Raw genomic sequence first — 115,343 nt, 5'->3', positions numbered from 1 at the left:
TTTGTGCTGCCATGACCCCTGGTGTAATTACATCTAACATTAAAAATGGTGGTAACATTCTTCGATAAGAAAATATTAGTAAAACAATCAAGCCAGCAATTAAACCGCCATAGATTGCAATACCACCATTCCAAATTGCAATAATTTGATCAGGATGCTTTGAATAATAACTCCATTCAAAAATCACATAATAGATTCGAGCCCCAACGTAGCCAAGTGGAACTACCCATAACAATAGGTCAAGAAAGTCCTCACTTTCGATTTGGCGCTTTCTACCTTCAACAATTGCCATTGAAACTGCCAAAATGATTGCAACAGCCATGATAATGCCGTACCACTTTACACTAAAGTTACCAATTACAAAGGCGTCAGGACTAATCACTAACTTCATTTACTTTCACCCTTTGTTGAGTCATCTTTAGAATTTTCAGCAATCAAACTAGTTAAATTATTGTCGAAGGTAGTCGTGGCATTATAGCCCATTCTTTTTGCCCTAAAGTTCATTGCAGCAATTTCAATGATATCTTCCATACTGCGACCAACTTTGACTGGAATAGTAATCTGTGGAATTTCAACATTGCAAATTTCACGTTTACTTTCTTCGAACCCTAACCGATCATAATTAGCCTTTTCATTCCAATTAACCAGTTTGATTACAAGCTGAATTACCTCGCGATTTTTCACTGCACCGACACCAAATAAATCCATTACATCAATAATTCCGATACCACGGATTTCCATCAGATGCTTCAAAATTTGTGGTGCCTCACCCATTACAGTTTCAACATCACGTTGGTAAACATCAACACGGTCATCAGCAATTAATCTATGACCCCGATGAATCAAACCAAGAGCAGTTTCCGACTTTCCGACACCAGAGTCACCAGTTAGTAAAATACCCATTCCTTTTACTTCAACTAATACGCCATGAACGGTATCTCTAACTGCCAAGCGTTCACGCAAGTATTCCGTTAGTCTACTTGAAACATAGGTTGTTGATTCAGTTGAAGATAAAATTGGAATTTTAGCATCCTCTGCCGCTTCCTTAAGTTCTTTTGGCACAGGCAAAGAACGTGAGACAAAGAAACACGGTGTTTGCGGTGTACATAGTCGCTTGAAAACATTGACCAAACTCTCGTGATCTAGCCTGGCCGCATAAGATATCTCAGTTCTACCTAAAAGCTGAATTCGCTCTTTCGGATAAAAATCGAAATAACCAGTTAATTCAAGCCCTGGACGGTAAATGTCCGAGACCATTATTTCTTTATCATCAATGTATTGCTGCCCTTGGACAACATATGCAATTTTGTTATCTCGAACTAAATTTTTTAATTTAACAGCGTTTACCATTTAAAATTGCCTTTCAGTTATTTGTCAACATCCTTAGTGTGAACATTACGCACTTTTTTCCGTTTGGGCCGATCATTCGAATTAGAATACCAATTGTTTTTCTCAGAAAAATCTGGTCGTTCACCAAAACTACTTGGTCGCTGATCATCATCATTCTTGGTGAAGTGGTTGATCAACCAGAGAATAGCTGCAATTACCAAGACGGCTGGTAACAGCATGAATAAAATGTGAAAGAAAGCAAATATCGCACTTAGAATGACAACTGCTAATAAAACAATTCCAATAATTCCCCAAAAACTCATTTTTCCACCTACTCTGGATTATCTTGACTAAGTAACCATTGCAAATATGCATAGACAAATGGCTGTAACTTTCCATCCATTACACCACTTGTATCAGAAGTTTCATAGCCTGTACGCAAATCTTTAACTAAATTATAAGGATGAAAAACATAAGATCTGATTTGTGAACCCCAGCCGTTTTCCATTTGATCACCCTTGAGTTTTTGCTTATGCTGGCGCTTCTTTTCCTCTTCTAAATGGAAAAGCTTGGCTCGTAATTCGTTCATTGCCGTTTCACGGTTCTGAAGCTGCGAACGCTGTGCCTGTGATGTAGTTACAAACCCAGTTGGTAAGTGGGTAATTCGCACTGCACTAGAAGTTTTGTTAATGTGTTGTCCACCCGCACCACTAGAACGATAAACATCAATTCTCAAGTCTTTCGGGTTAATATCAATTTTGATACTATCATCAATTTCTGGAATGACTTCAACCGAAGCAAACGAAGTGTGGCGTCTTTTGGCTGAATCAAACGGTGAAATTCGTACTAAACGATGAACCCCATTTTCTGATTTCAATAAGCCGTAAGCATTTTTTCCACTTATTCGAACGCTAACACTTTTCAATCCTGCTTCTTCACCTGGCTCATAGTTGTTAATTTCAAACTTAAAGTTTCTGCTATCTGCATATCGTTGGTACATTCTCAGCAGCATTTGTCCCCAATCCATTGCCTCTGTACCACCAGCGCCTGGGTGAATTTCTAACAAAGCATTGTGATTATCATATTTGCCAGACAGTAACAGATCCATTTCATAGTTATGAAATTCTTCCTGTAACTTAGCTAAATCTGCTTCAACCTCTTTTTGCAGTTCTTGATCCGGCTCCTCACGTAAAAGTTCTAAAGCTGTCATTGCATTTTGATAGTTTTCCTGCAGACTTAAAAAAGAGTCACGCTTTTCCTTTAATAGATTATTTTCACTAATTAAATTTTGTGCTTTTTCTTGATCATCCCAAAACGAGGGTTCCTGCATCTTACTTTCATTAACAATGATGCTTTCGTCAATTGACTCTAAGTCAAAGAGACCCCCTAAAGTGGTCTAACCGCTTTTTTAACTCGTCTAATTGATTTTGGATGTCACTAATTTCCATTAATTTTTCTCCTAAATTAGGTTTAATACAAAAAAGAGAAAGCATAGCCGCTTTCTCTTTAATCTTAATTTTTTAACGACTAAGATTTTGTCTGATTTCAGCCTTCATGAATAAACGAGTTACATCAAATTCAATATTTGAAACCATTTCTTCAAACATGTTGTAACCGGAATCCTGGTATTCAACTAGCGGATTAAGTTGTCCATAGCCACGAAGACTAATTGATTGGCGTAATTGATCCATTGCGTCAATATGATCTGTCCAACGATCATCTACCACACGTAGAATAACCACTTTTTCAAATTCCAGCATTTGTGACGGATCAGCCAGTGCATTAGCCTTTTCGTTGTAGTTCTTCTCAACGTCATCATACAATTTCTCTTTTAACTCAGGAACTGTAATCGTCTTAAAGTCAATTGCATCCGTTTCATCTTCAGAAAGAAGACTAGAACTAATGAAATCCCGAAGGGAATCTATCCGCCATTTGCTTCGATCACCTTGTGCAAACATGTCAACTTGACTACTAATGGTACGACAAATCATTGGAATTAAGACATCCTTAAGTGAGTCTTCTTCTCCAATAACTTGCATCCGTTCACCGTAAATAATTTCACGCTGAATACGCATTACATCGTCGTACTGCAAAGTTTGCTTACGCGTATCATAGTTGTTACCTTCTACTCGTTTTTGAGCAGATTCAATTTGACGAGTAATAAATCTATTTTCAATGACTTTATCATCATCATTATCTGACAAGCGATCCAAAAAGTCCTTAACGCGCTCTCCACCAAAGCGTTTCATCAAATCATCTTCAAGTGATAAGTAAAAACGTGTTTCACCAGGGTCTCCCTGTCGGCCTGAACGCCCCCGAAGTTGATTATCAATTCTTCGGGACTCATGCCGCTCTGTACCAATAACTGCCAAACCACCAATTTCTTTAACGCCAGGTCCCAATTTGATGTCAGTACCACGACCAGCCATGTTAGTAGCAATCGTTACTGCACCACGTTGACCCGCATTCATGATGATTTGCGCTTCTTTAGCATGGTTTTTAGCATTCAAAACTGCGTGAGGGATATTCTCTCTATCAAGCAACCCGCTTAATCTTTCAGAACTTTCAACCGCAACCGTACCAACCAAAACTGGCTGTCCATTTGCATGACGTTCTTTAATTTCATCCACTACAGCAGCGTATTTAGAATCTAAGTTAGGATACAAAACATCTGGACGATCTATTCTAATTATAGGACGGTTGGTTGGAACTGTGATAACTTGCATATTGTAAATTTCACGGAACTCTTCTTCTTCAGTTTTAGCAGTACCAGTCATTCCTGCAAGCTTTTTGTACATTCTGAAAAAGTTTTGGTAAGTAATCGTTGCCTGTGTTTTAGATTCTTCCTGAATCTTAACATTTTCTTTAGCTTCAATTGCTTGGTGCAAGCCATCTGAATAGCGCCGCCCCTTCATTACACGACCAGTGAATGAATCAACAATTAAAACTTCACCATCTTGAACAACATAGTCAATATCCTTGAGCATAATGTAATTTGCACGTAAAGCTTGATCGATGTGATGCACAAGTTTTTGGTTTCCAACATCGTATAAGTTTCTCAAACCGAAGTGGTCACAAGCCTTTTGAATACCCGTTCTAGTCAAAGAAATTGTCTTAGTTGGCCAGTCAATCTTGTAATCTCCATGATCTTCTTCATCATCAATATCATCATCACTCTTGTCTTCTTTGAGAGTTTTGACAAAACGGTCTGCACGAATGTAGTCGCCGTTAGCTTGCTCGGCTTCACCAGAAATAATTAACGGAGTTCTTGCTTCATCGATTAAGATTGAGTCAACTTCATCAATAATGGCGTAGTTCAGTTCACGTTGAACCATCTGTTCTTTGTAAACAACCATGTTGTCACGCAAGTAATCAAAACCTAATTCTGAGTTAGTTGAATAAGTAATATCACAATCATATGCTTCCCGTTTTTCATCAGGTGACATTGCATTAATATTCAAACCAACTGTTAAGCCTAACCACCTATACAATTGACCCATTTCTTCTTCGTCACGACTCGACAGATATTCATTAACCGTAACAACATGTACGCCCTTACCTGTCAGCGCATTTAAGTAAACTGGCATTGTTGCAGTCAAAGTCTTTCCTTCACCTGTCATCATCTCAGAGATGTTACCATAGTGCAGTGAAATCCCACCAAGAACTTGAACGTGGAATGGATACAAACCCAAAACGCGTTTAGCACCTTCACGAGAAACTGCGAAAGCTTCAGGTAAAAGTGAATCTAAAGTTTCACCATTTTCCAAGCGCTCACGAAACTCTGGTGTCTTAGCCTGTAATTGCTCGTCAGAAAGTTGACTATATTCATCAGCATAGCTTTCTACACGCTCAGCTAACTTTTCGAATTTCTTTAGTTCTCTTTTATCACTATTGTATAGTTTCTTTAAAATATTAACCATTTAATCGATCCTTATATGTACTTAAGTATAAAACACATAATAATTTTAACATGATTAGCCCTAAATGAAAAACAAACAAAACAAAGACCTCACACTAAATGTGAGGTCCAGTCTTAAAACAGCAATTATTTATTTAGTTTCAATTAAGCCATAACGACCATCATTCCTACGATAAACAACACTAGTACCATTTGTTTCAGCATCTTGGAAAACGAAGAAGTCGTGCTCCAACATGTTCATTTGCAAAATCGCTTCTTCTGGACTCATCGGCTTTAAGCCGATTTGTTTGTTTCGAACAATAGTGAATTCTTTAGCTTCTTTTTCTTGTGCTTCTTCTTCAGTACCCTCAACAAAAAAATCACCAATTCCCTTTTCACGGGTCTTACGATTCACACGTGTCTTATATTTTCTAATTTGTCTTTCAAGTTTTTCAGAAACAAAGTCAATGCTACGATACATATCATCAGTTGTTTCTTCTGCTCTCAATACTAAGTATGGAAGTGGTATAGTAACCTCAACTTTGGCAGTACGATCACGATACACCTTTAAGTTGACATGCGCAATGATGTCTTGGTTCAAGTCAAAATATTTTTCTAATTTCTTTAAACGTTTTTCAACGTAGCTTCTTAGGGCATCGGTTACTTCGATATTTTCACCACGAACATTATACTTTAACATATGAGATTCTCCTTTCAACTGCATCCGCAGTCTTATCTTATTTATATTATAACAAAACTTGAAAGCGCTGAACAACATATCTCATCGACAAATTGTAAAGCTAGAAATCTGTGCTTGCGGAAAGGCTATTTGAAGCGCATCACGGGCATAATATAAAGTTCTTCCGGTCGTGTAAATATCATCCAAAAGCAGGACTGAGTGTTTATTCAGATCTGCCTTAATTCCCTCTTTAACAAGAAAACTTTGTTTGCTTTCCAGCCGCTCACTTCTCGTACGCTCACCCTGGGCACCTTGACCTTCTTTTTTGACAAGAAAAAACGAAAGTGGCACTAGTTGACTATAAATCGCAGTAATTGTATCAAACTGCCTTTTTGCGATATGTTCAAGGGAGGTGGGGATAGGAACATAAAAATCGGCTTTAATTTTCTTTAACTGCTCAAAACACAGTTCTTGCAATACTTCACGTAAAACATAGTCACCATATCGTTTATAATTTACCATTATCTCGTGAAAAGCATTATTGTAACGATAGATTGCATGGTTATGAAGCAGATTTTGCCCATATACTTTTTTCCATTCTAAGCAATCCAGACAGAATTCATTTGCGGCGGCTTTGCCATAGCAAATTTTGCAGTGCTGATTACTTATTGATGCAAATTTAGCCAAACAATGCTGACACAAACATTGTTCATGAAACTTTTTAAAGGAAAAAATCCGCAAAAATGAGGTAGCGGGAATGAAATCTTGCCCACATAACAAGCATTTTTTCATTTATTCATCTCCCTAATTTGCTTAAGTGCATTACGAATATTTTTCGTGTATTTGTGGTAACAAAATAAAACAAGTCCATCTGCATCATCTTTTGCCCGGCCGACACGCCCTGCAATTTGAACAAGGCTAGCTGATGTATAAATCTCGTCATCAGCTTGCACAACAATTACCCATACGTGCTTAAATGTTACTCCTCGTTCCAAAATTGTCGTCGTCACAAGAAGTTGCGACTTCCCCTGCCTAAAGTTTTCCACTTTTGCCAACCTATTTTTATCCATGGCATGAACGCCTTCAACTATCACACTACTAAACTGAGCATTATTTTTTAATGCACTCACATAGATGGGGATCTGTTCAACTCTTGGCACAAAAAGCAATAATTGATGACCACTCTTAATAACTGCGTTAATTTCTTTTAACAATCTAGGATTAATTTTTTGTTTTAGTAAAAATGGGCGGTTAAAAAATAATTCTCGCGGCACTGGTAATAGTCCACCATGAAACCGCCGGTTAAGACGTAAGATCTTCAACTGCTTTTTCTTAACCTTTTCAAGTAGATCATTTGTTGGAGTTGCCGTTAAGTAGGTTCTTACACCATCCTCTTTCACAGCATTCTTTGCGGCAAAATGTAGTTGTGTATTTTCGACATACGGGAAAGAGTCCACTTCATCGATTACCAGTAAATCAAAAGCATGATAAAACTTCATGAGCTGATGTGTGGTACAAATCGTTAGTTGATCCAGTCTGGGTTCGTGATGCTCTTTGCCATGATATTTACCAATTTTTATTGTGTTAAATGCTGCCTTAAATCTTGGGTACAGCTCATTAACAACATCTATTCTTGGCGTTGCAATGCAACTTCTTTTTCCCTGCGCAATGCACTCCGCAATTGCCGCAAAGAGCATTTCTGTTTTTCCAGCACCAGTAACTGCATGAACTAGCGTATCTGCTCTTTGATTGAAATTTTTAACAAGTTCGCACGAAACAGCTGACTGACGTTTTGTCAGACTGCCATGCCAGGTTAGACCGCCATTCTTCATTCTTGAAAATTCAGCTAACTCTAAGTTACGAACAAGTAAATCACCTTCTACTATGCGTCCTAATTCAATACAATCGCGGCAATAAAATTTGCCATTTGGTAGCTTCGCATAAACTCTTGTACCGCAACGCATGCAATGGCTTTGCTGAATTGCGCTAATTTTAGTTAAAGCTTCATTTGTGCTAAAATCCTCTTGACTGCTAATCCACTGGCGGCCAGTGAGGCAAGATGAATTTTCCATTTCTCTGTCCTCCTAATAGTAAATACGTCAAAAGGAGGCAAACTTTTTTGGCCAAAGAAGAAAATTATTTAACAATTAAAGAAAATGGTTCAAACGAAATAGTCATTAAAAAGAGTCGCTTTATTGCAAGTCTTTTTCGCACCGAATCAGTAGCTGAAGCTGAAGCAGTAATCGCTGCAACCACAAAAAAATACCGTGATGCAACTCATAACACTTATGCTTATACGATAGGATTAAACGATGAGCAAGTAAAAGCCAGCGATAATGGTGAACCTTCTGGAACCGCTGGTGTTCCTGAGCTAAAAGCCCTACAACTGATGAATTTAAAAAATGTTACTGCTGTAGTTACGCGCTACTTTGGGGGGACTAAACTTGGTGCTGGTGGATTAATTCGGGCATATTCTAATAGCGTTACCGAAGGAGCTGAAGCAATCGGCGTTGTTAAGCGTGTCTCGCAACAAGAGCTTTCTTTTCACGTCGCATATAATCGGTTTGATGAAGTGAACCATTTTCTAAAAGAAGAAAACATTTGGATTGAAAAAGTTACCTATGGGGTCGATGTTGTCATTAGCATTTTTATCGATGAAGATGAGCAGCAAGAGCTTGAAAAAAAGCTCACCAACCTTATGAGCGGTCAAATCGAGTTTACGCCAGGTGATAAACGCTATAATGAAATTCCAATTACCGATCATAATTATCATGACAAATAAAAAGGACTAGTACTTAGTCCTTTTTATGTTTGCTTTTTAATTGTTCTGGTTTTTCTTGACCCAAATGCCATACTTCAACCGTTGGATCTTTCTTACTACGTGAATTGATTATTTTTTGTATCAAACTTAAAAGCGGTTTGTATTTTTCACCCAATAAGCCAATTGATTCAACAAATAACTCTAGTGCTACGGCTAATCCTGCAATGAGTAGCCATAGGCCCCACACCGGTGAAAGTAAGAAAAGCAATGAAATGAATGAAAAAATCAGTGAAATTCCATATATTGCTAAAACTGCTTGACGGTGAGTTAGCCCCATTTTCATTAGCTGATGATGCAAATGGTGCTTATCTGCCTGTGAAACAGGTTGATTATTAAGCTTACGTCTAATCATCGCATAAATCGTATCAGTGATTGGCACGCCTAAAATTGTGACTGGTACTAGCATTGAAATGAAAGTTACATTTTTCAAGCCCTTAAGCGAAAATACCGCAATCATGAAACCAATATAGAGGGCCCCTGTGTCGCCTAAAAACATTTTGGCAGGATGAAAATTGTACGGTAAAAATCCCAAAAGACATGCAGCTAGCATAAAACAACTAATTGGAATGTAAAGCTGACCTGTATGTAAGAAGAAATAGCCAACTATTCCCATTGTTGTCAATGATATCATTGATACACCATCGGCTAAGCCATCAAGGCCGTCAATCAAGTCGACAGCATTAGTCAACGCTAAAATCCAAAAAATTGTTATTGGTAAGCTCCACCAGCCTAGATTTATTTGCTTATTTAAAAATGGCAGATTTAGTACGCTCATTTTTATTCCAGCTAAAAAGTAAATTACCAATGAACCAATGAAAATACCAAACATTTTTTGTCTTGGCTTAAGTTCCATAATATCATCAATAATTCCGGTTAGAACAATTACACTTGACCCAAGAAGGACACTAAAAGCTTCATGAGTAGGAAATTGCTCACGCAAGAGAATAAAAACCCCAATATTAAAAGTAACAAAAATACCCAAGCCACCTAGAGTCGGCATTGGCTTCTTGTTTACCCGTCTTTTGTTGGGGATGTCCACTGCCCCTAAAACAAAGGCTAATCTTCTAATAAAAGGTGTGATTGAAGCTTGAATGATCACTAAGAAAAACAGTTCAACGATAATTTTAAACATAATCGGCTACTTTCATAAATTAATTCTCTTAATTATACCGACTTGGCGAAAAATGTACAAATTAGGCCTATATTTCATAATCAAAAAAGGTTGAATTTTCATTCAACCCTTTTATTTTGCAACTGCAACTACCCTTTTTTCACGAATGACCGTAATCTTAATATTACCCGGGTAATCAAGCTCTTTTTCAACTTGGTTTCGAATATCACGTGCTAAAACAGTGATGCGATCATCTGAGATCTTGTCTGGCTCTACCATTACGCGAACTTCACGTCCTGCTTGAATGGCATAAGCCTGTTTAACTCCGTCATACCGATTGGCAATTTGTTCTAGTTCAGTTAACCGTCTAATATAGTTTTCTAAACTTTCACTTCTTGCTCCTGGTCTTGCAGAAGAAATCGTGTCTGCTGCTACTACTAGTTCAGCAATAAACGAAGTCTTCGGTACATCCCCGTGATGAGCAGCAATTGCATTAACTACTACATCTGGCTCATGATATTTTCTTGTTAATTCCACACCTATTTCAACGTGTGAGCCTTCAATATCATGATCGATGGCTTTTCCTATATCGTGTAATAATCCCGCGCGAACCGCTAATTTTTCATTTAAACCTAGCTCAGCCGCCATTGTGCCGGCTAATTTTGCCACTTCAATCGAGTGACCTAAAACATTTTGTCCATATGATGTCCGATACTTGAGTCGACCTAATGTTTTAACCAATTCAGGATTCATTTTGTGAATTCCTAATTCCATTAGGGCGCTTTCACCAGCTTCATAAATATCGTCGTTGACCTCTTTACGAGCCTTATCAACCATTTCTTCGATTCTAGCAGGATGAATCCGTCCATCCTTAATTAAGCGTTCCATTGCTCGTTTTGCAATTTCACGTCTAATTGCGTCAAAACCACTTAGTGTAACCACTTTTGGAGTATCATCAATGATTAAATCGACACCAGTAAGGGCTTCAAAAGAACGAATATTTCTACCTTCACGACCAATAATTCGTCCCTTCATTTCTTCATTAGGTAAATCAACAACTGATACTGTAGTCTCAGCCACAGTATCAGCTGAACTATTCTGAATGGCATCAATAATGATTTTATGAGCATAGTGATCAGCTTTTGCCTTAACTTCCTCATTACTATTTTGAATCATTTCAGCACGTTCTTTAACTAGCTCATCAGATAGTTGACTAAGAACCATCTTTTTACCCTGTTCTTTATCCAAATGAGCTACTTCATAGAGCTTATCTTGGCTTTGCTGTACTAACTCATCAGCTTTTTTAATTTTTTCATCTAAATCAGCTTTTTGTTTTACTAATTGGTTTTCCTTTTCGGTCAGTCCATCCTCTTTTTCGATCAACAAAGAATTCTTGTGATTGAGTGTATCTTCTCGTTGTTTTAAGCGATTATCATCACGTGCAATTGCGTCACGCTTTGTGTTTAGCTCATCTTCAACTTTTTGTCGATATTCTTGAATCTGTTCTTGAGCTTCAAGAATTTTCTCTTTTTTGGTATTTTGTGCACTTTGCTTAATAGCATCTGCTGCCTGCTTTTGTGCGTTGACTTCAGCTTTTGCAGCATCTACTTGTGCTTTTGCTTCGGTTAAAATATGGTCAGCATCACTTTGCGCATTTTGGACTTTTTTCTCCCAAACGTTCTTTCGAACGGCGTAGCCAATGACTGTACCAACTAAAATTGAAATAATAGCAACCGCGACGGGAATCAATATTGTATTTGTCATGATTACTATCGCCTTTTTTATTTTTAGATTATTTACACATAATTAATAATAATGAACCGCGAGAACGATGTCAAACAAGTAGAAAAAAACCTTGATCTAAATTATAGATCAAGGTTAATCTCCTCAACTTTAGTTACTTTTGTTGTCGGTTTTCTTTTTTTCGGAAACCTCCTTTTCAGCATTTTCGGCTTCTTTAGCCTTTTTGCTTTTAACTTTTTCTGGGTCTTCACGCTCAGCAATTGACTCTTCGTCAATGCCATATGCTTGTCTTACCTTCTGTTGAATTTCATCATAGATATCAGGATGCTCTTCAAGATACGCTTTGGCATTCTCACGTCCTTGTCCAATTCTTTCATCGTTATATGAATACCAAGAACCCGCTTTAGCAACAATATCTTTATCGGCAGCCATATCAAGTAATTCACCACTTTGTGAAATACCCTTGCCATACATCATATCAACTTCAGCGACTTTGAATGGCGGTGCAACCTTGTTTTTAACCACTTTAATTTTTACTCGGTTACCAGTAATTTCGCCACCAGTTTGCTTGATTTTTTCTGCTCTTCTAATCTCTAGTCTAATCGTAGAATAGAACTTAAGGGCACGGCCACCAGGAGTAGTTTCTGGATTACCAAACATAATACCGACTTTTTCACGAATCTGATTAATAAAAATTGCAATCGTTTTTGTCTTATTAATGTTTCCTGACAGCTTACGTAAGGCCTGACTCATCAAACGAGCCTGCAAACCAACGTGACTGTCACCCATTTCACCATCAATTTCTGCTTGAGGTACTAAGGCGGCTACAGAGTCAACAATTAAAATATCAATCGCGCCACTCGTAATCAGTGTGTCCGCAATTTGCAAACCTTCTTCACCAGTATTTGGCTGGGATAGGATAAGTGAATCAACATCAACACCTAAAGCTTCCGCATATGCTGGATCCATTGCGTTTTCCGCATCAATATACGCAGCCGTTCCGCCACGCTTTTGCACTTCAGCCACAGCGTGCAGAGCAACCGTAGTTTTACCTGAAGATTCAGGTCCATAAATTTCAACAATTCTGCCTCGCGGATAGCCGCCAACCCCAAGAGCTGCATCTAATGCAAGCGAGCCGGATGGAACGGTTGAAATTTTGGTATCCGCCTTGTCGCCCATGCGCATAACGGCACCTTTACCAAAATTCTTTTCGATTTTTTTCAGCGCATTTTCCAATGCAGCCTGCTTTTCATCTTTGGCCAAGAATTTTTTCCTCCTCTAGTATCTAGTCCTCAATTTAGTACTTACTAATTATACTTTGATTTAGTGTATATTTGCAAGAAAAAGCGAACAAATGTTTTAAAATTACTTTCTTACTAATAAGTACGCTAGAAATAAAAATAATTTTTTGCAATTTAATTTCTTAGCCCTTTTGGTTGCAACCATTTTTGTAAAAAGTTCAGAAGTAAATCTGCCAAAATTGCCATTAACGCGGTTGGCAATGCACCTGCTAAAATAATTGCACTACCGTTAGTTGCATTGGTACCACGGATAATTATATCGCCTAATCCTCCTGCACCAACAAAAGAACCAATTGATGTGATTCCAATTGCAATCACAAGAGCATTTTTTAATCCGGCAATAATTACTGACATTGATAACGGAAGTCGCACCAGATAGAGCAACTGCCATTTAGTCATACCCATCCCTTTACCTGAGTCAATGACATTTTTATCAACACTCTTCATTCCAGTATATGTATTTTTAATAATTGGTAATAAAGAATAGAGTGTCACCGTCACTATTACTGTCATTACACCTAGTCCCATCGCAATCATAATTATTGAAAGCAATGCAAGTGACGGAATTGTTTGAATAAAGTTGGCAATTTCTACAACAAAGTTACCTAAGTGTGCATTTCTAGAAATAAAAATTCCAATGGGAATTCCAACTACAGCAGCAAACAGTACGCCATAAATCGAAATTAAAAACGTACGGTTAAATTGTTGCAAAACATAACTGCCATTGTGCTGGTAATAATAAATAAATTGTTGCCACAAACCTAATTTTGACATTATTTTTGCCCCCTAAAGTAATTGTGCTTGACCAAGAATTGATGAGCGACAGTAGCAGGCTCAAGTAATTTATCATCCACTTGATAATTCATTGCCCTAATTTCATGGACATTAATATTACCTACTAATCTACTTAAAAGCGGCTTCAAATCTGGATGCTCACGTAAAAGATAGTTATTAATCAACATCCCGCAGTTATATGGTGGGAAAAAGTGCTTATCATCTTTTAGTAAGTGTAATTTATAGCTATCAATCCGGCCATCAGTTGAATAGCCTAAAATGACATCCATCTTTCCACTCTTCAAAGCTGAATATACTAATCCGATATTCATTGAGTGTGCTTTTGAAAAGGTAATGCCATACGCTGTCTGAAAGGCAGGATAACCAACACCAGGAGCATTGACCCATTCGGATGCAACTCCGAAAGAAAACTTATCCTTCACCTTTTTCAGATCAGAAATATTATATAGATGATATTTTTTCTGATCTTTTGCTCTTACCATAAAGGCATAGTTGTTTGCGAAACCATAAGTTGGCAGATAAGTTTGATCCCATCTTTTCTTTACTTCTCGCCTAACTGTTTCATTCGCCTTTTTTGAATCCTTAATTGCTGGTAATAGTAAATTGGCGGTCAACTCACCACCATCATAGGCCGCAGCTTGAATGTCAGCATCATGCCGATAAAGAGCTTGGTGTTGCATTGGCGCTGAACCTAAATTATTGATAATCGAAGTTTTATAATTCGTTTCATGTTCAATCAATTGAGCAACAATGTTAGCCACAATTTGTGATTCAGTAGTCGTTAGAGCCGTAATCCTAATATCGTCATTTTGTCCCTGAGTATCCGCTAAACCAGGTAAGCCACAAGCACTGCTGGTCAATACAAGTAAGACTGAAATGAATAACAACAATAAATTTTTAAATTGCTTTTTCATTAGACATGCCTCCTTATATTCCCTTTGGCGAAAGTTTCTTCTCTAACTGGCCTAATAAGTAATCTGCCAAAAGTGCCAAGATAATAACTGGAATCGTACCACCAAAAATTAAATCTGGTTGATATAAACTCAAGCCATTGAAGATAAAGTCACCTAATCCTCCTGCCCCGATATATGAAGCTAAAGTAGCCCAAGCGATGACATAAATAGCTGATAATCGAATGCCTGACATAATTACTGGCATTGCTAAGGGAATATCAACCTTGAGAATTAATTGCATTTTCGTCATTCCCAGCCCGCGAGCTGAGTCTATCGTGTCTGGATTTACATCAGTCAAACCAACGTATGTGTTTCGCATTATTGGCATCAAACTATAAAGAAATAAAGCGATAATTGCTGGTACACGTCCTACGCCAAAGAAAGGAATCATCATTGCGAGCAGTGCTAGGGCTGGAATAGTCTGCAACATACTCGCAAGTGCAATTACAACTTTGGCAGTCTTAGGAAATTTAAGCAAAATTACGCTAATCGGTACCGCAACTATGATTCCTAAAAACAATGAAATTGCGGAAATATAAATTTGTTGCCAAGTTTTTTCAAGCAACTCTGAACCATGCTGTGCAATGAAAGCAGACATACTAATTCGCCTTCTTTTCTAACTCTTCTGTTGCAGGTTTCTTTTCTCCCCAAATTTTTTCATAGACAACATTAACTAAACTAGCTCGAGTAACTACTCCAATTAGCTTTCTCTCTGCGTCAACGACTGGAATATATTGACCATTGCGGCTTAAAATTCTGCTGAAATTATCACGTAAATATTCTTCAGGCCCAACGGTAGCATTAATTGGCAACATAATATCGCTAACTGAACTAACATGAGGATACTTTCTTTGTAAGTCAGCAATCGAAATGTAGCCTTTCAAATGATTATCATCATCAATTACAAGCAAAGTATCAACGTGACGTTCCTTCATCATAGCTAACGCATCATTCAAAGAAGCACCCAAATTAATTTTTACGGGTGCTGTCATCACATTTTTAACCTTAACAGTTTCATATTTTGCTTCAGAAAGTCGCTCCTCACCAATCAAGCTCTCAACAAATTTGTTTGCAGGATGATGCAAAATTTCTTCCGGACTTCCTACCTGAATTAACTTGCCGTCATGCAAAACGACAATCTTAGTGGCAAGCTTTAATGCCTCATCCATATCATGTGTTACAAAAACAATTGTTTTGCCTAACTGCATTTGTAAATTTTGCACTAAGTTTTGTAGACTCTCCCGCGTGATGGGATCGAGTGCGCCAAAAGGCTCATCCATTAAAATTAAATTTTGATTTGCAGCCAAAGCTCGCACTACACCAATACGTTGCTGTTGTCCTCCAGAAAGTTCAGCTGGATAGCGGTCTAAATAAGATTCGGGTAATTCAGCCAGTTTGATTAAACGCTCTGCTTCTTCATTGAGCTTTTCTTTCGACCATTTTAAAAGTTTGGGCACCAAAACGATATTTTCACGAATTGTCATATGCGGCATTAAACCATTATTTTGAATTACGTAACCAATCTTTCGACGTAAGTTAACTGAGTTAAACTTCTTTACATCCTTGCCGTTAACCAAGACTTGTCCCTTAGTTACGCTATTCATCCGGTTAATCATTCTCATTAACGTCGTTTTACCTGAGCCGGAGGTACCGATTAAACAGCAAAATTCACCCTTATTTATTTTAAAGCTAATATGCTCCACTGCTGGTTGCTTCGACTTGGAGTAAATCTTCGTCACATCTTTGAATTCAACCATTGGACTTTCTTCTACCATAAAATCTCTCCTTTTCATTTTAATTATAATTTAATCTTAACAGTATTATTACTAGTTATCAATCTTGTTGCTCTACACTAGGCTTCACCAATTAATTTTTGGCAAACAAAAAACACTAACTAAGTTAGTGTTTTTATAGTTATTCAATTTGTTTTTACATAGAACCTTTGAAAACATCCCATGAACTGCGGAAGTAATCCCAGCCAGAGTATATTGTAAAAATTAAAGCTAGATATAGCAAAATTGTTCCAATATGGTAAAAATCACCAATTAATAAGAAGATGATTGATAGCATTTGGCATGTTGTCTTAATTTTGCCTGGCATAGCAGCTGCCATTACTTGACCCTTGTTTTCAGCTAAGATCAAACGTAAACCAGTTACTGCTAACTCCCGACAAACAATAACTGCAACAACCCATGCTGGAGCTAAATTTAATGAAATCAACATAACGAATGCTGTCATTGTCAACATCTTATCAGCTAAAGGATCAGCAAACTTACCAAAGTTAGTAACTAGGTTTCGTGAACGGGCAATATGTCCGTCAAACCAATCTGTTGCCGAGGCAACTGCAAAAACAATTGCAGCAACTACTAACTTCCAATAAACAGTTGATCCAGCAACCTTAACACTGGCATCCCCACCAAAAATAATAATTAATACAAATACCGGTATTAAGAAAATTCTAAAAACCGTTAATTTATTAGGTAAATTCATTCTAAATTACTTCCTTCTACTACTTGGCAGTCTTTTACCGGCCACCATTGCTGTTATTTGTGGACTGGTTAGAATGGTTAGCTTCAGTTCCTTGTCCATTGTTAGTTTGCTGATTTGTTTCATGACCTGATTGACCATTATCAGTTTGACCATTCTGCTGATTGTTAGTGGTACCATTTGACTGATTTTGGCCTTGATTATGTTGATTTGTATTAGTATTGGTATTTGAATGAGTAGTTGTTTGATTATTAGTTTGTGTTGAATTGTTCTCAGTTGTCTGAGATTGTTCTTGCTTATGCTTACCGATATAAAAAGTCAAAGTGCTACCAGTAATCCGCGGGTCAAAGTGCATTTTCTTACCGCCAATTCTAATTGTAGCTCCATACGGATTAGTAAATGTCACTACCATGGTTTTAGCAGATTCAGGAATAGCCAAAGTACGTTTCTGATTTGAAGCTAGCACCTGATTTGCTTGACTAACGCCGTCAATCACAACGGAAACATTGGTTTGCTGATTACCAGCACGTACAACTAAATTACGATTTTCCTTTAAACCAGTTACTTGATACTGATTATTACTCAACTGCTTAATTTTCACTTTAGCTTTCTTAACTTGCTTCCGCTTCTTAGACTTTGTGGTGTTACTATCTGACGAAACAGAAACATCGTTAGCAGAATTATCAGGTTGATTGTCGCTAGCTGAAAAATGAGCATAAACCATATAACAAACAAGTACGGCTAAAATAATTCCTACGCCAACAATAATTCTTGGAAGGTATTCTTTCCAAATCTTCTTTTTATTGCTAGTTGTTTTGCTAACTTCTTCACTTTTGTTGTCGATGGAATCCTCAACGTATTCATCAGGCTCGGCTTGGGGAACGTCATTGTGGTATTCACTAAGAAGCTGTTTTCCGTCTAATCCGACTACTTGTGCGTATTGTCTGATAAAAGCACGTACATAAAAGTCTCCAGGAAGCTTATCAAAGTCATCTTGCTCAATTGCCGTCAGATACCTGCCTTGAATTTTGGTTGCTTTTTCAATATCTTCAATTGAAAGTCCCTTTGCCTCTCTGGCACTGCGTAATTTGTCTCCAATATCTGCCATAGTTACCCCTTTTAATTTTTAACTTTACACACTGAGTATAACATATATACTACTAATTTCTTTTACCATTATATAAACTACGTTAACCAGCCACCACTAACATAAAGCGTTTGTCCAGTTAAATAAGTTGAATTGGGATCAAGTAAGGCTTTGACCCAGAATGAAATGTCAGCGCCACTAGCTAATCGTCCAGCAGGAATTTCTTCTACTACTTCTGCCATTTCTTCTGCAGAAAGCATTTTATTCATTGCTGTGTCAACTGCACCGGGCGCAATAACATTAACCGTTAAGTTAGCCGATGCAACTTCTCTAGCGTATGCCTGGCTAAAGCGGCTAAGTCCAGCCTTGGTTGCACTATAAACTGTTTCCATTGCGCTGCCCTGAGCTCCATAAACCGAACCGATAAAAATAATTCGACTAAAATCATTTTTTATCAAAAGCGGTTCAAGTAGGCTAGTCAACTTAATTGGTGTAACCAAGTTGACCTGCATTATCTCATCCACTTTATCTAAATGTTGGTCACTCAGAAGATGATAATCTGTAATACCCTGAGCAAAAATGACTGCATTAACTGGTAATAAACTTTGCACCATTTTTTCAAGCTCATTATTTTCTGCTAAAAAACTGAACTTCAGCGGTAGAAAGTCCTGCGTTGGATACTGCTTCATGAAGCTTTGACTCATTTCACAAGCAGTTGTCCAGTTACTGCTACAATGAATATATAAAGACCAACCGGCTTCGGCTAAGTCAGTACAAATTGATTGACCAATACCACCAGTTGCACCAAAAACTATCGCTCGCTTCATCAAAACATTTCCTTTTTGTTTTAGTGAACAAACAGCAAAACAGCATTGCAATTATATAATAATTACTTTTTAGATGCTACAATTTCGACTAAAGTTCACATTCAAATTAATTTTAACATTATTTTTTCTCAAATTTTGTCAAAAAAACAACATGCTAAACTTTCTTAAAAATTAGCTCTTATCTTCGGCTTTTTGAGGCTGTATTAATACTTGACGCGGCTTTGATCCTTCGGAAGGGCCGACTACACCCTTAGCTTCCATTTCATCAACGATGCGCGCTGCACGATTGTAGCCAATTCTAAACCTACGTTGCAACATTGACACACTGGCAGATTGTTGCCTTCTTACTAGATCAACAGCTTGATCATATAATTCATCCTCTGGCTCAGCATCAGCATTATCAGCTGTTTCTTCCGTTTTTTGCGGAATCATACCCTCATCATATTTTGGCTTTTGCTGTTGGCTTACCCACGAAATTACTTTTTCAACTTCACGAGAAGAAATATAGGCGCCTTGAATTCGCTCTGGCTTTGAAGCACCCACTGGCATGTACAGCATATCACCACGCCCTAGCAACTTTTCTGCACCATTTTGGTCGAGAATAGTCCGGGAATCAATTCCACTTGAAACCGCAAATGAAATTCTGGAAGGTACATTAGCCTTGATTAGTCCCGTAATGACATCAACACTTGGTCGTTGCGTTGCTAAAATCATGTGGATACCGGCAGCACGAGCCATTTGTCCTAAACGAACAATTGCACCTTCTACGTCTCGGCCACCAACCATCATTAGGTCACTTAATTCGTCAACTACAACTAAGATATATGGTAAGGGTTGCATCACAGGCTTGCTTTTATCCTGATTATTGATTTCAACCTTTTCATTAAATTCGGCCATGTTACGTGCACCACTTGCAGCAAATAGTTTATACCGACGCTCCATTTCTTTAACTGCTTTACTTAAGGCATTTGCAGCTAATTTTGGATCCGTGACCACCGGAATTAACAGGTGGGGTACACCATTATAGACTGAGAGCTCAACCATCTTCGGATCAATTAAAATCAATTTTACTTGATCTGGAGTGGCTTTCATTAAAATACTTGTTAATATCGTGTTTACTGCAACAGATTTACCAGAACCGGTTGAACCAGCAATCAGGAGGTGCGGCATCTTCGTCAAATTGGCAGAAATAATTTGACCACTGACGTCCTTACCGAGTGGAACTTGCATCGGATCAGCTTTAGCCTTGCTGTCCTGATTTTGCATCACATCTTTAAAAGCCACAACTGAAGTTGCACGATTGGGTACTTCAATTCCAATATATGGTTTACCCGGAATCGGTGCTTCAATTCTGATATCTTTTGCTGCAAGAGCCAGAGCAAGGTCATCAGCTAAGTTAACTATCCTGCTTACCTTTACACCGACGGCTGGTTGAACTTCATACCGTGTGACCGTAGGTCCCAAAATTGCTTTCTTGATATTAACATTGACGCCAAAGCTCTTAAAAGTAGATTGCAGGGTCTGGGTATTTTTCCTAATCAAAGCTTTGTCAGCACTTTGGTCAGTGTTTTTAACTGAATCGAGTAATGTCAACGGTGGCTTTTGATATTCGGGGTTAACTACTTCTTTACCATCAAATTCACCGTGATCAACTGATCCAAGCTCCTGCATCAATTTCTGGTCTTCGTCAGCAAAAGAATGAGATTTAGGTAGTGCGTCATTGGCTGTTCCTGAATGCTCTTGCTGGTCATCATGACTGGAATATTGAACTTGCCCATCATCTTCAAGTGGCTCTTGATAAGTTGGCTGTTCTTCAATTGGAAGTTCTTCTGCAAAATCATTTTCTTGATTGGACGAAATATTACTTTCATCTTCGTTATCGTCTTTTACAGTAAAGTCATCAACATTTGGAAAAACTGGTGATTCAGAAGAAAGTGGATCTTGAAAATCGTCCTCTTTTTCTTCTCTTTTTTGAATTTGTTCCTCACGAATTTCACTGTATTTCTGTTTGATTTTTGAACCAGCTTTTTTATTTTTGGCAATAAACAACTGGCTAACAGCCTGAAACTTCCTGATGATGTCAGCAAATTTAACATCAAAGAACATTAAAATACCAATTGGAATAAACAAAATTGCAAATACACGCAACCCAATATGTCCAAGTAGTGGATAAAACAGTTGATAGCATATAGCACCAATTAATCCACCTCCAATCGACTCAGTAATAGCAGCACGGCCAAATTCAGCAGACATCTCGTGCCAAAAAGCGTTCATAAAAGCACTATTAACTAATTCACGTTCAAAATAAACGCTACTTTGGATAATCAAAAAACCTAAAATTGCTAATAGCAACCCACATGTTCTTTTCAGCTTAAAGTGCATCGGTTTGTTGTAAATCAACATCACTAAGCCAAAAATTGCACATAGTCCCGCAACTAATAGATAAGAGTCACCAAAAAATAGGCGGAAAACATTAGCAATTTGTTTACCTAGAATACCAAATTTGGCAAAAGCTAAAACTACAACAATTATTTGGACAAGACCGACAATAGCCCAAGTTATCCCTGTATTTTGCGCCTTCTTACTTACTTTTGTTGTCTTCTTCTTTTTCTTAGGCATAAAACCACCTAATTAGGCTTTAAAAGTTGGCTTGGAAGTTCAAATTAACTGGTTCATCCAGGGCAATTTGTGTAACTTCATAAGTCAAAGTTTCAATATATTCAACCAATGGGCGACTTAAGATTTTATAATCTGTTTTTGAAAGGTCACTACCATCACCAAAATAATCTTTAATTTTAACAACTTGGCTAATCATGCCGCTAACAGTGAATTCACCGGGAGCGGGAGCCACTTCAAAGACAACGGTAATGTCGAAGTAGTTACCATCTTCACCCGGATCAGTGGTACCATCTTCATTTTGTTTTTCAACTTTTTTCAAACCAAAGTTCACATTGTCCTTAGTTTCAAGTTCTTCATTAATGTCGTAGTGAAAATTCTTTACTATGACTGGTGTTTCTTTATTGAATTCCATTATTGTTCTCCTTTTAAATTACGTTCATATCTTTCTGGACGATTATAACTGTCCTTAAGCTTATCATTTTCGTAGTGATGCTCTTTTTCCAATCCTGGAAAACCTTGTTGACGAATTGCTTCCAACAGGACAATCGCAACCGAATTAGCTAGGTTATAGCATCTGATATTATCAGACATTGGAATCCGTAAATTGCGTTCATAATATTCTCGCATAAACGTTTCTGGTAAACCAGTTGTTTCCTTACCAAAAACAAAATAATAATTCTTTTTTGGATCTGTGTAGCTTACTTCCGCATAGTTTTTTGATGAAAATTTGGAAATCAAGTACATTTCATCGTCTGGACCAAGACTGTTTAAAAAAGCCGTAAGGTCATCGTGCAACCGCACGTCAACCTTATCCCAATAATCAAGTCCGGCACGTTTCATGGTTTTATTATCAATGCGAAAACCAAGTGGTTCAATTAAGTCCAATACAGTATTAGTACCAGCACAAGTACGTGCAATATTACCTGTGTTAGCAGGCATTAATGGTTCATATAATACAACGTGATTAGTCACTTTTTTCTCCTTAACATAAAAAGTGTGGCCCAGTGACCACACTTTACTCTAATTCTTTGTCACTTCTTCGTTATCAACTGTCTTCTTTGGAACTAAAGAAGTTTTTTCGTCTTCATCAAAAACTTTTGAAACCTTACGATAGTAATTATACACACGCATGATGATGATTTTTAAAATTGCGTAAATTGGAATACCAAAAATCACACCCCATAGGCCCCAAACCGCACTTGAACCAATCAAGAGAAGAATAGTTGTAACTGGATGCATTTCCATTTTGTTTCCCATAACCAATGGACTAATCAGACGTGATTCAATTGTTTGCTCAACAGCAAAAACAATTAAAACTTTAATGACCATCGGTAGAGAAATCATGATACCAATTACGATTGCTGGAATGAATGCAATAAAAGTACCAAAATATGGAATCAGGTTTAAAAAGGCACTTAAAACAGCGAGCGCAATCCCATATGGCAGACCGATGATGCTATAGCCGATTGCAAACATAATCCCTACCCAAAAGGCAACTGTTAATTGACCTCTGATATATGAAGAGAGAGCTGTATTAATATCATATAGCAATTCATCAAAACCGTTTTGCCAACGTTTAGGAGCAAATTGGGTCAAATAAGGACGTAGATTATGTCCATCTTTTAACATGAAGAATAAGATAAATGGCGCCGTTAATAACGTCATAAATATCATCGTAACAATACTAATTGCTGACGAAATATTATCTAGTGCAGCATCAATCGCATGCTGGCCAGATTTAAATATCATGTCCTGCGCACGTGCAATTGCATCATTAATATTATTTTTCACACTATGAAATTGTGGATCACTTAACATATTTTGAACAGCAATTGTTGCATCATTCCAAATATGAGGCCAGTGTCTTATTAAAGAATCGACTTGCGTTTGCACAATTGGCAATAAAGTATTAACAATCCAAACAAGTAATACCGCTACCAGTAAAAACAAACCAATAATAGTTGCAACCCGTGGTACTTTGAACTTACGCTCAAGAATGTCGACCAAGGGGTTCATAATGTAATATTGAATTAAGGCTAGTAACAAAGGCGGCAAGATTGCACTTACAAATAGCTTTGCCGGATTCATCACAAAAGATATTTTATTAAAGACCCAAATAATCAGGAAAAACAATAAAATATTGAGTAAGACAACACTAAAGCGATTATTCAAAAACCACTTTTGAAAAATGCTCTGTTTTCTAGGCTTTTCTTGTGAGTTCATTAAATCCCCCTATTTAAACATGCTCGTAGATAATTTCATCACCTACATTAAACTCTGGGAATGTTTGCTTATCCGCAAACGTCAAGTAGACAGCATTTGCCATGGGATTTTTAGGCTTTTTTTGATCAAAAAAGATTGTAATATGACCTAAAGCTTTCATATTACTTTCGACCATTGCTCCGACATAATCAGCCACGTAGGTTTGACCATCAATCGTAATTGTATCGCCCTTTTTGAACACAAACTGACTAACTGGTGTTGTATCATCAAATTTTTGAATGACCGAAACATCATCTAAATCAGCTGTCACATTATCACTAAATAAAATCACCATTTTGCCGTCTGCTTCAATAGCTTGTTGACCAATTTTGGTAATCGTTGAGTTCCATTTCATTTTATTAAGCTCCTTAGACAATAATTTTAGCATAACAAAAACCGCTTAACTAATATATAAGCGGTTTTTATTTGTCTGATGGCTATTTTTCACGATATAACAACCATTTTTTAATTTCATCTATGATTACCAATGGAATTGGTAAACAGAATAAGAAGAGCCAGTCAATCGGCATTAATCTTGTAGTGTTAAATAATTGTTGTAAACCTGGAGTTACAGTTAAAACAAGGAACAATAAAATTTCAAAAATAATTCCGTACCAGATATTACGGTTACTGAATAAACCTTTTTTGAATATTGATACCTTATTTGTACGACAGTTTAGCACATTAGCAATTTGAGAGAAGATAATTGCTCCAAGTACCATTGTCGTAGCACGCATATAAACTGAACCACTTGAAGCAAGTGCAACTTTTGGCCAACCATTTTGCATATTAACAAAGAAGTAAGCACAAATTGAAATAATGCTTGAAATCAAACCGTACCATAAAAATGCTTTGATAATTACACTTCGGTTGAGTAGATGTTCGCTTCGTTTACGTGGTGGTTGCTTCATCACATCTGGATCAACCGGTTCACCACCGAGTCCCAAAGCAGGAAGCATATCTGTTCCCAAATCGACCGTTAGAATTTGCATAACCGTCATTGGAAGTGGAATCAAACCACCAGAAAGTAGGAAGAGAATCGATGGAAAAGCTTCCGGAACATTCGAGGTCAAGATATATGTCAAGAACTTACGGATATTACTATAAACTGCACGGCCTTCTTCAATTGCAGCAACAATTGAAGCAAAGTTATCATCAGTCAAGATAATATTGGCCGCATCCTTAGCAACATCTGTACCAGTCATCCCCATCGCAATCCCGATATCAGCCTGTTTCAAAGCAGGAGCATCGTTAACACCATCACCAGTTGAGGCAACAATTTCGCCATTTTCTTGTAAAGTTTTAACAACTTTATATTTCTGCTCAGGTGCAACTCGAGCAAAAATCACTTCGCCCTTAAGTGCCTCACGCAGTTCATCATCGCTCATCTTGTTTAATTCATCACCGGAAATAACTCTCGCTTTATCTGAAGTTAAACCAATTTGAACAGCCACAGTCTTGGCAGTCAACTTGGAGTCACCAGTTACCATGATAATTTTGATTCCTGCTTCATGACAACGTTTAACGGCATTGTAAATTTCAGGACGTGGCGGATCACTCATCGTGGTTAATCCAACAAATATCAAATGTTCTTCGGCAGTTTCAATGGTTAGCTTATTAATATCAGTGTCCTTAGAATCAATGATTCTGTAGGCCATTGCCATACTACGTAACCCTTTAGCAGCATATTCTGCATTACGCTTATCTGCAACATTGCGGTCATCTTCAGTCAGCGGCCGAACTTTACCATCAACTTGAATCTGATCACACTGTTTAATGACGTCACTAAATGAACCTTTAGTGAAGATAATGTCTTGTGTGTCGTTCCAACGGTGGATAGTTGACATTCTCTTTCTGTCTGAATCAAACGGTAATTCACGTAAGCGTGGGTATTTAACCAAGACCTTTTGGCGATCAAAACCCGCTTTTTCCGCCATTATTATTAATGACGCTTCAGTTGGTGTTCCTAAAATCTTTGGTTTGCCGCCCTTGGTTTTACTTGACTGAACAGCTGTATCGTTATCAAGCGAAGCAATTTGAACCAGCTTATGTAAATCAGGATTTTCTTCGTACCAAAGTTGTTTTTTATTTAATTCCACCTGACCATTGTTTTCATAACCATTACCGGTAACTTGGAATTCATTTTTTAGTGTCCAAATGTAATGAATGGTCATTTGGTTTTGAGTTAACGTTCCCGTCTTGTCTGAACAAATGACGGTTGTTTCTCCTAAGGTCTCTACAGAATTAAGTTCCTTAACCAAAGCATGTTTCTTAGCCATTCTTTTGACCCCTTGGGCAAGACTAAGAGTAACAGTTGGTAAAAGACCTTCTGGGATGAATGCAACAATCATTCCTAAAGCGAAAATGAATGCTTTTGCAAATGGGTATTTAACAAAAGCGATTGCTGCAATCATGAACACAATTCCGATTGAAACCGCAATAATTGATAACTGCTTAGTAAGTCGGTTTAATTCTTGTGTAAGTGGACTATCGACCTTGTTTTGCTTTTGGGTAAGCTTGGCAATTTTACCAAACTCGGTATTCATTCCCGTTGCAAATGCAATCGCGCGTGCAGTTCCTGCTCCAACTGTAGTACCAGAATATACTAAGTTAGTTTCAGCGTAACTGCCCTCTCCAGGTGAATAGTCGGTTGTCTTTGATTCAGGAACAGACTCACCGTTTAAAGCACTTTGGTCAACCTGCATTGAACTTGCAGAAATCAACCGTGCATCAGCTGGAATTGAATTTCCAGCTTGCAAAACAAAAACATCCCCAGGAACTAATTCCTTAGCATCAATTTGGACCTTTTTGCCATCACGAATGGCTTCGACATATGTTGGCAGCATATTATTTAAAGCATCCGTTGCTTTTTTAGCTGCTCGCTCTTGCCAAAAACTAAATAACCCGTTGATGATATTAACTAGCCAAATAGCAATTCCCAATTCCAGTGTGCCACTAAACATGGCAACCGCGCCTGAAATCCAAAGCAAAATGGCCATCATACTAATAAAGTTTTTAAAAAAGGCCTTCCATTCAGATTCTTCTTTAGCTTTCTGAATTTGATTCGGACCATACTTCTCTAATCGACTAGCAGCTTCTTCGGAACTCAAACCGTCCGTAGAAGACTGTAAATTAGTAAAAACTTCAGAAATATCATTCTGGGCATATAGCTCCCGAATTTTATTTTCGTCCATTCATTTGTACCTCTTAATAAAAATGTGATTTAATCGGAATATTCCGATACCATACTTTACCACTTTTAAACTAATGTAATCATGCAAATTTTTTACAAATAAATGTCATGTTATACTTATCTCATTAGTTCATATCACTGAAATTAAATGGAGGCTGAAAAATGAAATTATTAATTGGTGGCTACACCAAAAAAAAGGCTACAGGAATTTACGAATTACCGCTTTATAATTCTGATAACGGCTTAAAAGTTGAACTGGGAACAGCAAAGGAAGTGATCAAAATCGGCGGTCCTACTTACTTTGTTCAAGACCAGGATTTGATTTTCACAATTAACAATGCTGGTGATAAAGGCGGAATTAGTTCTTTCCAGTTAGTTGATGGTGCATATCAAGAAAAAGATTCTTATTTAACTGCTGGTTCTTCACCAGCTTACATCGGACTTGATTCAGTAAAGCACCTACTTTATACAGCAAACTATCACACTGGTGTTTTAGCTGTTTTTTCTTACACAACTGATGGTCAACTGACTCTAATCGACTCTGTCACACATACAGCAGACACACTTGGACCTCGTCCAGAACAAGTTGACGGGCCTCACCCACACTTTTTTGATGAGACACCAGAACAGAACCTGGTAAGTTGCGATTTGGGTAACGACTGCGTTGATTTTTATCGCCTTCAAAACAACAAGCTTGAACACTTAGCTAAGTATCAAAATGAAGCCGGCTTTGGTACACGTCATATCGTCTTTAGTCCTGATGGAAATTACTTCTATGTCGTTGGTGAGCTTTCAAGTAAGGTCAATGTGGTTCAATTTAATGAAAAAGATTGGACTTTTAACAACATTGCCACATATTCAACTATTCCTGACGATTACACTGATCACAACGGTGCTGCTGCTATTAAAATTAGTCATGATGGTAAATTCATTTACGTCTCTAACCGCGGTCACGACTCAATTACTGTTTTTGCAGTTAAAGAAGATCACACGTTAGAGCTTAAACAACGCGTTTCTACCTTTGGTGAATTCCCGCGTGATTTCAACTGGGATCCAAGTGAGCAATTTGTTGTAGCAACCAACCAAAACACTGACAATGCTACCTTATACAAGCGTAGTGCTGAAAATGGTTGCCTTACTCCAATTCAAAAAGATATTTACGTACCTGAAGGTACTCGTGTTCTCTTTAGTGAATAAAATTTTTAACCAAACAAAAAGAACTGTTTACAGTTCTTTTTTTGTGCTATTTTGCCATAAAGTTTGCATATCTTCCGGATCCGCAATTTCAATTTCTACCAGTTGGTTGTATGCAAATGGATCTGGAAAGGCTAAGTAAAAGCAGTTCAATGCTTGGCGGTTAAATTCGTCATTTATGCCATACAGCGGATCTCCAAATAAAGGATGGTTAATTGATTGCATATGAAGTCTGATTTGATGAGTCCGTCCAGTATAAAGCCTTAGTTCAACTAGACTAATTCCGGGCTCTTGTTTAAGAACCTGATAAGCTGTAATTGCTCGTTTGCCGTCTGGAGTGATACTTCGCTTGACCGCGTCTCCCTTTTTTCCAATTGGTTTATCAATCACACCCTTTAATTCATTTTCCGCAAAATTACCATGGACAATCGCATGATACTTTTTAACAAACTGATCTTTATCCAGTTTACTAAAACGCGAATGAGCTATTGCATTTTTACCAACCAATACTAAGCCTGAGGTTTCGCGATCAAGCCTGGTTACAACGTGCGGCTTAACACCTTGCAATTTTTGTTGTTCAAAATAACCCAAAACACGATTTACAACCGCATTGTCATCGTATCTTGAAGGAATTGACAAGAGATCTGCTGGTTTATTTATGACTAAATAGTTTTCCGTTTCTTTAGCAATCACTAAAGGCTTGTACGACGGTTTTAGCCATGGATTCTCCCTTTCGTTTCCCGGAACAAAAATCACTTCGTCACCAAAATGCAACTGATAATTGGTAAAACGCCGTTTATGGTTTACTAAAATCATTCCGTCATTGTTTTTTGCGTCATTAACAGCCTTTTTTGAAAACCCGTTTTTCATTAAAAAAGCCCCTAATTCTACGGGAGCTTTATTTTCTACTTTAACTTTAAATAGTGTCATGTTTATCCCCAATGAAGGCACTCTGAACTCGAGACCAAAAATGAGTATGTCCAAACCGGTCAAACCGAATTTCCTTGTTTGAAATTCGAAAGTCTATCTTTTTGGCATTATGAATGTTAATCCTATTACCGTCAACCGTCATTACAAAATGATCTGAATTAGGGACAATCGTAATCCACTGGTCAGGTGCAATGACAATTGGAGATGAAAGAGTTCTAAAGACACGATTATTAATCGATGCAATTTCAGTCATCTGCAGCGCCTTTAGTTTCGGGTGAATTACTGCCCCACCAATTGATTTGTTATAAGCAGTCGAGCCCGTTGGCGTTGAAACACAGAGACCATCACCACGAAAATTTTCAAATAGCTTGCCGTCAATATAAACATTGGCCTCAAGTGTATGGGAAACCCGTTTAACAGCAGATTCATTCAAAGCTAAATAATGTTTGCGTTCATTAGATTCTGTTGTCAGTTCTACCTCTAATAACGGATACTTGGCTGATTCAGGTTCACGCAAAAAGAGTGCATCAACCATTTTATCAACATCTTGCCCCTGCCAATCAGTATAAAAACCTAAGTGTCCTGTGTGAATTCCAATAAAACGAATCGAACTGATTTGTTTTTCATATCGGTGAAAAGCGTTTATTAATGTGCCATCCCCACCCACAGTGATCACTACATCAGGATATTTTGCGTCAAAAACCACGCCCTCTTTTGTGGCAAGAATCTTTTTTAAATGAGCTACTACTTTTAAAGTTTCTTCATTGATGTTATGAGCAATCGCTATTCTCATTATTTTTCCTTACCTTTGTTTTTGGTAAAAACTTTCTGTGCTTCTTGTACTTCATCCTTGATTAGCGACATTTCTTCATCAAGCTTATAGGCTGTTTCAGCCGTAGACTTTAATCTTTGCGAAATATCTTCAGGATATGAACCTTGATACTTATAGTTTAACGTATGTTCTACGGTAGCCCAAAAGTTCATTGCTAAGGTTCTGATTTGAATTTCAGCCAGCAATTTTTTCGAGCCTTCAGGAAGATAAACTGTATATGAAATTACCATGTGATAAGAACGATAACCTGACGGTTTGGCATTTTGGACATAATCGCGCTCTTCTAACACTTCCATGTCATCACGCTCGTGAATCAAATCTACCACTTTGTAAATATCGTCAACAAATTGACAAACAATTCTAATGCCCGCAATATCCTGCATATCAGTTTCAATTACATCAGAACTAATAACCCGCCTTTTCATTTTTTCTTTAATCGAATCTACCGTTTTCACGCGTCCAACAACAAATTCGATTGGCGAGTGCTCACCTTTAGTTAAAAAGCTCTGGCGCAGCGAACGGAATTTTACTTTTAATTCTCGAACGGCTTCAGTATAAGGCCATAAAAAAGTATCCCAGTCAAAATTCATTGAAATATTTCCTTTCTTAGTTGCTTCTTCATTCTAACATAAAACAAATGATAGCAATTTCATATTGGCGACAGAAGCTATTATCTTGCTTGCTTTTTTAATAACAACGGCACAAAAAAGTGCGATTAATTAGCTTTTCCCGTAAATAGTTTTCTTAAAAGTTATTCTTTAACAATCCTTTAAAATTATGATAAAATTATTAAATAAAGTCAAAAAAGTTGCTCACGTTAATTTTTTACCTGTTCTTCACATTTGCTTTATGACAATAGTTTAAGTAGCTCCATTTTTTTAAAAACAACTTTTGCTAAGCTTATTTTTTGACTCTTATGGCAAAAGTAGTTCAGAATGAAAAACGTTGCCGCATTATAATAAATGTGATCAAGTTGCGAAAAATTGACTATAATATAGATAGGTAAAGTTGCTAGTTGTAATTTTCCCTATGATACCTTTTAAGGTAAGATTACCTACTACAACTAATTTGTTGATGTACATTGGGGTAGATTAATGTCAGAGAATAATGAAATTGAAGCCAAGATAATTTTGCCCAAAACAGCGTATTCCCAATTATATACAAGTTTTCCTGTTAAAAGTGATTTTAAGCAAGAAAACTACTACTTCGACACTAATAATGGCTTATTAAAGCAAGCACATATCAGCTGCCGGATACGTTTGTTTGAGGATCATGCCGAGCAAACATTGAAAATACCGGGGAAAAATCCTATACAGCATCATTATCATCAAGCAATCGAAATCAATGATGACTTAAAACTAGAGAAGGCACAAAATCTTCTAAAAAAAGCCGAAGAAAAAGGCAAGATTACTTTTACTGGTTCGGTTGGTGATTATCTTAAAAAACACTTCGGTTCCGAAACGAATTTATGCTTGCAAACATTCAGTAAAACGCATCGAATTCTTGCTCAAGGACCACAAAATTGTGAACTTACATTTGACGATACAAAATATCCTGATGGATTTGAAGACTTTGAACTAGAAATAGAAAATGATAATCCTGCTTTAATTGAATCAACACTGAGTTTGCTTAAACAACAGTATGGTTTAGTGCAAAATTCTGCTAATACAAATCGAGCAAAAATTGCACGCGCTTTCAGTCATCGTGGTAAAATGTAATTGTATGTTTTTTTAAGGATGGATATTTGGTAAAGTTGTATTGATTAATCAAGTTATGGAGGAGCCTGATCATGTTTGAGATATTTCTTTTTGTTAATCCAATTGGCGTGTACTGCTATGATACCGAAGTATCTGTTAAGAAAACTGTCGATGAACTTGATATTAGCTCTTCTTTCCATTTTGTTCCTATTACCAACTCAAAAGTAATCAAAGACGATATTATTCGAAGAAAAACTTGCGGTCAAACGATAGACGATATTCCTGAATACACAATGGCTGCTTATCAGGCATTACGTAATTATCACGCGATTAAGCTTGAATATGGTAACAAAAAAGCACGTTGCTATTTAGTTAGCTTGCAAAAAGCTGTGAGTAAGGACTTTAATGTTTATTCGCAAGATTTGCCTAAAAAAGTTGCAGTTGATTTAGGTCTAAACTACAAACGAATCTGTGATTCTAAAATCAATAAATATATTGATGACTCGATTGAGCAAGACAAAGAGCTCGCACGAAAATTTAATATTCAAACCATTCCTACAACAATCTTTTTTAATGAAAGTGGCGACGATAATGGGCTTTTAGTTGAAGGCACAATTGCTCACGATAAATTGCTTGCTTTGTTAAAAAATAGTTACTGTAGGGAACCGCAAGAAGAAGAACAAAAGCAAGTGGAAAATGGTTATCTTCCTAGAAAGCACCTTCGTTTGATGTAAAGTATGTTGTAGCATTATCAGCTGAATTGACAGAACGAACTTGGCTAAACACCCATTGTGGTAATTCATCAACCGTCATCTGTTTTTGGTACAACTTTGCACCTATCTGCAGTCCATTGATACTTTTATGTGCTAATTGCATTTTTAGATAGTTCTTCTGAACGCTAGAATCAATCTGGTAATTTTTCAAGCGTGGCTTAAAATACCATAACTTTTCTAATCCAATCGAATTCAAACTAAAACTAGCAGTTTGAAAATGTAACCTATCCGTTAGTGGTTCAAGTTTGACGTTATATTTCAAACGTAAACTCCTTTGATACGGATTAACTTCTAAATAATAATTATTCCACAACTCGTTTTCACGAAAGAAAATGAGTTGTGTTTTTTTGAGATAATGTTGAAGAAAGTGCCTTTTTCCTACAATCCAAATGTCCTTAATGCCAATTTGTTGATACAAAAGATGTCGGTGCATAAAGTCTGATTTATTGAGCGGCGCGCATTGCACCTCAAAAGCCAACTCAGGACTTGCTAGCACATCTGCTCGTAATCTACCATTTGCAAGTGATACTTCCGTCTGCGCGTTAAATTTAGCCGCTTGCAAGGCATCTTTAAGTAGTTCCTTGCTTTGCGCATGCTCATCTTTTTCTCCTGCCATATTGATAACCTGTGGCAAGTGCTTAAAGTAAGCTGTCTTCTTTTTTACAATTAACTGAACCTCTCTTTTACAACGCGGACAGAAATAATGTCGCCTCGCAAACTGCTTTGGGTTAGTACTTTCTTTTACTGCTTCTTCTCTGGCAGTAACTAATTCATTATTCAAAAATGCTGCGTACAAAATAATCACCTATTATGAAGTACGCAAAAAACGACAGGTTTTACCCTGTCGTTTTTAATTAGTTTTATTTTTTAGCAAAAGTCTGGCGTAATTGCTCTAATGCATCCTGTTTAATAAGACACTTTGCAGTTGTCCGGACACGTCCCATTTCTTCACTCTTTACCTTGGTACCGTACTCATTAGCAATTGCCCACGCATCAGCAGGTTTAAGTTCAGAATAGTTTTCATTATCAAACGCTAAATCAAGGTAAAAACGATTTCGTTCATAGTAAAGACTTGAAGAAAGATCTGGTGCCAATAAATTATCGGCAAGTTCAACTACAAATTCAAGATCAGAAAAACTGTAACCCTGTTTTGTCTGCAATTTCCAAAACGATTTTTTAACTTTTGGAACTGTAGCTTCATCAGTGTCTTGGCTGTCCTCGTCATCCAAGTCTTCTTCATCATCGTCTTCTAAATCAAGGAAAGATCGACGTGCATCATCAGTATTTTCGTTTTTAATATCACCAAAATCCTTCTCAAACAGCTTTGATAAGCTCTCTGGATCCTGATTCGTTGCCTTAGTGATCAACAGATCAAGTCCACCATTATTTGGCATTACTTGAAAAGTGACTGGAGCATCTTGGCTAAAAGAATGGTCGGTGTCAATTTCATCTAAAATTGAATAGAAAAATTGTTGGATCTTACCTTTATCGCCCAGCAAATCTAGAACTTTCAGACCACGTTTAGCTAATTCAGATTTGTTAATTCTCACGCGGATAGTATTTTCATTAATATGTTCTACTTGCATGAGTCATTCACCTCCATCAGATCCTTTGTTCTATTGTAGCGTATTTTGTACATAAAATAAAAGCGTTAGTTCTAAAACTAACGCTTTTTTTGAAAGATTCCAAATTATAAATCTGCGATTTTTTGCATTTCCTCAAGTTCAAGTCGACGAACTTTTCTAGGCAAGAATCGTCTAATCTCGTCTTCGTTGTAACCAACTTGAAGACGACGATCATCCATAATAATTGGTCTTCTTAAAAGACTTGGGTCCTTTTCAACCATATCTAGTAATTGATCAATTGATAGATCATCCAAATTTATTTTAAGTTGTTGGAATGCTCTGGATCGTGTAGAGATAATCTCTTCAGTACCGTTTTCAGTCATCCGCAAAATTTGGATAAGTTCCCCTTTAGTAAGTGGTTCAGAAAAAATATTTCTTTCCTTAAAATCAATATCATGTTTCTTCAACCATGCCTTCGCTTTCCGACACGAGGTACAACTTGGAGATATATATAAATTTACCATATATTTTCACGCTCCTTCTGATCAAAAAATGATTCGTTACCTCTAGTATTATATCACATTACTTTCTTTTTATAAGTAATGTGTCTATGCTATCTATATTTTATGATAGTGAGTAAAAGTGAAGAAACTGTGAAGAATTTCTCAAGAAAAAGTAAAGATATAAAAAGAGTGCATTAATATCTAATGCACTCTTTGTTAACCTATGAACTTAATTATTCACTTTTTTCATTAAGTCGTCAACTAATTTTTCGTTTTCTTCAGCAGTTTCTGAAACAAAACAAGCAGTATTAGCTAATTCCTTAATATCTTCAGTGTTTAACTTCTTCATTAAGCTTCTAATTCTTAAAATTGAAGTTGCGCTCATTGAGTATTCATCAAGACCCATTGAAAGCAAAATTGGGAACATGGTGCTGTCGCCAGCAGCTTCACCACACATACCACACCAAATGCCATTTTCATGAGCAGCATCAATTGTGTGCTTGATCAAACGCAATACTGAAGGGCTAGCTGGTTGGTATAGGTATGAAACATTATCATTACCACGGTCAGCTGCCATTGTGTATTGGATTAAGTCATTGGTACCGATTGAGAAGAAGTCAACTTCTTTAGCGAATTGGTCAGCAATAACTGCAGCAGCAGGAACTTCAATCATCATTCCAACTTGTAAGTCTTCGCCAACCTTAACACCGCTTTTAACTAACTTATCTTTTTCTTCAGCCAAAATTGCCTTAGCCTTACGCAATTCACCCAAAGTACCGATCATTGGGAACATGATGCCCAATTTACCGAATGCTGATGCACGTAAAAGCGCACGTAATTGTGTACGGAAGATTTCTTCATTTTGCAATGACAATCTGATAGCACGAACACCTAAGAATGGGTTCATCTCTTCTGGAAGATCCCAGTAGTCTAAGTGCTTGTCACCACCGATATCCATTGTTCTAATGACAACTTGCTTGCCATTCATTCCTTCGATAACTTCTTTATAAGCTTCGAATTGGTCTTCTTCACTTGGGAAGTCCTTGGAATCCATGTACAAGAATTCAGTTCTATACAAACCAATAGCTTCAGCGCCGTTCTCATTAACACCTTCCATATCATTTGGTGTACCAATGTTAGCTGCAATAATGAATTGCTTACCATCAGCAGTTACAGAAGGTTCGTTCTTGAGTTTCTTCCATTCAGCCTTTTGCTTTAGGAATGCTTCACTCTTAACTTTGTAATCAGCAACTTGTTCATCAGTTGGCTCAATTACTGCATCACCGTTCAAACCGTCAACAACTAATGTTTGACCGTTTTCAACGTCTTTAGTAATTGAATCTGTACCAACAACAGCAGGTAATTCAAGTGAACGAGCCATGATTGCTGAGTGAGCAGTACGACCACCGATATCAGTAACAAAGCCCTTAACAAATTTCTTGTTTAATTGAGCAGTGTCACTTGGAGTAAGGTCATGAGCAACAACAACAACTTCATGATCAATTGAAGCTGGATTAGGTAATTCCTTACCTAATAAGTGAGCCATGATTCGTTTTGAAACATCACGAACATCAGCAGCACGTTGTTGCATATATTCGTTATCTGTCATGCCTTCAAAAATTGTAATGAACTTTTGAGCGGTTTCATCAAGTGCAGCTTCACTGTTAATTTTTTGCTCTTTGATTTCATTTTCAATTGCACCTGTAAATTCAGGGTCATTCAAAATCATCAAGTGAGCTTCAAAAACTTGAGCTTCTTCTTCACCTAAACTCTTTTTGGCACTATCACGAATTTTTTCAACTTCTTCAGTTGATACTGAAATAGCTTCATGGTAACGAGTTAATTCACTGTCAACATCTGAAACAGTTGTCTTCGTGAAAGAAAGATCTGGTTCGACCAAGAGATAGGCTGGTGCTACAGCAATACCATCACTAGCAGCAATTCCTTTTAATGTCTTGGTCATTATTCAGCTAATCCTTCTTTTTTCATTGTTTCTGAAATAGCGTTGATTGCATCTTTTTCATCATCACCATCAGCACTAATTGTAACGTCAGCGTTCTTACCAACACCGAGTGACATAACACCCATGATTGACTTCAAGTTAACTGATTTGCCATTGTATTCCAAGTTGATGTCTGAACCAAACTTTGAAGCAGCTTGTACTAACAAAGTTGCTGGACGAGCATGAATACCTGTTTCTGCAATAACATGAAAATCGCGTTTTTCCATTATAAATATCTCCTTTGAATTGAAAAATCAAACCGGTAGTAACTACCTATTCGCTTACTTAGACTATCATTTTTTTGTGAATTAGACAACATAAATGTAACAGTTTACATCATCAAAGTTCCGTTGTTGATTGCCTGTAAACTATTTTTCCACCACGTAGGGCCTTACCAGTTATGTTCTGTCTTTTACCAAAAGATCTCAAAGCAGCCTGAAACGCAAATGCATCTTTAGGTTCAACTTCATAATGATCTAATTCACCACTTGCTAACTGCTCTAAAATTTTTTGATAATCCAAATATACCACCGTTTTTCTAAAACATACACTAAAAATTAAGCATTTTTGCTTTTACAAGTGATTATTTTAGCATATTTGGATTCAATAGATAATAATGTATATTATTCCGAGTTTTAGCACTTGATTATTGAGAGTGCTAATTATATAATTTAGTCATTGAAAAGAAAGGCGGTAATGTAATGCTCTGTCAAAACTGTCAAAAACGACCTGCCTCTATTCATCTTTTTGCAAAGGTAAATGGAGAAAGCCGCGAAATCAATTTATGTGGACAATGTTATCAAGAACTTAAACAACAAGGAAATATTAACATGAGTAACGACAACAACGGTTTCTTTGGCGACTTTAACGATCTCTTTAATTTTAATAATGAAAATGCAATGAATGGCAATCCTAATAACCCAGGTAACCCTGGAATGAACAATGGTAATCCTAATAATGGTGGTGGAGGCCGTTCACTACTTGATCAATACGGTACAGATTTAACTGCTCTTGCTAAAAAAGGCAAAATTGACCCCGTAATCGGTCGCGATAAAGAGATTGCACGTGTCATCGAAATTTTAAATAGAAGAACAAAAAACAATCCTGTCTTAATTGGTGAAGCCGGAGTTGGTAAGACTGCGGTTGTCGAAGGATTAGCACAACAAATAGTTGATGGTTCAGTACCTGCAAAATTACAAGATAAACGAATTATTTCATTAAATGTTGTTTCTCTTGTTCAAGGAACTGGAATTCGTGGTCAATTTGAGCAACGGATGCAACAATTGATCAAGGAACTGCAAGATCATGACGACATCATCTTGTTTATTGATGAAATTCATGAAATAGTTGGCGCCGGAAATGCTGAGGGCGGTATGGATGCTGGTAACATTATTAAGCCAGCCCTTGCTCGTGGTGACTTGCAACTAGTCGGTGCAACTACCTTGAACGAATATCGCGAAATTGAAAAAGACTCTGCTTTGTCACGTCGTTTCCAACCAGTTGATGTTAAAGAACCATCAGTTGCAGAAACTATTCAAATTCTAAAAGGCATTCAGAAGCGTTACGAAGACTATCATCACGTTCACTACACCGATGATGCAATCAAATCAGCTGCTGAATTATCTGAGCGCTATATTCAAGATCGCTTCTTACCTGATAAGGCCATTGACTTGCTCGATGAGGCTGGTTCAAGAATGAACTTAACCATCCCTTACGTTGACAAAGAAAAACTGCAGGAAAGAATTGCAGCAGCTGAAAAGTTAAAGCAGGAATCACTGCAAAATGAAGACTACGAAAAAGCTGCTTACTATCGTGATCAAATTGAAAAATATAATAAGGTAAAAGACCAAAAGGTTGATCCTGATAAATCACCAGTTATTACCAGCAAGATTATGAATAAGATTGTTGAAGAAAAAACTGGTATCCCAGTTGGTGACTTACAAAAACAAGAAGAAAATCAACTGCAAAACTTGGCTTCTAACTTAAAAGAACATGTAATTGGTCAGGATAAGGCTGTCGACAAGGTAGCACGTGCTATTCGTCGTAACCGAATTGGTTTCAACGAATCCGGTCGACCAATTGGCTCCTTCCTCTTTGTTGGTCCAACTGGTGTTGGTAAGACTGAGCTTGCTAAACAATTAGCTAAGCAAATGTTTGGTTCAGAAGATGCCATGATTCGTTTTGATATGTCAGAATATATGGAATCCTATTCAGTTTCTAAATTAATTGGTTCTGCGCCTGGCTACGTTGGCTATGAAGAAGCAGGTCAATTAACTGAACAGGTTCGTCGTAATCCATACAGTTTAATCTTGTTAGATGAAATTGAAAAAGCTGATCCTTCTGTAATGAACTTGTTCTTACAAATTCTAGATGACGGTCGCTTAACTGATTCTCAAGGTCGTACTGTTTCATTCAAAGACACAATCATCATCATGACATCTAATGCGGGACAAGGCATTAAGGAAACTAGCGTAGGCTTTACAGCTGAAAATGCTAGTGATGAGCCAGATGCTGCTCGTTCTTCAATGAGTCAATTCTTTAAACCTGAATTCTTAAACCGTTTAGACGACGTAATCGACTTCAACGAACTATCTAAGGAAGACTTAGTTAAGATTGTTGACTTAATGCTTAACAGTGTAAACAACATGGTTAAAAGCCGCGGAATGCAAATTACTGTTACTGACGAAGCAAAGAACAAGTTAGTTGAGGAAGGCTACAACCCTGCTATGGGTGCACGTCCACTTCGCAGAACTATTCAAGAAGAAATTGAAGATAAAGTAGCTGATTACAAGCTTGATCATCCAACTGCTAAAAACTTAACTGCAAGTGTTACGGACCAAAAGATTGTTGTTAGCGATGAAGAAAATAATTCTTCTGATGAGGAAATTGATCATTAATCTCTCGGCTTTATGCAATAAAATTTTAATTAATTACAATATAATTGCTTTTTTGCAAAGAAAAATGTTGTAATTAGCGTTATACTAAAGTAAAAGATAACTACTAGAAGAAACGGGTGAAATCCATGCACTTAATAGATGTAACCAATAGTTATAAGGATCTAGTTCATAGTCAACTGAATTCGACTAACGTTAATTATGTAAAAGTTTATTCATTAGGAAATACCTCTGTCATCTATACCGAAAGCAATGAAGCAATCGAAATTGCTTTGGAAAATCATGATCGTCGTATTCGTAAAGAAGAAGCTGAATTTGTCATTAAGCGACTAATTAAGGAAGATGATCCTTCCTACGTTATAACCTTTGACAAAAACCAACAGTTAATTGAAATCAATATTGATAAATAGAAAAAAGGTTGATAAATTTATCAACCTTTTTTTGTTTGCTTATAATTTCTCAGTTAATTTAACATCCGGATACTTATCTTGGAAAAAGCGCTCAGCAAACTGATTTTCAAATAGAAACAGTGGCTGATCATAACGATCTTTAACCAATAAGTTACGGCTATTCGACATAGCAGGATCAAGTTGCTCCGGATCAATCCAGCGAGCCACACGATGACCGATACTATTTAGCTCTACATCTGAGTTATATTCGTTCTTCATTCTGAACTTAAAAACTTCAAATTGCAGTTGACCAACGGCACCCAAAATATATTCATCAGTTTGATAGTTACGGTATAACTGGATCGCACCCTCTTGAACCAGTTGCGTCATTCCTTTATGGAACGATTTTTGCTTCATCACGTTTTTCGCAGTTACACGCACAAACAATTCCGGTGTAAATTCTGGTAATGGTGGGTAAACGATTTTCTTTTTACCAGCATAGATACTGTCACCTATTTGGAAATTGCCAGTATCATAGAGACCAACGATATCGCCGGCAACCGCATCAGAAACCTGAACACGTTCACTAGACATGAACTCAGTTGCATTATTTAGCCTAATTGGCTTATCAGTCCGCGCAAGGGTGACATCTAAGCCCTTTTCAAATTCCCCGCTACCAATTCTAATAAAAGCAATTCGGTCACGATGATTTGGATTCATATTAGCTTGAATTTTAAAGACAAAGCCGGAAAATTCCGGGTCATCTGGACTTAGCTCTTCATCATCATTAACTGTGTGTGCTTGTGGAGCTGGAGCCAATTTTACAAAACTCTTTAAAAAGGTTTCAACGCCAAAATTAGTTAAGGCAGAACCAAAGAATACGGGGGTCTGGTCTCCTCTGAGAATCTTCTCAGAATCAAAAGTATTACCAGCTTCTTTGATTAATTCAATTTCATCTAAAGTATCCTTAAATTGTGGGTTCTGGCTTAATGGTTCGCTTTCAGGCAAGTTGCCATCTTGATCAAGTGGCAAGAAACGGTCTTCACCGTCCTTGTGATAAAGCTCAACTTGATTATTGGCAATATCATAAAGACCCTGCAAAGTTTGGCCGGAACCAATTGGCCAATTCATCGCAACTCCTTCGATGCCAAGAAGATCTTCCAATTCCGCAATTAAGTCTAGTGGTGGACGACCATCACGATCCAACTTGTTCATAAACGTGAAGATTGGAATACCACGTTGCTTGACAACTTTGAACAGCTTTTTCGTTTGTGGCTCAATACCTTTAGCTGAGTCAATTACCATGACCGCTGCATCGACTGCCATTAATGTTCGATAAGTGTCTTCCGAAAAATCCTCGTGTCCTGGTGTATCAAGAATATTGATTCTTTTACCATCGTATTCAAACTGCATTACAGAACTAGTAACGGAAATACCACGTTGCTTTTCGATTTCCATCCAGTCACTAGTTGCATAATGGCCTGTTTTACGTGCTTTAACGGTACCAGCACTACGAATAACGCCACCAAAAAGAAGCATTTGCTCTGTAATCGTTGTTTTACCTGCGTCAGGGTGCGATATGATAGCAAATGTTCTTCTCTGTTCTACCTTATTTTTAAGTTCATCACTCATTAATTACTTTGCTCTTCTTCCTTTTGTCCTTTGTCTGGTATCGTCAACAAGACCGTGAGTAACCTTGACCTGTTCATTCTTCTTGTGGTCAAAACCATCCCATTGTCTAATTTGACTGATAATTTTTCTCCTTTGGCAGGAATAATTCCCAATTTAGTGATTACGTATCCTGCTACTGTATCAACGTCTTCCATTTCAAGATCAGTACCAAACTGTTCGTTAAATTCGTCAAGCGGCATTTTCCCGTAAATCACATATTTATTCGGAGCGATTTGTTCGAATAAAACTTCAGTGTGATCGACTTCATCGTCAATGTTACCAACAATTTCTTCGATCAAATCTTCAATGGTTGCAATACCAACAACTCCACCATATTCATCGGTTAAAATTGCTAATTGCTGCTGTGTTCGCTGCATTTCAACTAGTAATTCAGCCAAATCAGTTGTTTCTGGAACAAATAGCGGTGGATTCATGACATCTTCATAGTCAATCTTATCAAAGCCTTTTTCCCAAGCCTTTCTAAGCACTGTCCTGATATGAATGACACCCACAATCTTGTCCTTGTCCTGCTTGTAAACAGGGATTCTTGAATATGGCTCGTGCAAAATTTCTTTAAGGTTATCCTGCAAGCTAACGCCATAATCGACCATAAACGCATCGATTCTAGAAACCATGACTTCGCGGACCATCCGTCCTTGAAAATCCAAAACATTATCCAACATTGAAAATTCAGTGTCACTTACTTTTTTCTGATTGTGTAGATCCTTTATTTCCTCAGTTAAATGTTCTTTCGTCTCTCCATCACTTGAAGAGGATAATTTATTCTTGAAAATTTGAAATAAATTCCCCTTATCAGGGTCGCTAGCCATAGTTTTTTCTCTCTTTCTAAAAATACGAAGTTTAATAGTGCCATTATATCATGTACGCACAGGATATGTTAAAATAGCACGTAAGAAATGAGGTTTATTAATGAAAAAAAGTCATGTTTTACTTGTTTTTACGTTTTTATTGCTAATACCATACATCTGCAGTCTTACCATCATCGGTATCGGTTACGATGCATTAGTACTGCATTCAGCTGACTTGTTCAGAACCTCAATTGGTGCATTTGTCGGCGCTCTAATTATGTTTGCAATTAAGGCAACCATTCAACGTCCGGTCGACCTCTTGGCTGTGGAAGTTGATGACGGCTTACTAAAACAACTTTTACGTTTTTTCAGTATTAGACGGCGGCCACTTTTGCAATTAGCCAATATGATTTTGGACTTTGTTCTCTGCTTTGGCGCAACGTTTGTTGTTCGCCAATTTCTAACTTTGGATCAGATTGTTGGCAAGTCGGCAGGAATCGTAATGTTAGTCATGTTACTTTCAACCTGCTTAGGTGCCTACGTTGAATACGATAATTTATCAATCGACCCTAACCAACATTAAATAAGCTATTCACTGGCATCCAGATATAACATCTGTGCCAGTTTTTTTGTCGCTAAATTTAGCGTTTGAACAAAGTATGGTGTTAGGCTATCACCTGGATTTTCATACATTTGAATTCCTTCATCACCAACTTTTTGTAAAAATGTCGGTAAAACTGAATTAAGTGGTTGACTGAAAAAAGCGAGATTTTGCTGGTCAAGTTCTTCAAGTGCGACCTCATTTTGAGGTAAAACAAATCTCATTAGACCACTAGGAACTTCTACTTCATTTGGAACTAGTACACCGTACCAGTACATAAAATTTTCTGGACCGAAAACGATCATGCTAGCCCGTTGATCAGTTAATTCATGCTCGGCTAAAAACGCTTGAAAAAACTGATCTTGTTCCATTTCCACATTACAACTAGAAAATGTTCTTTGGTCATCCATTAATTGATCGGAAAAAGGACGACCAACAAATGTACTTTTTTCTTGTAACTTTTTCATAAAAACTCCTTAATAGTCTGCTAATTCATCAAGCGGGATAATTTCTCCTGCTAAAAAAGAATCAATTTCATTGCTGGCAAAACCATGTGTATAAAGATAATTACGGATTTTACTGTTGCGCTCTTGTTCGGGCAGCCTTCTGAAGCGCTTATAAGCCTTAACGCCCTGTTTTTTCAAAGCATCAAGTTGCTCACTTTCATCTTGCGCAAGATCCAGTTCGGCAATTATCTCATCAGCAATTGAGCTAGAAAAGCCGTGGCTCATCAACTTGGTCCTCATTTTACGCTCAAGTTCACGTTGTGAAATTCTGCCAATTTTACTTTTCATTGACTTCAAGACCCGTTGTCCCGCAGCTTGCCATTCACTGTCATCAATCCGTTCCAACCCAATTTGGACTAATTCAGGATCGATCCCCTTTTGCGTAAGTTTACGTGAGATCGTCATTGGCCCATCAGTACCAATTCGCAAATTTTGTCTAATTATTAGATCCACATACTTTTGATCATCCAAAAAGCCCATTTCGGTTAATTGACTAACTGCAGCTTGCGCAGGTTCATTATCAATTCCATGATCCTTTAAGTATTGTAAAACTTCATAAACCGTTCGCGGTTCATAATTTAAATACCTTGATGCTAAATTAGTTGCTTTTGCATCTTCATCATATTGCTTGACCTCATCTACTTTTTCATCAGTCAGCTCTTGTCCTTTTAAAAGAACAAATTCCGCGACAGTTTGCTCACTGGCGGAAAAAGCATACTTGCCATCTAAAAAGATATTATACCGACCCGGACGTTTTTGACTGCTTACTTTAGTAATTATTGGCATTTTACTCACCTTTCTACTAGGTTATAGTTACATGCTAGCAAATTTCTTTCATTCTTGCGAAAAAGTTTTGTTAGGTAGTACAATAAATTGTTAACATTGTAACGTTTTATTGTAGAAAGAAAATTATGTACAAAAATTTTAAGCAAAAAGAAACAAAAGAAAAAGACGTTATCATCACGATTAAACGCTTAGGAATTAATGGTGAAGGTATTGGCTATTATCGCAAGAAAATCATTTTTATTCCAGGCGCACTGCCAAACGAAGTTGTTGTGGCAAAAATTATCAAGGAATATCCGCACTACATTGACGCTGAACTAGTTCGCATTAAGGAAAAAAGTCCCGACCGTGTTCCTTACCCTAAAGGCGTTGATCCAGCAATCGGCGGACTTGAGCTGGCACATTTAAGTTACGAAAAGCAGCTTGAATTCAAGCGTGACAATGTTTTGGAAGCATTAAGAAAATACCATCCACGCGGTTACAATAAATATAAAGTAAAAAAGACAATTCCTGCTCCAAGTGAATGGCACTACCGTAATAAGGCTCAATATCAAATTGAGCAAGATCATGGTCAAACTAAACTCGGTTTGTTTGCCCCAAATTCGCATGAACTATATGATTTACCTGTCATGCCAACGCAAAACAAAGCAACGCAAGAGACTGAACGTAAAATAAAAGAGCTGGTTGACAAGTTACACGTAGCAGTTGCCGATCCTTTCAGACATTATGATGGTTTAAAGACAATCGTTGTCCGCCAAGCGGAAGCAACCAAAGAAATTCAAGTAACACTGATAACGGTTGGACACAAAATTAAGAACTTACCTGCTTTAAGTAAGGAAATCATTAACTTGCCTAATGTTGTTAGCGTTTTTCAGAACGAAACTGATTGGCGCAACCCTCAAGTTTGGGGTAATAAGACAGAAAAATTGGCCGGCAAAAATCAAATTATTGATGAGATCTTAGGCAAAAAGTTTGCCCTTTCACCACGAGCATTTTTCCAATTAAACCCAGTTCAAACTGCAACCTTGTATTCTGAGGCACTTAAATTCCTCGACTTAAAACCTGAGGACACTTTAATCGATGCATATAGCGGCGTCGGTACCCTGGGAATTTTAGCAGCGGATCAAGTCAAACAAGTAGTTGGAATTGAAACTATTCCTGAAGCTGTTGAGGATGCTAAACACAATGTTGAGCTTAATCATTTGCGTAATGCAGATTACTTTCAAGGCAGTGTAGAAAAAGTTCTGCCTGAGTTGCAGAAAAATGGTGTTCCAATTGATGCCTTGATTGTTGATCCGCCAAGGACCGGACTTGCAAAGAGTCTAATTAAAACCTTATTGAAAATCAAGCCTAAAACTTTTGTTTACATTTCATGTAATCCTTCCACTCTTGCACAAGACTTAGTGTTATTGAGTGAAGCATATGATGTTCGCTTAATTGAAAATGTTGATATGTTACCTCAAACACCACGCTGTGAGTGTGTCGTCAAATTAACCTTACGCTAATATAAAAAAGTTGTCGCAAATTGCGGCAACTTTTTTATTTGTGGATGGAGGTATTTTAATGCTTTAGGTGAATAAATAAAGACCAACCTTTATTATTTGATAAACCGATCTCTTTAAGTAAAGATCATTATCCCTTAACTATTAGAAAGCCAACTCATATATGACATATACTTTACTTTAACAATATACAGAATATGGAAATAAATTAGGTTATTTGTTTCCCCTTTCCACAATTTAATCATAGCATTTTACTGCTAGTCCTTACCACCAAAAAGCACTTATTATTTAACATAATCTTTTAAAAAGCTTGCGATACGCTTACGGTACTCCTTCGGGTGATCGGCAAATGAATCAGCATGTTTGGAATTTGGTGCAACCCATATTTTTTTAGGACCTTTAGTCGCTAAATAATTATGGTATACCATTTTAGTTGGAACAAAAGTATCATGACTACCATGAATAAAGAACATTGGATGATGATTTTTATGTAGTTGCTTAATGCTCGATGCATCTTTCATAAAGTAACCAACTTTTACGCGATTGATGCCGCTCAAGATTTCTACTAATGGGAACCGTGGAAAAGAAGGCATATTATATAGTGCTTCAGCCTCGTGTTCAATTTCATCTTTAACGCTGGTATAGCCACAATCCTCAATAAAGGCCTTAACCTGCCCTGGAAGTTTTAGTCCACTGGTCATCATCGCTGTCGCTGCGCCCATACTAAGACCATAGACGACAATTTGTTGCTGACTACCTTTGCGCTTGAGTACTAAATTAATCCACTTTTTGACATCATCTTTTTCCGGCCAACCATAGCCGATATATTTTCCTTCGCTTTTACCTTGAGCACGTGGATCAGGTGTTAGAGTATTGTAGCCCATTTCATGAAATAGTGCGTCATACTCGCCCATATCTTCCTTAGTGTCCATGTATCCAGGCAGAATAATTACTGTCTTATTGGAACTAGTCGCAGGAATATAGTTTGCGACTAATTTATATTGATTGTCAGCCGACTGCATGTACCATTTTTGTTTAGTAGTCTTTTTGAACCACTTTTTTTCTTTGTATAATGGATCCGACTTTTTCAAAGTGTCACTGGATGAGCTTAAAAAGCTTTTTGGTCCTGGTACACAGGCCATTTTAAAGAAATAATAGCCTGCACCAGTAAAAACTATGCAAACTAGCAAAACAATAATTATTAATGAAAGCCATAGCTTTTTATGCTTTAATTGTTTCAAAGATATGTCACCTTTTCTAAAAATAATATCAATAGTATAACACTTTAAAAACGTATAGGAATCATTATTATGAAATTGACTAATTTATTGCAATTAACGAATGATATAGATGGCCAAACCAAGCTGTTTTTAACAATTGATCAACAAGTTTATCCCTTAGCAAAATTAAAAATTTCTAGAAAAGAGTGTCTGTTGTATCCAGGAAAACAGGCGATGACCAAGGGTAAAATGATTCATTTAGTAAAAAACATCCATGGCTTTGATATCCCCACATACATAGTTAATCAGCAAGAACTCCTTCCAGTATTTGGCATTCAAATATTGCCCGAACAAAATTCAATTAGATTAACTTAGTTTTGATTCAAGGTTAAGCCAGGTTTATCACGTCCATGAGTTTTATTTTTGTATTTCATACAATATGAATATTTAAAGACAGCAAAAAACAGTTAGTTACATTCGACTAACTGCTTTTTATTCTTGATTCTTCTAAACAACGAAAATTTGAAAGCACATTTAAAATGCATAGTTTGTTCAAAAAAGTTATGCAATAAGCAATTATAAATTAATCCTAACAAAAGCTGATACACTTCGTAAATTCAAAAGTATTTAGTATCTTTTGTCATCTCCTAGGCTAGGTAATAACCACTTGTTCTTAGAAAATGAAACTATTTTGAAGGTCCCCACCAGTTATGGATTATATCAATTAGGGCTAATAAACCTAAAGCGTTCATGATAATGCCCTTAGTTTGTGCATGTCTAATCTTAGCGTCAACAGCTACTTTTTTCTCTTTACCTGATTTTTTTACTTGAAAGTTAGCATCATAAGGTGTGTGACGCTCTACAGTTACTGGCATATGTAACTCATTTTGTTTTTTGACATATTCAAGTCGCTCACTTGTCGTTAGACTATAGAGTTCTTTATCAGTAAGGATGCCTGCTCGTTTAAAGGCTTCTCTTCGATTATTTTTTAATTCTTCCTGCTGGCTATATTGCTTTCCACTGATCATTTTTAGTGCCTCTATTTTCAGCCTTCTTTTAATTACGTATTAGCCTCACGGTTTTGATTTAACAACCATCTAAAACCCATTACTTCCTCAGCAGTTAATAGTGTCAGTTCTACCCATCATTGATTTAACAACCATCTAAAACTTATTAAACGCAACTTAGTCCGCTTATTTTGTTCTAACCATCATTGATTTAACAACCATCTAAAACTACTTTAAACGTTCGTACGATAAAGATAATGTTCTAACCATCATTGATTTAACAACCATCTAAAACACAAAAAACGGCGTTTCCAATAATCACGATGTTCTAACCATCATTGATTTAACAACCATCTAAAACGGAACTGGTAGTGACTGTATCAGTAGGGATGTTCTAACCATCATTGATTTAACAACCATCTAAAACTATATCGAATCGCCTTTTGGTTCATATAGTGTTCTAACCATCATTGATTTAACAACCATCTAAAACTATATCGAATCGCCTTTTGGTTCATATAGTGTTCTAACCATCATTGATTTAACAACCATCTAAAACTGGAGCAATTAGTACGTTAATAGCTGCTGTGTTCTAACCATCATTGATTTAACAACCATCTAAAACAAAATATCTATCCGCGTCAATATTACTTAAGTTCTAACCATCATTGATTTAACAACCATCTAAAACATGCCACCTGCTTTGCTTAGCAATTTACCAGTTCTAACCATCATTGATTTAACAACCATCTAAAACGGTAAATCAGTAAGTGATGCACACGATAAAGTTCTAACCATCATTGATTTAACAACCATCTAAAACCGATTTTTTATCATCATTTTTTAATGTTGTCTAATCAAAAATAGTTGCGGCAATTATCAAAGTTTTTTTCGTCAACCCAACTACCTCGTAATTGCGAAAAACACACTTTTGAATTAAAAACTAGCTACATTTTTAGTTCAAAAACTTTTAGACTAAAATTAAGTCACCTAAATTATAGCACAAGGGTTAATTAGCTTAATGTTTTGGTTTCACTTTTTATAAAAATGTGCATAAAAAAAGACCCAACTTTAGGGTCTAAATTTATTTTTGCTTGTATTGACGAACGTGATCTTTAGTTCCAGCAAAGTACCAATAACCGGTTTCTTCATCGCTCTCTAATTCAAGGTTATCTTGAGGAAGTTCAAGTGCCTGAGTAAAAATTTGTTCATATTCTGAAACACTAACTTTCTGACGACGGGCAATCATTTCCTGGTCACCATCAATATCAAGAGCATTTTGATACTCCGCTACGACTTGACCAGCATAAAACTCACCCATTGCACCTGAGCCATAAGAAAATAGTCCAACTAACGCTTCAGGAGCCAAAATACCGTTTTCTAGCAAGCTCAAAAGACTTAAGTATAGAGACGCAGTATAAATATTACCAATTTCACGGCTGTATTGCGCAGAAGCTGTAAAGTTATTTGCTAATCTTTCTGCAGTTTCTTGTTCCTGCTTTTCAATTGCTAATTGATTTGCCTTAAATCCCATCTTAACAAAAGGTAGATGATAAATTAGTGCAGCAAAATCGCCAGTTTGACAGTCATTTTGAGCTTTGTAATTGGTAAATGTTCGTTTGAAAAAGTCAAGATAGACCTCTGTAGAGTATTTACCATTGACTAGAGCAACAGCAGAATCGTTTGGACGCCAAAAATCATTAATATCAGCACTGTAGGCACTGTGGCCATTTTTCAAGGCTAAAATTCGTGGCTCTGCCTTAATTAGCATGCTGACGCTGCCGGCGCCTTGCGTCACTTCACCACCAGTGTTTAAACCGTAACGCGCGATATCACTACCAATAACGATTGCACTGTGATGTGGGTGAAGTCGAACATAATCTCGCGCAATCATAATTCCTGCGCTCATCCCAAAACAAGCTTCTTTTATTTCAAAAGTTCGCACTTCAGGTGCAAGCTCTAGCGCACTCTTAACAAAGAGTGATGCAGACTTAGATTGATCCACTCCACTTTCCGTTCCAATGACTAGTAGACCAACTTGTTCACGGTCGATTTCATCAATATAACGCATAGTTGCGTTAATTCCCATTGAAACAGCATCCTGCGTTTGATCAGCCACGCTCATTTTGCTTTGACCAATTCCAATCAAAAATTTATTGGGATCTTGATTACGCGCATGTGCTAAATCCACCATATCAACGTATTTATTAGGGGTGTAAAAACCAATTCGATCTATTCCAACTTGCATTATTGTCCCTCTCTTATTTGTTTTAAAAACTGCTCCGCAGCTGCTAATGAATACTCTTTTTTGTCAATCATCATTTGCCGTACCTGCTCCTTTTCTCGCAAAGTGGCAGTTAAATTGGCAACAGTATTTTTAGCTTGCAATTTCATGTGTCCCGCTTGAATTCCCGTGGTCGATATTGCTAGCAAAGCAGCTAAATTGTTAGCTAAGCCGATCCCTGCAATCACGTTTGCCAGTTCGCTACTAGTGATATCTTGGCCTAAAAGACGGTAACTTTGCTTTACATCAGTCCGGGAGTTAATTGAGCCCCCAACCGTACCAATTGCTAATGGAAGTGTCAAAGAGCCAATCAACTTGTCATCTTTGACATCCCATTGACTTAGACTACTGTATTTGCCCTTTTCATTGGCCCAAACACCGCAAGCTACTTCAACGGCTCTGGCATCATTACCAGTTGCCAACAGAACCGCATCAACACCATTCATGATGCCTTTGTTATTTGTAACTGCGCGAAATGGATCGTTTTGCCCAATTTTGCTCAGTAAGGCAATTCGTTCAGCCACTTTTACTCCGCCAACTGTGGCAACATCCAATTCAACTTGTGCTTTAGTGAATTGACTGGGGTAATTCGATAAAATTGCAAATAACTTGTCAACAACTCCTGGAAAAGTGGCTAACTTGTTAGCAACAAACTCCAAAATTGAATTTACACGGTTAGCACCCATTGATTCAGCCGGATCGACCAATACTCTGAGCATTACTAAGTCATCTTTTTGTTGTAGATTAATTTGACGAACACCACCACCGTGTTTAACCAAGCTGGCAAATTGAGAGTTTGCTTGCTCGATTATTTTAGGAAAAAGTTGAGAAAGCTCACTTACATTAAACTTAGTGTCAACTTGTAAAGTGACTTGACCGTAAATTCCGGTACGTTTACTTACTGCTGTAACACCACCGTTTTTTGCAAAAATGCTAGCCCCATGATTGGCAGCGGCAACGACCGATGGCTCTTCTGTTGCTAGTGGAACAAGATACGACTTGCCGTTTACCAGAAAATTTTGCACAACGCCTACCGGAAACCGCAATTGTCCAATAACATTTTCACTTAGGCTATCTAATTCGTGCAGGGTAATTTCGTCGATATCGTCTAATTCTATCCCTTGATTAATCAAATATTCTCGTCTTTTTTCAGGCGTTAATTCATAAAACTTCATTCGTTAAAAGTCCCGAATTAATTCACAGGCAATAGCCTGACCTCCTCCAATACAGAGCGTGACTAAAGCTTTGTACCCATTAACGTGCTTTAATTCATTGATTGCCGTTCCGACCAGTCTAGTTCCTGTTGCGGCTAAGGGGTGTCCTAAAGCGATGGCACCACCATACATGTTCAACTTTTCACGTGGGATTGCTAAAGCTTGTTCTACCGCCACGCATTGAACAGCAAAGGCCTCGTTTAGTTCAATTACATCATAGTCTGTAATCGCGCTACCCGTATTTTTCAGTAGTTTTTGCACTGCATAATACGGTGCAAATCCCATTTCAGCAGGATCATTACCTGCTTCGGCAAAAGAACCTAGCTTAGCAAGTGGCTGCAAGCCTAATTTTTCTACCTTGTTCGCAGTTGCCAGAATTACGATGCTAGCTCCGTCACTTATAGGCGACGCATTACCAGCTGTTACAGTACCATCTTCCTTGAAAACTGGCTTTAAGGTGCTAAGCTTGGCAACATTTGTATCTTCGCGGATATTTTCGTCGTGCACTAAGTCATTATTTTCATCAAAAACTTCAATTAACTCATCTTTAAAACAATCATTTTGCACTGCTGCCGTAGCCTTTTCATGTGACCAGCTACTGAACTCGTCCATTTCTTGCCGAGAAATTTGATACTTGTCGGCAAGTCGCTCAGCAGTCAAACCCATCGGCATCCCTGAAAATGCATCGGTTAGTCCATTAGCAAACATTTCATTTTTTAAATTGCTACCAGCTTTATCTTCAGCGATAAAAGCCGCATTAGTCATGCTCTCGGCACCACCGACTGCAACTAATTCAAAGTCGCCGAGCTCCATTTGTCCTTGAGCCAAGCGCATTGCCTTTAAACTCGATCCACAAACCTCATTTACTGTCACACTGCTGCTGGTTTCTTTCATTCCAACATTCAGTGCAACTTGTCGAGCCATATTTTGTCCAAGCCCTGCGCTTAGCACGTTACCCATAAATAGTGCATCTAGTTCCTGTGGCTGCATATCAATGCTTTTAAGTGCCCCAGTCAGCGCTAATTCGCCAAGTTCAGTTGCATTTTTTTCATTCCACAAACTGCGGTAGCGGCCAAAAGGTGTTCTTTTAGCTGCAACAACATAAATATCTTTCATAAGTTAATCTCCTCACAAAATATTCAAGTTGAATCTTACCTAAAAATCACGCAGAAAAATAGTAATTTGGCCCACGTTAAGAAAAATTTTACACAAAAAAAGAAACCATTAAGATTTGGTTTCCTTAAATTGTCATTTATTTTTCTTATCTTCAGCCTGCAACTTTTTAGCTAAATCAATAATATATTGACGTAACTGATCCTTAGTTTCAGGATGTTGCAGCCCGTATTCAATTGATGTTTCGAGGTAATTCTCTTTATTACCAACATCATGGCGAACACCTTCAAACACATGTGCAAAAACGCGCTGCGTTTTATTCATTGTGTCAATTGCATCAGTTAATTGAATTTCGCCACCCTTATCAGGTTTTTGCTCTTCTAAAATTGCAAAAATTTCAGGAGTAAGCAGATAGCGACCAATAATCGCATAATCACTTGGCGCCTTGTCAACATCAGGTTTTTCCACAAATGACTTGACATTAATTAAACCAGGCATAATTTCATTTTCGGGTTCAATAATACCGTATTTTGAAACCTCTTTATGAGGCACTGGCATTACTGCAATAGTCGAAGCATGAGTTTCATTGTAGCGATCAATCAATTGCTTGGTTAATGGCTCTTTGTCCATCATTAAATCATCACCAAGCATTACCACAAACGGTTCGTCACCGACAAAACTGCGTCCGCGCGCAATTGCGTCACCCAAACCTGCTGGATAAGGCTGTCTAGTGTAGTAAATATTAATTCCTAAATGGGTAATTTCTTGCGATAGTTTAAGTAAGCCAGTCTTACCTTTTTCTTGTAAGTTCTGTTCAAGTTCTGGGTTAGAGTCAAAATGGTCTTCAATTGTTCGCTTGTTTTTACCAGTAACAATTAAAATATCTTCAATTCCAGAACGTTTAGCTTCTTCAACAATAAACTGAATTGTTGGCTTATCAACAATTGGTAGCATTTCCTTTGGCATTGCTTTAGTGACAGGTAAAAATCTTGTACCCAATCCAGCCGCCGGAATAATTGCTTTCCTTACTTTCATCCCTTGTACGCTTTCTTTAATAATCTCAAAAATAATATATCAAATTAGTGCATTTGATGCTAGTTTTTCCGGTTACGCTTTTCTTGCACATATTCAGCCAAGTGACCTACCGAATAACTCACTTCACCGTAGTTCATTGTCACAATTGCTGCATTCACACAGGTTCCAACCAAAAACAAAATTGAAGCAATATTGAGCCACAACATAAAAATGATGAAGGTACCAACAATGCCATAATTTTCCCAGCTAATATGGAAATTATGTAAATAGTAACTAAAGAGCCACGACAATGCCACCCAACCAATTAAAGTTGTAAAAACACCAGGCCAAATGACACGTTTTTTTAATTTTATATTGGGCAAAAAATAATTTAAGTAATACAATGCACCAATTAAAGTAATAATGACCACAGGATAGCGGTAGCTAAAGATTTTTTCAATTTCACCGACTGATAATGAAAAAATTGGACGTAAAAATTCCAATACCTGCTGACCAAAAATAAAAGTCAAAATAAGTAAAGCAAAAATCAATATCATCAAGTTGGTTAAAAAGATGGTAATCGATCTTGTCCAGACAGTAATCTGCCACTTCTGCTTCAACTCAACTTCACGTACACCGTAAATTCGATTCATGCCAATTCTGATAGCATTTACAAAAGACGAGACCGACCAAAATGCCAGCAAAATACCAAACGAAATATAACCAGTTGAGTTACTTTTTAACAGTGAATCAATGATTGGCATAATAAATTTGGCAATCCGATCAGGAAAAATCAATTTTAGATAGCTAGCAATCGGTTCCGTATTAATGTGAAATAGTGGCAAAATGTTTCCGATAATAATAATCAACGGAAAAATTGAGAATAAAACATAGTATGCAATTGAAATCGCGCTAGTTAAAACTTCGCCCTGAGTGAACTTGTTAGAAACGGTTTTATAAAATAAAGCAACACGTTGACTGGCTGCGCTCGCTTTTCTACCCATTCAACTTAGTCATCCATTTCGTCAAAGTGTGGCAAATACTTCTCATAACCATCATATGGCTTTTGTAAAGTTAAAATCTTAGGACCATCTTTAGTAATGGCAAAAGTGTGCTCAAATTGTGCAGATTTAGAACCATCTGGCGTAGCGTAAAAGACCCAATCATCGTTTGGATCAGAAACAGTTTTTTGTTCAATCCGCCAGTCACCCCCGGCTTCAACCATTGGTTCAACCGTAATTGTCATTCCTTCGCGAAGACGTAAACCATGTCCTGCCTTACCCCAATGAGGAACTTCAGGATCTTCGTGAATACTTGGTTGGATACCATGACCAACTAGTTCTTTCACGTCACCATAATGGTGTTCATCTTCAACGAAATGTTGGATGGCGGCACCAATATCACCGATTCGGTTGCCTAAAACAGCCTGATCGATTCCAAGGTACATTGCCTTCTTAGTTGTTTCCATTAAGTCCCGATCTTCAGGAGAAATTTCACCAACTGCATAAGTGGTACATGAATCAGTTTCAAAACCGTTAAGGTTGCAAGTTACATCAACCTTAACCAGATCGCCTTCTTTTAAAATAGTGTCCTTACGTGGGGTTGCATGAGCAATTTGGTCATTGACTGAAATACAAGTACCATATTTGTAGCCCTCAAAACCTTGTTCTGATAAGCGACCACCACGGCTTTTAACAAAGTCTTGGCAGAATTCTTCAATTTTCCAGGTCGTAATTCCTGGCTCAATGACATCGCGCAATCCTTCAAACATTGAAGCCAGTAAACGGCCAGAAGCTTGCATACCTTTAAGTTCACGAACAGATTTAATTGTTATCAAAATTAAACTTCTCCTCTTAGTAAAATGATGTTTATTATCATTATAGCGTTTTTTAAAACTTTACTAAAGAATTTCATCAATACAGTGAAATTATGTATAATGTTATGATGAATAAAAAAGAGGAAAGGTAAGGAGAAGTATGAAAGCTAGAATTGTCTATGCTAGTATGACTGGTAATGATGCCGATATGGCAGATATCTTGGAAGAAGATTTACAAGACTACGGCTTTGATGTGGAAACAAGCGAAGCAGAATTTACCGATGCTAGTGACTATTTGACAAGCGACCTCTGCATCTTCGTCACTTATACTTACGGTGAAGGTAAAATGACTGATGACGTTGCGGACTTTTATGAGCAACTAAAAGAATTGGATTTAAGTGGTAAATACTTCGCCGTGATGGGCAGCGGCGACATGGTCTATGCTGACCATTTTTGCGAAAATGTCTTTGACTTTGAAAAAATGTTTAATCAAGTTGGTGCAAAAGAAGTAACTAAACCAGTTACAATTGAAAATGCACCGGATGATGACGATATCGCTGCTATTGACAATGCCGCAAAGGAAATGGCTGATCAATTAAATGGCTAAAAACACTAACACTAATTCATCCAAGTTTAATTCAACGTCTGATCCAACCATTCATCGCTTGGGACAAAACGTAGTTAAACGGCACCGTAATTTATTTGTTTACATGATTTTCGGTTTTATTGCTGCTCTCATTAACACCGTGGTATTTATGGTTATCCACAAATACATGCATAGCCCCGTATTAATTTCAAATACAATTGCGTTTGTGATTTCAAATTTGGCCTCTTTTGTTTTTAATCAAAAAGCCGTTTTTACAAATAACGTTGATGAAGAGCACTCTACTTGGCAAAAGTTAATCGTCTTTTTCACTTACCGCATTATCAGCTTGATTCCAGACAGTCTCATCATGTTAGTTGGTCTATCATGGTTAAAACTGAACGCATTGTTTGTGAAGATTCTTGATCAAGTTCTGGTTGGTATTTTCAACTACTTGACTACCAGATCTGTTTTCCAAGCAAAAGAAACTACGATGATTGAACGAGCTAAAAAGATGCTCAAAGAACATCAAGAAAAACATCAAAAATAAAAAGTCATGAATTCTGCTAGTGAATTCATGACTTTTCTTTTTATTCAAAATCTTTTGGTCGTTGCCCCTTTTTATCAGAAAAGTAATAAGCAATTGCATCCATGATGCGGTCTGAAGCATGACCATCACCATATGGATTCTTCGCATTAGCCATTTTGTCATAGGCACTTTTATCTTCTAATAATTGCAGCATTGCTGCTCGAACATCGTCAACCTGCGTTCCAACCAGTTTCAATGTTCCAGCCTTGACACCCTCTGGCCGTTCAGTAGTATCACGTAAAACTAACACAGGTTTGTTTAAGGCAGGTGCTTCTTCTTGAACACCACCCGAATCTGTCATAATAAAGTAACTGCGCTTAGCTAAGTTATGAAAATCAACCACGTCAAGTGGTGCGATCAAATGAATGCGAGGATCATTGCCTAAAATCTCATGTGCTACTTCTTGCACCTTAGGCGACATGTGAACGGGATAGATGATTTCAACATCATCGTGACTATCCACAACTTCTTTCATCACCTTAAAGACGCGTCTCATCGGTTCGCCCTGATTTTCCCGTCTGTGCATTGTTACTAAGATCACTCTATGATTTGGCTCAATTAAGTCGAGCACCTTATGATGATAGTTATCTTTGACCGTTTCTTGCAAAGCATCGATAGCAGTATTACCAGTAATAAAAATATTCTCTGCTTGATGATGCTCACTAAGCAGATTTTCTTTACTCAACTTAGTTGGCGCAAAATAAATATCTGCCAAGTCATCTGTCATTTGGCGATTCATTTCTTCAGGGAAAGGCGAATACTTATTCCATGTTCTCAAACCGGCTTCGACGTGACCAATAGGTCGTTGTTGGTAAAAACTGGCCAAACTAGCTGCAAAACTAGTCGTTGTATCACCGTGCACCAAAACGATATCAGGTTGTTCCTTGGTAATCACATCTGCCAATTTAAGCATTACCTTTGAAGTAATTCCTTCGAGTGACTGGTTCTTTTTCATGATATTAAAATCATAATCTGGTTTTATATTAAAAATTTCTAGAACCTGATCTAGCATTTCGCGATGTTGCGCAGTAACGACTGTTACCTCATCAAAACGCTCATCTGCCTTTAGTTTCAGCACCAAAGGAGCCATTTTTATTGCTTCTGGTCTGGTTCCAAAAACCATCATTACTTTTATTTTAGTCATAAGTGCCTCCACACTAATAATATTAATTTCACAAGAAAAACTCAAGTCATTATGCTTTAATAATTAAGAGGAAATAGAAAGCTGGTAAACTAATGAAAAATCACTTCGGACTACTTTTAATCACTGCCTTTTTAATCATCATTGCCTGCTTCTTTCTAGTATTTAGTTTCGATAACCGGCGTACAAAGCAAAAACGATTATTACTTTTCACTGGCGCAGTTATCCTATTTATTATAATTGGCATTTTAACCAAGCTAATCTTAAACAATCCTCTACTTTAATCATTTTTAGATTGGCGATTTCCGTAAAAGAGTGCTACTCATTTTTTCCGAGTTTTTAAATGTGCATCTTTCAACTATTAATTGGTAGCTCGTTGTATAATCACAATATAGAGTAAGAAAAGAGATGAGCAAAATGAGCAAGGAAGAAACCACCAAAAATGTTTGGGTTACAACTCACGGTGACCAATGGGCAGTAAAGATTGCTGGTGAAGCCAAGCCACTTAAAGTCTTTGACCGCAAAACTGATGCAATGGAATTTGCTAAAGAACGGGCTAAAGAAGAAAAGACTGAGTTAATTAGCCAAAAACGAGATGGTAAAATTAATTTGAAAGATTCTTATGGTCATGATAGTCGTAAAACAAAAGGCTGACTTTAATAGCTGAACTTAAATCAACTTTAATAGATGACAGTGACTTCTATATTCTCATTCATTATGGTTACAGCATTAATAAATAATAGTTGATACTCTCAAAACCTATTTAAGTTAATATTTTAATTAACCAAATAGAACACTTTTTCTTTATTTATATATAACAAAAAAACTGATTTCCAAATCGGAAATCAGTTTTTTTAATACTTAAAATTAGTGGCTCCGTTAATTTAATGAGTAAACATATACCGCACCATCTGACCAGCTTGATACATAAAGTTGATCATTATGAGCACGCACACCTACGCAACCACCAATTTTATCAGCAATAACTTCAGTTGAACCGTCTTTAGCAATTCTTCTGACACAATCACCACCATTGTCAGCGGCAATTATCTCGCCCTTAGCTGTAATGTCGATGCCAACGCCTGGTCTTGCAAAACCTTTTGAAAATACTGAAACTTGTTTATTAGTGTCAATTTTGAGCACACTTCCGCCGTAGTTCGTGACAAACAAATTGCCTTGAGAATCTTCCACTACTCCAACTGGAGTTTGCATTTTATTCGAAATAATGGTCTTTTTGCCTTGAGGATTAATACTTACTATTTCATCACTACCACGGTTAGTAACAAGTAAATTCCCTGCTTTATCAAATGAGATACCTGTTGGTGTACTCAAATTATTAGCAAAAGTAGTCTTTTTACCATTTTTATCTACCTTAAGAATGACATCAGCACTATAGTCAGATACATACAAATTGCCACTCTTGTCGAAAGCTAATCCTGCTGGTGAACTCATGCCTGTTACAAATTTTGACTTTTCACCATTGCTCGATATTTTTGTTACTGAATCTCCACCCCAGTTTGAGACATAAAGGTTATTCTCCTTATCAATTGCCATTGCTGTTGGAGATGAGAAGCCTGTGTATTTTTTAATCAGTTTCAATTTTTGGTCCCCTTTCTGCCTGCCTTTTTTTGCCTTTTTCACTTTTTTGACCTTTTTGGTCTTCTTTTTCTTACTGTAAACTTTGGTGCTTAGTTCCACGTCACCTAGTCCCATGTCGTTTGTGCAAGCAGCTAAACTGCCTAGTAGACCTAATAAGACTGTTATTTTAGCCAAGCGCTTCATCATTTTTAAAAATCTCCTGTTATGTTCTTGTAAAGCATCATTGCATAATGAAACTTATTGTCATAAGGATAAATTTAACTATCCCTATTTACTCTGCTAACTATTTTGTCATAATCGTATTTAGCATCACCATCAGTCACTTTCTCAAAACTGTTTGAGTTGTAACTCGTATTGGTGGATCTATTTCATTTGTTCGAAAACTGGTGCTCCAGTATCTAAAGCCTCCTATTCTTGTAGTTTCTTATATATAGTAGTCTATCTGCTGGAGTTAACTCCATGTCAATTAAATATTGCATAACAAAAAATCCATGCTTTTTTACAACATAGATTTTTCCATTTATTTACCTTCAACTCGTTTCCAAACAGTGCTTAAGTTTAAGTATTTTACTAAATCACTTATATAGCGCCATCTTGAAATCATCCCGTTTGTCATAGTCAATTGTTACTTTTTGCAACAATGTACCGTGCTCGAGTATTCTCTCCACCTACACAATCTATTTGTTCTAGTTTTAATATCAGAACTTGAAGTGGAGCTAACTCTAGCATATTTTCATCATAATTGGCGTAAATATGATAATAATGACCCCCCAATTTTTCTATTCTCTATAATCAAAATAAATTGGAAAAACAATTGATAATCACTACTACAATTAACTAGTCAGAACAAAAAACTGGTTCCTTACTTGGAAATCAGTTTTTCATTTTCAAAGTTTCTCATTTTTCATGACTCTGGTGAGATTCGAACTCACCTCTACGGTTTAGGAGACCATTATTCTATCCAGATGAACTACAGAGTCGCAACAAATTAACTTTACCAAATTTAGTTGATAAAAGCCAATTTTTTTAGATTAATATTGCCGTGTGAAATATGGACTTGGATTGTTTGAATCCGCAATTTTATCTGCCGCAAAAACAAAGGGCGTCCAGATTGCCAGCGCAATTAACATGTTAATAATACACAAAACAATTGCACGCCAATCATAATTGCAGGCTAAGAATGGTCCAATAATTGGCGGCACAACTGCAGGAACCGCAGCTTGTACTGGGTTTACCAAGCCCAACATGGTCATCCAATATGAAAATGCAACATTGACGATTGGAGCTAAAACGAAGGGAATGAAATAAACTGGATTAAGCACGACTGGCAATCCAAGAACAATTGGCTCGTTGATGTTAAAAACAGCTGGGGCCAATGCAACTTTAGCGATCGTGCGGTAATCACTCCGTTTAGAAAATAGCAAAATCGCTACAACTAGCATCAAAGTACCACCTGCGCCTCCAAACCAAGCAAAGGCATCAAATGAGCCCCTAACCCAGAGATAAGAAGCAGGTTCACCGTTACGTACCGCAGTTACGTTAACATTTTGGGCTGTTAACCAAATTGAATCGAGGATTGGGGCCCAGACTCCCAGCCCATTAAGTCCAAAGAAACTAAAGATTTGGACAAACAGCGTCACCAACAAGACCATGCCAAATCCCTGACCCAATTTTACAAGCGGTGTTTGGATGGAATTTAATAACCAATTACCAAAATAAGTACCAGTAATTGTTTGAAAAGCAAAATTGATCATGCCGACACAAAAGATGGCAATAATTGCTGGGATCAGTGAATCAAGTGCCATTTGTTCTGCATATGGTAAAGTAACCGACATATTCAACTTAAGTCGTGCTTTTACACAAAAAGCAAAAATTGAAACACCGATTGAACCAAACAAGATTGCGGTAAAAATTCCAGTAGTTGAAAACTGCGAAATGTCAAAAGTGTGCTTAACTGAAATAGTCCGGCCATTTACCCGCATTTTGGTTAAGTTGGCAATGCTCATTGCTAAGGAAGATAGGGAAACAATTGCCCCCGCAATTGGATCAACTTCCATGCTTTTAGCTAAATGATAGCCGAGTGACATAGATAAAAAGAGTGCAAAAAGTGCAAAGGTTCCTCGCCAAACAACATTGCTAATCAAAGCGAGCGGACTCATCAACCAGGCAAAGGTTTCCCAGCCCAAGTTAACTCGCGCAGCTTCAATCAAGCTCTTAATCAAAACTGCAAGTGAACCAGCAATCGTAATTGGCATTACAGAAACGAATGCATCACGTAAGGCCACTAACCAATGGGTCTGCGCCAGTTTATTTGCTAGTGGTAATATGTAGTCTTCTAACCAGGCTACTAATCGACTCATTTCTGCTCCTTTTTCTTTAAATAATGTGGATGATATCCCTTATTCTTACGATTCTTGTTTTTATGCTTTTTCTTTTTAGTAGGCTGCTCAGGCTGAACTGTCTTTGTAGCAGCTTTGGACGCTACATCTTGTTCCTTTGGCTGTTCGGTCGACAACTTGTGTTTAGCAAAATAAACCCGCTCAATTTGTGTTGTATCTGTTAATAACTTTTTGAGATCCCGCAAATCATGGTCATCCCCAAGTGTTACAACATAGCCCTTGGCTCCCATTCGTCCGGTTCTTCCAGCGCGATGCAAGTAGGTATTCGTTTCACTAGGAATATCATAGTTGATTACATAGGTTACTCCAGGTATATCTAAACCGCGAGCAGCTAGGTCTGTTGCAATTAAAAGTCGTGTTCTACCGGCCTTAAAATCGCTGAGTGCTTGCTCTCTTTTTTGCTTGCCAAACTCATTTGCTAATAAACCAAATTTGGTTTTGGTATGACCAAGGATACCAGCAAAACGCATCATTGTCTGATTGGAATCGAAAAACAAAATCCCTTTAAAGTGATCCAACCGCATTAAACGCTGAATGAAGTCAATTTTATGAGCATTATCAACCTGCAGAAAATAATTTTTTACTGTTGTGCTTTGCTTCGCCCGCACATCAACCAGTTTAAAAGGAAGATCAAACAATTCAGCTGCATTTTGCGTAATCTCTGATTCAGTTGCTCCAAATAATAAAATTTGAGCATTCGGTAATAAGTTTTGTCCTAATGAACTTAACAATTCCATTTTGCTGAATTCAAGAATATCGTCAGCCTCATCAATGACTAAAGTTTTGATTTGTTCAACTTTAATACGGTTACTTGAAAAAAAGTCAAAGAAACGTCCTGGAGTAGCGACAACAACTTCAGGATGTTTTTTCTTTAAATTGTCTTCCTGTCGTTGCCGATTACCTGAACCGACCAACGTAATTCCAGTAAGATCTAAAGCGTGAATAAAAGGATTGATTGCATGTCTAATTTGCACTGCAAGCTCTGTTGTAGGTGCAAAAATAATCAAACTATTCGGCTCACCCTTAGTGATTCTTTCAAGCGTCGGTAAAGCATATGCCAACGTTTTTCCCGTTCCCGTTTTGGCCAACGCAATACAGCTTTCACCCTCACTAATTAACTGGTTAGTTTCTTGTTGGATTAAAGTTGGTTTTGTAAAACCTAATTTAGTTAAAACTGTTTCGATTTCTTTTTTCATTATTGTGTTAACTGTCCATATCGTTGTTTATACTGCGTTACTGTCCCATTATATGCGAGCATTGCAACGCCATTTTCTAAGCCGCTAACCGATTTTACGCGACCGTTGTTAGTGTAGCGCCAAAAAGAATATTTCATCTTACTTGGTGCTTTTTTGCCATTAGTAATAAATAAAGTTCCATCAGGGAAAAAGGTTTTATACCTGATATTAACATCAACCATGACTAATTTGCCATGGTTTTCCAGCATTCTGACAAATTGAGCCATCTGTTCCAGATAGCGGTTACTATGATCGTCAACTGCAGGTTCAATCAAGATAGGTAAGCTGCCTGTGTTCAAACCGACTTTTTTCATGAAATATTGATAGTGCTGTTCCGGTGTAGACTCATTACTGTAAGCGATACTGGTGCCAAAAGCCATTTTGGTGCCTAACACCTGATCGCGATAAGATAAGTAATCATCATCAAAATATGAACGTCCTTGCGTGCTTCTGAGATACACAAACGAAATACCGTGATCTTGTAATTCATGCAGGTCAACATATCCAAAAGTTTGATTTAGTTCCACACCAATTGCACTTGAATTTGAATCGGAAGGCAGTGTTGTTTGATTGCGAAAATTAAGTACACCTGCTACAAGTCCACCAATTGCAACTATTAACAGTAAAATAATTGCTGGCAACGTATATTTGTGATGAAATCTACCCATCCTGATCTCCGACCTTTATCTATTAGTTATTATACCAATATTTTTATTATAATTGACAATAACAAAATATGATACCAGGACAAAAAAAGACTAACAAAAGTTAGTCTTTCTTGATTTCATCTATTCATCAACTGGATATACTGGCTTCTCACCACTTAAAACACGTTTAGCATCGGTCATACTCTGGTTAACCATATTTTTAACCGAAGTCTTAGTGTAGTATGCAGAATGCGGTGTGAAAACAACATTTGGCATTTTGACCAATTCTTGATAGTCTTCTGGCAATTCTGAAATGTCATTGAATTTCTTCATCACAATTGCTTCTTCGCCAGTCATAACGTCAAGCGATGCGCCGGCGATTTCATTATTTTTCAGAGCAGCAATTAAATCTTTGTTATCAACTAAAGGACCACGCGCAGCGTTAATTAATACCGCTGTGTTTTTCATTTCTTTAAATTCCTTAGCGCTAATCATCCCCTCTAAATCAGGCGTAAATGGCGTGTGCAAAGATAAAATGTCGGATTCCCTAATAACCGTTTCAAAGTCCGTGTACTCGAGGAAAGCTTCATTGGCAGGATTTTCAACAATGTCGTAACCAATAACTCGTGCACCTAATGCATGAAAAATTTCAGCTGTGGCGCTCCCGATGCGTCCTACACCAATGATACCAACGGTTTGATTATAAATTTCGTCACTCATCAAGTTGGCTTCACGCACAAAATTTAAATCTTCTCGTTCATTTTTCAAGATTGGACCCCACTTGCGTAGCAAGTACATTGCGGAAGTTAAGGTGTTTTCAGCAACTGCTCGTGGCGAATATGCAGGAGTGTTAGTAATAAGTAAATGATATTTATGTGCATAATCAAAGTTAACAATATTATAGCCAACTGAGCGTAATGCAATATGTTTTATGCCATACGAAGCTAATTTGCGATAAACTTCTTCCTCATCAAGATCAAAAACTTGCAAGACACTAACAACGTCAAAACCTTCAGCTTGTTCAACTGTCTTTGCATCTAGATCATCATCAGTAGTTTGCAGATCATCGTCAGGATGTTCTTTATTCCACTGGTCAACGTAAACCTTTTGTTCAGGGGTCATACTGTATAGTAAGGCCTTCATTAAATAATCCTCCCTTTTGGATAAATTGTGATATCTACTATTCTATCTAAGATTAGTGAAAAATTAAAGATTTATTTGAACGAATCTAGATTTAGTTTTATGACTAAATAATCTAAAAGTTTTGTACTCTTTTTTCTGCTAAAAAGCAAAAAGAGATTACTAATCATCGTAATCTCTTTCGGTGTTTGCATTTATTTGGATAACGGCAAATTAATACTCTCGACGACCTTTTTTGTAAACAGCCTTATCTTTTTGAACAACTGCTTCAATCTTTTCTAAAGGATTTTCATCCAAAACAAGGAAGTCAGCGTATTTGCCTTCAGCTAGTGAACCATATTCATCATCAATTTTCATTAACTTAGCAGAATTATAGCTCGTTTGTAATGCTTCATGGTTAGTAAAGCCTTGCCCAACCAAAAGTGGCAACTCCTCAGGTGTCATTGTAAAGTCGTTAAAAGGTGTTCCTGCATCTGTACCCAAAGTAATTGGAACTCCTGCATTTTTAGCATTAGTAATGTTACCACGCAAGTCTTTCCATGCAGCTGCAATTTTGTTCATCTCCCAATCAGGAATTTTACCTGGTGCATATTCGATAAAGGCCCAAGCACCAACAATTGTTGGTGTTAAATATGTACCCTTCTCAAGCATTAGCTTGATTTCTTCATCGTTAACGTAAAAACCATGCTCAATACTGTCAACACCAGCTTTGATGGCATTCATGATCCCTGGATTACCTTCAGCGTGTGCAGCAACCGTCAAGCCTTTGTGGTGAGCTTCTTCTACAGCAACATGAATTTCTTCCTCACTCAACTGTGGATCATCCATGAAGTCATTTTCAGTCATGACACCGCCAGTTGCCATTACCTTGATTGTTTTGGCGCCTCTTTTGATTCCTTGTCTGACTGCTTTACGCATTTCATCAGGTGAATCTACCAAATGTCCAAAATTAGGCATGTCGCCATGACCACCAGTCATTGAATATGGTCGACCAGAAGGTAAAATTTCTGGTGCTTTAGTAACTTTGCCCTGCTCAATTAGCTTACTTAAATAAATATCAACATCATAACTGCTTCCACATTCTCGAATGTACGTTACACCTGATTTTAATAAGTCATGCAAGTTACTTAAAGCTTGAACTACTGCAGCTACTTCATTGTTATCTGTTCCACCATCAGCCGTTTGTGGATCCATCACAACATGCGTATGGCAGTTGATTAAACCAGGAATAACAAATTTTCCTGCTAAATCAACAGTTTTATCCACTTGAGGTATTTCACCTGAACCAATTTTGGTAATTTTTCCACTTTCATCATCAACTACTAAGTAGTTGTTTGCATGAATTTGATCATCTTCACCAGTATAAATATTGGCATTGACATAAGCTGTTTGTGACATTTGAAATCCTCCAAACTAAATAAAAAAGCACTCATCCCTAATATAAGGACGAGTGCTTCGCGTTACCACCTTTAAATTCTTTTATTACTCACGTAATAAAACTCACTAGCTATCAATCAATAGCTTGCATTTATAACGGCTGCAGTGCCGCTAACGGCTAACTATCACCGTTAGTCATCAATTAAAGCCCATGTTCATTAACTGCTATCGGCTGGCTTTCACCACCTGCTAGCTCTCTTTCACGATACCAAGAAAATTACTCTGCTTCTCAAGATGAAATATTTAATTATATTTTAATTTAACATCCAAATTGGCATGTGTCAATAGCTCATTAATTAAAATTAGTTGGTTTATTTAGTTATAGCTTCAAACACTTTTTTTCCCGCCTTTACAGCCGTTCCTGATTTAACAAGATCTTTAGCTTTGTTGACATGTTCAGCTGAATTAGTGATTACAGTTATAACGGTTGTCTTTTTACCTGCATCAGTAACTTGCTTACGATCCATTTCTACTAACTCAGTAGTTGGTGTTACTTGGTCACCTTCATTTATTTTTATTGTAAAAGGCTTACCTTCCAAATCAACAGTATCGATTCCAAGATGAAGCAAAACTTCCAAACCTTCAACAGTCTTAAAGCCAATAGCATGCTTAGTATTGAAAATTGAAACTACCTGTCCGTTTACAGGACTATAGACTCTATTACTATCGGGTTCAACTGCAAAACCCTCGCCCATTATCTTCTTAGAAAACACTTCGTCATCAACTTCCGAAAGGTCCTTATACGTACCAGAAACAGGTGCAGCAAAACTTACTTTTGTATTTTTTAATGTATCTGAATTCTCAGCTTCTTTTTCACTAGAATCTATCTTTTTAGCCTCAGGTTTACTGTTGGGATTAGCCAAAATATCATTGATTTCCTGGCTATAAAGATCTGCTTTTCCACCAAAAATGGCCTGAAATCCACCAGCAACTTTTAGTACACCAGGAGAGCCCAATTGCTTGAAGACTTTCTCATTAACTTGGCTATTATCGTTTAGTGCAATTCTTAATCTAGTAGCACATGCAGAAATTGTTTTAATATTGCTTGCTCCGCCTAAGGCAGCAATTATTTGAGTTGATTCATCATATAACTTGTCACCTGTTTGTGCGACATCATTATTAACAACAGTTTCTCCATTATCTGGGTCATCCTGCATACCAGGAATATTAACGTGGAATTTTTTAATACAAAATGTGAAAACTGCAAAGTATAAGAAGAACCAAACTACACCAATTAGCAATACATTTGGCCAATTAGTCTTGTCTTTTCCTTGCAAAACACCAAATAAAAGATAGTCAATTAAACCACCTGAGAATGAATTACCAATTCTAATATTCATAATATCAGCAAGATAAAATGAACAACCATCTAAAAATGAGTGAATCAAGTAGAGCCATGGAGCAACAAATAAAAATGAATATTCCAATGGTTCAGTGATTCCTGTTAAAAATGAAGTCAAACCACCTGAAAGATAAAGTCCACCGTCTTTTTTACGGTTAGCTTTTGGTAAGCAAAAGTACATTGCTAAAGCTGCACCCGGTAAACCAAACATCATTGTGGCAAAACGACCAGCAAAAAAGCGAGTTCCGTAAGTAAACAAACCATGGAAGTTAGGATCTGCTAATTGGGCAAAGAAAATATTTTGTGCACCAACAACTGTTTTTCCAGCAACTTCAGCCGTTCCACCTAAAGCGGTATACCAAAACATTGGATAAATCGTGTGATGCAATCCAACGGCTCCAGTTAGTCTCAATAAGAAACCATAAAGGAAACTTCCGAAACTACCCATTGCAGCAATAGCATGACCAGCTGTTGTCAGCCAACCTTGAATAGGAGGCCAAATCAAATAGAAAATTGCTCCAATAAAGATTGCTGCAATTGATGAAATAATCGGAACAAATCTTGAACCACCAAAGAAACCTAAAAATTGTGGTAATTCAATTTTTCGATAATGATTATGAAGATAGGCAACTACCGAGCCAATTACAATTGCTCCCAAAACACCAGTGTCAATTGTGTTCTTAGGATTAAACAACTGTAATAAACCGGAAATAGTGGCAGTATATACCAAGTAAGCAACGCCACCTGCAAGACCTGCTGTCCCTTTATCTCCTTTAGCAAGACCTACAGCCAAACCAATTGAAAAAATTAATGCAAGATTACTGAAAACTGCATTTCCAGCAAAATTCATAATCTTTAAGGTGTTTTGTAGCCATGCTTGATTCAATACTGGAAAAGCTGAAACTGCTGCAGCATTTGTCAACGCCCCACCAAGTCCAAGCAACAACCCAGCAACTGGTAGAATTGCAATTGGTAGCATAAAGGCTTGTCCTAACTGGGTAAACCACTGACCAATTGCAGAAAATTTATTATTCTTAGTCATTTTTAATCCTCCTTAGTTAACTTTTAAAAACATCCGTAAATGTCTTAGCAATTTGAAGTGGTCTTGTAATTGCACCACCTACAACAATTCCTACGGGATCTATTTCAATTACTTTCTTTAGTTCTTCTGGTGTATGAATCTTACCTTCAGCAATTAAAGGCATCCCTGCTGCGACAATTTTTTGAATCAAATCATAATCTGGTCCATTTATATTTTCGCTTTCCTCTGTGTAGCCAGCTAAAGTCGTGCCAACAAAATCCATTCCACAAACATATGCATTCTTTGCTTCTTCAAAATTAGAAACATCCGCCATAAACAGTTGATCTGGGTATTTATTTTTTACTTCACTGATAAAATCATTTATCTGCTTCCCGTCATGTCTTGGCCTCAAAGTACAATCAAAGGCAATAACTTCCACACCAGATTCAATCAACTCATCTATTTCTTTCATTGTTGGCGTTATATATGGCTTTTCTGGTGGATAGTCGCGTTTGATAATGCCAATAATAGGCAAGTCAACGACCTCCTTTATTTCATTAATGTCTCTAATAGTATTTGCTCTGATTCCAACGGCACTAGCCTCTTGTGCAGCTTTCGCCATTAGCGGCATTACTCCACCCTTTTCTGTATAGAGTGGCTCTCCTGGCAAAGCCTGACAAGAGACAATTAAACCTCCGTGGACTTTATCGATAAAATCTTTTCTCTTCATATGTACTTTTACTTCAAAAATAATAAACTTTGAAGTTTTCCTCCCAAAAACAATATTATTATTTTAGAAGAATAATTGCAATCGTTTTCTTGAAAAAAGCTGTTATAATTTTAATAAAAGCAAAAGGATTATTATCATTAATGAACTTCATACAATTATTCAATCAAAACAAAGATCATCTAACTAAATCAGAAGCAAAATTAGCTAATTATATTGCTACTCATCAAGAACGGGTAATTTATGACACAATCAAATCGCTTAGTGAAGATACTCAAACCAGTGATGCAACAATTATTCGTCTATGCAAAAAGTTAGGCTTTTCAGGTTTTTCCAACTTAAAAATTGCATTAGCGCAAGAGTCAATGACACAAAGCAACACGAATAAAAATAAGAGTGAATTTTATTCTGACAGCGCCAACTTATTAGTTGATTCAATAAAGAAAACAGAGAATTTGATTGTGCCTGAAAAATTGCAAGCAGCAGTTAAATTACTTAGCAAAGCAAAAAGGGTTTATCTTTTTGGCGTTGGACATTCCGGTGAATCTGCCAACGACTTTGCTAAGACTTGGCTCAGGATAGGCTTAATTGCTCACGCAGAAGTTGATCCCCACCTTCAAGTCCAAATTAGTTCTTTGTTAAGTAAAAAAGATGTTGTCGTAGGATTATCACTATCTGGCCATACTAAAGATACATATGACTCGCTTAAGTTAGCTAAAAATAATGGTGCTGGCATTATCACAATTTCAAATGATCTTAATTCACCAATTGCAGAACTAGGTGACGTCCAACTTCAAACAGCTGTCAGCGAATTTACTAGTATTGGTTCAGTTTCTGGCCAAGTTTCACAACTGTACCTTTGCGATGTACTCGCTCGTGGCTATGAATTATATGCAAAAATTGATACACGAGAAATAAAGGAAAAAGTCTTACCTGAAATTCTCAAAAAAGAAATCTAAACTAAAAAACGCAGACTAAATAGTCTGCGTTTTATTTTTTGTTTAACTTTATGTTACATTCCCACCACTTTAATTGGATTGCCTTGCTTTTTAACCACTGCAAGTAAGTCCTGGGGATTTAACCAAATCGTTGCAGTATTATCATTAGGATGAACGGCAATTCTAGGCTGGTCTGCAAAGTACTCATCCAAATAAAATGATACTTCATGCTTTTGATCATTTAACAAGCCTAAGGGCGTAACTGAACCTGGAGTCAAATCAAGTTTTTCTTTTAAGTCAGCTGGTGAAGCAAAGCTAAGTCTTCTGGTATCATTTTGCTCGCGAAACTCAGCTAAGTTTACCCGCTTATCACCCTTTACAGTCAGCAGGTAATAATTGCGCTTTTTATCATCTCGCACAAACAAGTTCTTAGCATCTGCCTCAGGATGAGGAAGAGAAATTTCTTCCATTTCTGCCATATTAAAAACGGCTTGGTGCTCAACTATCTCATATTCGATTCCCAATTGATCAAGATATTGTAAAGTCTCTTTTTTGTTCATTTAGAAAACCTCAAAAATCTATTATTTTTCATTTTGATTTTTATTTGTCCGCATAATTAATAAATATGCAGTTACAATCATCATAACCGTTATCAACGAGACGGCAATAAGCATATTTATTGTGCCGTATTTTTGAATTACTGCACCAATAACTGGATTAATAATCATTGTAGCTAAACTAGTAGAGAATGACAGTCCAGAAATAAAAGTAGCCCTGGATTTATCTGACACCCATAAATTTAACATTTGCATTACTACTGGATCGAGGATGTCTAAAACAATATATAATAAACCAGCACCTAGTAAAAACAAATACTTCGAGCCTTGAATTTCTAGTCCTGTTGCGGCTAGTAAAACAGCAATTATTAAAACCGTTAAAGATGAAAATTTCATTTTTACCAATCGGTAAGATTGAGCTGCTACTAACCCACCAGCAAATCTATAGATCATAAAGACGCTTCCGTTAGCAGAAGCATCAAAACCTAATTTAGAAATATAATTGGGCAATAGCATAAATATCGCATTTTCGACCGCAGTTACTATAATCATAATTACAAAGAGAAACAGAATGTCTGAAGAATGAATCATATCCCTAAAAACTGATAAAATACTTTTTAACATATCAGTGTACGTCTCGTGTTCATGATCCACGTTTTCAAATTTTTTGGACTCTTTAGTTAAAACAATAACGGCTACTGCACCTAGGAGAAAAAGTGATTGAAACAAGTATGGAAATTTATCATTTTGAGTAAAAAGATAGCCTCCTACTGCAGTTGCAACGCCTAAAACAATTGAACCGATTAACTGCCTATTTCCTCGTATTTTGCCATAGAGTTGTTCATCCCCGTCCTCACGAATACCTTCGTAAAAAAAGGCCTCATCTGCACCACTCAATAATGCATTTCCCACACCTTCCAGTGCAAAGGAAACAGCAAGTAAAGGGAAAATAATATTTTTCGGGCAAAACATTGCCATAACCGTTAATAGTGGTGTTGTAATTAAAACGGCTAAACCAGTCAAAACAACAGTTTTGTTTTTAAACAGATCACCTAAAACTCCACTTGGTATTTCAGAAAAAAATTGTGCAAACATAAAAATTGATTCTAGTAGCGCAAACTGAACCAAACTTAGTTTTAACACTTGTACAACAAACAAAATGCTAATGATTCTGGAAAACCTTAGATTAGTAAATGTAGTGTAGAGATAGTATTTAATTGTATTATTAATTTTCATTTTTGTTTATTAGTAGCTAAAACAGCCTCACTATCTTCTTTCTATGATATTGAATTTACTCTTAAAAATGCTGTTTATTTATAAGGATTTAATTAAATTCAGATTAGCATAATTACCAAAATAAGTAAAATTGACTAGGCTTTTGAAAAGAAAAACACCAAACTAACTATAGCCTGATGCTTTCTTTTATCTTTGGATTAATCTTTATCTGTATAAAAATCTTTTAGTCTATATGTTGTGACAGGTTCAACATAATAATTATACTTAGCGACTAAATCACAAATTTCTTCACCGTCAATAAGCGTAATAATTCTTGTTCCCTGGCGAGCAGTTTTAATCGCTCCACGTGTAAAGCCAGAATTGGTAATGAAAATGCCGAATTCAGCATTATACTTGTCCATTGCACCTCTAAATTTGTCAATTTCGGGAGCTGGTACATTAGCCTGCCATCTTTTTGCCAGGAGTGCAACTCTAGTAGTACGGTAATCGTTTGACCTAACATAGCCAAAGCCATCGAGACCACCGTCAGAAGCATAATTGACGCCAATTGTATCGTCAACATCAATTCCCATCTTGGTTAATAGGCCCCGGCAAAAAAACTCAAACTATTTGGGATTCATTTTCATTAAAGCGTCAAGTAGATCTTGTCTCCATTGGTCTTCATCTGTATCTTCATCATTCATATCTTTAGCTGAATCAACTTCGGCTAGACTCTTTTCTTTTAACTCTTGAGAATTATTATCTTCCAAAAAAGGACGAACATCTTTTTCAGCATCAAAAGAAGACAAGTCGACATTGCGTCCTTTTTCAGTCAACTCTAATACTCGGTTGTCCTCAGTATTTATAAAGCCAGTTAAAATCAAATACTTAACTGCAAAATTCATTGAATAGTAAAATGGATGATACTGTTTACCAGTTTTGCGCGAAACACGAGTTTTATCAACTTCGTCTTCAGAGAAGACATCGGAACTATCACGAATTTCATTACGTATATCTTGCCTCGTTACTTGACCGCCTATCTTATGCATCGCAATCAAAACTTCTTTCATTGCCGCATTTTCATTATTAATTTGTTGATTGGCCATTCGTTTTGTTCCTCTCACTTAGATAACAATTCTTATTATAATTTGAAATCTATATATACTCAAATAGACTTTGTATGAAAGAATATACTAAATTAAGTAAAAAGCACCAGGAAATCGATAGCCTGATGCTTAAAATACATTCATCTTTTATAGAAAACACTTTTTTTAAAACCATACTAGTTTATTAATTGATCAGTCTTCAGATTCTAACGGCTTGATCTTGGTATTATAGATTACCTTAACTTTTTCGCGTACCTCAGTTTTCCAGCTGAGCCAATTTTTCCACTTACTATCAGGATGATTCTCTTTATACCTATCAAAGTATCTCTTACTTACTAAATCTCCCATTCCCTTTGGATTAGCTTCGTCTGGTTTAAAATTGTTAACAACATAGTTCAAATTGTCAAAGTCGAGGCCGAAATCGTCCGCTAGATCGCCCAAGATTTTTTCATTTTTTTGCTTTATAGAGTTTGCCAACACATCTTCAACTTTTTGATCCATATACTTTTGAGGGTTATCTTGAACATCTTGCCAAATAGAACGAATTTGGTTTGCCCGTGACTCATTAGTTTTGGCATATTGGTCGATATAGTCGACAACTTGTGTGGTTTCGTTTTGATCTTCAGATTTTTGTGATTCACTTACCTGCTGATTAGCTGTTGAAATATAATCTTGAATAAGCGACATAATATAGCGTTCATCTACTTCTTTAATGTGAATAGATTCAAGCTCATAATCTTCGTCAATATCAAGGTCTACAGGGTCCTCTTCACTTTTATTATCTGCTTTTAACGCATCAATAACATTTTGGTACACGCCTTCTAAAGTACTTTCTATTTCAGGAGAAATATCATTAATATTAATTTGTTCTGAAACAGGAAGTTTATCTTGTTTATCCAACTCATCATAGGTCTTAATAGCAGCAAGAGCCTGATCATATTTTTGAAAGGCTTTAATAAATTCCTTCTGGTCTTTTTTAGGCGCATCAATGATGGTGTCCAATATCTGGGAGTTATTAACATATTTGTCCAGTTTCTTACGTGCCTGTACATAACGTTGCCGTGATGTATTCCAGTCTGGAGCAAGAACACCATCACTACCACCATTAGCATAAAGTGTTAATGCGTTATCTATCGCTTCACTATATTGATCCGGATATTGAAAAGTTACAATTTGGCCCCATTTTTTACCATCATCATAAATACGGTTTGTTCTTGAGAAAGCTTGTATTAGATTTTGAGCATTCATTGGTGGACGATCAAGATATAACGTGGACAATTTCGGAGCATCAAATCCTGTCAATAAACGATCAACTACGATCACAATATCAAGCTGTTGATCTCGTGTTTGATATATTTTGTTTTTACATGCAAGTCGATCATTGACATTGCGGTTATAACTTCCAAGCTCTGACATAGAAAAATGTGTATTAAACATTTTATTGTAATCATCTAGAGCTTGTTTCATTTCTGCCTGATTGGCAATTGATTCTTCCTCGTTTTGAGAAATTGAATATGTGATAGCTATTCGAGGAAAATCTGGTGCCACCTTTTGAATACGATTAGGAACTTCACCATGGACAATTGCCTCTTTAAACAAGTGATAGTACTTCTGCGCTTGTTTAATAGAAGATGTTGAAAACAGTGCAGAATATCTGCGACCATTGCTAAGTCCTTGCTTACGATAAGCTAAAGCTAAGACTTGTTTAACAACTGCTTTCATGTGAGCATCTGCGAGATAAATCTGATCGTTATCTGTTTGATTCGAATTACCTTCATTATCAATTTTAAAACCTAATACTTTTTTATCATGAATTGCGTCTTCGATCGTATATTTGTGTAAAATCGGACCATAAAGTTGCTCAGTGGTGCGAGCATCTTGTCCGTTTTCAGACCGTGCATTTTCTGCAAAAATAGGCGTCCCGGTAAAGCCATACCACAATGGTTGACGATTAAAAAATCTATCTAATTCCCTTTTTTGAGCTGGCGTAACTGCTCGATGACATTCATCAACAATAAAAGCTAATCGTAAGTCTTTTAGTTTTTCATATTTTTTTGCAATTTCAGGTGAATTTTCCATTCGCTTAAAAATAGTTTGCAGTTTCTGCCTAGTGGTTACAATCACATTGCGATTACCATCGCCTAATTGCTTAGTCAATTCAAAACTATTCGCAGTTTCATCAACATCAATAGTATCATTATTTGCATAAGTCTGAAATGCAGTAACAGTCTGCATGTCCAAGTCTTTGCGGTCAATTAGAAAAATCGTCTTATCAATAGATGGTATTTGTAATAAATTACGTGCAACTTTATACGAGGTTAAGGTTTTACCTGAACCTGTAGCGTGCCAAATAAAGCCAGACTTCCTCTTGCGCGATTCTTTGAAAATAGCTTGTATTGCTTGAATTTGATACGGGCGCAAAAGGATAATTCTTTGGGCATTATCATCTAAAACTGTATAGTCAGCAATCATGTGATGTGCCATCGGAATGGACAGGACTTCATGCGCAAAATCCAAGTAATTATTAACTTGCTGTCTGTCATGATCAATCCAAGAAATCAAAAAATTAGGGCGTAAATTTTGCCCAGCAGCAATATACTGAGTATTGGTACCATTAGTAACAACAAACATTTCTACAAAGTTATAGATATCACCAAATTTATCTTCGTCTATATACTTTTGTATTTGACGAAACGCATCCATAAAGGGAAAATTCGGTGTCTTCAATTCAATATGAATTAAAGGTAACCCATTAATCAGGAGAGTAACATCAAAGCGCCTATCTTGATCAAGCCGTGACAAACTCGACTTATTAACTTCTACTTGATGAACAACTTCATAAACGGAAGTTCCACCGGCAATATTGGTATTATCTAAAATTAATAAATCAGCATCTGGCAAAGAAGAATCATCACGCTTTAAGTGATGCCTAACCTGCCTGTTAGCACCAGCCAAAAACTTAGCAGCTTGGTAAAAATTAGGCTTAGTTATTTGCGTACGAATGGTTTCTTTTTCATTTTGTGTTAGTGGAACGTCATGAAGTTGATCGCGATTATTATCTTCAAGAATCTGGAAAAAGTTAGCCCATAATTGCGGAATGGTTTTTAAATCTTCACGTAAACGCCATTGATTTGCATCTTTAGTTAAATGATCAATTAAAGTTTTTTCCATTTGAGCTTCTTTAACTTTGGTTTCTGCCATCCTTATCTCCTTTCCCTTATTAATCAACAAACATATTTTGTAAAAGACTCTTTTTAACTTGCTGCAAATTTTGCAATTTTTTATTTTCTAATTCGATTAATTGGTCAACCTTAGATAGGAGATTGCCGATTTTTTGTTGTTCAGATAATTGAGGCACAAGTTCAACCTGTATTTTATAATCAGAGAAATAAATATGAGGAATACCTGAACCTACTTTATATTTTTTAAAATTCAATTTCTTAAACACATAATAATCAAAAACTATATCTGAATTATGCGCACCTAAATATCCCATAGTACTCAAAACTGATGTTCTTGCTGGTAATAATTTTACTACACCTACATTAGAACCATCTTTTATAATTGCTATATATTTTTTATCCATATCAAAGCTATTACTATAATACTGTCTTCCTGTTGCATCATATACCGAATAAGATTTTTTTCCTTTTTTTTGTTTTAAATCTTTTACCGAATAGGTCGAATTAGAATACTGTACAATTTTTCCGATTCTAGTTTTTTCCCAATCATCTTCAAAACCCTTAAATCGAAATTCAGGTATTCGAGTATCACGCATAGGAAATAGATTTTGCAACAAAGCTTTTTTTAGCAGCTCCAACTTGTCAATCTTTTGCTGCTGCAAATCAAGTAATCGATCGATTTTCAAAAAAAGGTTAGCAATGTCTCTTTCTTCTTTTTCTTCTGGAATATAAACTTTTTGGTTTCTAACAATTTCTGAATTCAAATTAACTTGGCTTCCGGGTTGACCAAATTTTGACCAATTTTTTCTGTATTTTTGCAGCCATTGAAACATAAATTCTATATCAAATTTTGGATTATAAAATATAAGAAATCCGTCATGAACACCTGTCGGAATATAATTTATAACTGGACTTCCAACTGTAGCTGCAATACTTAATAATAAGTGTTTAGTTTTTATAACCCTTGTTTTCTTTTGACCTTGTATAGATAGTTTCTGCTTTAAATAAAATATTCTTCCGTTTTGCTCAGTAACATCAGAAATTCTTAGCCATCCGATTTTTGAATCTTTAGAAAACCATTTTTTATTATTAATTGGTCTAGGAGAGGCTCCTCTAGCTATCTCAGATAATTCACCCAGCTTTAAGTTTTTCCATTCATCTTTGAAACCCTTAAATCTAATATTTGGCACTGAATTATACTTATTCATTTTTTATGACCTTACTTTAAAATGTCCTTTAATTGATCAAGCGTTTTTTGTGCTTCTGGGTTTGTTCCAACCAATTCATCCAATGTTTGCTTGATTTCACTAGTAGTTTTTTCTTCTTCTTTTGTAATGCTATCCATATCTGCAACTAGTTTTTGCACATCAACTGGTGGTTCTTCTTCAAAAGTATCAACATAACGCGGAATATTTAGATTAAAATCATTTTCTTTAATCTCATCAAATTTTGCCAAATGAGCATATTTTTCAACATCTTGACGTGCAGTATAAGTAGATAAAATACGATTAATATCTTCTTCACGCAATTTGTTTTGCGTTTTTACTTTTTCGAAATCTTTAGAAGCATCAATAAACATGACATCACGGTCTTGCTTATCTTTTTTAAGAACAACAATTACAGTCGGAATACTAGTACTATAAAACAGATTTGCTGGCAGACCAATAATTGCATCAATAGCACCATTTTCAAGTAGCTTTTGTCTGATTTTACCTTCAGCACCGCCACGGAAAAGAACACCATGAGGCAAAACTATCGACATCACACCGCTATGCTTTAAATGGTAATAACCGTGAAGTAAAAAGGCATAGTCAGCTTTTGATTTAGGTGGTAAAACTCCATAAGGAGAGAAACGAGGATCATCTAAAAAGCCCTTGTTTGCTGACCATTTTAATGAATACGGTGGATTCATAACAACTGCATCAAAGTTATTGGCTTCCTCAGCTGGCCAATCCTCGTCCAGAGTATCGCCGTTCCTCAAATGCCTGTTTGCTTGATCAATGTTGTGTAAAATCAAATTCATTTTGGCTAAATTATACGTAGAAGTATTAATTTCTTGCCCATAGTAAGTAACTCGATCATGAGCTGAACCATATTTTTTAAAGTTTAAGAGCAAAGATCCAGATCCCATAGCAGGATCATAAACCGTCATTCCTGCTGAATAATCCTTACCAACTAAGGTCAAGCGAGTTAACAACTCAGAAACTTGTTGAGGTGTATAAAATTCACCGGCTTTTTTGCCAGATTCTGAAGCAAACTGACCAATTAGATACTCGTAGGCATCTCCAAGGCTATCACCCGGAGTTTTAACTAATTCTATTTTACCAATTGCTTGAATAACTCCAGCTATACTATCTGTTCTTTTCTGCGCAGTACCTCCTAAGCTTTTGGAATATAAATCATAATCGTCAAATAACCCTTCAAAGTCTTGATCAGAGCTTTCTAGTTTATTAAAAGCATCACCTAACTGATTAACTTGGAAGGTATGATTGTTAACCGCTTTTAGAATACTATTATATGTGTACTCCGGTTCAATTACGTAGCCCAATGATACACGTAACTCATTAACTAGCTCCGTATCATCGGCATTATCTTCATAAATTTTTTGAGCTTCATCTAATGTTTCATCTGGTTCGTCAGACAGTAATTCCAAAACGTTGTATAGCATGCGATCAGATAAATATTTATAAAAGACAGTGCCTAATAAATAGTTTTTATATTGACTCGCATCCATCTTCGATCGTAATGAATCTGCTGCACTGAACAATCCTTGTTGTAAACTTGTCGTTGTATTTGACACTGTTTATCCCCCAATTTATCTATTTCGAATTTTTAGTCCTTAGTCTTTTATTAACAACCTTGGTTTTGAATTTATTTAGTTAACTTATTAGTTACTACCTAATTGTACCATTTTGAATTTTTCAATCAGAAAATTTAAATAGGCTTATTTCTTGAGAATTTTTCTATTTTCCAGTACTAAAGCAATGGAAAAGATAATTTCAATTCCCATCATTGTCAAAGACAAAATTGCTGGTTCAAAGTTTAATCCAACGATTAAAGCTAAAAAAGGTATCAAAATTGACAAAGTAAAATAAACTCGTGATTTATAAAGCCAACTATATGGTAATAAATGTGCGCCAAAAATAATCGCTAATATCATAAGCATTTTTTCTGGTATAGTTGGATAAATCCACATCGCAATTAGCAAATACAGTACTTGGTTAACAGAAAATAGTATTCCTAACTCAGTCAATGGATTACTTTTGTTTTGAAAATCAACATTAATTAACTTAGAAACAAAGTAAGATAACGGCAGCAATATTGCAGCACAAACAAAAGTAAAGAGGTTTTTCGTTAAAATTGAAATAGGCGAAAAGTGAATAACCGCAATAGCTAACCAAATAATAATGGAGGCTAATATTATATGTAGGCCTCTTTTTTGTTTTAGAGCACAATCCAATCTTAGCTCATCAATTGTTTTCATCATCTTCATTCCTTATTTACTACAATGACTTAATAACATTAACTATTTGTTTTTAAAAGAGCATGCATCAAGATGGTCATTCACCATCCCAACAGATTGCATAAATGCGTAAACTGTTGTTGATCCAACAAACTTAAAACCTTGTTTCTTTAAATCTTTACTCAATTTATCTGATAATGGTGTACTTACCGGCACTTCTTCGGTACTCTTCCAAGAATTAATAATAGGTTTATTATCAACAAATGACCAAAGGTAATTGTCCAAAGAACCGTATTGTTCACAAACGTCGTAATATGCATGAGCGTTGCTAATAGCTGCATTAATTTTCAGCTTATTCTTGATAATTCCATCATTTTGTAAAAGCTCTGCCTTCTTCTTATCGTTATAAGTAACTAAAGCTGCAGGATCAAAGTCATCAAATGCTTCGCAGAGGGTTTCTTTTTTAGCTAAAATTGTTGTCCAGCTCAGTCCTGCTTGCTTTCCTTCCAAAACTAGCATTTTAAACAACTGTCTATCGTCATGTACAGGAATCCCCCATTCTGTGTCATGATATTCCTGCTCTATTTTATTCTTTGTTGCCCAATCACAACGTTTAATTTCCTGTGTCATCTATAAGTAATCCCATCTTCTTTTCTTAACATAAATAGTTAAAACTAATCTTATTTTAAATTATACTTTAGTATATTCATGTGCTCAAACTATCTTTTAATTCTAAAGTCAAAATCCAATATTCCCGCTTTTCCAACCACTATTGACACTTTTCCAACCATTTGAGGTATTACTAAATAAAAACAAAATTTATCTATTATACTGGGTAACAGAAAGGAGCTTAAACATGAAAATTAATTGTCACGTTGATCCCAACTTAAAAGAAGAGCACGGTGAGCTGTGGCTCAGAAAAATTACACCCGAGATCAATGATTTTTTACAGAAATTAGCACAAAGTGATGATGCAATCTGGTGTCATTACCAGTCGCAGATTGTTCCAGTTAAGTATCAAGACATTTATGCTTTGGAAGTAGTCAATCGTGATATTTCAGTTTTCACTGAAAAGCAACAGTTATCTTATAATGACCGCTTATCAAATCTAAAAACTGATTTGCCGAGTTACTTCATTGAAGCATCCCGCAGTGCTGTGTTTAATTATCAGCATATCGATCACCTTGAAATACTTGATAACGGATTAATTGATGTTGTTTTAACCAACAATCATCGCGTACAAATTTCTCGCAGAAATATTAAAAACTTGAAAGAGAGGTTAGGAATATGAAAAGCGTTAAAAGATTTATCTATCATTTATACATGTTTGCTACTGAAGGCATCTTCATAGGCTTAGTAATTTCGATTATTTGTAATTATCTATCACGAAACTCTATTTACCTTCCATCAGATCCTTCTTTTACGTCAAAATTTAGCAATTCGCTTGATGCTTTTACCGTCTCAGTCATTCTATGGGCGGTAACTGGAGCGCTATTCGGATTTGGTAGTTTTATTTTTAGTATTAGCCAATGGTCATTACTAAAAAAGACGATAGTTAACTTCTTTACCTACTACCTTGGCTTTGTTCCTTTGGCCCTCTTAGCAGGCTGGGTTCCATTAAAATTAATTAACTTATCAAAATTCACTTTAATTTTTATCTTGATCTATATTACTACCTGGTATTGCAGTTACCATAAGGCTGTAAAAGACGTTAAAAGCATTAACAAAAAAATTAAAGAAAAGTAATTTAATTACAAAATAAAAAAGTTGAGCATTTATATTACAACGCTCAACTTTTTTACTTGTGTTTTTCAAAGTGATTTAGACAAAAGTCATCATGATTCCTTTAAAGTCTTAAGTGATTTTTTCCTGTCTTTAATTAAGTCAAACTTAATACAAGTCAATGCCTTTTTGGTGCAAATTATCCAAACAGATTTGTAAATAAGTATCATCATGCTCTGGATAAATTGGATCAGTCCATGGAATAGCTGGTAATGTTTCATACCTTGGGCAAAATTGCCCGCGATAGTATGGATCAAACCAATTAAGATCAGGATGGTAATGGCGTCGTTGCATTTCAGCTAATACTAGTAGATGAAACTGGTACAGCTTATACGGCGAATATTGGAAAACATAATTAACAGTGGCATGATTTTTGCCCCATCCTCTGCCTCGCAAAGCTGCAATTTCACGATGTTGTCCTAATAACTGTTGTCTAGGCAACCGCCAAATTAAATCTTGATGCCATAATCTCATAATTTTTCTTTGCACTCCTGAATTAAACGTGAGTTTAATAAATAAGAAACTTGATACTTTTCAGTTAAATGTTTCAAAAATGGGCCCAAATCATCTTTTTGGGGCGATAATTCTTGTAATAACTGTAAATAGGTTTGCTTTTCTGAGGTTGTCGCAATCTTCTTAAAGTAGCCCCAAACATGTTGGTAAGCATTGGTTAACGTTTTAACTGTTGGTGTTTGACCTACAGCATTTTCTAATAAACGTTCAAACTCAGCCACAAACAATCTGTCTACTCTTAACAAATCCTTGGTGTCAACAAATACATAATATTTACCTTTAAGTACTAATTATCTTATCAGAATTACCTCCTTGTAGTTTTTAGAGAACTTGACCTCTTACCAGTAGCTTTGGGAGAAAATCGATTCTGACGTTTTTTATATTCTTGTTCTAATTTCTTTATTGCTGCTTTAATTTCGGAGTAATATTGTTTTCACTACACGGATAAGCACACCATCTATACTAACTGTAATAAACATATCAATCCAGTCCTGCTTTTACCAAGAGCTGTACGTATCTATTTTCAGGCAGATTATTACTTATCTTGGAAGCTGAATTTATTTCATTACCTTTTTTATAAGGTATCCTAAGATTACTAAGATGCTATAGTAGCGGCGGCGGTGATTGTATTCCTTTCCCACAGATATTGGACGACAGATTACAAAAGGTCTGTAGTGAAGATGCCCACAGACTCCGCTACCCCAAAAAAGGGGCATGGAATAATGGTGGTGGTATGCTCACTAGATTACTGGAATTGGTTTAGTTGAGCAATAATCGCTATGGATAGATTTCTTACTTAGAGGATAGATAAGCTTGATTATTTAAAATCTGTCTCTACCTAATTGTTTATTGTTTTGAAAATCACTTTTTTTTGCTTGGGCCTGTTTGACTAAAGCACTCAGCCACAGACTCGGCCTTACATTACTGTAGCGTTTTAATGCAACATTTTTGGACGCTTGCCTCGAATTACGATTAGCTAGCTGTACTACTTTTTTCCAGTTCTTATTTAATTCTAAACCGTCAGTCAAATACAGAATTTACATAGTTGAATTTAATTTAGTAAAATGTCGTTTTCTGTAATATATATGTAGTATTTTACTTTTAACTTCAATTCGTACACCACCTAACTGTTAAAAACTGTATAAAAAGTCCACCGTTAAGTTAATGCCTCGGAAATATAGTTCAAACAGATATACTTTATAAGCACATTGACGCATCATGTACATGTTTTTTATAACATAATACGAGACCCTCAATTGTCGGAAGAGATAATCTTCTATTCCCTTGCGGCAGGTTCTTTAGAGTGCTTTTTTAAAAGCACTCTACTATTAATTAAAGCATGTACGTAGAGTTATTGACAAAAATATTCAGATAAATTTGCATAACATGAAACTATGATAAGTAATTTAAACGCTCATAATAATTCAACTTCTCTTCTAAATTGTGAGATGTGGTATTAAGATTATTAAATTTAAACAGGGCAGTATGAAAATAAATATTAAAAAGCTGTTGTGTTCTTTACATATGGTGTATAGTAATTAGGAGTAGATCTCAATAAATGACAGAAGCAAATAATGTGGTTTTACTGCTTATTCATTTGCTCATCTACATCTAAATTCACAGGCTAATAAGATCAACACAGTTATTATAAACCGTTGTTATATTACGCGTATGATAACAACACAAATCATAAAAGGAGTTAAATATGTTTTATTATAAAGGATTGGAAGAGATTATTTTTTCAAAACACAAACTATTATCAAACAGACCCGATGAATTAATTATTATTAGTGGATATTTAGGACCTGCCCCTATTGAAAGGCTATCAGAATTACCAAAAATGCAAATCACTGTTATCGGGGGGATGTATCCCTCTGGTATCGATGTACGTTTACACAGGTCTTTAGAAAAAATCCAAAAAAAGAATCAGTCACTAACTATAAAGTATGCAGAACAAGAAATTCATTCAAAAATTTATATTTGGAAGCGAGAAGGAGAAATCTTGTCTGCATTAATTGGATCAGCTAATTTTTCTTCAAATGGATTGCGTACGGACTATCGAGAATCTCTCACAGATGCAGTGCCTGATGCATTTAGCTCACTTGATGAATACTACAATTTTATATTAGATCATTCGTCTAAGATTCCTATCATTGATAGAAATCAAAAAATGGTCAATATTCCTAATTCAGAACTTCTTGTTGATGCACAAAAGAAATTTAGTGCTGAAATACCTCTTTATTCTATCAAAGGCAAAAAAGAAACAGTTCCACCCTCAAGTGGCCTAAATTGGGGACTTGCTCGACTAGGTAAAAATAAGTCTCATGTTTCACCTGGAGATGCTTATATTCGCCTTCCTATAGAGATAATTAAAACTAATCCATCATTATTTAAAGCGCTCGATCCTAAATTTAGCTCACCTGTTGGTGAACAAAAAAGGAATTCAGAGCCGATAGAACTAATTTGGGATGACGGAACCGTAATGGAAGCCTCCTTAGAAGGCAGTCAAGAATATAATGGAAAAAAATATCCTAAACAACTTGCTTCATTTTCTTCAAGTCGCCCTCGTTCAAACATATCTAAGAAAAGTATACTAGGAAGATACATCAGACAACGTTTAAACGTTGGCATTGACGAAGTGATAAAACTGAGCACTCTTGAAGACTATGGTAGAACCACAATTACTCTGTCCTTGATCGAAGACGGTGTTTACTATGCTGATTTTTCAGTCTAACCAAAAAATAGTGAGTCATAGTCATGACTTACTATTTTTTTCTTGAATTGCAACATCTGATATTAAGATTGGAATAAGTTTCCCTAGCTTTTCTGCAAATAGTGGTGGAACTGCATTTCCTATCATTTCAAAATTTGCCGATTGCGATTCCTGGAATTCAAAATCATCATCGAAAGTTTGTAATCTTGCAGCTTCCCTCACAGTAATTGAACGCTTTTGATTTGGATCAGGGTGTATATGTCGCAAACCATCCTTTTTTAAATGTGCCGGGATAGTATTACTTGGCTCATCCCACCGTAACACATGATATTTGTGTATGTTCGTTCTGTTTCCAGTTTGTTCATAATATAATTCTATCAGCTTTTTGGATGAATCATATTTAAATTCACCCTTCTCAATGTCTTTTGCCAATCTATAAAAAATTTCTTGATCGCGTTTGTTCTGGAATCGAGCTGAATGACCATTTATATCATTAGAGTTGTCATATGCATTATGTTTCTTTGGTTCATCTAATGGATAAATCGGAGGTAAATCAGAAATCGCATCTCTTACAGTGGATACGGCTTTCACTTTCTCTGAAATTAATGTATTCTCATAAAAATTTCTAAGCAACTTTTGATAGTTAACCTCTTTAACATCACGTCTTATTCCAATTATTATAACTCGCTTTCTTTTTTGAGGAACTCCATATTCTGTTAAATCTAATAATGCGTATTTTCTTAAATCACTTATTATTTCATATCCCGATTTATCAAAAGAATCACGAATTAAGTCAACTATTCTCTCACCTGTTGGAATGGCTGATAATATCCCCTCCACATTTTCAAAAACAATAATTTTGGGGCGAAAATAATTAATCACTCGAATATATGCCTCGAAAAGAAAATTACGATAATCATCTTTCATGCCGTTTTTGTCACGAATTCTTCCTGCTACAGAATAAGCCTGACACGGTGGTCCACCTGAAATGACATCAACTTTTTTCCCACCTACTAAACTAACTAATCCTGGCCCATCCCCGAAATCTTTATCACCTTTCCAACCGTACAATAACTCATCAGTTCGTTGTATATCAAAGTTAAGGACCTTATTTTTAGCATCTTCAATATGATATTTAGTTTCCAGTCTTCTTACTAAAGTACGTACTTGAGGTTTCATCCATTCAACAGCAGCAATAAGGTTATAAAAATTGGTTTTTTCGAAACCATCTAGAAGCCCACCTGCTCCTGCAAATAACTCAATACTGTTTAATTTCTTCATTTGATGCCTCCTTAGAAACTTTTCTTATTGAATCTAAGTGCTCCTTCATCTTCAACCCCACAGCTTGGGCTAAAAGCGGTGGAACTGCATTTCCAACTTGTTTATATTGTTGAGTCTTCGTTCCAAAAAACTTAAACCTATCTGGAAATGACTGAAGTCTTGCATTCTCCCTTACAGTTGGTACTCGATTCCACTTATAATGGAAATGGTTCCTATGTCCAGTGTCAATAGTTTTAGCCGGCCTTTTACTATGATATCTTGTCCACGCTTCGTTAAATTTTCTTGATTCTCCAACTCCAGGTGGTAAATCCTTATAGTTTCCCCCCTCTGGAACTTGACTAATAACCCATTTAACTTCTTTTGTATGGTTCGTTCCAACGTGATTAAAAATAACATCAGAATCAGTCCGCATTAACTTTTGGTAATCACTTTTAGGTTCACTTGTATAATCCATAATCTCATTACCTGATTCATCAACCAATGAAGGTAAATCAGAAATTGCATCAGCAGCCCCAACATAATGTTCTGCATCGAGTAAAGGTTCTGGAAACTTAAAGTAGTCATATCCTAGATTTTTACGGTATCCAACAAAGAACATCCTTTTACGAAATTGTGGAACTCCATAGTCAGCAGCTAATAATGGTGGGTCAGTAACCGTTACTGCATAGCCCATGTTCTCAAAAGTATTAATGATTTGTTGCTTTACAGCGCCTTTGTATAAAGTTGCCATCCCTGGCACATTTTCAATCATAAATGCCTTAGGTCTAAAATGTTGCACGGCATGGACTACCGCAACATATAGTTTATTTCTTGAATCATTAATATCTCTACTACCTGTGAGGCTAAATCCTTGACAAGGAGGCCCCGCAATAATAACATCCACTTCGTTATTACCTATTGCTTTATCAATATTACTTATCGCGACTTTATCATTAAACAAGTCTTCCTTTAGCGCTTTAGCACCCGTTATATTATGGGCGTATGTTTGTAATGCGGCATCGTCAAAATCAATACCCGCTAACAACTTATATCCAGCTTGCACAAATCCTTGACTAAGTCCCCCTGCACCCGAAAACAAATCAATAACTGTATATCTTTCATTCATTTAATGACACCTTATCTTCCACAAATTCTACAACATCTCCAATTTCGCAATCCAATGCGCGACAAATGCGCTCTAAGGCTTCAAGGGAAACTCCTTTATTTTTGCTAAGTCTTGCCAAAGTAGAAGACGTAATACCAGAGCAATCACGTAGTTGAGTTTTATTTAATTTTTTATCAATAGATAATTTCCACAACTTATCATATGATATAGCCATACAATTTCCTCCACATTTATAGAACCAAATAGCTTATTTATGGAAATAAGTTCTTCATATACAGAATAGACAATATCATAAATCGCTTGATCTGTAAACTAAGGTCTTTGAATCAAATTCAGTAACAACAATAGCAATAAACACTATTTTTCCTTATAAAAAAACAATGAGTTACTGTTAAACTTACTAATAATCTTATCAACTCACAAATTTTTGATAACTTCCCTTAAGCAAAAATTCGTGATTATCCCTCAAACTTGGAAAGCCCTCTATTAATCATTTTATTCCACCCATCCTACCTTGACATCAACGCCATAGTCTCGACATGAGGTGTCTGTGGAAACATATCAACTGGATCAATGCGCTCAAAACTATAGCCATGCTCCTGCAATTCTTGCAGATCACGAATCATTGTTGCGGGGTTACATGAGATATAAACAATCTTCTTTGGATTTGTTTTAACAGCGGCCTCAATAAATTCTGAAGTCAAACCCTTTCGAGGTGGATCAACAAAAATCACATCTGTTTTCATCCCTTTGGCTGCCCACTTAGGCATTACCTCTTCTGCCTTACCAGCAACATATCTAGCATTGTCGATATTGTTCAGTTCAGCATTGTTGTTGGCATCCTTAACAGCATCACGGACACTTTCAATTCCCCTAACTTCTTTAACATGCTTAGCAACAGTCAAACCGATCGTACCAATTCCTGAATATGCATCGACGACTACATCATCGGGAGCAAGTTCAGCCTTTTTGATGGCTAAATCATATAAACGCGGCGTTTGAAGTGAGTTAATTTGGAAGAAACTTTCGGGTGAGATTCTAAACTTCACATCACCAATTTGATCAGTAATCTGTGGCTTACCAAAAATTAAGTAATCTACCTTACCCAAGATAACGTTGGTCTTCTTCGGGTTATAATTCAATACTAAGCTAGTGACACCATCAATTTGTTTAATAGCCTCTGCTACTTTTGGTAACTGAGGAAAATCTTTGTGCAAGCAAACTAAAATCACCATGATTTCACCGGTAGCCTTGCTCCGACGAACATCTAAATACCGTACTTCACCTTTGTTATGCACTTCATCATATGCAGGTACGCGGTACTGACGCAATATATCCCTAACGGCAACCAAAACACGGTCAATTTCTGGATCAGTGGTAAAGAAATTAGTTAGTGGCACTAAATCGTGCGAATGACGTCTGAAAAAGCCAATTTCAAGTTGCCCATTAACTTCTCTTACCGGAACTTGTGCTTTGTTACGATAGCCTGTTTCTTCAGGACTAGGTAAAGTTTCGCCTACTTCTACATCATCTAAGTGTGCCTTTTTCAATAAGTTCACTACTTGGTTACGTTTGAACTCTAATTGCTTATCATATTTGATATGTGCTAAAGATGCTAACCCTGTTTGAACCCACTGGTTAAGTTCAATGTTTACTCGGTCAGGACTTTCCTTTACAATTTCTTCAATTTTAGCAAAAGCAAAGTTCTTTTTGACCTTTAAAATTTTGCCTTTAACTGTCTCACCTGGCAGGGCATTAGTGACAAAAACAGTCATGCCTTCATAATGGGCTACACCCATTGCTTCATATGATAAGTCAGTTATTTCTAAGTCGATAATTTGATTTTTTTCCATTTTTTGTCCTTTTTTACAAACAATAATTAACATTACTATTTTACTAAAAAAACTGGTTAAAGTAACGGCATTGGTCATTCTTAACATTGATTTAATTTACAGCAAGATCGCTTCACTCTTTACTCAAACTGTGTTAGGTTTATTATTAATCTTATTTATAGAGAGGATGTTAATTATGAACGATTTTGATACTAATTCTAATAAGCGACAAATTCACAGTATTTCTGAAACCAATGGCTTTTTAACCAAAATGTATTCACTAATGGCTGTAGCCGTATTGATTTCGGCCTTAGCGGCTTACTTAACAATGACCGTTTTCAGATCTGCAGTAATGAATATGCCTGTAGCTATGATGTGGCTCATTTTGCTAGTTCCACTTGGTTTATCAATGGGGATTAGTTTTAATGCTAACCGTAGTCCGATTGCTAGCATGATTATGTTGGCCATTTTATCTATTATCTATGGTTTTGAGTTCGCATTAATCGCTGGTTTTTACACCGGCTCTCAAATTACTACTGCTTTTGTTTCATCAGCAGCTGTCTTTATTGCAATGGCACTCTTTGGTACATTTACCAAGAAAGACCTATCCAATTGGAATGCCTATCTGGGTGCAGCTTTAACTGGCTTTTTAGTAGCTTGGCTTGTTAATATGCTTTTAAACAGCCCAGCAGTTACATACGTATTTTCATTTATTGGTGTAATTATTTTTACTGGTTTAGTTGCTAGTGATGCTAACAAAATGAAAATCATTTATAGCCAATACGGCAATCAAGTTTCAACTAATGGCTTAGCTGTTCTGGGTGCATTGCAACTATACCTTGATTTCGTGAACATCTTCATGTTCTTATTAGAAATTTTTGGTGGTAGCGGCAATAGTAGCAATAACTAATTTGAAGCTAACCTAACTATTTAAAGACTTTGTCACTTAATCAGGTGGCAAAGTTTTTTTATTTTCCAAAAATTCCATATACAATTATGATGAGTAAATTACTATTTTTCTTTAATGTTTTTCTTAATATAGCTTGAATTAAGTCACCAACACTCCTATACTTTTAACATATACATTAATTTATATAAATATTTTTTATAAAGCTAATTAAGCAGGAGGTTGCAATATGATTGGTTGTAGTAGTTTTACACTGGAAACAAAAGATCATAAACACCTATTGTCACGAACAATGGACTTTATGATGGAAATGGCAGAACAAGTTGTCTTTGTTCCTAAGAACAAAACTTTTGCCGTTTCTTATGATGACAAAGAAGAGATCACTAGTAAGCATGCTTTTATCGGTATGGGCAGCATTCAGGAAGTTGATAATGCACCAGTAACTTGTGATGGCGTTAACGACGCTGGTATTACTGCTGGTGTGCTATACTTCCCTGGCTATGCAAGCTATAAGGAAAAGGCTACAGACAACACTTGGGCTGTTTCACCAGACAAAGTAATTTCAGCTGTTTTGTCTCAAGCCGCTTCACTTGCAGAAGTTAAAGAGTTATTTGACGAGAAGATTTCAATTGTTAATGAAGCTAGCGTAACTTTGAAAGTAGTTCCACCACTACACTTCATTTTCTCCGATGCCTCAGGCAAGAGCTTAATTGTTGAACCAGAAAAAGATGGTGTTCATGTTATTGAGGACTCAATAGGTGTTATGACTAACAGTCCTGACTACCACTGGCATGAAACTAATTTACGTAACTACCTATCTGTTCAACCAAAGCAACATGAAGATATTGAGTTCTTGGGTAAAACATTGAAACCTTTTAGTCAAGGTTCAGGAACATTTGGCTTACCTGGTGACTTTACGCCAGTTTCACGTTTTGTCAGAACAGCTTTCATGAAGAACAATGTTGAGCAACCAGCAGATGAACTTTCAGCAGTTACTCTTTCTCACCATATTTTGGAATCTGTTAGCATCCCTCGTGGAATTGTCGTTACTACTGACGATACCTTTGACTACACTTGCTACACTGCTTATATGTGTGCTGAATCAAGAAGTTACTACTACGCAACTTACGGCAACCAACGAATCAGATGTGTAAGATTAACTCCTGAATTGGAAAAAGAAACTGATTATCGTGAATTCAAGGTTCAACCAAAAGAAGACATTGATTACGCTAATTAGTTAAAAATAAGTAATAAAAAAGATCGCTCGTTTATAAGCGATCTTTTTTGTATTTGCGTTTTATTCTCCAACAAAGAATTCAATTCGTTGCTGTAAATTTTTAAAAGTAACTGGACAGTAATCACCAATTTCACCATCAAGATTGACTGGTAGCTTTTGTCCTAAGCTTTTACCTACCAGCTCAATCTTTAAGCTACGGGTTTTAGTGTAAATAATATCCGGATCATCAACGTGCTTACCGTTCATGGCTAAAGCCATCAGTTTCAACAATTTAACTGGCTCAGATGGCTTAACAATAATCAATTGAAACAGTCCATCACTAAGCTCGGCATCAGGCATAATTTGTTCAAAACCACCAATTGAATTAGTCATACCCAATAATAGCATTGATAATTTACCCTCATACACACCAGCATCATAGGTAAGACGTAGTTCATTTTCAGTCAAATGAGGTAACATCTCTGCTCCCTTGATTAGGTAAGCAGTATAGCCCAAAGCTGATTTAACTTCGGAAGGAACATCATAAGTTAGTTCTGTTAACGACCCACAAGCGGCGATATTAACAAAATACTGTCTATCCTCACCAAATGTTGCTTCACCGATATCCATCTTACGGGTTTTGTTGTTGAGAATGACCTTAGTTGCACCTGATATACTGTCACGCGGTATGCGCAATGCACGAGCATAGTCATTAGTTGTTCCTGCAGGAATAATCGCCATTTTTGGACGCTGTTCCAAAAAGGCAATCCCATTAACAACTTCATTGATTGTGCCGTCACCACCAGCTGCAACAATTAAATCAAAGCCAGCTTTGGCTGCACGCGTTGCTTCTTTTTGAGCACTTTGCTTTTCAGGTGTTGTTCGATAAGCACTTGCTTCATAGCCTGCTTGCTCTAACACGTCTAAGATGTCAGCGACATTCTTGGGCATCTGTTCGTGACCAGATACAGGATTATAGATTAATCTTGCTTTTTTAGTCATAGTTACTACCTTATTACTTAAAAATTGACATTAACGTTTTTGCAATTCATCGTTTAGCAATTGGTTAATCACTTTAGGATTGGCTTTACCACGAGTTTGCTTCATGATTTGACCAACTAAGAAGCCAATTGCACGATCCTTACCGTTCTTGAAGTCTTCAACGGATTGTGGGTTGTTATCAACGACTTCCTTAACCATTGGTTCCAAGACACTGGTATCAGATAACTGAACCATTCCTTGATCTTCAACATATTTCTTCGGATCAGTTCCGTTAGCAATTGTTTCAGCAAAGACCTTCTTAGCAATCTTGGAAGAGATGGTACCATCTTTAATTAACTTGATCATTGCTGCCAAGTTCTCTGGAGTCAACTTAATGTCAGCAAGCTCAACACGGTTATCATTTAGGTAACCATTAACTTGGGTGTTCATCCAGTTGGCTGCTAATTGCGGATCGGCACCGGCGGCAACAGTTTTATCAAAGAAGTCGGAGCTTTCCTTGGTTTGAAGAAGAACATTTGCATCATATTCCTTCAAACCGAATTCATTGACGTATTGGTTGTAACGTTCTTCAGCCGACCGAGGTAAGCTGGACTTAATTTCTTCAATCCACTCGTCACTGATGTGATCAGGCGCAATATCTGGTTCAGGGAAGTAACGGTAATCTGCGTCACCTTCCTTAACACGCTCCAAAACAGTTTTACCAGTTGCTTCATCGAAACGACGAGTAGAAATTTGAACACGACCACCCGAAAGCAAAACTTGAGCTTGACGTTTTTCTTCATATGCAAGTGATTTACGTACGTGCTCAAAAGAGTTAAGGTTCTTCATTTCGACCTTGGTACCAAGTTCTTTTTGACCGGCAGGTCTAATTGAGATGTTGGTATCAACACGCATTGAACCCTCTTCCATCTTAACGTCGGAAGCACCAGTGAATTGAACAATTTTACGCAATTTTTCCAAATATGCATAACCTTCATCAGGATCAGAAATTTCAGGTTCAGAAACAACTTCAAGAAGTGGAACACCTTGACGGTTTAAGTCAACATATGAAAAACCGTTAGTTCCGTGAGTGTTCTTACCGGCATCCTCTTCAATATGCATTTCGTGAATACCAATACGTTTCTTCTTACCATGTACTTCTATTTCAACATAGCCATCACGAGCAAGTGGTTGGAAGAACTGCGTAATCTGATATGCCTTCGGACTATCTGGGTAGTAGTAGTTCTTTCGGTCAAAGTGTGTTGTTGGCAAAATATGTGAGTGCGTTGCTAAAGCAACCATAATTCCCAAACGGTAAACATCTTTATTAACGTATGGTAAAACACCAGGCATACCCCAGTCGATTACGTTGGTTTCTGTGTTAGGCTTTGCACCATAACTAACTGGTGAAGGTGAGAAAATTTTACTCTTAGTTTTTAATTCGAAGTGGACTTCGAATCCAATTGTTGATTTAAAGTTCATTAATTAATCCTCCATTCCAGCTGGTGTTTTTTCATAAAACTTATTGTTACGTTCAATGAAGTCTGCAACTTGGAAAATGCTACCTTCATCAAAGCGCTTAGCCATCACTTGCAAACCAACTGGCATGCCATCAACAAGACCAGCAGGCACACTAGCAGCTGGAATTCCAGCCAAGTTAGCAGAAATGGTTAAAATGTCGTTATTGTACATTTTAATTGGATCAGAAATTTCACTACCAATGTTAAATGCAGGCGTAGTTGTGGTTGGCCCAACAATTACATCGTTATCAGCAAAAATCTTGTCAAAGTCACTGCAAATCAATGTTCTAACCTTAGAAGCTTGTCTAAAGAAGCGGTCATATGAACCAGCTGATAAAGCAAACGAGCCCAACAAAATACGACGTTGAACTTCTTCGCCAAAACCTTCTGAACGAGATTTTACATATACATCTAACAAGTTCTTGGCATCTTCAGCACGGTAACCATAACGAATACCATCAAATCTCTGAAGATTTGATGAAGCCTCACTTGAAGCGATAATGTAGTAGTCAGGAACAACATATTTTGTTAATGGTAATGAAACTTCATTAATAATTGCACCAGCATCCTTTAAAACATCAATTTGTTTTTGGATTACTTCATGCATCTCACCATCAACGGCATCCATGTACTCTTTAACCACGGCAACACGTAAGCCCTTAACGTCCTTACCAATGTACTCTGTAAAGTCTGGTACTGCTCTTGTGGAAAGAGTTGAATCATGATCATCTGAACCAGCAATAACGTTAAGAACTTGTGCAGAAGTCTTTGCACGTTTACTCATAACACCAATTTCATCAAGTGATGAAGCAAAGGCAATAAGACCCCAACGTGAAACACGGCCATAAGTTGGCTTAATACCAAAGATACCGTTAAAAGCTGAAGGTTGACGAATTGAACCACCAGTATCAGAACCTAGTGCAGCAACTACTTGACCAGCGGCAACGGCTGCAGCTGAACCACCAGAAGAACCACCTGGAACTTTATCAAAGTCCCATGGGTTATGAGTAGCACCAAAATATGAATGCTCTGTTGAAGAACCCATGGCAAATTCATCCATGTTAGTCTTACCAACAAAGGTGACATGAGCCTTCTTCAAGCGATCAATAACAGTTGCGTCATAAACAGGAATATAGTTATCCAAGATATGACTAGCTGCAGTTGTTTTGACATCTTTAGTGATGATGTTGTCCTTAATGGCAATTGGAATACCAGCTAATTTATTATTAGCAAAATCCAAGTCTTCATCAGGCTTTGCATCCTCTTGAACTGTAATCCAAGCATTTAGCTTTTCATCAGTCTTCTTAATATTCTCAACGGTGTCTTGCGCCAATTTGTCTGCAGACAAAGTTCCTTGGGCAAGTTTTTCATTTAATGAATCAATATCTTCGTTTAAGTAGTTCATTACTCGTCCTCATCCTTATTAATAATTACAGGAACCTTGATAAAGCCATTGGCCTGTTCAGGAACATTTTTCATTAATTCTTCGCGAGTTTCCCAGTGCTCAGGTTTATCTTCTCTAAACACAGTATCACGATCAACTACTTGCACCGTTTCTTCAACACCCTCAGTATCAACTTCTGATAATTGATCAGCCATGTTGATAATTGAGCTCATTTGCTCGGTAACCTTACCTATCTCTTTTTCATCAATTTCAAGTCGCGATAATCCCGCAACGTGCTTAATTGTTTCTTCTGTAATTTCCACGCATATACCTCCTTATTCGCCGCCATAAATATGGACTTGATAACTACTATCTCCTGATTCTTTCGCAACCAAGGCTTGAACATCATTAACAGAACCGATCTTTATTTCAAGAGGAACATTGTTAGGCAGATATTTTTTCGCCGTAGCCAAAACAAGACGAGTAAAACTCTGAATTTGTTCATAACCATAAAATTGAGTAGTAATTGAAATATTTTCTTGAACCAATTTTCCGTTTTCATAACGCAACGATGCTGTCACACCACTGATATTTGGAAAATAATTTTGAATTGATTCTTTAAAACTGTTAAAGCTGGATGCATCGTTACTGTTGATTGCCTTTTTACCACCAATCGTCGGTAACACTTCTGTTTGGGTATTAATAGTTTTCCATTTAGATATTTTACTACTATTAGCAGCCGCTGTCCCGCTCAAAAAGTAAGTTCCACTAACGAGTGAGTCCTTACTCTCTTTTGAAAAAAGTCCAATTGTGATTGGAATATTCTTCAAAGCTTTTTTCTTACGCAAGCGTGCCACAACTTCTTGGGCTATTTTTTGCCCATATTGCTTTTGGTTTGAACGAGAGATGGCCATTTGATATTCAGGGCCATCTTTTTTCTTCTGGTAATAATCAACCGAATTAATCGCTAGGCCAATGCTCATCCCCGCAATATGATAACTTGAGCCTGAACCATTCAAAAAGTCTTGTTCAATTATTTCTTCAAGATAATATGGATTATATTTTTTCTTTAAACCAAGTTCAGGATTTAGCCCTAAAGGATTGTTCTTCGATTTACGACCCAGCCAATCATTGGCCACAGTCGTATTAATATATTGTCCTTCTTGGAAAACATAAGAGTTAGGTGAATATACACCCTTCGAAATTTGAACCAATCCACGTTCAAGTTCACGCGTATCAACCGAATTATCATTACTGGTCGCAGTTAAACCAGTAATTGGACTGGTTACATAGTGACCATTTTTTAACAATACTGTATAGCCATTGTTACCAGTTTCAGTTGTTTGATATGTTTTAGTATTCGTATTTGTTGAAGTTTTGGCATTATTAGCCAAATTGGAATTTTTCAGATTCCCACAAGCACTTAAACTAAGTGCCGCCCCTAAAACCGCTATTATCTGTAAGTACTTTTTCACTTTAATTGTTCCTTTATTTAACTTGAGCAACTGCTTCTTCCTCAGTTAATAACGCTACACCAAGCTTCTGGGCCTTAGCATACTTAGAACCTGCATCCTTACCGTAAATTACATAATCGGTTTTCTTTGAAACTGAACCAGTCACTTTTGCACCTAAAGCTTGTAATTTCTTCGTAAATTCACTTCGCGTGAAATGAGATAGCGTTCCAGTTAAGACAACTGTTTTACCCTTAAAGTAATTGTCAGGAATGTCTTCAATTTGCTCTTCCGTTTCGCCCAAGTAATCCATATTAACGCCACTAGCTTGCAATTCTTCAACTAGTTCAACCACTTCATCCTGAGCAAAGTAGGTTGTTAGCGATTCAGCAATTGTCATACCTATTGTATCGATAGCAGCAACCTCTTGCACGTCAGCTTCCATAATCTTTGCCATATTTTTAAACTTTTGTGAAATTAAACGGGCTGCCTTTGCACCGACATGATCAATTCCTAGACCAGTAAGCAAGAGTTCAACAGAATTACGCTTTGAATTATTAATTGCTGTTAACAGATTATTGATAGACTTATCTTTAAAATGATCAAGCTTAGCCAAGTCACTTGCTTGCAAGTGGTATAAATCTGCTACGTTATGAACAAGATCGTTAGAAATCAGTTGACGCACAATTTTGGGACCTAGTCCATCAATATTCATTGCTGGCCTAGAAGCAAAGTGCGTAATTTCCTCTTCCATCTGTGCTGGACAAGATGGGTTCACACAACGCAAAGCCACCTCATCTTTTAAGTGAATCAATTTCTCGCCACAAGATGGACATTCAGTAGGAATTGGATATGGTTCAGAATCCTTAGGCCGTTTGGCTAACACAACCTCGGAAATTTCAGGAATGATATCGCCTGCCTTGTGCAGCATAACGGTATCACCAATTCGTACATCCTTTTGTTGTAATAAATCTGCATTGTGCAAAACGGCATGCGAGACCGTTGTTCCAGCAAGTTGTACTGGATCCATTATAGCAGTAGGTGTTACAACACCAGTACGACCAACCGTCCATTTAATTTCATGAACCACAGTTTCCTGTTCTTCTGGCGGGAATTTATAGGCAATCTCCCAACGCGGAATTTTAACCGTATTGCCCAGTTCACTCTGTAAACCAAGGTCATCAACTTTTAAAACAATTCCGTCAATCCCATAAGCAAGTGAATCTCTTTTGGCTGTATATTCGTCGATAAAGTCAAAAATTTCATCCATCTTCGAAAGGCGACGACCAGTTAAATCAGTGTGAAAGCCTAGATCAGTCATTTTTTCAATTGCTTGGTGTTGGCTCGTAATTTCTTCAGGGGGATTAACCCAGGTGTAAATATATGTGCTCAGGTTGCGATGCTTAGTAATATTGGCATCAAGTTGGCGCAATGAACCCGCAGCAGCGTTACGTGGATTAGCAAAAGTTGTTTCGCCTTTTTCATCACGCTCTTGGTTTAACTTCGCAAAAGCTTCTTTTCCCATGTAACACTCACCACGCACTTCTGTCGTGAGTTTTTCAGGCAAGGTTTGTGGAATATCGGAAATAAAACGTGCATTAGCCGTTACGTCTTCTCCAACTTGGCCATTACCACGGGTTGAAGCCCGCATTAATTTACCATCTTGATATTCAAGGTTAATTGATAAACCATCAATTTTTAGCTCTACGTTATATGCAACCTCATGACCAACTTGCTTTTGCACCCGTTCATCAAATTCACGTAATTCCTGTTTCGAAAAAACGTCACCCATTGAAAGCATAGGAATCTTGTGCGTAACTTTGGTAAATTCACTACCAATTTGTCCACCCACTCGCTGAGTAATTGAATCCTGCGTTACGAGTTGGGGAAACTGGTGCTCAAGTTCGACCAAACGCTGATAGTTTTGATCATAAACATTATCTTCAACTTCTGGTGCATCATTGGAATAATATGCGTTAGCCCATTCGTCAAGTTTATCTCTGAGGGAAGCAACTTCTTTTCTAGCCTCATCAAGAGTTAAGTCTGCCATTTTGTTCCTCCTGATTAATTTTTATTTATGTTTTTCGCTTTAATTATACCTTTTTAATAGGAGCAAATGCTGCTAGAAGGCGTTTAATTCCTTTATTTGGAAACGCAATATCGAGCTCCATGTCTTCGCCTTCGCCGTTAACTTTCGTTACAACGCCGTGGCCCCAAGCTTTATGTTCAACTTGATCGCCAACATTCCAGCCCTTCTTTTCAGCACCAATTGCACCACCAGCTGGTTTTGCCTTTGGTGTGTAAACTTGAGCACGCGCACGTTCATCAACGTTAGCAAAAGGAGCTGTTTGAACTTGGAAATCACTATTTCCTACACCCTCTGGAACTGAGTTTTGCATATCAAGATCCTCGACATCAATTTCTTCCAAGAATCTTGAAGGTGGATTGTTTTGCATCCGACCAAACATCATTCTGGAATAAGCATTGGTCAAAAAGAGCTTTTCTTTGGCTCTAGTAATTCCAACATAGGCAAGTCTGCGTTCTTCTTCTAATTGATCATCTTCTAAAAGGGCACGAGAAAGTGGGAATAATCCGTCTTCCATCCCTACTAAAAAGACCACTGGGAATTCCAAACCTTTAGCTGCATGCAAGGTCATTAATGCGACCTGATCATCATTATTTTCTAAATCATCCTGATCACTTAACAATGAAACTTCTGCTAAAAAGTCACTTAAAGCGTTAGCATCATCTTCTTCAGGTTCATATTGATCGTCAAAACGTTTAGTAACTGAAAGAAATTCATCCAAGTTTTCTAGTCTTGTTTCGGCTTCAATTGTATGTTCTGCCTTAAGTGCATCTGTATAGCCAAAATCCTGCAAAATCTTTTCGGTTAGACCTGTAACACTATGATCTTTGGCATATTCAATTGCATCACGTAATTTAGCACCAAAGTCACTCATTTTAGCTGCAGCACGGGTTGAAATGCCTGATATATTAATGTGCTTAAAAGCGTCGATCAATGACAAGTTGTTTCCTTGTGCGACATCCATAAACTTGTCAACACTAACACGACCAATTCCCCTTTTTGGCGTATTGATGATACGGTTAAAACTCATTGAATCGTTTGGATTAGCAACTAGCTTGAGATAAGCCATGATATCCATAATTTCTTTTCGATCGTAGAACTTATGACCACCAACAATTTGATAAGGGACATTTGACTTCACAAAAGCTTCTTCGACTGTTCTTGACTGGGCATTGGTCCGATACAGAACAGCAAAATCTTTGTAGGAGCGGTTATTATCATCAACTTCTTCTTGAATCTTGGAAATGATAAAGTGGGCTTCATCGTCACCACTTTGAGCACGGTAATAAGTAATCTTTTCGCCATCGCCCTGATCAGTCCACAAGTTCTTTTTCTTGCGATTACGATTATTGTCGATTACTGCGTTGGCTGCGGACAAAATATGACCAGTTGAGCGATAGTTCTGCTCTAATTTGACAGTTTGAACCCCAGTATCGCGGTAATCATTTTCGAAGTTCATAATGTTTTCCATATTGGCGCCACGCCAGCCATAAATAGACTGATCTGCATCACCAACAACACAGATATTCTTATATTGTGCCGCTAATTCATGACATAATTCATATTGTGCTTGGTTAGTATCCTGATACTCATCAACGAGCATATAACGGAATTTATTTTGATAATAATGTAAAACTTCAGGATCTTTTTTGAAGAGAACCAATGTCTGCATAATTAAATCATCAAAATCCATAATTTGGTCATGTTTCAACCGTTTTTGGTATTCGTGATAGACTTTAGCAGCCATTTTTTCAAAAGGTGATGCAGCGCTATCTTCAAATGCTTGTGGCGTTAAAAGATCATTTTTAGCATTTGAAATGGCAGACAAGATACCTCTGGGTTCATACATTTTAGGATTAATGTTCAGTTCTTTTTCAATGTGCTTAACCAAAGTTAATTGTTCGGCTGAATCCGCAATTGAGAAATTACGACCATAGCCTATCTTATCTGAATCGCGCCGTAAAATACGGACACATAAAGCATGGAAAGTTGACATCCAAATATCATTTGCGGCGGGGCCAAGGAGTTTCTGTTCACGCTCGCGCATTTCGCTGGCTGCCTTATTGGTAAAAGTAATTGCCAGAATATTCCAAGGCAAGACTTGTTTTTCTTCTACTAAGTAGGCAATTCGTCTTGTTAATACGGAGGTTTTGCCTGAGCCTGCACCAGCCACAACCAAGAGTGGACCCTCTGTCGTTTTTACGGCCTCTTTTTGTTGCGGATTTAATCCTGCCAAAATCGATTCTTCGCTCATTATAATTCCCTTCACAAATAAAATTATGTAACTAATTCATTGTACCAAAAAAGCAGGCAGCTTTTAGCAAGAATACCTGTTATTTATCAAAACGATCAAGGTTGTACTCCTCGATTAATTTAATTAATTTGGCCGCGTAATCAGGATCTGTGGCATAGCCGTCCTGAACTAATGCATGCGCCTGCTTTTGATAGTTTTTAGCAGCTAGAACATGCTTATACTGCTGACTATTCCACGTAGTACCTTTTTGGAAAAGCCGAGCATGCGCACGAATTGACGCTTCATAGGAATCATAGATTTGGAAGCGTGCCTTCACGACAATCCACTTACCCTTTTGGTATTCCTTTGTCTTCAAAATCGCTGAGGTATTCGGATTGCTGCCTTTCACGCCAAACAGATTATTGTACTTTTGTGACAGACTGCTCTGACCATAGTCACTCTCAAGACATGCCTGGGCAATTGTAATACTTGGAAGTAACTCAAATTCCTGATCAACTTCCTTGGCAATTGGTCCAATTTCTTTAATAAATGCTTTGTGCTGCCTAATAATCTTTTGTCTAGCTTCTTCACGGGCGAGTTGCTCTTGTCTAATTTGCTCCGTTTGAATTGCTTGCCGCCGATAATATCTAAACGCTACAAAAGCAATAATTAAAATAAATAAGATAATAAATGTTCGCAAAATAATAATAAAATTTGATTGCTTTTTGCCCCTACGTTTTTTTGGCATAGAAATTCCCTTACTCTTTTAGTTATTACTTTTTAGTATAACCTCTTTCAGACATAAAAATGTGCAATGTAATTAATTTTTAAAATAAAAAAGCACCTTTTTAGTAAAGGTGCTTTTATCGGATACAAAAAATGGAGCCGAAGCTCCATTAATTAGTGCGGGCAAGAAGACTCGAACTTCCACGATCAAAAAGCGATCACAAGATCCTTAGTCTTGCGCGTCTGCCAATTCCGCCATGCCCGCAACACATTCAATACTATACCTCAAAATGAAGTTTTGCACAAGACTTTTCTGGCAGTCTTTTTTATTAATCAACCATCTGTTCATTAACATAGCGCGCATATAAAGGATGTGATTTCATTAATTCATGATGCGTACCATGGCCTGTTATCTGACCATGTTCAATAAAGTAGATTTGATCAGCATTCACGATTGTGGCTAGCCGGTGGGCAATGACCAGCGTGGTACGATTTGTCATTAATTGGTCAAGTGCCTGTTGCACCTTGCGCTCTGATTCAGAATCCAAACTAGCAGTTGCTTCATCTAACATCAAAATCTTGGGATTACGCAAAAATGCACGTGCAATTGCAATTCGCTGTTTTTGTCCACCAGATAATTTGGTGCCTCGTTCACCTATTTCAGTATCTAATTGATGCGGAAAAGCACGGACAAAGTGATCGGCATAAGCAAGCTCTAACCCATGCCAAAGCTGCTCATCAGTCAGTTTTTGATCTAGTCCATAAACCAAATTATCTCTAATCGTACCAGAGAAAATAGCGCTATTTTGAGACACGTAACCAATTTGTGAACGCCAACTCGCTAGTTCAATCTCATCAATATTTTGCTTGCCAATCAAAATTTGACCAGTTGTCGGGTGATAAAAGCGTTCAATCAAGGCAAAAATGGTCGACTTTCCAGCGCCACTTGGCCCAGCAAAAGCAATTACAGAATTGGGCTTGGCAACAAACGAAATTGAACTTAAAACTGGTTCATCCGTCTCATAATTGAAACTCAGATTTTCTGCCTTCAAAGTTTGATTAGCTATATCTGTCGGCTGACTTAAGTAACTTTTTTCTGGTTCAATTTGTAAAATTTGTTGGATTCGTTCGGTGGAACCTAAAGCTTTTTGAATCTGCGAGAAGAAGGTTGCAAAGTTGGCAAATGGCGCAATTACATTAAACAAGTAAAGTAAAAAGGCAACAAGTGATCCGCTTGTTAACGAACCTTGACCGACACGAATAAGACCAAAAGCTAAAATACCGGCAAATGCTGCCATCATCAGCGTTGTCATAATTGGCTGTAAGATTGCTTCAACGCGGGCATCGATCACTCCGATGTTAAAGATCTTATTAATCATCTTTTTCCCACTTTGCTCTTCAAACTTTTCGCCGTTACTTGATTTAATCAGTCGAACTTCCGCTAATTTCTCACTGACATCACCGTTGAATTCGGCTGTTGCAGCTTGCAGCTTACGTCCAAGTCGCGCCATAATACGACCGACCGGAAAAAGAATTAAAATGACAATCGGCACAATTGTAAAAATTAAGACCGCCATTTGCCAGTCCATCACAAAGAGAATAATTAAAGAAAAAAGCAGTTGAATGGCACCGGTAATAAAGTTGGGAAATTGTGAAGCAATCAGGTCTTTAATTACTCCTGTATCATTAACAAGACGTGAACTAGTTTCTCCAGCCTTATTTTCATCAAAATAAGAAATCGGTAATTTTAATAGGTGCGACCAAAGTTTTTCACGTAAACTTTTTACGACACTTTCACCGAAGTAGCGCAAAATATAGCCACCAAGTGTGCCTAAGACAAGTTGAGCAGCAAAAACAACAATGATTAACACCATACTCCGGTAGTTGAACTTATTCCATTTACTTGTATCAACTAAATTACGTGTCAATAATGGCAGTAGTAGATTAGTTGCACTCGTAACTAAGCTGAAAAGCAAACCGGCGGCAAAAAGCCCTTTTTTCACTTTTAGTCCTTTTAAAAGTTGTAAAAAGTCTTTCATTTTAACCGTTTTTGTCTTAGTTTGGTCAGACTTAAATGTCATTAGTAGTACCGGCTTCCTTAATTAAAAAAAGCTTTTCAATTACTGAAAAACTTTTTCTTTATTCTAACTACAATTCGTTATCTTCATTATGCCAAAATTCACGCCAAAAGTCGCGGTCGCCCTGCCAATTTTTGTCAAAATCACAGTACTTCTTAAAATCTTCACTATTATAACCATGGCAGTGATCACGATAATGATTGTGACCATGCATCCGGTGACAGAGATCTCTCATTTCTTCTTTTGTGTAATCGTGATTTTCAGCATATTTGCGCCATTTGCTATAAGCCTTCATACGGACTGTTGGATCAACAAACTTTTGCGCATGTTGCTTAAAGTCCTCGTCCCAACCATCAGCTATTTTTTCCAAGTAATGACCAAATTGTGTTTGCTCTTCTTTATCTAGACCAGCAAAAAATGAACCTGTATCTTGGGCCTTCTTCAATTCGTCTAAACGGGCTGCTTCTTCTCGGCCTTCTTCAGTTAAATAAACCCGTTTAACTCGTTTATCCTGCTCATCTGTCTCACGTCGAATGGAGCCCTTAGCTTCCATTTTCTTTAAAAGTTCAGCTAAGGATCCAGGTTTAAGCGCCAGAATTTCAGCTAAATAGTTTTGGGTTAGGCCATCTTCAAGTCTAAGGACTGCCAAGACACGTTTTTGACCAGAAATAGGCTGCTTATTCTCAAACATAAAGTAGCGACTGGCACGCATAATAAAATAAAGTTGCTTCATTAACTTATCACTTGTTTGACTCATGATAAAACTCCTTTTGTTCTTCTATTTTTATTTTTGTTAGGTACCTAATTTCTATAATCTAATTATAGTTTGGTACCTAACGATTTGTCAAACAAAATCAATGAAAACGGTAACTTTATTTTAAAATTAGCTTTTTAACAGCCTTAAAGTGCCTCCACATTTACCACAAGCATAGCGGCGTACGTTAATGCGGTGAACACGTTTAAACTTTTGGCCACACTGCTGGCATTTATAAACAAATTTGGGTTTTTGCTTTCTGCGTAATCCGATATCAGGTGCGTAGCGACTACCTCCAACTTTTTTCAGCAATAACTTAAAGTCTGTATCACGGTGGCGGTAACCGCGGTTTTGCAAGTGTAAATGATAATGTGTTAGTTCATGTTTAATGATTCCAACTAATTCATCATGGTATTGCGGTTGTAAAAAATGTGCATTTATCTCAAGATGATGATCAGTTAAATGATAGCGTCCCCCTGTTGTCGTCATTCGCCGATTAATCTTAACTTGATGCAGAAAAGGACGGTTAAATGATGTCAGCGAAACATGTTCAACTAATTCCTGCAATTCTGATTCAGTTAGTTCACCTGAAGAGTTTGGCATAAAGCGCCGCCTCTTTTTGCGTTTTAATTCTTACTTTGAACGCTGTAACAAGTTTTCTTTTTAGTGGCTTCTCACCTTCCATCCAAGTACCAGTAAATACATGGATAGTCTTAGAATCAGCTGATGGGTTGCATAAAACGCCATCTGGGTAAACATGAATTCCCTCTTTAAGCTCTTGTTCTTGGTTGTTGGGCTTAGCACCATACTTGTTTTTTAAAATATCCGAAACAGAGACTGTGTTAACTCCAGCTAATTGATCTGTTCGGTCGAAAGTAAAGACGCGATCATCGTAATAGTCCAGCATATCCTTCAGTAGTGGATGGTGTTTTTCGGCACCAAAAACGGCCGTAAAAGGATTGTCCTTGTTTTCAAAACCAACAAAAGCACGATCATTAAGCAAACTAGTCAAATCATCAAGAACGAGTACATCAGTATCTAAATAAATGCCCCCGTATTCATAAACAGCCTTGGCACGAATATAGTCGGAAACAAAGGCCCATTTTTTTGCTTGATATGCTTGCTCAACATATTTGTTCTCATGAATGTCAAAATTATCCTCATTCCACTCGATAATTTTGTAGTCCTGCAAGTGTTTGCGCCAAGTTTTTAGACATCGTTGAATATTTTTGGGCTTAGGATTGCCTCCAACCCAAACATAATGAATTATTTTCGGAATCATTTTTAACCTCTAGTAAAAAGTTTCTTAACTAACATAATAATGTCCTGATTAAAATCAAGCTTAAATAGGAACATAAGGGCAAAATATAGGATGAACATTACAATTGATTTGATGGCCATATTGAAAAAGGCTGACGAAACAAGCTGCGGAATAAGCATCCCCACTACTAAGACAATTAGAGCTATCAACAGATATTTCGGAATCTCTTTAAAGGAATACTTAAAATCATATCCGTCACGCACTATCCACAACCGCAAAATCAAAACGATGAATTCAGTAATCAAAATTGCAATCATCGCACCCGTTGCGCCGTACAACCTGTCCAAGAAGTAACTTAGAACTACTTCAAGAATCGCACCAACTATTACTGGGATGGCATAGTCTTGATCCCGATGATTTGCCAAGGCGAACTGGTTAGCAAAAACGCCCCCAGTTGGTATCATCACTATTGTTAAAGCAAAGAAGAACATTAACGGCGTCATCGGAATAAATTTGTGACCAAAAAAGAAGGGAACAAATTCTTTTGTATTGGCCATGATAATCACTGCAAACAATGTTCCTAGCATGACGGTTGCTTCAAGCGATTTTTTCAGAATAACACGCTGCTCTTTTTTACCTTCACCAGCCATTTTAGGCATAATGACTAGTGAAATACTTGTAACAACTCCCAAAACCATATTTGAAATACGTTGAGAATTGTCATAGTAGGCCACCTGAGTTGAGTTTTGGAAAAGACCTAAAATCGGCTTGTCAAGTGAAGTATAGATTTGCGTCGCAATTTGCGGAATTAATAATGTAATAATAGATTTAATTGTCGCTTGATACTGATAAAAGTGCTTAACTGGTCCCCCAACATAGCGCCGAATATCAAACCAGAAAACAAATGAACCAAGCATCGTTGAAACGGACATAATCAACATATATTTCCACAAGTCGCCTGGCTGTTTAACCCATAATAAAATCAAAACAACTGAAACTAGTTTAACCGCCGTATTTTTTAAAACAACACGACCAAAGTCTGCCAACCCTTGGAAAAACCATGAAATATCAACTTGAGCTGAGATTAAATATGGCACCATCAACAAAATGTATTGCCAATACTTAATATGAAAAAAACACGCAACTAAAACAACAATTAGAATCGTAACCAAGCCCGCTAATGCTTGAAAATACCATAAGCCCCAAAATGCTTCAGTTAATTCTTGTGGGCTTTTAAATGCTCGTGTTTGCGAAATTGTCCTCATTCCAATATATGAAACTGATAATGTACAAAAGATCATTAAGAACTGGACAATATTATTAACATTGCTATAAATACCATAAGTTTTGGGACCTAAAATTCGCGATAAGTATGGCACCGTAATTAACGGCACTAGCACAAGGAAAATTTGGTAAACCGCATTATACAAGATATTTAAAAAAGTTTTTTTCACAACTTACCCTCTAATGTTCTTCATTAACTTAACAACATTTTCGCAATTTGACTCAGCTTGAACTTGGTTGGATAGGTTTAGCCAATAATGTCGCTTTTGCTGAAACTGGTCAGGTTTGTCCAATGCTTCTAAAAGTTCTTGTTGGGTTTTCACACATATTCCAGGGACAACATCTTCATATGGCCCCATTAGTAAACCACGCTTTTCTTCATATTGCTGCAAATAGTTGGTGAGGAAAATAATTGGCTTATCGATTGTTAAATAATCAAAGTAAATTGACGAGTAATCAGTAATCAAAAAATCAGTATTGCCTAACAATTCGTACAGGTCAACATCTTGCTGGTTGAGATAATCATTGTTAAGGAAGGTAATATTAGAAAAATTACTATGAAGATCTTCAAATAAGCGCATTTCATACGGATGCAATTTAACAATTAAATACTGCTGATTTTGTTTTAAATTATGATTCAATTGTTCAATATCAAAGTCAGCCAGCGTTAAAAAGTTACCTTGTTCAACCTGTCTCATAATCTGACTGTCTTCCATTTCATAGCGAAATGTTGGCATGTAAATACCAATTTTGGCATCAGCATCTTCAACTTTAAACAAATCCATCAATAACTGCTTTTTGCTAATAGCCGGATTTTTTAAAGTATCAAGTCGAGGAAAGCCAGTTTTTTGATACTTATCAGTTTCAATGCCGCAGCACGCACTCATCAAACTTTCGTATAAGTCACTACTTGAACAAACAATATCAGCATTTTTTTGCCATAGTTTAGCGTTGCGCTGATCCGTTTTTCTGGTAGTATTATTTGCCATTATTCCCATTCGTTTAAGTGGAATACCATGCCAAAACTGGATGTTAATCTGCTTAGCATGAACTTTAAATGGCTGGTGTGTGGTCAAAACAAATTTAGCCGTGCCGATTTCGCGCCAAGTTTTAAGCGGTAAATGCGAAGACGGCCACGGTTCAACAAGTGTAACTTCATATTCTGGATGGCTTTTTTCCAGGTACTTGCCAAACAAATAGCCATTTGAGCCTGACCTGCCTGCCCCATTAAGAATAACCACTTTATTATCTTGTATTGGCGTAAAACGAGCAACTAGCTTCATTAATGCCAGATATAATCGAAACAAAAAACTCTTCATTATTTAACTTCCCAATTTCTTACTTAGTATAAGAGTACAGAAAAAGCTTGAGCGAACTCAAGCTTTTTTGCTTTATTTTTTAGTTTTTTAATCATTAAAAAAGATTTTTGCATCAATCAAAATAATCTCATATCAATTAATGAACGTTTACTATTTACATTTTCAACTCACTAGTTTTCAAAAAAGACCAGTTAATTGCCTAGTAAATCGCAAGTGGCTCCTTATGATCGGGCTTTGGGTAAGCTTGGTCTAAAGTTTGCAAATCTTCTTGAGTTAATTCAATCTCTAATGCTTTTAAGTTAGACAATAAATGCTCTGAGCTACTGCTTTTAGGAATCGCTAAAATATCTGGTTGTTGCATCACCCAAGCTAATAAAATTTGATAAGCAGTTGCATGATGCTGCTCAGCAATTTGCAAGACCGCCTGATTTTTCATCATTGTACTTCCCATTTTTGCGCCTCGTCCTAATGGGCTGTATGCAATTAATGGAACTTGCTTTTCTCTTTGCCAAGGAAGCAAACTGTATTCAATTCCTCGAGTTTCCAAGTTATATAAATCTTCATTAGCAGCACAATTACGGCCGCTGGGTAATTGCCATAGTTCTTCCATGTCAGCTAAGTCAAAATTTGAAACACCCCAAGCATGGATAAGGCCCTCATCTTGTAAAGACTGTAGCTCAGCAATAGTCTCTTCCAATGGTATTGCCCCGCGCCAATGGTAAAGATACAAATCAAGATAATCTGTTTGAAGGCGCTTCAAACTATTTTCTAGACTTCGTCTCATATGTTCCGCAGACGCATTTGAAGGTAACACTTTAGAAATCAAGAAAATATTAGACCGTTGGTAAGTTTTGATTGCCTCACCTACCAACTTTTCAGAACGACCATTGCCATACATCTCAGCCGTATCAATTACGCGTAAACCCGCATCAAGCCCAGCACGAATTGCAGCAATTTCTTCAGTTCTTATTTCTGGTTTATCACCCATTTCCCATGTACCAATCCCTAAAGCAGGGACCTCATGATGAGCAATTGTAACAGTCTTCATAAAATAGCTCCTTTCTGCAATCATTATTTGCATACTACTCATTTTTGATTTTAGCACACTCTTTATTGTAAACGATAACAATCCGAATTCTGAAGAAGTCCTACAATTCCTTTTCTTATTTTTTAAGTTTGTGCATTTTACACAAGCAAGGAAATTGTATTTCAACAATATAGTCAATAAAATGAGACTAGTAAGAGGTGGTAAAAATGAATAATTCTTTTACAAATATCAATTCAACTAAATTAACCTTTAAACAATGGCTAATAATTCTGGGCTCAAACCTTCTAGCCTATTGCTGTTTAATGATGCCTGGCATCCAAATCCCAGATTTTTTAATCTTCGATGAAAACCATCCAACTTTTGTAAGTGGTATATTTCAAATACTAATAGTTACGCTTTTTCTTGGAATTCAAATTTTGGGTGTTCAACTAGCTACTGGTAATAGATGGCACCGCCTATTTCATGGTCTTAAGGCAAAAGAGTGGTTCTGGGTTCTAGCCTTCTTTATTTTAGCTTACATTATTTCTGTTTTATCGGGGATGATTGCGCAAAAGCTATTCGGATCTGTTTCTGGTAATGCCGCAGCTGGCTTAACAATGAAAACACCACACGTCTGGCTAATCTTTTTTTATCAAAGATTCAGTAGTGCTATCCAAATTTTAGGTGAAGAGTTCTTGGCAATTATGCCGCTATTGGCAGTCACGCAATTGGCTACCTCTGCAAAGTTGCCGCATCCGCTATTATGGGGAAATATTGCTTCTACTTTAATTTTTGCGCTACTTCATCTATCAACATACGATTATAACCTTGGCTATGTCATTTTAGGTTTAGCATTTACACGGTTAGTTCTAAACTGGGCTTTTACGAAAACTCATAATATTTGGGTTAGTTTTTTAGTTCACTTTTTATTCGACACATTATCCTTCTTGATTTTATTACTAGCTACGAAATAAAAATAATCTTTTAATTAAAAGGCAGCTAACTGAACTAGTTATTCAGCTGGCTGCCTTTTTGTATTATTAAAATCAATTTACTTTTTATTGTTTAAGCGAAATTTGCCGTCAACATTCGAATTGATGATATAAGTCATTTCATCTCCACGAACCACATAATGTGAAAATTCCAATGGCTGATCGAATTGATTATAAACTGTCTTATTAACCTCAAATAATGGTATTACATTATCGAGTTTAAGCAGACTAGTTTGTTTTGCAGTTGGCAGACTTGTACTAATTTCACGATATGAATTTGCTGGTAATTCATGATATTTCTGTTCAAGATATTCATATAAAGAAGAGTCAGAATTAATATTAACAAGCAAATCAGGAAACCGCTCAGCAGATAACCAAGCTTCATCTATCCCCAAAGGTGTTTTTTCAATTTCAGAAAGTCGTTTGATGTAAATTAAATCGGCATCATCAGGTAACATCAATTTCCTGGCAATATCGCCGTTCTTGATAATTTCACGTTTCAAAATTTTGGTCTCACTCTTTTTATCAAGCGAAAGCGCAAATTCTGAAAAGCCTTGAATCCGGTCTAACTTACCTATCATCTTCTTAGCGTTAACATATGAGCCTTTGCCTTGAACGGTAACAACTAATCGCTCCTCGGTTAACAACTTTAAAGCCTTACGAACTGTTATCCTACTTACATTGTACTTTTGGCACAAGTACTGTTCACTAGGCAATTTTTGTTCCGGCTTTAATTCATTATTTTGAATTTGCTTTTTAATATCAAGATATATCTTGCGATAAAGCGGAACTACTGTTTCAATTGTCTCATCAGATCTCATTACAACACTCCTCAATACCACAATATTACTAAATTAAAATTGAAATAACAAACACTAAGTGCTTACTTTTTATTGTTAAAAACAGGAAAACCGTTAGCCAAAGTGCTAACGGTTTTTATTCTATCTTACTTTATAGATCTCTTATATTTTCTTAGCTTCTTCAAAGCCCATTCATAGTGACTAGAAGTATTGGCAATAAAATATGTACCTAGAGCATTATTGCCTGTCCATGGGAAAACATTCTTTTGGAATAGTTCATCATTGGTATAGGAGTCAATTAAAGCCATTGTTTTCTTATGACTTTGAGCAAGTAGCTCTTCCATTTCTTCAAGAGGAATTGATTGGTCGTTCTTCCAAAACTCTTGGTTCATTTCGCCATAGTTACGCCAATTATAGCCCTCTGGTAAATATTCTTTTGGTTTGCCAGCTTGATTACTATCAATCCAGTCAATTAATAATTTTTGCCATTCATATAAATGAGCTAATACGTCTCTAACGTTGCGGTCGCGTTTCCAATGTGCTTCTTTTAACTTACTAGTATCAAAATCAAAGTCAGCTGTACGTGCCTCTTCAGGTAATGAAGCAATTAAATCAACTATCTTTTGATATGCTGTATTACTTGCTTCAATTAAATCAGTTTTATTTGTTGGTCGTGCCATTGATAAACTCTCCTATAAACTTGTTTTGCGTTTCGACTAGCCAAGTATAATTAAATAAGTAAACTTTTGCAATTGTTATTTAACCGTACTTCTACGACCACGAGCCATCATCCAAGACCATGTGCCCATTGCCAAGATCAACCATCGTTTTGTTTACATATTGATGCCGATGTGCATGATAATCAGACAATTGCTTTTTCTGTTCAGCAATCGGATCTGTAATCGGAATTGCGGTCAACAAACTTTTAGTATAGGGATGCTTTGGGTGATCAAAGATTTCATCTGTAGGACCTGACTCAACGATGTGCCCTAAGTGAATAACGCCAATGTGACTTGAAATGTGCTTAACCATTGCCAAGTCATGCGCAATAAACAGCATCGCACTTCCAGTTTCTTCTTGAATATGTTGCAACAAGTTAACAACCTGAGCCTGAACAGAAACATCAAGGGCTGAAATTGCTTCATCGGCAATAATTAAGCGAGGCTGCATAATAACAACACGTGCAATGCCGACTCTTTGTCTCTGCCCACCAGATAGTTCTTGCGGGTACCGATTAATAAAAGAGCTATCAAGACCAACGACTTTTAGCATTTTAAGAACGCGCTCTTGCTTTTCCTCTTTACTTAGTTCTGGATAGTGGATATCTAGGCCAAGCTTTATAATGTCACCAACTTTTTTCCTTGGATTTAACGATGACATCGGGTCTTGAAAGATCATCTGCATATCTTTACGTAACTTTGAAGTACGCTTTTTATCTAAAGTGCCAGCTATCTGTTCACCTTCAAAAATCACTTCACCGTATGTTGGTTTATAAAGTCTGATAATTGAACGACCAATTGTCGTTTTCCCACTACCGGATTCACCAACAAGGCCAAAAGTTTCCCCGCTAGCAATATTAAAAGAAACATCATCAACGGCTTTAACTACTTTTTTCTTCCCAATTGGAAAATACTGTTTTAAATGGTGTACTTCAAGAATATTATTCGCCATCAGTTTCAGCTTCTTTCTTCATTTTTTCAATTCTCCTTTTAAGTACCGTCGGTATTTCTACTTTAGGTGCTCTTTTATCGAGAAGCCAAGTAGCAGCATAATGATGATCATTAACTTCAAACATTGGAGGTTGTTCTTTAAAGTCAATATTTAATGCATACTTGTTTCGTGGTGCAAAAGCATCACCAACAACTGGTTGGGTTAAATCTGGAATTGTCCCAGCAATTGTTGGCAACTCTTTAACCGCTTCATTTACATCAGGTACTGATTCAAGTAGACCCCAAGTGTATGGGTGACGCGGATCAAAGAAAATATCTTCAGTCGTACCAGTTTCGACAATCTTACCAGCATACATAACATTAACATTAGTAGCAATATTGGCCACAACACCTAGGTTGTGTGTAATAAAAATTACTGATAACTTACGGCTTTTTTGAATATCTTTAATTAAATTCAAAATTTTAGCTTGAATTGTAACATCAAGGCCTGTTGTCGGTTCATCACAAATCAATAAACTAGGATTCCCCGACAATGCAATCGCAATAACAATTCTTTGCCGCATCCCTCCTGACAGTTGATGTGGATACTGTTTCTTTACCACGTCAGCATTTTGAATTCCGACTGTCTCAATTAATTCTAGAACACGTTTATTTAATTGTTCCTTATTAATTTGGGGATTCGATGCTTTTACTGCCTCGGCAATCTGCTTTTCAATTTTCATTGTTGGATCAAGTGAAGTCATTGGGTCTTGAAAGACCATGGCAATTTCCTTACCCTTAATCTGACTTTGGACTTCTTTAGGACTTATCTTTAAAAGGTCAACTGTCTTTTGTCCATTTTCAGTTTGGTAGGTAAAGTTAATTTCACCTGATTTAATTACTTGATTGGCTTCCTTTTCACCCATAATCGGTTTAACGCTAGCCGATTTTCCACAACCAGATTCACCAACTAAAGCAACAGTTTCCCCTTTATTTACCTTGTAGCTAATCCCTCTAACTGCTTGTACATCACCATGTTCGGTATGATACTCAACTTGTAAGTTTTTTATTTCTAGAACTGTTTCAGTCATGGTTTCACCTAGCTTCCTTCAATCGCATCACGTAAGCCATCAGCAATAATATTGAAACTTAACATGATTAGGGCCAAAAATAAGACTGGGAAGAATACCATGTAAGGGTAAACGATTGCCTGCGTATAACCATCATTAATCATTGTTCCCAATGAGGCTAGTGGAGCAGGAACGCCTAAACCAATAAAGGCCAAGAATGCTTCCAAGAAGATTGCATTTGGAATTGATAGCATGAACGTTGTAATAATCTGACCAAGTGTGTTGGGCAAAATTTGCGAGAAAATAATCTTAAAATTAGATTCCCCCATTGTTCTGGCCGACAAAACATATTCACGTGACTTCAATTCAAGTACTTGGGCCCGAACTATTCTACTCATGTTAATCCAACCAACAATCATCATCGCCGTAATAATACTAATTAGACCTGGTTTCATTACCAAAACTAAAAGCGTAACGATAATAATCATTGGAATTGTACTTAAAATTTCAGTAATTCGTTGCATGAATAAATCAATCTTGCCACCAAAATATCCTGAAATAAGTCCGTAGCTCGTACCTATTACTAAGTCGATAGCCATCGCAACCAAGGCAACTCGTAATGAAACGGAGGTTCCGGCTGCTACCCTAACAAAAATATCTCTCCCCAAATTGTCTGTACCAAACCAATGGCCATTTGTACCTGGAGCTAAATTTGATTGATTTGGATAAGGTGTAGTTGGAGAAAACTGGCTAAAATGCGGTGCCAAAAAGGCAATTAACGTAATAATAACCAGTACCGCAACACTGACAACTGCTCCCTTATTTCTTAAAAAGCGATGCCAAATTAATTGACCGTATGAATATGACTTACCCGAATAATGGTCCTCGACTTCGGGATTTTGGGCAAATTCAAAATCATTGTTTTTATTATCTGTCATCTTATTCACCCTCATCTAATCTAATCCGTGGATCAATTAAACCGTATAAAATGTCAACAACTAGCATGATACCAATGAACAAAACTGCATAGAAAAATGTGATCCCTAAAACAACATTGTAATCATTAGCTTGAATTGCACTGATGTACAAAGTACCTAAGCCAGGAATAGCAAAGGCTTTTTCAATAACCATACTACCGGCAATTAAATCGATCATTAATGGTGCTAACACAGTAATTACGGAAATCAAAGTGTTCCTAATTACATGGTGCATAATTAATTGATACTTCTTAATTCCCTTTGAATCTGCTAATCGATAATAGTCTGAATCCATAATCGTAATCATGTCATTACGGACATATCGTTCGATACTTGCCATTGTAAATGTACTCAATGCAATTGTTGGCAAAATACTTGAAACAAATGGTTGAGTTTGTTGGTAAGTTCCAGGTAAAACCATTAATTTGTATGAGAAGATTAGCGAGATAATCAAGGCCACAACGAAGTTGGGTAAACTAATTCCTAATACCGAGATTCCTGTCATTAGGTTATCCCAGATGGTGCCTTTTTTAACTGCTGCAAGAACACCCATAAAGAAACCAATAATTGCGCCTAATATAGTTGCTTGTAAACCAATTTGTAATGAAATCTTGAAGTGTTGAAAAATCATTGTTGTTACCGGAGTGTTTACTTGAA

Annotated in this window: 107 protein-coding genes, 2 tRNA genes, 1 pseudogene and 1 CRISPR repeat array (2 of these 111 only partly in view); of the genes and pseudogenes, 19 read left to right on the top strand and 91 right to left on the bottom strand. The window is 36.8% G+C overall.

What is annotated here, in order from left to right:
• The 8 genes from lgt to DKL56_RS02600 form a co-directional block, all read right to left on the bottom strand.
• Positions 1–391, bottom strand: partial view of a prolipoprotein diacylglyceryl transferase gene (lgt, locus tag DKL56_RS02635; RefSeq protein ID WP_109715304.1) — the beginning only. It extends 446 nt beyond the left edge of the window; the window shows 391 of its 837 coding nt (coding positions 1–391); it begins with the start codon at positions 389–391; the stop codon falls past the left edge of the window.
• On the bottom strand, positions 388–1,350 hold the full coding sequence (gene hprK / locus DKL56_RS02630; RefSeq protein WP_074425575.1) for an HPr(Ser) kinase/phosphatase: 963 nt from the start codon (positions 1,348–1,350) through the stop codon (positions 388–390). Before hprK ends, lgt begins: the two co-directional genes overlap by 4 nt.
• Before the next feature lie 17 nt (positions 1,351–1,367).
• Positions 1,368–1,652 (bottom strand): hypothetical protein, encoded by a 285-nt coding sequence (locus DKL56_RS02625; RefSeq protein ID WP_109715303.1) that lies wholly within the window; start codon positions 1,650–1,652, stop codon positions 1,368–1,370.
• An 8-nt stretch (positions 1,653–1,660) separates the two neighbouring features.
• Positions 1,661–2,777, bottom strand: a protein-coding gene (prfB, locus tag DKL56_RS02620; RefSeq protein WP_109715302.1) for a peptide chain release factor 2 whose coding sequence is annotated in 2 segments (ribosomal slippage) — positions 1,661–2,704 and positions 2,706–2,777 — 1,116 coding nt in all. Because the reading frame shifts where the segments join, the coding sequence is not laid out codon by codon here.
• Between the two features lie 72 nt (positions 2,778–2,849).
• A complete protein-coding gene (gene secA / locus DKL56_RS02615) occupies positions 2,850–5,249 on the bottom strand; it encodes a preprotein translocase subunit SecA (RefSeq protein WP_109715301.1) in 2,400 nt (799 codons plus the stop codon).
• 129 nt (positions 5,250–5,378) lie between these two features.
• On the bottom strand, positions 5,379–5,927 hold the full coding sequence (gene hpf, locus DKL56_RS02610; protein ID WP_109715300.1) for a ribosome hibernation-promoting factor, HPF/YfiA family: 549 nt from the start codon (positions 5,925–5,927) through the stop codon (positions 5,379–5,381).
• Between the two features lie 81 nt (positions 5,928–6,008).
• Positions 6,009–6,698 (bottom strand): ComF family protein, encoded by a 690-nt coding sequence (locus DKL56_RS02605; protein ID WP_109715299.1) that lies wholly within the window; start codon positions 6,696–6,698, stop codon positions 6,009–6,011.
• Complete coding sequence (locus tag DKL56_RS02600; RefSeq protein ID WP_109715298.1) at positions 6,695–7,978, bottom strand: helicase-related protein; 1,284 nt, start codon at positions 7,976–7,978, stop codon at positions 6,695–6,697. The genes DKL56_RS02605 and DKL56_RS02600 overlap by 4 nt, the downstream gene beginning before the upstream one ends.
• Before the next feature lie 47 nt (positions 7,979–8,025).
• Here DKL56_RS02600 and DKL56_RS02595 point away from each other — a divergent pair, with 47 nt between their 5' ends.
• Complete coding sequence (locus tag DKL56_RS02595; RefSeq protein ID WP_109715297.1) at positions 8,026–8,688, top strand: YigZ family protein; 663 nt, start codon at positions 8,026–8,028, stop codon at positions 8,686–8,688.
• Between the two features lie 13 nt (positions 8,689–8,701).
• Here the strand turns inward: DKL56_RS02595 and DKL56_RS02590 are convergent, their stop codons facing one another.
• The 16 genes from DKL56_RS02590 to DKL56_RS02515 all read right to left on the bottom strand — a co-directional run bounded on the left by DKL56_RS02590 (position 8,702) and on the right by DKL56_RS02515 (position 27,106).
• Positions 8,702–9,859: a glycosyltransferase family 4 protein gene (locus tag DKL56_RS02590; protein WP_109715296.1), complete on the bottom strand. Its 1,158-nt coding sequence runs from the start codon at positions 9,857–9,859 to the stop codon at positions 8,702–8,704.
• 111 nt (positions 9,860–9,970) lie between these two features.
• Entirely contained in the window at positions 9,971–11,602 is a 1,632-nt protein-coding gene (gene rny / locus DKL56_RS02585) for a ribonuclease Y (protein ID WP_109715295.1), read from the bottom strand.
• Positions 11,603–11,731: 129 nt separating this feature from the next.
• On the bottom strand, positions 11,732–12,844 hold the full coding sequence (gene recA / locus DKL56_RS02580; protein ID WP_109715294.1) for a recombinase RecA: 1,113 nt from the start codon (positions 12,842–12,844) through the stop codon (positions 11,732–11,734).
• A gap of 152 nt (positions 12,845–12,996) precedes the next feature.
• Positions 12,997–13,656, bottom strand: a complete 660-nt coding sequence (locus DKL56_RS02575; protein WP_046306465.1) for an ABC transporter permease — start codon at positions 13,654–13,656, stop codon at positions 12,997–12,999.
• Entirely contained in the window at positions 13,656–14,591 is a 936-nt protein-coding gene (locus DKL56_RS02570; protein ID WP_046306464.1) for an osmoprotectant ABC transporter substrate-binding protein, read from the bottom strand. Before DKL56_RS02570 ends, DKL56_RS02575 begins: the two co-directional genes overlap by 1 nt.
• Positions 14,592–14,604: 13 nt before the next feature.
• The gene (locus tag DKL56_RS02565) at positions 14,605–15,228 is read right to left on the bottom strand and encodes an ABC transporter permease (protein ID WP_109715293.1); all 624 of its coding nucleotides are present in this window, start codon (positions 15,226–15,228) and stop codon (positions 14,605–14,607) included.
• 1 nt (position 15,229) lies between these two features.
• On the bottom strand, positions 15,230–16,405 hold the full coding sequence (locus DKL56_RS02560; RefSeq protein ID WP_109715292.1) for an ABC transporter ATP-binding protein: 1,176 nt from the start codon (positions 16,403–16,405) through the stop codon (positions 15,230–15,232).
• A gap of 154 nt (positions 16,406–16,559) precedes the next feature.
• Positions 16,560–17,120, bottom strand: coding sequence for a CDP-diacylglycerol--glycerol-3-phosphate 3-phosphatidyltransferase (gene pgsA / locus DKL56_RS02555; protein ID WP_109715291.1), 561 nt, complete (start codon positions 17,118–17,120; stop codon positions 16,560–16,562).
• A 34-nt stretch (positions 17,121–17,154) separates the two neighbouring features.
• Entirely contained in the window at positions 17,155–18,225 is a 1,071-nt protein-coding gene (locus tag DKL56_RS02550; protein WP_109715290.1) for a helix-turn-helix domain-containing protein, read from the bottom strand.
• 77 nt (positions 18,226–18,302) lie between these two features.
• The gene (gene ymfI / locus DKL56_RS02545; protein ID WP_109715289.1) at positions 18,303–19,031 is read right to left on the bottom strand and encodes an elongation factor P 5-aminopentanone reductase; all 729 of its coding nucleotides are present in this window, start codon (positions 19,029–19,031) and stop codon (positions 18,303–18,305) included.
• A 171-nt stretch (positions 19,032–19,202) separates the two neighbouring features.
• Complete coding sequence (locus DKL56_RS02540) at positions 19,203–21,650, bottom strand: FtsK/SpoIIIE family DNA translocase (RefSeq protein ID WP_109715288.1); 2,448 nt, start codon at positions 21,648–21,650, stop codon at positions 19,203–19,205.
• 19 nt (positions 21,651–21,669) lie between these two features.
• Entirely contained in the window at positions 21,670–22,062 is a 393-nt protein-coding gene (locus tag DKL56_RS02535; protein WP_046306452.1) for a DUF1149 family protein, read from the bottom strand.
• Positions 22,062–22,622: a tRNA (cytidine(34)-2'-O)-methyltransferase gene (locus DKL56_RS02530; RefSeq protein WP_046306450.1), complete on the bottom strand. Its 561-nt coding sequence runs from the start codon at positions 22,620–22,622 to the stop codon at positions 22,062–22,064. Before DKL56_RS02530 ends, DKL56_RS02535 begins: the two co-directional genes overlap by 1 nt.
• Positions 22,623–22,670: 48 nt before the next feature.
• A complete protein-coding gene (locus tag DKL56_RS02525) occupies positions 22,671–23,873 on the bottom strand; it encodes an AI-2E family transporter (RefSeq protein WP_109715287.1) in 1,203 nt (400 codons plus the stop codon).
• 13 nt (positions 23,874–23,886) lie between these two features.
• Positions 23,887–24,267, bottom strand: a complete 381-nt coding sequence (locus DKL56_RS02520; RefSeq protein WP_109715286.1) for a PTS glucitol/sorbitol transporter subunit IIA — start codon at positions 24,265–24,267, stop codon at positions 23,887–23,889.
• 82 nt (positions 24,268–24,349) lie between these two features.
• Positions 24,350–27,106, bottom strand: a complete 2,757-nt coding sequence (locus DKL56_RS02515) for a cation-translocating P-type ATPase (protein WP_109715285.1) — start codon at positions 27,104–27,106, stop codon at positions 24,350–24,352.
• A 161-nt stretch (positions 27,107–27,267) separates the two neighbouring features.
• Between DKL56_RS02515 and DKL56_RS02510 the strand changes: the two genes are divergently transcribed.
• Positions 27,268–28,302 (top strand): lactonase family protein, encoded by a 1,035-nt coding sequence (locus DKL56_RS02510; RefSeq protein ID WP_109715284.1) that lies wholly within the window; start codon positions 27,268–27,270, stop codon positions 28,300–28,302.
• 27 nt (positions 28,303–28,329) lie between these two features.
• Here the strand turns inward: DKL56_RS02510 and DKL56_RS02505 are convergent, their stop codons facing one another.
• From DKL56_RS02505 to yjbM, 3 genes are read right to left on the bottom strand one after another with little or no spacing between them, the layout of a single operon-like run.
• Positions 28,330–29,229, bottom strand: coding sequence for an RluA family pseudouridine synthase (locus DKL56_RS02505; RefSeq protein ID WP_109715283.1), 900 nt, complete (start codon positions 29,227–29,229; stop codon positions 28,330–28,332).
• The gene (locus DKL56_RS02500; RefSeq protein WP_109715282.1) at positions 29,216–30,022 is read right to left on the bottom strand and encodes an NAD kinase; all 807 of its coding nucleotides are present in this window, start codon (positions 30,020–30,022) and stop codon (positions 29,216–29,218) included. Before DKL56_RS02500 ends, DKL56_RS02505 begins: the two co-directional genes overlap by 14 nt.
• Positions 30,022–30,651, bottom strand: a complete 630-nt coding sequence (yjbM, locus tag DKL56_RS02495; RefSeq protein ID WP_109715281.1) for a GTP diphosphokinase — start codon at positions 30,649–30,651, stop codon at positions 30,022–30,024. Before yjbM ends, DKL56_RS02500 begins: the two co-directional genes overlap by 1 nt.
• 504 nt (positions 30,652–31,155) lie before the next feature.
• Between yjbM and DKL56_RS02490 the strand changes: the two genes are divergently transcribed.
• Entirely contained in the window at positions 31,156–31,779 is a 624-nt protein-coding gene (locus tag DKL56_RS02490; protein WP_109715280.1) for a CYTH domain-containing protein, read from the top strand.
• 71 nt (positions 31,780–31,850) lie between these two features.
• A complete protein-coding gene (locus DKL56_RS02485; protein ID WP_109715279.1) occupies positions 31,851–32,492 on the top strand; it encodes a DsbA family protein in 642 nt (213 codons plus the stop codon).
• Here DKL56_RS02485 and DKL56_RS02480 read toward each other — a convergent pair.
• From DKL56_RS02480 to DKL56_RS02455, 6 genes are all read right to left on the bottom strand, one after another.
• Positions 32,467–33,336, bottom strand: coding sequence for a competence protein CoiA (locus DKL56_RS02480; RefSeq protein WP_338035263.1), 870 nt, complete (start codon positions 33,334–33,336; stop codon positions 32,467–32,469). The genes DKL56_RS02485 and DKL56_RS02480 overlap by 26 nt on opposite strands.
• A gap of 55 nt (positions 33,337–33,391) precedes the next feature.
• Positions 33,392–34,117 (bottom strand): adaptor protein MecA, encoded by a 726-nt coding sequence (locus tag DKL56_RS02475; protein ID WP_109715277.1) that lies wholly within the window; start codon positions 34,115–34,117, stop codon positions 33,392–33,394.
• A gap of 104 nt (positions 34,118–34,221) precedes the next feature.
• Positions 34,222–34,620, bottom strand: coding sequence for a transcriptional regulator SpxA (gene spxA, locus DKL56_RS02470; RefSeq protein WP_074425603.1), 399 nt, complete (start codon positions 34,618–34,620; stop codon positions 34,222–34,224).
• Positions 34,621–34,828: 208 nt separating this feature from the next.
• Complete coding sequence (gene ptsP / locus DKL56_RS02465; protein ID WP_074425604.1) at positions 34,829–36,562, bottom strand: phosphoenolpyruvate--protein phosphotransferase; 1,734 nt, start codon at positions 36,560–36,562, stop codon at positions 34,829–34,831.
• Positions 36,562–36,828 (bottom strand): phosphocarrier protein HPr, encoded by a 267-nt coding sequence (locus DKL56_RS02460; protein ID WP_046306433.1) that lies wholly within the window; start codon positions 36,826–36,828, stop codon positions 36,562–36,564. The genes ptsP and DKL56_RS02460 overlap by 1 nt, the downstream gene beginning before the upstream one ends.
• Positions 36,829–36,940: 112 nt before the next feature.
• A complete protein-coding gene (locus DKL56_RS02455) occupies positions 36,941–37,123 on the bottom strand; it encodes a hypothetical protein (protein WP_109715276.1) in 183 nt (60 codons plus the stop codon).
• Between the two features lie 179 nt (positions 37,124–37,302).
• Between DKL56_RS02455 and DKL56_RS02450 the strand changes: the two genes are divergently transcribed.
• Both DKL56_RS02450 and DKL56_RS02445 read left to right on the top strand, forming a co-directional pair.
• Complete coding sequence (locus DKL56_RS02450) at positions 37,303–39,498, top strand: ATP-dependent Clp protease ATP-binding subunit (RefSeq protein WP_109715275.1); 2,196 nt, start codon at positions 37,303–37,305, stop codon at positions 39,496–39,498.
• A gap of 125 nt (positions 39,499–39,623) precedes the next feature.
• Complete coding sequence (locus tag DKL56_RS02445; RefSeq protein ID WP_046306430.1) at positions 39,624–39,905, top strand: DUF1827 family protein; 282 nt, start codon at positions 39,624–39,626, stop codon at positions 39,903–39,905.
• A gap of 39 nt (positions 39,906–39,944) precedes the next feature.
• On the opposite strand, the gene DKL56_RS02440 is transcribed toward DKL56_RS02445, so the two are convergent.
• Positions 39,945–41,516: a peptide chain release factor 3 gene (locus tag DKL56_RS02440; protein WP_109715274.1), complete on the bottom strand. Its 1,572-nt coding sequence runs from the start codon at positions 41,514–41,516 to the stop codon at positions 39,945–39,947.
• Positions 41,516–42,385 (bottom strand): hemolysin family protein, encoded by an 870-nt coding sequence (locus DKL56_RS02435; protein WP_109715273.1) that lies wholly within the window; start codon positions 42,383–42,385, stop codon positions 41,516–41,518. Before DKL56_RS02435 ends, DKL56_RS02440 begins: the two co-directional genes overlap by 1 nt.
• 100 nt (positions 42,386–42,485) lie before the next feature.
• Between DKL56_RS02435 and DKL56_RS02430 the strand changes: the two genes are divergently transcribed.
• Positions 42,486–42,947, top strand: a complete 462-nt coding sequence (locus DKL56_RS02430) for a hypothetical protein (protein ID WP_046306424.1) — start codon at positions 42,486–42,488, stop codon at positions 42,945–42,947.
• Positions 42,948–42,952: 5 nt separating this feature from the next.
• Here the strand turns inward: DKL56_RS02430 and DKL56_RS02425 are convergent, their stop codons facing one another.
• Positions 42,953–43,432: a hypothetical protein gene (locus DKL56_RS02425; RefSeq protein WP_109715272.1), complete on the bottom strand. Its 480-nt coding sequence runs from the start codon at positions 43,430–43,432 to the stop codon at positions 42,953–42,955.
• 9 nt (positions 43,433–43,441) lie between these two features.
• Positions 43,442–44,257, bottom strand: coding sequence for a recombination regulator RecX (gene recX / locus DKL56_RS02420; RefSeq protein WP_109715271.1), 816 nt, complete (start codon positions 44,255–44,257; stop codon positions 43,442–43,444).
• A 125-nt stretch (positions 44,258–44,382) separates the two neighbouring features.
• On the opposite strand from recX, the gene rlmD (DKL56_RS02415) reads away from it, so the two are divergent.
• Positions 44,383–45,759: a 23S rRNA (uracil(1939)-C(5))-methyltransferase RlmD gene (rlmD, locus tag DKL56_RS02415; protein WP_109715270.1), complete on the top strand. Its 1,377-nt coding sequence runs from the start codon at positions 44,383–44,385 to the stop codon at positions 45,757–45,759.
• Positions 45,760–46,040: 281 nt separating this feature from the next.
• Here rlmD (DKL56_RS02415) and DKL56_RS02410 read toward each other — a convergent pair whose 3' ends face one another.
• Positions 46,041–47,003, bottom strand: coding sequence for an alpha/beta hydrolase (locus tag DKL56_RS02410; protein ID WP_420812401.1), 963 nt, complete (start codon positions 47,001–47,003; stop codon positions 46,041–46,043).
• Between the two features lie 63 nt (positions 47,004–47,066).
• On the opposite strand from DKL56_RS02410, the gene DKL56_RS02405 reads away from it, so the two are divergent.
• A complete protein-coding gene (locus tag DKL56_RS02405; protein ID WP_109715268.1) occupies positions 47,067–47,351 on the top strand; it encodes a hypothetical protein in 285 nt (94 codons plus the stop codon).
• A 311-nt stretch (positions 47,352–47,662) separates the two neighbouring features.
• On the opposite strand, the gene DKL56_RS02400 is transcribed toward DKL56_RS02405, so the two are convergent.
• The 7 genes from DKL56_RS02400 to map all read right to left on the bottom strand — a co-directional run bounded on the left by DKL56_RS02400 (position 47,663) and on the right by map (position 55,445).
• Positions 47,663–48,004: a hypothetical protein gene (locus DKL56_RS02400; protein WP_109715267.1), complete on the bottom strand. Its 342-nt coding sequence runs from the start codon at positions 48,002–48,004 to the stop codon at positions 47,663–47,665.
• 105 nt (positions 48,005–48,109) lie between these two features.
• A CRISPR array of direct repeats spans positions 48,110–48,806; the repeat unit is 37 nt; unit sequence AGTTCTAACCATCATTGATTTAACAACCATCTAAAAC.
• A 261-nt stretch (positions 48,807–49,067) separates the two neighbouring features.
• The gene (locus DKL56_RS02395) at positions 49,068–50,231 is read right to left on the bottom strand and encodes a hydroxymethylglutaryl-CoA synthase (RefSeq protein WP_109715266.1); all 1,164 of its coding nucleotides are present in this window, start codon (positions 50,229–50,231) and stop codon (positions 49,068–49,070) included.
• A complete protein-coding gene (locus tag DKL56_RS02390; protein ID WP_109715265.1) occupies positions 50,231–51,442 on the bottom strand; it encodes a hydroxymethylglutaryl-CoA reductase, degradative in 1,212 nt (403 codons plus the stop codon). The genes DKL56_RS02395 and DKL56_RS02390 overlap by 1 nt, the downstream gene beginning before the upstream one ends.
• Positions 51,443–51,445: 3 nt before the next feature.
• Complete coding sequence (locus DKL56_RS02385) at positions 51,446–52,597, bottom strand: thiolase family protein (protein WP_109715264.1); 1,152 nt, start codon at positions 52,595–52,597, stop codon at positions 51,446–51,448.
• 132 nt (positions 52,598–52,729) lie between these two features.
• Positions 52,730–53,629, bottom strand: a complete 900-nt coding sequence (galU, locus tag DKL56_RS02380; protein ID WP_109715263.1) for a UTP--glucose-1-phosphate uridylyltransferase GalU — start codon at positions 53,627–53,629, stop codon at positions 52,730–52,732.
• A gap of 59 nt (positions 53,630–53,688) precedes the next feature.
• Positions 53,689–54,612 carry a YihY/virulence factor BrkB family protein gene (locus DKL56_RS02375; protein WP_109715262.1) on the bottom strand — a complete coding sequence of 308 codons (924 nt, stop codon included), beginning with the start codon at positions 54,610–54,612 and terminating at the stop codon, positions 53,689–53,691.
• A gap of 5 nt (positions 54,613–54,617) precedes the next feature.
• Positions 54,618–55,445: a type I methionyl aminopeptidase gene (gene map, locus DKL56_RS02370; protein ID WP_046306396.1), complete on the bottom strand. Its 828-nt coding sequence runs from the start codon at positions 55,443–55,445 to the stop codon at positions 54,618–54,620.
• Between the two features lie 139 nt (positions 55,446–55,584).
• On the opposite strand from map, the gene DKL56_RS02365 reads away from it, so the two are divergent.
• Positions 55,585–56,031, top strand: coding sequence for a flavodoxin (locus DKL56_RS02365; protein WP_046306393.1), 447 nt, complete (start codon positions 55,585–55,587; stop codon positions 56,029–56,031).
• The gene (locus DKL56_RS02360) at positions 56,024–56,557 is read left to right on the top strand and encodes a GtrA family protein (protein ID WP_109715261.1); all 534 of its coding nucleotides are present in this window, start codon (positions 56,024–56,026) and stop codon (positions 56,555–56,557) included. Before DKL56_RS02365 ends, DKL56_RS02360 begins: the two co-directional genes overlap by 8 nt.
• 40 nt (positions 56,558–56,597) lie before the next feature.
• Here DKL56_RS02360 and wecB read toward each other — a convergent pair whose 3' ends face one another.
• Entirely contained in the window at positions 56,598–57,740 is a 1,143-nt protein-coding gene (gene wecB / locus DKL56_RS02355) for a non-hydrolyzing UDP-N-acetylglucosamine 2-epimerase (protein WP_109715260.1), read from the bottom strand.
• 414 nt (positions 57,741–58,154) lie between these two features.
• Between wecB and DKL56_RS02350 the strand changes: the two genes are divergently transcribed.
• Positions 58,155–58,391 carry a DUF2188 domain-containing protein gene (locus DKL56_RS02350; protein ID WP_046306385.1) on the top strand — a complete coding sequence of 79 codons (237 nt, stop codon included), beginning with the start codon at positions 58,155–58,157 and terminating at the stop codon, positions 58,389–58,391.
• A gap of 225 nt (positions 58,392–58,616) precedes the next feature.
• On the opposite strand, the gene DKL56_RS02345 is transcribed toward DKL56_RS02350, so the two are convergent.
• The 9 genes from DKL56_RS02345 to DKL56_RS02305 form a co-directional block, all read right to left on the bottom strand.
• On the bottom strand, positions 58,617–59,522 hold the full coding sequence (locus DKL56_RS02345; RefSeq protein WP_109715259.1) for an NHL repeat-containing protein: 906 nt from the start codon (positions 59,520–59,522) through the stop codon (positions 58,617–58,619).
• A gap of 721 nt (positions 59,523–60,243) precedes the next feature.
• Positions 60,244–60,316, bottom strand: a tRNA-Arg gene (locus DKL56_RS02340).
• A gap of 51 nt (positions 60,317–60,367) precedes the next feature.
• Entirely contained in the window at positions 60,368–61,696 is a 1,329-nt protein-coding gene (locus DKL56_RS02335; protein WP_046306381.1) for a PTS sugar transporter subunit IIC, read from the bottom strand.
• Positions 61,693–62,931, bottom strand: coding sequence for a DEAD/DEAH box helicase (locus tag DKL56_RS02330; protein ID WP_420812395.1), 1,239 nt, complete (start codon positions 62,929–62,931; stop codon positions 61,693–61,695). Before DKL56_RS02330 ends, DKL56_RS02335 begins: the two co-directional genes overlap by 4 nt.
• Positions 62,931–63,638: a GH25 family lysozyme gene (locus DKL56_RS02325; protein WP_109715257.1), complete on the bottom strand. Its 708-nt coding sequence runs from the start codon at positions 63,636–63,638 to the stop codon at positions 62,931–62,933. The genes DKL56_RS02330 and DKL56_RS02325 overlap by 1 nt, the downstream gene beginning before the upstream one ends.
• A 120-nt stretch (positions 63,639–63,758) precedes the next feature.
• Positions 63,759–64,760, bottom strand: a complete 1,002-nt coding sequence (locus tag DKL56_RS02320; RefSeq protein ID WP_109715256.1) for a D-2-hydroxyacid dehydrogenase — start codon at positions 64,758–64,760, stop codon at positions 63,759–63,761.
• Between the two features lie 210 nt (positions 64,761–64,970).
• Entirely contained in the window at positions 64,971–66,155 is a 1,185-nt protein-coding gene (locus DKL56_RS02315) for a metal-dependent hydrolase family protein (protein ID WP_109715255.1), read from the bottom strand.
• A gap of 350 nt (positions 66,156–66,505) precedes the next feature.
• Positions 66,506–68,578: a PTS sugar transporter subunit IIABC gene (locus DKL56_RS02310; RefSeq protein ID WP_239440597.1), complete on the bottom strand. Its 2,073-nt coding sequence runs from the start codon at positions 68,576–68,578 to the stop codon at positions 66,506–66,508.
• Positions 68,579–68,594: 16 nt separating this feature from the next.
• Positions 68,595–69,287, bottom strand: a complete 693-nt coding sequence (locus DKL56_RS02305; protein WP_109715254.1) for an N-acetylmannosamine-6-phosphate 2-epimerase — start codon at positions 69,285–69,287, stop codon at positions 68,595–68,597.
• Between the two features lie 140 nt (positions 69,288–69,427).
• Here DKL56_RS02305 and DKL56_RS02300 point away from each other — a divergent pair, with 140 nt between their 5' ends.
• Complete coding sequence (locus DKL56_RS02300) at positions 69,428–70,243, top strand: MurR/RpiR family transcriptional regulator (RefSeq protein ID WP_109715253.1); 816 nt, start codon at positions 69,428–69,430, stop codon at positions 70,241–70,243.
• A 53-nt stretch (positions 70,244–70,296) separates the two neighbouring features.
• On the opposite strand, the gene DKL56_RS02295 is transcribed toward DKL56_RS02300, so the two are convergent.
• The 8 genes and pseudogenes from DKL56_RS02295 to DKL56_RS02260 all read right to left on the bottom strand — a co-directional run bounded on the left by DKL56_RS02295 (position 70,297) and on the right by DKL56_RS02260 (position 80,375).
• Positions 70,297–70,782: a prolyl-tRNA synthetase associated domain-containing protein gene (locus DKL56_RS02295; RefSeq protein WP_109715252.1), complete on the bottom strand. Its 486-nt coding sequence runs from the start codon at positions 70,780–70,782 to the stop codon at positions 70,297–70,299.
• A 21-nt stretch (positions 70,783–70,803) separates the two neighbouring features.
• Positions 70,804–72,015, bottom strand: coding sequence for an MFS transporter (locus DKL56_RS02290; protein WP_109715251.1), 1,212 nt, complete (start codon positions 72,013–72,015; stop codon positions 70,804–70,806).
• Positions 72,016–72,212: 197 nt separating this feature from the next.
• Positions 72,213–73,100 (bottom strand): annotated as a pseudogene (locus tag DKL56_RS07975) (restriction endonuclease).
• 192 nt (positions 73,101–73,292) lie between these two features.
• Positions 73,293–76,301 (bottom strand): type I restriction endonuclease subunit R, EcoR124 family, encoded by a 3,009-nt coding sequence (locus DKL56_RS02280; protein WP_109715250.1) that lies wholly within the window; start codon positions 76,299–76,301, stop codon positions 73,293–73,295.
• A 19-nt stretch (positions 76,302–76,320) separates the two neighbouring features.
• A complete protein-coding gene (locus DKL56_RS02275; RefSeq protein WP_109715249.1) occupies positions 76,321–77,490 on the bottom strand; it encodes a restriction endonuclease subunit S in 1,170 nt (389 codons plus the stop codon).
• 11 nt (positions 77,491–77,501) lie between these two features.
• Positions 77,502–79,082 carry a type I restriction-modification system subunit M gene (locus DKL56_RS02270; RefSeq protein ID WP_109715248.1) on the bottom strand — a complete coding sequence of 527 codons (1,581 nt, stop codon included), beginning with the start codon at positions 79,080–79,082 and terminating at the stop codon, positions 77,502–77,504.
• Between the two features lie 144 nt (positions 79,083–79,226).
• Positions 79,227–79,769: a DUF7010 family protein gene (locus DKL56_RS02265; protein ID WP_239440595.1), complete on the bottom strand. Its 543-nt coding sequence runs from the start codon at positions 79,767–79,769 to the stop codon at positions 79,227–79,229.
• A 39-nt stretch (positions 79,770–79,808) separates the two neighbouring features.
• Positions 79,809–80,375, bottom strand: a complete 567-nt coding sequence (locus tag DKL56_RS02260; protein ID WP_109715247.1) for a DNA-3-methyladenine glycosylase I — start codon at positions 80,373–80,375, stop codon at positions 79,809–79,811.
• A 226-nt stretch (positions 80,376–80,601) separates the two neighbouring features.
• On the opposite strand from DKL56_RS02260, the gene DKL56_RS02255 reads away from it, so the two are divergent.
• The gene (locus DKL56_RS02255) at positions 80,602–81,036 is read left to right on the top strand and encodes a LytTR family DNA-binding domain-containing protein (RefSeq protein ID WP_109715246.1); all 435 of its coding nucleotides are present in this window, start codon (positions 80,602–80,604) and stop codon (positions 81,034–81,036) included.
• Positions 81,033–81,491, top strand: coding sequence for a DUF3021 domain-containing protein (locus DKL56_RS02250; protein WP_239440593.1), 459 nt, complete (start codon positions 81,033–81,035; stop codon positions 81,489–81,491). Before DKL56_RS02255 ends, DKL56_RS02250 begins: the two co-directional genes overlap by 4 nt.
• Before the next feature lie 144 nt (positions 81,492–81,635).
• Here the strand turns inward: DKL56_RS02250 and DKL56_RS02245 are convergent, their stop codons facing one another.
• Positions 81,636–82,001 carry a TIGR02328 family protein gene (locus DKL56_RS02245; protein WP_109715245.1) on the bottom strand — a complete coding sequence of 122 codons (366 nt, stop codon included), beginning with the start codon at positions 81,999–82,001 and terminating at the stop codon, positions 81,636–81,638.
• The gene (locus tag DKL56_RS02240; RefSeq protein WP_239440591.1) at positions 81,998–82,261 is read right to left on the bottom strand and encodes a DUF1722 domain-containing protein; all 264 of its coding nucleotides are present in this window, start codon (positions 82,259–82,261) and stop codon (positions 81,998–82,000) included. Before DKL56_RS02240 ends, DKL56_RS02245 begins: the two co-directional genes overlap by 4 nt.
• 1,484 nt (positions 82,262–83,745) lie before the next feature.
• On the opposite strand from DKL56_RS02240, the gene DKL56_RS02235 reads away from it, so the two are divergent.
• The gene (locus DKL56_RS02235) at positions 83,746–84,774 is read left to right on the top strand and encodes a restriction endonuclease PLD domain-containing protein (protein ID WP_109715243.1); all 1,029 of its coding nucleotides are present in this window, start codon (positions 83,746–83,748) and stop codon (positions 84,772–84,774) included.
• 21 nt (positions 84,775–84,795) lie between these two features.
• On the opposite strand, the gene DKL56_RS02230 is transcribed toward DKL56_RS02235, so the two are convergent.
• The 4 genes from DKL56_RS02230 to rlmD (DKL56_RS02215) form a co-directional block, all read right to left on the bottom strand.
• Positions 84,796–86,034 carry a DNA cytosine methyltransferase gene (locus tag DKL56_RS02230; protein WP_109715242.1) on the bottom strand — a complete coding sequence of 413 codons (1,239 nt, stop codon included), beginning with the start codon at positions 86,032–86,034 and terminating at the stop codon, positions 84,796–84,798.
• Positions 86,012–87,139, bottom strand: coding sequence for a DNA cytosine methyltransferase (locus DKL56_RS02225; RefSeq protein ID WP_109715241.1), 1,128 nt, complete (start codon positions 87,137–87,139; stop codon positions 86,012–86,014). The genes DKL56_RS02230 and DKL56_RS02225 overlap by 23 nt, the downstream gene beginning before the upstream one ends.
• Entirely contained in the window at positions 87,132–87,353 is a 222-nt protein-coding gene (locus DKL56_RS02220; protein WP_109715240.1) for a helix-turn-helix domain-containing protein, read from the bottom strand. Before DKL56_RS02220 ends, DKL56_RS02225 begins: the two co-directional genes overlap by 8 nt.
• 295 nt (positions 87,354–87,648) lie before the next feature.
• Positions 87,649–88,992 (bottom strand): 23S rRNA (uracil(1939)-C(5))-methyltransferase RlmD, encoded by a 1,344-nt coding sequence (rlmD, locus tag DKL56_RS02215; protein WP_109716020.1) that lies wholly within the window; start codon positions 88,990–88,992, stop codon positions 87,649–87,651.
• 175 nt (positions 88,993–89,167) lie between these two features.
• Between rlmD (DKL56_RS02215) and DKL56_RS02210 the strand changes: the two genes are divergently transcribed.
• Entirely contained in the window at positions 89,168–89,881 is a 714-nt protein-coding gene (locus tag DKL56_RS02210) for a Bax inhibitor-1/YccA family protein (protein WP_109715239.1), read from the top strand.
• A 226-nt stretch (positions 89,882–90,107) separates the two neighbouring features.
• Positions 90,108–91,115: a choloylglycine hydrolase family protein gene (locus tag DKL56_RS02205; protein WP_109715238.1), complete on the top strand. Its 1,008-nt coding sequence runs from the start codon at positions 90,108–90,110 to the stop codon at positions 91,113–91,115.
• A 60-nt stretch (positions 91,116–91,175) separates the two neighbouring features.
• Here DKL56_RS02205 and DKL56_RS02200 read toward each other — a convergent pair whose 3' ends face one another.
• From DKL56_RS02200 to DKL56_RS02125, 16 genes are all read right to left on the bottom strand, one after another.
• Positions 91,176–92,096 (bottom strand): diacylglycerol kinase family lipid kinase, encoded by a 921-nt coding sequence (locus DKL56_RS02200; protein ID WP_046306347.1) that lies wholly within the window; start codon positions 92,094–92,096, stop codon positions 91,176–91,178.
• Positions 92,097–92,126: 30 nt separating this feature from the next.
• Positions 92,127–93,557, bottom strand: coding sequence for an Asp-tRNA(Asn)/Glu-tRNA(Gln) amidotransferase subunit GatB (gatB, locus tag DKL56_RS02195; RefSeq protein ID WP_046306345.1), 1,431 nt, complete (start codon positions 93,555–93,557; stop codon positions 92,127–92,129).
• Positions 93,558–93,560: 3 nt separating this feature from the next.
• Entirely contained in the window at positions 93,561–95,000 is a 1,440-nt protein-coding gene (gene gatA / locus DKL56_RS02190; RefSeq protein ID WP_109715237.1) for an Asp-tRNA(Asn)/Glu-tRNA(Gln) amidotransferase subunit GatA, read from the bottom strand.
• The gene (gene gatC / locus DKL56_RS02185; RefSeq protein ID WP_046306342.1) at positions 95,000–95,302 is read right to left on the bottom strand and encodes an Asp-tRNA(Asn)/Glu-tRNA(Gln) amidotransferase subunit GatC; all 303 of its coding nucleotides are present in this window, start codon (positions 95,300–95,302) and stop codon (positions 95,000–95,002) included. The genes gatA and gatC overlap by 1 nt, the downstream gene beginning before the upstream one ends.
• Before the next feature lie 12 nt (positions 95,303–95,314).
• On the bottom strand, positions 95,315–96,454 hold the full coding sequence (locus tag DKL56_RS02180; RefSeq protein WP_109716019.1) for a CamS family sex pheromone protein: 1,140 nt from the start codon (positions 96,452–96,454) through the stop codon (positions 95,315–95,317).
• Between the two features lie 13 nt (positions 96,455–96,467).
• Positions 96,468–98,480: an NAD-dependent DNA ligase LigA gene (gene ligA, locus DKL56_RS02175; protein ID WP_109715236.1), complete on the bottom strand. Its 2,013-nt coding sequence runs from the start codon at positions 98,478–98,480 to the stop codon at positions 96,468–96,470.
• A gap of 43 nt (positions 98,481–98,523) precedes the next feature.
• Positions 98,524–100,770 (bottom strand): DNA helicase PcrA, encoded by a 2,247-nt coding sequence (pcrA, locus tag DKL56_RS02170; RefSeq protein ID WP_109715235.1) that lies wholly within the window; start codon positions 100,768–100,770, stop codon positions 98,524–98,526.
• Between the two features lie 79 nt (positions 100,771–100,849).
• On the bottom strand, positions 100,850–101,497 hold the full coding sequence (locus tag DKL56_RS02165; RefSeq protein ID WP_109715234.1) for a glycoside hydrolase family 73 protein: 648 nt from the start codon (positions 101,495–101,497) through the stop codon (positions 100,850–100,852).
• A gap of 156 nt (positions 101,498–101,653) precedes the next feature.
• Positions 101,654–101,740, bottom strand: a tRNA-Leu gene (locus tag DKL56_RS02160).
• 64 nt (positions 101,741–101,804) lie between these two features.
• On the bottom strand, positions 101,805–103,556 hold the full coding sequence (locus DKL56_RS02155) for an ABC transporter ATP-binding protein (protein WP_109715233.1): 1,752 nt from the start codon (positions 103,554–103,556) through the stop codon (positions 101,805–101,807).
• A 67-nt stretch (positions 103,557–103,623) separates the two neighbouring features.
• Positions 103,624–104,310, bottom strand: coding sequence for a MarR family winged helix-turn-helix transcriptional regulator (locus tag DKL56_RS02150; protein WP_109715232.1), 687 nt, complete (start codon positions 104,308–104,310; stop codon positions 103,624–103,626).
• 126 nt (positions 104,311–104,436) lie between these two features.
• Positions 104,437–104,910, bottom strand: a complete 474-nt coding sequence (locus DKL56_RS02145; protein ID WP_109715231.1) for a SprT family protein — start codon at positions 104,908–104,910, stop codon at positions 104,437–104,439.
• Complete coding sequence (locus DKL56_RS02140; protein ID WP_109715230.1) at positions 104,891–105,589, bottom strand: glycosyltransferase family 32 protein; 699 nt, start codon at positions 105,587–105,589, stop codon at positions 104,891–104,893. The genes DKL56_RS02145 and DKL56_RS02140 overlap by 20 nt, the downstream gene beginning before the upstream one ends.
• A 2-nt stretch (positions 105,590–105,591) precedes the next feature.
• Positions 105,592–107,022 carry an oligosaccharide flippase family protein gene (locus tag DKL56_RS02135; RefSeq protein WP_046306326.1) on the bottom strand — a complete coding sequence of 477 codons (1,431 nt, stop codon included), beginning with the start codon at positions 107,020–107,022 and terminating at the stop codon, positions 105,592–105,594.
• A 3-nt stretch (positions 107,023–107,025) separates the two neighbouring features.
• Positions 107,026–108,171: a CDP-glycerol glycerophosphotransferase family protein gene (locus DKL56_RS02130; protein ID WP_109715229.1), complete on the bottom strand. Its 1,146-nt coding sequence runs from the start codon at positions 108,169–108,171 to the stop codon at positions 107,026–107,028.
• Positions 108,172–108,370: 199 nt separating this feature from the next.
• Entirely contained in the window at positions 108,371–109,219 is an 849-nt protein-coding gene (locus DKL56_RS02125; RefSeq protein ID WP_109715228.1) for an aldo/keto reductase, read from the bottom strand.
• 206 nt (positions 109,220–109,425) lie between these two features.
• Between DKL56_RS02125 and DKL56_RS02120 the strand changes: the two genes are divergently transcribed.
• Positions 109,426–110,172: a CPBP family intramembrane glutamic endopeptidase gene (locus DKL56_RS02120; RefSeq protein WP_109715227.1), complete on the top strand. Its 747-nt coding sequence runs from the start codon at positions 109,426–109,428 to the stop codon at positions 110,170–110,172.
• 77 nt (positions 110,173–110,249) lie between these two features.
• On the opposite strand, the gene DKL56_RS02115 is transcribed toward DKL56_RS02120, so the two are convergent.
• The 6 genes from DKL56_RS02115 to DKL56_RS02090 all read right to left on the bottom strand — a co-directional run.
• The gene (locus tag DKL56_RS02115) at positions 110,250–111,011 is read right to left on the bottom strand and encodes a GntR family transcriptional regulator (RefSeq protein ID WP_109715226.1); all 762 of its coding nucleotides are present in this window, start codon (positions 111,009–111,011) and stop codon (positions 110,250–110,252) included.
• Between the two features lie 125 nt (positions 111,012–111,136).
• Entirely contained in the window at positions 111,137–111,670 is a 534-nt protein-coding gene (locus DKL56_RS02110; RefSeq protein WP_074425662.1) for a ClbS/DfsB family four-helix bundle protein, read from the bottom strand.
• A gap of 91 nt (positions 111,671–111,761) precedes the next feature.
• Complete coding sequence (locus DKL56_RS02105; protein WP_074425663.1) at positions 111,762–112,661, bottom strand: ABC transporter ATP-binding protein; 900 nt, start codon at positions 112,659–112,661, stop codon at positions 111,762–111,764.
• Positions 112,651–113,730 carry an ABC transporter ATP-binding protein gene (locus tag DKL56_RS02100; RefSeq protein WP_109715225.1) on the bottom strand — a complete coding sequence of 360 codons (1,080 nt, stop codon included), beginning with the start codon at positions 113,728–113,730 and terminating at the stop codon, positions 112,651–112,653. The genes DKL56_RS02105 and DKL56_RS02100 overlap by 11 nt, the downstream gene beginning before the upstream one ends.
• Positions 113,731–113,738: 8 nt before the next feature.
• Positions 113,739–114,647 (bottom strand): ABC transporter permease, encoded by a 909-nt coding sequence (locus DKL56_RS02095; RefSeq protein ID WP_109715224.1) that lies wholly within the window; start codon positions 114,645–114,647, stop codon positions 113,739–113,741.
• A gap of 1 nt (position 114,648) precedes the next feature.
• Positions 114,649–115,343: the 3' portion of an ABC transporter permease gene (locus DKL56_RS02090; protein ID WP_109715223.1), read on the bottom strand. It continues 238 nt past the right edge of the window; only the last 695 of its 933 coding nucleotides appear in the window; the start codon falls outside the window, past its right edge — the gene reads right to left on this strand; its stop codon occupies positions 114,649–114,651.

This window comes from Lactobacillus apis (assembly GCF_003150935.1).
GTDB lineage: Bacteria > Bacillota > Bacilli > Lactobacillales > Lactobacillaceae > Lactobacillus > Lactobacillus apis.
Note: the sequence above shows the minus strand (reverse complement) of the source record. Positions and strands in the feature narration are given on the sequence as shown.

Coding starts and splice junctions, on each gene's coding strand:
- DKL56_RS02305 (WP_109715254.1), bottom strand. CDS start 69,287: ATGAAGAGAAAAGATTTTATCGATAAAGTCCACGGAGGTTTAATTGTC.
- DKL56_RS02445 (WP_046306430.1), top strand. CDS start 39,624: ATGCACTTAATAGATGTAACCAATAGTTATAAGGATCTAGTTCATAGT.
- ptsP (WP_074425604.1), bottom strand. CDS start 36,562: ATGACCAAGACATTAAAAGGAATTGCTGCTAGTGATGGTATTGCTGTA.
- DKL56_RS02540 (WP_109715288.1), bottom strand. CDS start 21,650: ATGCCTAAGAAAAAGAAGAAGACAACAAAAGTAAGTAAGAAGGCGCAA.
- DKL56_RS02395 (WP_109715266.1), bottom strand. CDS start 50,231: ATGCAAGTTGGAATAGATCGAATTGGTTTTTACACCCCTAATAAATAC.
- DKL56_RS02600 (WP_109715298.1), bottom strand. CDS start 7,978: ATGGAAAATTCATCTTGCCTCACTGGCCGCCAGTGGATTAGCAGTCAA.
- DKL56_RS02440 (WP_109715274.1), bottom strand. CDS start 41,516: ATGAGTGATGAACTTAAAAATAAGGTAGAACAGAGAAGAACATTTGCT.
- DKL56_RS02330 (WP_420812395.1), bottom strand. CDS start 62,931: ATGAAAAAAGAAATCGAAACAGTTTTAACTAAATTAGGTTTTACAAAA.
- DKL56_RS02435 (WP_109715273.1), bottom strand. CDS start 42,385: ATGGCTAGCGACCCTGATAAGGGGAATTTATTTCAAATTTTCAAGAAT.
- DKL56_RS02515 (WP_109715285.1), bottom strand. CDS start 27,106: ATGGACGAAAATAAAATTCGGGAGCTATATGCCCAGAATGATATTTCT.
- DKL56_RS02260 (WP_109715247.1), bottom strand. CDS start 80,375: ATGACACAGGAAATTAAACGTTGTGATTGGGCAACAAAGAATAAAATA.
- DKL56_RS02105 (WP_074425663.1), bottom strand. CDS start 112,661: ATGGCGAATAATATTCTTGAAGTACACCATTTAAAACAGTATTTTCCA.
- DKL56_RS02295 (WP_109715252.1), bottom strand. CDS start 70,782: ATGAACAAAAAAGAGACTTTACAATATCTTGATCAATTGGGAATCGAA.
- DKL56_RS02485 (WP_109715279.1), top strand. CDS start 31,851: ATGTTTGAGATATTTCTTTTTGTTAATCCAATTGGCGTGTACTGCTAT.
- DKL56_RS02460 (WP_046306433.1), bottom strand. CDS start 36,828: ATGGAAAAACGCGATTTTCATGTTATTGCAGAAACAGGTATTCATGCT.
- DKL56_RS02155 (WP_109715233.1), bottom strand. CDS start 103,556: ATGACATTTAAGTCTGACCAAACTAAGACAAAAACGGTTAAAATGAAA.
- DKL56_RS02520 (WP_109715286.1), bottom strand. CDS start 24,267: ATGAAATGGAACTCAACGATTACCAAAATTGGTCAACAAGCTATTGAA.
- DKL56_RS02360 (WP_109715261.1), top strand. CDS start 56,024: ATGGCTAAAAACACTAACACTAATTCATCCAAGTTTAATTCAACGTCT.
- DKL56_RS02320 (WP_109715256.1), bottom strand. CDS start 64,760: ATGAAGGCCTTACTATACAGTATGACCCCTGAACAAAAGGTTTACGTT.
- DKL56_RS02625 (WP_109715303.1), bottom strand. CDS start 1,652: ATGAGTTTTTGGGGAATTATTGGAATTGTTTTATTAGCAGTTGTCATT.
- DKL56_RS02245 (WP_109715245.1), bottom strand. CDS start 82,001: ATGAGATTATGGCATCAAGATTTAATTTGGCGGTTGCCTAGACAACAG.
- DKL56_RS02125 (WP_109715228.1), bottom strand. CDS start 109,219: ATGAAGACTGTTACAATTGCTCATCATGAGGTCCCTGCTTTAGGGATT.
- DKL56_RS02325 (WP_109715257.1), bottom strand. CDS start 63,638: ATGGGTAGATTTCATCACAAATATACGTTGCCAGCAATTATTTTACTG.
- DKL56_RS02290 (WP_109715251.1), bottom strand. CDS start 72,015: ATGAAAATTAATAATACAATTAAATACTATCTCTACACTACATTTACT.
- DKL56_RS02505 (WP_109715283.1), bottom strand. CDS start 29,229: ATGACACTATTTAAAGTTAAAGTAGAAAATAAAGCTCCCGTAGAATTA.
- DKL56_RS02140 (WP_109715230.1), bottom strand. CDS start 105,589: ATGATTCCGAAAATAATTCATTATGTTTGGGTTGGAGGCAATCCTAAG.
- DKL56_RS02390 (WP_109715265.1), bottom strand. CDS start 51,442: ATGAAGTTTTATGAATTAACGCCTGAAAAAAGACGAGAATATTTGATT.
- DKL56_RS02400 (WP_109715267.1), bottom strand. CDS start 48,004: ATGATCAGTGGAAAGCAATATAGCCAGCAGGAAGAATTAAAAAATAAT.
- DKL56_RS02310 (WP_239440597.1), bottom strand. CDS start 68,578: ATGACTAAGAATAATAAATTTTCTGCAATTGGTCAGTGGTTTACCCAG.
- DKL56_RS02205 (WP_109715238.1), top strand. CDS start 90,108: ATGATTGGTTGTAGTAGTTTTACACTGGAAACAAAAGATCATAAACAC.
- DKL56_RS02570 (WP_046306464.1), bottom strand. CDS start 14,591: ATGAAAAAGCAATTTAAAAATTTATTGTTGTTATTCATTTCAGTCTTA.
- DKL56_RS02500 (WP_109715282.1), bottom strand. CDS start 30,022: ATGAGAATAGCGATTGCTCATAACATCAATGAAGAAACTTTAAAAGTA.
- DKL56_RS02120 (WP_109715227.1), top strand. CDS start 109,426: ATGAATAATTCTTTTACAAATATCAATTCAACTAAATTAACCTTTAAA.
- rlmD (WP_109716020.1), bottom strand. CDS start 88,992: ATGGAAAAAAATCAAATTATCGACTTAGAAATAACTGACTTATCATAT.
- secA (WP_109715301.1), bottom strand. CDS start 5,249: ATGGTTAATATTTTAAAGAAACTATACAATAGTGATAAAAGAGAACTA.
- DKL56_RS02510 (WP_109715284.1), top strand. CDS start 27,268: ATGAAATTATTAATTGGTGGCTACACCAAAAAAAAGGCTACAGGAATT.
- DKL56_RS02115 (WP_109715226.1), bottom strand. CDS start 111,011: ATGAGATCTGATGAGACAATTGAAACAGTAGTTCCGCTTTATCGCAAG.
- DKL56_RS02315 (WP_109715255.1), bottom strand. CDS start 66,155: ATGTCACAAACAGCTTATGTCAATGCCAATATTTATACTGGTGAAGAT.
- DKL56_RS02350 (WP_046306385.1), top strand. CDS start 58,155: ATGAGCAAGGAAGAAACCACCAAAAATGTTTGGGTTACAACTCACGGT.
- yjbM (WP_109715281.1), bottom strand. CDS start 30,651: ATGAATTTTGACTGGGATACTTTTTTATGGCCTTATACTGAAGCCGTT.
- DKL56_RS02535 (WP_046306452.1), bottom strand. CDS start 22,062: ATGGAATTCAATAAAGAAACACCAGTCATAGTAAAGAATTTTCACTAC.
- DKL56_RS02335 (WP_046306381.1), bottom strand. CDS start 61,696: ATGAGTCGATTAGTAGCCTGGTTAGAAGACTACATATTACCACTAGCA.
- DKL56_RS02230 (WP_109715242.1), bottom strand. CDS start 86,034: ATGAAGAAATTAAACAGTATTGAGTTATTTGCAGGAGCAGGTGGGCTT.
- ligA (WP_109715236.1), bottom strand. CDS start 98,480: ATGGCAGACTTAACTCTTGATGAGGCTAGAAAAGAAGTTGCTTCCCTC.
- ymfI (WP_109715289.1), bottom strand. CDS start 19,031: ATGAAGCGAGCGATAGTTTTTGGTGCAACTGGTGGTATTGGTCAATCA.
- gatB (WP_046306345.1), bottom strand. CDS start 93,557: ATGAACTTTAAATCAACAATTGGATTCGAAGTCCACTTCGAATTAAAA.
- DKL56_RS02430 (WP_046306424.1), top strand. CDS start 42,486: ATGAAAAAAAGTCATGTTTTACTTGTTTTTACGTTTTTATTGCTAATA.
- DKL56_RS02575 (WP_046306465.1), bottom strand. CDS start 13,656: ATGTCAAAATTAGGTTTGTGGCAACAATTTATTTATTATTACCAGCAC.
- rlmD (WP_109715270.1), top strand. CDS start 44,383: ATGTACAAAAATTTTAAGCAAAAAGAAACAAAAGAAAAAGACGTTATC.
- DKL56_RS02590 (WP_109715296.1), bottom strand. CDS start 9,859: ATGTTTAAAATTATCGTTGAACTGTTTTTCTTAGTGATCATTCAAGCT.
- DKL56_RS02220 (WP_109715240.1), bottom strand. CDS start 87,353: ATGGCTATATCATATGATAAGTTGTGGAAATTATCTATTGATAAAAAA.
- DKL56_RS02280 (WP_109715250.1), bottom strand. CDS start 76,301: ATGGCAGAAACCAAAGTTAAAGAAGCTCAAATGGAAAAAACTTTAATT.
- DKL56_RS02490 (WP_109715280.1), top strand. CDS start 31,156: ATGTCAGAGAATAATGAAATTGAAGCCAAGATAATTTTGCCCAAAACA.
- hpf (WP_109715300.1), bottom strand. CDS start 5,927: ATGTTAAAGTATAATGTTCGTGGTGAAAATATCGAAGTAACCGATGCC.
- DKL56_RS02300 (WP_109715253.1), top strand. CDS start 69,428: ATGAACTTCATACAATTATTCAATCAAAACAAAGATCATCTAACTAAA.
- DKL56_RS02365 (WP_046306393.1), top strand. CDS start 55,585: ATGAAAGCTAGAATTGTCTATGCTAGTATGACTGGTAATGATGCCGAT.
- DKL56_RS02550 (WP_109715290.1), bottom strand. CDS start 18,225: ATGGCAGATATTGGAGACAAATTACGCAGTGCCAGAGAGGCAAAGGGA.
- DKL56_RS02200 (WP_046306347.1), bottom strand. CDS start 92,096: ATGACTAAAAAAGCAAGATTAATCTATAATCCTGTATCTGGTCACGAA.
- pgsA (WP_109715291.1), bottom strand. CDS start 17,120: ATGAATTTACCTAATAAATTAACGGTTTTTAGAATTTTCTTAATACCG.
- DKL56_RS02425 (WP_109715272.1), bottom strand. CDS start 43,432: ATGAAAAAGTTACAAGAAAAAAGTACATTTGTTGGTCGTCCTTTTTCC.
- spxA (WP_074425603.1), bottom strand. CDS start 34,620: ATGGTAAATTTATATATATCTCCAAGTTGTACCTCGTGTCGGAAAGCG.
- DKL56_RS02110 (WP_074425662.1), bottom strand. CDS start 111,670: ATGGCACGACCAACAAATAAAACTGATTTAATTGAAGCAAGTAATACA.
- DKL56_RS02095 (WP_109715224.1), bottom strand. CDS start 114,647: ATGACAGATAATAAAAACAATGATTTTGAATTTGCCCAAAATCCCGAA.
- DKL56_RS02150 (WP_109715232.1), bottom strand. CDS start 104,310: ATGAGTCAAACAAGTGATAAGTTAATGAAGCAACTTTATTTTATTATG.
- hprK (WP_074425575.1), bottom strand. CDS start 1,350: ATGGTAAACGCTGTTAAATTAAAAAATTTAGTTCGAGATAACAAAATT.
- DKL56_RS02560 (WP_109715292.1), bottom strand. CDS start 16,405: ATGGTAGAAGAAAGTCCAATGGTTGAATTCAAAGATGTGACGAAGATT.
- recX (WP_109715271.1), bottom strand. CDS start 44,257: ATGCCAATAATTACTAAAGTAAGCAGTCAAAAACGTCCGGGTCGGTAT.
- DKL56_RS02145 (WP_109715231.1), bottom strand. CDS start 104,910: ATGCCAAACTCTTCAGGTGAACTAACTGAATCAGAATTGCAGGAATTA.
- DKL56_RS02165 (WP_109715234.1), bottom strand. CDS start 101,497: ATGCCAAAAAAACGTAGGGGCAAAAAGCAATCAAATTTTATTATTATT.
- DKL56_RS02525 (WP_109715287.1), bottom strand. CDS start 23,873: ATGAACTCACAAGAAAAGCCTAGAAAACAGAGCATTTTTCAAAAGTGG.
- DKL56_RS02605 (WP_109715299.1), bottom strand. CDS start 6,698: ATGAAAAAATGCTTGTTATGTGGGCAAGATTTCATTCCCGCTACCTCA.
- pcrA (WP_109715235.1), bottom strand. CDS start 100,770: ATGAGCGAAGAATCGATTTTGGCAGGATTAAATCCGCAACAAAAAGAG.
- rny (WP_109715295.1), bottom strand. CDS start 11,602: ATGACAAATACAATATTGATTCCCGTCGCGGTTGCTATTATTTCAATT.
- DKL56_RS02210 (WP_109715239.1), top strand. CDS start 89,168: ATGAACGATTTTGATACTAATTCTAATAAGCGACAAATTCACAGTATT.
- DKL56_RS02250 (WP_239440593.1), top strand. CDS start 81,033: ATGAAAAGCGTTAAAAGATTTATCTATCATTTATACATGTTTGCTACT.
- DKL56_RS02475 (WP_109715277.1), bottom strand. CDS start 34,117: ATGCAAGTAGAACATATTAATGAAAATACTATCCGCGTGAGAATTAAC.
- DKL56_RS02450 (WP_109715275.1), top strand. CDS start 37,303: ATGCTCTGTCAAAACTGTCAAAAACGACCTGCCTCTATTCATCTTTTT.
- DKL56_RS02225 (WP_109715241.1), bottom strand. CDS start 87,139: ATGAATGAAAGATATACAGTTATTGATTTGTTTTCGGGTGCAGGGGGA.
- DKL56_RS02375 (WP_109715262.1), bottom strand. CDS start 54,612: ATGGGTAGAAAAGCGAGCGCAGCCAGTCAACGTGTTGCTTTATTTTAT.
- DKL56_RS02345 (WP_109715259.1), bottom strand. CDS start 59,522: ATGATGAAGCGCTTGGCTAAAATAACAGTCTTATTAGGTCTACTAGGC.
- DKL56_RS02385 (WP_109715264.1), bottom strand. CDS start 52,597: ATGAAAGATATTTATGTTGTTGCAGCTAAAAGAACACCTTTTGGCCGC.
- DKL56_RS02405 (WP_109715268.1), top strand. CDS start 47,067: ATGAAATTGACTAATTTATTGCAATTAACGAATGATATAGATGGCCAA.
- DKL56_RS02100 (WP_109715225.1), bottom strand. CDS start 113,730: ATGACTGAAACAGTTCTAGAAATAAAAAACTTACAAGTTGAGTATCAT.
- gatA (WP_109715237.1), bottom strand. CDS start 95,000: ATGAACTACTTAAACGAAGATATTGATTCATTAAATGAAAAACTTGCC.
- DKL56_RS02565 (WP_109715293.1), bottom strand. CDS start 15,228: ATGTCTGCTTTCATTGCACAGCATGGTTCAGAGTTGCTTGAAAAAACT.
- DKL56_RS02275 (WP_109715249.1), bottom strand. CDS start 77,490: ATGAATAAGTATAATTCAGTGCCAAATATTAGATTTAAGGGTTTCAAA.
- DKL56_RS02235 (WP_109715243.1), top strand. CDS start 83,746: ATGTTTTATTATAAAGGATTGGAAGAGATTATTTTTTCAAAACACAAA.
- DKL56_RS02255 (WP_109715246.1), top strand. CDS start 80,602: ATGAAAATTAATTGTCACGTTGATCCCAACTTAAAAGAAGAGCACGGT.
- DKL56_RS02130 (WP_109715229.1), bottom strand. CDS start 108,171: ATGAAGAGTTTTTTGTTTCGATTATATCTGGCATTAATGAAGCTAGTT.
- DKL56_RS02265 (WP_239440595.1), bottom strand. CDS start 79,769: ATGATGAAAACAATTGATGAGCTAAGATTGGATTGTGCTCTAAAACAA.
- galU (WP_109715263.1), bottom strand. CDS start 53,629: ATGAAAGTAAGGAAAGCAATTATTCCGGCGGCTGGATTGGGTACAAGA.
- wecB (WP_109715260.1), bottom strand. CDS start 57,740: ATGACTAAAATAAAAGTAATGATGGTTTTTGGAACCAGACCAGAAGCA.